The organism is Phycicoccus sp. DTK01 (genome assembly GCF_017312765.1).
Classification (GTDB): domain Bacteria; phylum Actinomycetota; class Actinomycetes; order Actinomycetales; family Dermatophilaceae; genus Phycicoccus; species Phycicoccus jejuensis.
The window spans coordinates 113,962-207,554 of record NZ_BOPU01000006.1; the positions used below are offsets into that span (position 1 = coordinate 113,962).

General features: G+C 73.9%; 100 protein-coding genes, 1 tRNA gene and 1 pseudogene (1 of these 102 running past the window's edge). 38 read left to right on the forward strand and 64 right to left on the reverse strand.

Annotation, left to right across the window (positions count from 1 at the left end; genetic code table 11):
* From J3473_RS13975 to J3473_RS13985, 3 genes are all read right to left on the reverse strand, one after another.
* Positions 1-1,063, reverse strand: partial view of a glycosyltransferase family 39 protein gene (locus tag J3473_RS13975; RefSeq protein WP_207024358.1) — the 5' portion only. 920 nt of this gene lie to the left of the window's left edge; the window shows 1,063 of its 1,983 coding nt (coding positions 1-1,063); it begins with the start codon at positions 1,061-1,063; the stop codon falls past the left edge of the window.
* Positions 1,063-2,625 (reverse strand): glycosyltransferase, encoded by a 1,563-nt coding sequence (locus tag J3473_RS13980; RefSeq protein ID WP_242525876.1) that lies wholly within the window; start codon positions 2,623-2,625, stop codon positions 1,063-1,065. The genes J3473_RS13975 and J3473_RS13980 overlap by 1 nt, the downstream gene beginning before the upstream one ends.
* Before the next feature lie 269 nt (positions 2,626-2,894).
* The gene (locus J3473_RS13985; RefSeq protein WP_207024361.1) at positions 2,895-4,154 is read right to left on the reverse strand and encodes an ROK family transcriptional regulator; all 1,260 of its coding nucleotides are present in this window, start codon (positions 4,152-4,154) and stop codon (positions 2,895-2,897) included.
* 140 nt (positions 4,155-4,294) lie between these two features.
* On the opposite strand from J3473_RS13985, the gene J3473_RS13990 reads away from it, so the two are divergent.
* The 14 genes from J3473_RS13990 (at position 4,295) to J3473_RS14055 (ending at position 18,932) form a co-directional block, all read left to right on the forward strand.
* Positions 4,295-5,551: an extracellular solute-binding protein gene (locus J3473_RS13990; protein WP_207024363.1), complete on the forward strand. Its 1,257-nt coding sequence runs from the start codon at positions 4,295-4,297 to the stop codon at positions 5,549-5,551.
* Positions 5,548-6,489, forward strand: coding sequence for a carbohydrate ABC transporter permease (locus J3473_RS13995; RefSeq protein WP_207024365.1), 942 nt, complete (start codon positions 5,548-5,550; stop codon positions 6,487-6,489). Before J3473_RS13990 ends, J3473_RS13995 begins: the two co-directional genes overlap by 4 nt.
* On the forward strand, positions 6,486-7,313 hold the full coding sequence (locus J3473_RS14000; RefSeq protein ID WP_207024367.1) for a carbohydrate ABC transporter permease: 828 nt from the start codon (positions 6,486-6,488) through the stop codon (positions 7,311-7,313). Before J3473_RS13995 ends, J3473_RS14000 begins: the two co-directional genes overlap by 4 nt.
* A gap of 37 nt (positions 7,314-7,350) precedes the next feature.
* A complete protein-coding gene (locus J3473_RS14005; protein ID WP_242525884.1) occupies positions 7,351-7,659 on the forward strand; it encodes an EthD family reductase in 309 nt (102 codons plus the stop codon).
* Positions 7,656-8,822, forward strand: a complete 1,167-nt coding sequence (locus tag J3473_RS14010) for a Gfo/Idh/MocA family protein (RefSeq protein ID WP_207024371.1) — start codon at positions 7,656-7,658, stop codon at positions 8,820-8,822. Before J3473_RS14005 ends, J3473_RS14010 begins: the two co-directional genes overlap by 4 nt.
* A gap of 25 nt (positions 8,823-8,847) precedes the next feature.
* The gene (locus J3473_RS14015; RefSeq protein ID WP_207024373.1) at positions 8,848-9,690 is read left to right on the forward strand and encodes a phosphoenolpyruvate hydrolase family protein; all 843 of its coding nucleotides are present in this window, start codon (positions 8,848-8,850) and stop codon (positions 9,688-9,690) included.
* Positions 9,687-10,916: a Tm-1-like ATP-binding domain-containing protein gene (locus J3473_RS14020; RefSeq protein ID WP_207024375.1), complete on the forward strand. Its 1,230-nt coding sequence runs from the start codon at positions 9,687-9,689 to the stop codon at positions 10,914-10,916. The genes J3473_RS14015 and J3473_RS14020 overlap by 4 nt, the downstream gene beginning before the upstream one ends.
* Complete coding sequence (locus J3473_RS14025) at positions 10,913-12,496, forward strand: NAD(P)/FAD-dependent oxidoreductase (protein ID WP_207024377.1); 1,584 nt, start codon at positions 10,913-10,915, stop codon at positions 12,494-12,496. Before J3473_RS14020 ends, J3473_RS14025 begins: the two co-directional genes overlap by 4 nt.
* Positions 12,493-14,460, forward strand: a complete 1,968-nt coding sequence (locus tag J3473_RS14030) for an acetoacetate--CoA ligase (protein WP_207024379.1) — start codon at positions 12,493-12,495, stop codon at positions 14,458-14,460. The genes J3473_RS14025 and J3473_RS14030 overlap by 4 nt, the downstream gene beginning before the upstream one ends.
* Positions 14,460-15,608, forward strand: a complete 1,149-nt coding sequence (locus J3473_RS14035) for a thiolase family protein (RefSeq protein WP_207024381.1) — start codon at positions 14,460-14,462, stop codon at positions 15,606-15,608. The genes J3473_RS14030 and J3473_RS14035 overlap by 1 nt, the downstream gene beginning before the upstream one ends.
* A gap of 10 nt (positions 15,609-15,618) precedes the next feature.
* Positions 15,619-16,041 (forward strand): Zn-ribbon domain-containing OB-fold protein, encoded by a 423-nt coding sequence (locus tag J3473_RS14040; protein ID WP_207024383.1) that lies wholly within the window; start codon positions 15,619-15,621, stop codon positions 16,039-16,041.
* Complete coding sequence (locus J3473_RS14045) at positions 16,038-17,204, forward strand: acetyl-CoA C-acyltransferase (protein WP_207024385.1); 1,167 nt, start codon at positions 16,038-16,040, stop codon at positions 17,202-17,204. The genes J3473_RS14040 and J3473_RS14045 overlap by 4 nt, the downstream gene beginning before the upstream one ends.
* 67 nt (positions 17,205-17,271) lie before the next feature.
* Positions 17,272-17,712: a MaoC family dehydratase gene (locus tag J3473_RS14050; protein WP_207024386.1), complete on the forward strand. Its 441-nt coding sequence runs from the start codon at positions 17,272-17,274 to the stop codon at positions 17,710-17,712.
* Positions 17,709-18,932 (forward strand): nitrate/nitrite transporter, encoded by a 1,224-nt coding sequence (locus J3473_RS14055; RefSeq protein ID WP_207024388.1) that lies wholly within the window; start codon positions 17,709-17,711, stop codon positions 18,930-18,932. Before J3473_RS14050 ends, J3473_RS14055 begins: the two co-directional genes overlap by 4 nt.
* A gap of 592 nt (positions 18,933-19,524) precedes the next feature.
* Here the strand turns inward: J3473_RS14055 and J3473_RS14060 are convergent.
* A complete protein-coding gene (locus tag J3473_RS14060) occupies positions 19,525-19,893 on the reverse strand; it encodes a nuclear transport factor 2 family protein (protein ID WP_207024389.1) in 369 nt (122 codons plus the stop codon).
* 78 nt (positions 19,894-19,971) lie between these two features.
* On the opposite strand from J3473_RS14060, the gene J3473_RS14065 reads away from it, so the two are divergent.
* Both J3473_RS14065 and J3473_RS14070 read left to right on the forward strand, forming a co-directional pair.
* Entirely contained in the window at positions 19,972-20,778 is an 807-nt protein-coding gene (locus J3473_RS14065; RefSeq protein ID WP_207024390.1) for a MerR family transcriptional regulator, read from the forward strand.
* Between the two features lie 116 nt (positions 20,779-20,894).
* Positions 20,895-21,830 carry an SDR family NAD(P)-dependent oxidoreductase gene (locus J3473_RS14070; RefSeq protein WP_207024393.1) on the forward strand — a complete coding sequence of 312 codons (936 nt, stop codon included), beginning with the start codon at positions 20,895-20,897 and terminating at the stop codon, positions 21,828-21,830.
* A gap of 94 nt (positions 21,831-21,924) precedes the next feature.
* On the opposite strand, the gene J3473_RS14075 is transcribed toward J3473_RS14070, so the two are convergent.
* The gene (locus J3473_RS14075) at positions 21,925-22,761 is read right to left on the reverse strand and encodes a helix-turn-helix transcriptional regulator (RefSeq protein WP_242525877.1); all 837 of its coding nucleotides are present in this window, start codon (positions 22,759-22,761) and stop codon (positions 21,925-21,927) included.
* Positions 22,762-22,789: 28 nt separating this feature from the next.
* Complete coding sequence (locus J3473_RS14080; protein WP_207024395.1) at positions 22,790-23,518, reverse strand: TetR/AcrR family transcriptional regulator; 729 nt, start codon at positions 23,516-23,518, stop codon at positions 22,790-22,792.
* 181 nt (positions 23,519-23,699) lie between these two features.
* On the opposite strand from J3473_RS14080, the gene J3473_RS14085 reads away from it, so the two are divergent.
* The 5 genes from J3473_RS14085 (at position 23,700) to J3473_RS14105 (ending at position 28,830) form a co-directional block, all read left to right on the forward strand.
* Positions 23,700-24,467: a hypothetical protein gene (locus tag J3473_RS14085; protein WP_051750528.1), complete on the forward strand. Its 768-nt coding sequence runs from the start codon at positions 23,700-23,702 to the stop codon at positions 24,465-24,467.
* 35 nt (positions 24,468-24,502) lie between these two features.
* Positions 24,503-25,117 carry a hypothetical protein gene (locus tag J3473_RS14090; RefSeq protein ID WP_306790188.1) on the forward strand — a complete coding sequence of 205 codons (615 nt, stop codon included), beginning with the start codon at positions 24,503-24,505 and terminating at the stop codon, positions 25,115-25,117.
* A gap of 136 nt (positions 25,118-25,253) precedes the next feature.
* Entirely contained in the window at positions 25,254-26,402 is a 1,149-nt protein-coding gene (locus tag J3473_RS14095; RefSeq protein WP_207024396.1) for a glycosyltransferase family 1 protein, read from the forward strand.
* On the forward strand, positions 26,399-27,439 hold the full coding sequence (locus J3473_RS14100) for a hypothetical protein (RefSeq protein WP_207024398.1): 1,041 nt from the start codon (positions 26,399-26,401) through the stop codon (positions 27,437-27,439). The genes J3473_RS14095 and J3473_RS14100 overlap by 4 nt, the downstream gene beginning before the upstream one ends.
* Positions 27,436-28,830, forward strand: a complete 1,395-nt coding sequence (locus tag J3473_RS14105; RefSeq protein WP_207024400.1) for a glycosyltransferase — start codon at positions 27,436-27,438, stop codon at positions 28,828-28,830. Before J3473_RS14100 ends, J3473_RS14105 begins: the two co-directional genes overlap by 4 nt.
* On the opposite strand, the gene J3473_RS14110 is transcribed toward J3473_RS14105, so the two are convergent.
* The 34 genes from J3473_RS14110 to J3473_RS14275 form a co-directional block, all read right to left on the reverse strand.
* The gene (locus tag J3473_RS14110; RefSeq protein ID WP_207024401.1) at positions 28,818-29,444 is read right to left on the reverse strand and encodes a hypothetical protein; all 627 of its coding nucleotides are present in this window, start codon (positions 29,442-29,444) and stop codon (positions 28,818-28,820) included. The two genes, J3473_RS14105 and J3473_RS14110, sit on opposite strands and share 13 nt — an antisense overlap.
* A gap of 530 nt (positions 29,445-29,974) precedes the next feature.
* Positions 29,975-30,050: transfer RNA gene (locus J3473_RS14115), tRNA-Thr, on the reverse strand.
* A 158-nt stretch (positions 30,051-30,208) separates the two neighbouring features.
* A complete protein-coding gene (locus tag J3473_RS14120; RefSeq protein WP_207024403.1) occupies positions 30,209-30,553 on the reverse strand; it encodes a hypothetical protein in 345 nt (114 codons plus the stop codon).
* A 1-nt stretch (position 30,554) separates the two neighbouring features.
* On the reverse strand, positions 30,555-32,627 hold the full coding sequence (gene flhA / locus J3473_RS14125; RefSeq protein WP_036830005.1) for a flagellar biosynthesis protein FlhA: 2,073 nt from the start codon (positions 32,625-32,627) through the stop codon (positions 30,555-30,557).
* A gap of 109 nt (positions 32,628-32,736) precedes the next feature.
* Positions 32,737-33,846, reverse strand: a complete 1,110-nt coding sequence (locus tag J3473_RS14130) for a flagellar biosynthesis protein FlhB (RefSeq protein ID WP_036830069.1) — start codon at positions 33,844-33,846, stop codon at positions 32,737-32,739.
* 4 nt (positions 33,847-33,850) lie between these two features.
* Positions 33,851-34,630 (reverse strand): flagellar biosynthetic protein FliR, encoded by a 780-nt coding sequence (locus J3473_RS14135; RefSeq protein ID WP_030528551.1) that lies wholly within the window; start codon positions 34,628-34,630, stop codon positions 33,851-33,853.
* Positions 34,630-34,899, reverse strand: a complete 270-nt coding sequence (gene fliQ, locus J3473_RS14140; protein WP_030528550.1) for a flagellar biosynthesis protein FliQ — start codon at positions 34,897-34,899, stop codon at positions 34,630-34,632. The genes J3473_RS14135 and fliQ overlap by 1 nt, the downstream gene beginning before the upstream one ends.
* A gap of 10 nt (positions 34,900-34,909) precedes the next feature.
* On the reverse strand, positions 34,910-35,704 hold the full coding sequence (gene fliP, locus J3473_RS14145) for a flagellar type III secretion system pore protein FliP (RefSeq protein WP_242525878.1): 795 nt from the start codon (positions 35,702-35,704) through the stop codon (positions 34,910-34,912).
* Positions 35,697-36,299: a flagellar biosynthetic protein FliO gene (locus J3473_RS14150; RefSeq protein ID WP_207024405.1), complete on the reverse strand. Its 603-nt coding sequence runs from the start codon at positions 36,297-36,299 to the stop codon at positions 35,697-35,699. Before J3473_RS14150 ends, fliP begins: the two co-directional genes overlap by 8 nt.
* On the reverse strand, positions 36,299-36,700 hold the full coding sequence (gene fliN, locus J3473_RS14155) for a flagellar motor switch protein FliN (protein WP_207024406.1): 402 nt from the start codon (positions 36,698-36,700) through the stop codon (positions 36,299-36,301). The genes J3473_RS14150 and fliN overlap by 1 nt, the downstream gene beginning before the upstream one ends.
* Before the next feature lie 25 nt (positions 36,701-36,725).
* Positions 36,726-37,589 (reverse strand): flagellar motor switch protein FliM, encoded by an 864-nt coding sequence (locus J3473_RS14160; RefSeq protein ID WP_207024409.1) that lies wholly within the window; start codon positions 37,587-37,589, stop codon positions 36,726-36,728.
* 185 nt (positions 37,590-37,774) lie between these two features.
* Positions 37,775-38,248, reverse strand: a complete 474-nt coding sequence (gene fliL / locus J3473_RS14165) for a flagellar basal body-associated protein FliL (RefSeq protein WP_207024411.1) — start codon at positions 38,246-38,248, stop codon at positions 37,775-37,777.
* On the reverse strand, positions 38,245-39,129 hold the full coding sequence (locus tag J3473_RS14170; protein ID WP_207024413.1) for a flagellar motor protein MotB: 885 nt from the start codon (positions 39,127-39,129) through the stop codon (positions 38,245-38,247). Before J3473_RS14170 ends, fliL begins: the two co-directional genes overlap by 4 nt.
* Complete coding sequence (locus J3473_RS14175; RefSeq protein WP_207024415.1) at positions 39,126-39,893, reverse strand: motility protein A; 768 nt, start codon at positions 39,891-39,893, stop codon at positions 39,126-39,128. Before J3473_RS14175 ends, J3473_RS14170 begins: the two co-directional genes overlap by 4 nt.
* Positions 39,894-39,896: 3 nt before the next feature.
* Complete coding sequence (locus J3473_RS19550) at positions 39,897-40,397, reverse strand: flagellar FlbD family protein (protein ID WP_242525879.1); 501 nt, start codon at positions 40,395-40,397, stop codon at positions 39,897-39,899.
* Positions 40,398-40,411: 14 nt separating this feature from the next.
* Positions 40,412-41,638, reverse strand: coding sequence for a flagellar hook protein FlgE (locus J3473_RS14185; RefSeq protein ID WP_030528541.1), 1,227 nt, complete (start codon positions 41,636-41,638; stop codon positions 40,412-40,414).
* A gap of 47 nt (positions 41,639-41,685) precedes the next feature.
* Entirely contained in the window at positions 41,686-42,117 is a 432-nt protein-coding gene (locus tag J3473_RS14190) for a flagellar hook assembly protein FlgD (RefSeq protein WP_207024417.1), read from the reverse strand.
* A 5-nt stretch (positions 42,118-42,122) separates the two neighbouring features.
* Positions 42,123-43,628 (reverse strand): flagellar hook-length control protein FliK, encoded by a 1,506-nt coding sequence (locus J3473_RS14195; RefSeq protein WP_207024418.1) that lies wholly within the window; start codon positions 43,626-43,628, stop codon positions 42,123-42,125.
* Entirely contained in the window at positions 43,628-44,635 is a 1,008-nt protein-coding gene (locus J3473_RS14200) for a transglycosylase SLT domain-containing protein (RefSeq protein ID WP_207024420.1), read from the reverse strand. Before J3473_RS14200 ends, J3473_RS14195 begins: the two co-directional genes overlap by 1 nt.
* Positions 44,632-45,069 carry a hypothetical protein gene (locus J3473_RS14205; protein WP_030528537.1) on the reverse strand — a complete coding sequence of 146 codons (438 nt, stop codon included), beginning with the start codon at positions 45,067-45,069 and terminating at the stop codon, positions 44,632-44,634. The genes J3473_RS14200 and J3473_RS14205 overlap by 4 nt, the downstream gene beginning before the upstream one ends.
* Positions 45,066-46,367, reverse strand: a complete 1,302-nt coding sequence (locus tag J3473_RS14210) for a FliI/YscN family ATPase (protein ID WP_207024422.1) — start codon at positions 46,365-46,367, stop codon at positions 45,066-45,068. The genes J3473_RS14205 and J3473_RS14210 overlap by 4 nt, the downstream gene beginning before the upstream one ends.
* Positions 46,364-47,020, reverse strand: a complete 657-nt coding sequence (locus J3473_RS14215) for a FliH/SctL family protein (RefSeq protein WP_051750519.1) — start codon at positions 47,018-47,020, stop codon at positions 46,364-46,366. Before J3473_RS14215 ends, J3473_RS14210 begins: the two co-directional genes overlap by 4 nt.
* Positions 47,004-48,020 carry a flagellar motor switch protein FliG gene (gene fliG, locus J3473_RS14220; RefSeq protein WP_242525880.1) on the reverse strand — a complete coding sequence of 339 codons (1,017 nt, stop codon included), beginning with the start codon at positions 48,018-48,020 and terminating at the stop codon, positions 47,004-47,006. Before fliG ends, J3473_RS14215 begins: the two co-directional genes overlap by 17 nt.
* Complete coding sequence (fliF, locus tag J3473_RS14225; RefSeq protein WP_030528533.1) at positions 48,017-49,597, reverse strand: flagellar basal-body MS-ring/collar protein FliF; 1,581 nt, start codon at positions 49,595-49,597, stop codon at positions 48,017-48,019. The genes fliG and fliF overlap by 4 nt, the downstream gene beginning before the upstream one ends.
* Positions 49,594-49,890: a flagellar hook-basal body complex protein FliE gene (fliE, locus tag J3473_RS14230; protein ID WP_030528532.1), complete on the reverse strand. Its 297-nt coding sequence runs from the start codon at positions 49,888-49,890 to the stop codon at positions 49,594-49,596. The genes fliF and fliE overlap by 4 nt, the downstream gene beginning before the upstream one ends.
* Positions 49,890-50,282, reverse strand: a complete 393-nt coding sequence (locus tag J3473_RS14235; protein WP_030528531.1) for a flagellar basal body rod protein FlgC — start codon at positions 50,280-50,282, stop codon at positions 49,890-49,892. The genes fliE and J3473_RS14235 overlap by 1 nt, the downstream gene beginning before the upstream one ends.
* Positions 50,282-50,638, reverse strand: a complete 357-nt coding sequence (locus J3473_RS14240; RefSeq protein ID WP_030528530.1) for a flagellar basal body protein — start codon at positions 50,636-50,638, stop codon at positions 50,282-50,284. Before J3473_RS14240 ends, J3473_RS14235 begins: the two co-directional genes overlap by 1 nt.
* A 318-nt stretch (positions 50,639-50,956) precedes the next feature.
* On the reverse strand, positions 50,957-51,856 hold the full coding sequence (flgL, locus tag J3473_RS14245; protein WP_030528529.1) for a flagellar hook-associated protein FlgL: 900 nt from the start codon (positions 51,854-51,856) through the stop codon (positions 50,957-50,959).
* 37 nt (positions 51,857-51,893) lie between these two features.
* On the reverse strand, positions 51,894-53,264 hold the full coding sequence (gene flgK / locus J3473_RS14250; RefSeq protein ID WP_207024424.1) for a flagellar hook-associated protein FlgK: 1,371 nt from the start codon (positions 53,262-53,264) through the stop codon (positions 51,894-51,896).
* 1 nt (position 53,265) lies between these two features.
* Positions 53,266-53,580 (reverse strand): hypothetical protein, encoded by a 315-nt coding sequence (locus J3473_RS14255; RefSeq protein ID WP_207024426.1) that lies wholly within the window; start codon positions 53,578-53,580, stop codon positions 53,266-53,268.
* A complete protein-coding gene (fliS, locus tag J3473_RS14260; RefSeq protein ID WP_030528526.1) occupies positions 53,577-53,960 on the reverse strand; it encodes a flagellar export chaperone FliS in 384 nt (127 codons plus the stop codon). The genes J3473_RS14255 and fliS overlap by 4 nt, the downstream gene beginning before the upstream one ends.
* Before the next feature lie 16 nt (positions 53,961-53,976).
* A complete protein-coding gene (fliD, locus tag J3473_RS14265) occupies positions 53,977-55,842 on the reverse strand; it encodes a flagellar filament capping protein FliD (protein ID WP_207024429.1) in 1,866 nt (621 codons plus the stop codon).
* Between the two features lie 92 nt (positions 55,843-55,934).
* Positions 55,935-56,762, reverse strand: a complete 828-nt coding sequence (locus J3473_RS14270) for a flagellin (protein ID WP_207024431.1) — start codon at positions 56,760-56,762, stop codon at positions 55,935-55,937.
* Positions 56,763-56,919: 157 nt separating this feature from the next.
* Positions 56,920-57,783: a sigma-70 family RNA polymerase sigma factor gene (locus tag J3473_RS14275; protein WP_207024434.1), complete on the reverse strand. Its 864-nt coding sequence runs from the start codon at positions 57,781-57,783 to the stop codon at positions 56,920-56,922.
* A 249-nt stretch (positions 57,784-58,032) separates the two neighbouring features.
* On the opposite strand from J3473_RS14275, the gene flgN reads away from it, so the two are divergent.
* Genes flgN through csrA form a run of 3 tightly spaced genes read left to right on the forward strand, consistent with a single transcriptional unit; the run spans position 58,033 to position 59,319 of the window.
* Positions 58,033-58,545, forward strand: a complete 513-nt coding sequence (gene flgN / locus J3473_RS14280) for a flagellar export chaperone FlgN (RefSeq protein WP_051750517.1) — start codon at positions 58,033-58,035, stop codon at positions 58,543-58,545.
* 8 nt (positions 58,546-58,553) lie between these two features.
* The gene (fliW, locus tag J3473_RS14285; protein WP_207024437.1) at positions 58,554-58,958 is read left to right on the forward strand and encodes a flagellar assembly protein FliW; all 405 of its coding nucleotides are present in this window, start codon (positions 58,554-58,556) and stop codon (positions 58,956-58,958) included.
* Between the two features lie 34 nt (positions 58,959-58,992).
* Positions 58,993-59,319, forward strand: coding sequence for a carbon storage regulator CsrA (gene csrA, locus J3473_RS14290; protein ID WP_207024439.1), 327 nt, complete (start codon positions 58,993-58,995; stop codon positions 59,317-59,319).
* Positions 59,320-59,364: 45 nt separating this feature from the next.
* Here csrA and J3473_RS14295 read toward each other — a convergent pair whose 3' ends face one another.
* The 3 genes from J3473_RS14295 to J3473_RS14305 form a co-directional block, all read right to left on the reverse strand.
* Positions 59,365-60,825, reverse strand: coding sequence for a threonine/serine exporter ThrE family protein (locus J3473_RS14295; protein ID WP_207024441.1), 1,461 nt, complete (start codon positions 60,823-60,825; stop codon positions 59,365-59,367).
* Positions 60,822-62,558 carry a serine/threonine-protein kinase gene (locus tag J3473_RS14300; protein ID WP_207024443.1) on the reverse strand — a complete coding sequence of 579 codons (1,737 nt, stop codon included), beginning with the start codon at positions 62,556-62,558 and terminating at the stop codon, positions 60,822-60,824. The genes J3473_RS14295 and J3473_RS14300 overlap by 4 nt, the downstream gene beginning before the upstream one ends.
* 185 nt (positions 62,559-62,743) lie before the next feature.
* Positions 62,744-63,172 carry a CBS domain-containing protein gene (locus J3473_RS14305; RefSeq protein WP_030528517.1) on the reverse strand — a complete coding sequence of 143 codons (429 nt, stop codon included), beginning with the start codon at positions 63,170-63,172 and terminating at the stop codon, positions 62,744-62,746.
* Between the two features lie 199 nt (positions 63,173-63,371).
* On the opposite strand from J3473_RS14305, the gene J3473_RS14310 reads away from it, so the two are divergent.
* The 5 genes from J3473_RS14310 (at position 63,372) to J3473_RS14330 (ending at position 67,674) form a co-directional block, all read left to right on the forward strand.
* Positions 63,372-64,472 (forward strand): ABC transporter ATP-binding protein, encoded by a 1,101-nt coding sequence (locus tag J3473_RS14310; protein WP_030528516.1) that lies wholly within the window; start codon positions 63,372-63,374, stop codon positions 64,470-64,472.
* Positions 64,473-64,587: 115 nt separating this feature from the next.
* A complete protein-coding gene (locus J3473_RS14315; RefSeq protein ID WP_030528515.1) occupies positions 64,588-65,829 on the forward strand; it encodes a DUF4032 domain-containing protein in 1,242 nt (413 codons plus the stop codon).
* A 97-nt stretch (positions 65,830-65,926) separates the two neighbouring features.
* Complete coding sequence (locus J3473_RS14320; protein WP_207024445.1) at positions 65,927-66,613, forward strand: RDD family protein; 687 nt, start codon at positions 65,927-65,929, stop codon at positions 66,611-66,613.
* A 175-nt stretch (positions 66,614-66,788) separates the two neighbouring features.
* Positions 66,789-67,250, forward strand: coding sequence for a DUF4190 domain-containing protein (locus tag J3473_RS14325; RefSeq protein ID WP_207024447.1), 462 nt, complete (start codon positions 66,789-66,791; stop codon positions 67,248-67,250).
* A 1-nt stretch (position 67,251) separates the two neighbouring features.
* Positions 67,252-67,674: a DUF2752 domain-containing protein gene (locus J3473_RS14330; RefSeq protein WP_207024448.1), complete on the forward strand. Its 423-nt coding sequence runs from the start codon at positions 67,252-67,254 to the stop codon at positions 67,672-67,674.
* A 16-nt stretch (positions 67,675-67,690) separates the two neighbouring features.
* On the opposite strand, the gene J3473_RS14335 is transcribed toward J3473_RS14330, so the two are convergent.
* From J3473_RS14335 to cysS, 5 genes are all read right to left on the reverse strand, one after another.
* Positions 67,691-68,146, reverse strand: a complete 456-nt coding sequence (locus tag J3473_RS14335) for a DUF2752 domain-containing protein (protein ID WP_207024450.1) — start codon at positions 68,144-68,146, stop codon at positions 67,691-67,693.
* Positions 68,147-68,150: 4 nt separating this feature from the next.
* Positions 68,151-68,477 (reverse strand): CD225/dispanin family protein, encoded by a 327-nt coding sequence (locus J3473_RS14340; RefSeq protein WP_030528510.1) that lies wholly within the window; start codon positions 68,475-68,477, stop codon positions 68,151-68,153.
* Positions 68,478-68,673: 196 nt separating this feature from the next.
* Entirely contained in the window at positions 68,674-69,303 is a 630-nt protein-coding gene (locus J3473_RS14345) for a hypothetical protein (protein WP_207024452.1), read from the reverse strand.
* Positions 69,304-69,433: 130 nt separating this feature from the next.
* Positions 69,434-70,387 (reverse strand): 23S rRNA (guanosine(2251)-2'-O)-methyltransferase RlmB, encoded by a 954-nt coding sequence (gene rlmB, locus J3473_RS14350; protein WP_207024454.1) that lies wholly within the window; start codon positions 70,385-70,387, stop codon positions 69,434-69,436.
* 1 nt (position 70,388) lies between these two features.
* Positions 70,389-71,822: a cysteine--tRNA ligase gene (gene cysS, locus J3473_RS14355; RefSeq protein ID WP_207024456.1), complete on the reverse strand. Its 1,434-nt coding sequence runs from the start codon at positions 71,820-71,822 to the stop codon at positions 70,389-70,391.
* 230 nt (positions 71,823-72,052) lie between these two features.
* Here cysS and J3473_RS19805 point away from each other — a divergent pair.
* Both J3473_RS19805 and J3473_RS14365 read left to right on the forward strand, forming a co-directional pair.
* Positions 72,053-72,190, forward strand: a pseudogene (locus J3473_RS19805) (type IV toxin-antitoxin system AbiEi family antitoxin domain-containing protein); the annotation flags it as partial.
* Positions 72,191-72,464: 274 nt separating this feature from the next.
* Positions 72,465-72,998, forward strand: a complete 534-nt coding sequence (locus J3473_RS14365) for a hypothetical protein (protein WP_207024458.1) — start codon at positions 72,465-72,467, stop codon at positions 72,996-72,998.
* 122 nt (positions 72,999-73,120) lie between these two features.
* Here J3473_RS14365 and J3473_RS14370 read toward each other — a convergent pair whose 3' ends face one another.
* On the reverse strand, positions 73,121-73,789 hold the full coding sequence (locus J3473_RS14370) for an MBL fold metallo-hydrolase (RefSeq protein ID WP_207024460.1): 669 nt from the start codon (positions 73,787-73,789) through the stop codon (positions 73,121-73,123).
* Entirely contained in the window at positions 73,786-74,880 is a 1,095-nt protein-coding gene (locus J3473_RS14375) for an S-(hydroxymethyl)mycothiol dehydrogenase (protein WP_207024462.1), read from the reverse strand. The genes J3473_RS14370 and J3473_RS14375 overlap by 4 nt, the downstream gene beginning before the upstream one ends.
* Positions 74,881-75,031: 151 nt before the next feature.
* On the opposite strand from J3473_RS14375, the gene J3473_RS14380 reads away from it, so the two are divergent.
* Positions 75,032-75,361, forward strand: coding sequence for a transcriptional regulator (locus J3473_RS14380; protein ID WP_207024464.1), 330 nt, complete (start codon positions 75,032-75,034; stop codon positions 75,359-75,361).
* 39 nt (positions 75,362-75,400) lie between these two features.
* Here the strand turns inward: J3473_RS14380 and ispF are convergent, their stop codons facing one another.
* The 3 genes from ispF to J3473_RS14390 are packed head-to-tail and all read right to left on the reverse strand — an operon-like array spanning position 75,401 to position 77,114.
* Positions 75,401-75,889 carry a 2-C-methyl-D-erythritol 2,4-cyclodiphosphate synthase gene (gene ispF / locus J3473_RS19555; protein WP_030528502.1) on the reverse strand — a complete coding sequence of 163 codons (489 nt, stop codon included), beginning with the start codon at positions 75,887-75,889 and terminating at the stop codon, positions 75,401-75,403.
* 9 nt (positions 75,890-75,898) lie between these two features.
* The gene (gene ispD, locus J3473_RS19560) at positions 75,899-76,600 is read right to left on the reverse strand and encodes a 2-C-methyl-D-erythritol 4-phosphate cytidylyltransferase (RefSeq protein ID WP_242525881.1); all 702 of its coding nucleotides are present in this window, start codon (positions 76,598-76,600) and stop codon (positions 75,899-75,901) included.
* Between the two features lie 31 nt (positions 76,601-76,631).
* On the reverse strand, positions 76,632-77,114 hold the full coding sequence (locus J3473_RS14390) for a CarD family transcriptional regulator (protein ID WP_030528500.1): 483 nt from the start codon (positions 77,112-77,114) through the stop codon (positions 76,632-76,634).
* 266 nt (positions 77,115-77,380) lie between these two features.
* Between J3473_RS14390 and J3473_RS14395 the strand changes: the two genes are divergently transcribed.
* Positions 77,381-77,881, forward strand: a complete 501-nt coding sequence (locus J3473_RS14395; RefSeq protein ID WP_207024466.1) for a hypothetical protein — start codon at positions 77,381-77,383, stop codon at positions 77,879-77,881.
* 54 nt (positions 77,882-77,935) lie between these two features.
* Here J3473_RS14395 and J3473_RS14400 read toward each other — a convergent pair whose 3' ends face one another.
* Together J3473_RS14400 and J3473_RS14405 are read right to left on the reverse strand one after the other, a co-directional pair.
* A complete protein-coding gene (locus J3473_RS14400; protein ID WP_030528498.1) occupies positions 77,936-78,616 on the reverse strand; it encodes a response regulator transcription factor in 681 nt (226 codons plus the stop codon).
* Positions 78,613-79,806, reverse strand: a complete 1,194-nt coding sequence (locus J3473_RS14405; protein ID WP_207024468.1) for a cell wall metabolism sensor histidine kinase WalK — start codon at positions 79,804-79,806, stop codon at positions 78,613-78,615. Before J3473_RS14405 ends, J3473_RS14400 begins: the two co-directional genes overlap by 4 nt.
* Before the next feature lie 190 nt (positions 79,807-79,996).
* On the opposite strand from J3473_RS14405, the gene phoU reads away from it, so the two are divergent.
* The 4 genes from phoU to J3473_RS14425 all read left to right on the forward strand — a co-directional run bounded on the left by phoU (position 79,997) and on the right by J3473_RS14425 (position 85,919).
* On the forward strand, positions 79,997-80,686 hold the full coding sequence (gene phoU / locus J3473_RS14410; RefSeq protein ID WP_030528496.1) for a phosphate signaling complex protein PhoU: 690 nt from the start codon (positions 79,997-79,999) through the stop codon (positions 80,684-80,686).
* A gap of 39 nt (positions 80,687-80,725) precedes the next feature.
* Entirely contained in the window at positions 80,726-81,661 is a 936-nt protein-coding gene (gene ppk2, locus J3473_RS14415; RefSeq protein WP_207024470.1) for a polyphosphate kinase 2, read from the forward strand.
* 87 nt (positions 81,662-81,748) lie between these two features.
* A complete protein-coding gene (locus J3473_RS14420) occupies positions 81,749-83,641 on the forward strand; it encodes a hypothetical protein (protein ID WP_207024472.1) in 1,893 nt (630 codons plus the stop codon).
* Positions 83,642-83,987: 346 nt separating this feature from the next.
* Positions 83,988-85,919 (forward strand): hypothetical protein, encoded by a 1,932-nt coding sequence (locus tag J3473_RS14425; RefSeq protein ID WP_207024474.1) that lies wholly within the window; start codon positions 83,988-83,990, stop codon positions 85,917-85,919.
* Between the two features lie 6 nt (positions 85,920-85,925).
* On the opposite strand, the gene J3473_RS14430 is transcribed toward J3473_RS14425, so the two are convergent.
* From J3473_RS14430 to J3473_RS14445, 4 genes are all read right to left on the reverse strand, one after another.
* Positions 85,926-86,663 (reverse strand): phosphoglyceromutase, encoded by a 738-nt coding sequence (locus tag J3473_RS14430; RefSeq protein ID WP_207024476.1) that lies wholly within the window; start codon positions 86,661-86,663, stop codon positions 85,926-85,928.
* 83 nt (positions 86,664-86,746) lie between these two features.
* Positions 86,747-87,268, reverse strand: a complete 522-nt coding sequence (locus tag J3473_RS14435; protein WP_051750509.1) for a YbjN domain-containing protein — start codon at positions 87,266-87,268, stop codon at positions 86,747-86,749.
* Positions 87,265-88,581: a D-inositol-3-phosphate glycosyltransferase gene (gene mshA, locus J3473_RS14440; RefSeq protein ID WP_207024478.1), complete on the reverse strand. Its 1,317-nt coding sequence runs from the start codon at positions 88,579-88,581 to the stop codon at positions 87,265-87,267. Before mshA ends, J3473_RS14435 begins: the two co-directional genes overlap by 4 nt.
* On the reverse strand, positions 88,578-89,378 hold the full coding sequence (locus tag J3473_RS14445) for a hypothetical protein (RefSeq protein WP_207024480.1): 801 nt from the start codon (positions 89,376-89,378) through the stop codon (positions 88,578-88,580). The genes mshA and J3473_RS14445 overlap by 4 nt, the downstream gene beginning before the upstream one ends.
* Before the next feature lie 96 nt (positions 89,379-89,474).
* Between J3473_RS14445 and J3473_RS14450 the strand changes: the two genes are divergently transcribed.
* Positions 89,475-90,278, forward strand: coding sequence for a class I SAM-dependent methyltransferase (locus J3473_RS14450; protein WP_030528488.1), 804 nt, complete (start codon positions 89,475-89,477; stop codon positions 90,276-90,278).
* Here J3473_RS14450 and J3473_RS14455 read toward each other — a convergent pair.
* From J3473_RS14455 to J3473_RS14475, 5 genes are all read right to left on the reverse strand, one after another.
* Positions 90,263-90,595, reverse strand: coding sequence for a DUF2516 family protein (locus J3473_RS14455; protein ID WP_030528487.1), 333 nt, complete (start codon positions 90,593-90,595; stop codon positions 90,263-90,265). The two genes, J3473_RS14450 and J3473_RS14455, sit on opposite strands and share 16 nt — an antisense overlap.
* Positions 90,596-90,611: 16 nt before the next feature.
* Entirely contained in the window at positions 90,612-91,037 is a 426-nt protein-coding gene (gene dtd, locus J3473_RS14460; protein ID WP_207024482.1) for a D-aminoacyl-tRNA deacylase, read from the reverse strand.
* Positions 91,034-92,014 carry an asparaginase gene (locus J3473_RS14465; RefSeq protein WP_207024521.1) on the reverse strand — a complete coding sequence of 327 codons (981 nt, stop codon included), beginning with the start codon at positions 92,012-92,014 and terminating at the stop codon, positions 91,034-91,036. Before J3473_RS14465 ends, dtd begins: the two co-directional genes overlap by 4 nt.
* 222 nt (positions 92,015-92,236) lie before the next feature.
* A complete protein-coding gene (locus tag J3473_RS14470; RefSeq protein WP_030528485.1) occupies positions 92,237-92,941 on the reverse strand; it encodes a hypothetical protein in 705 nt (234 codons plus the stop codon).
* Between the two features lie 83 nt (positions 92,942-93,024).
* A complete protein-coding gene (locus tag J3473_RS14475; protein ID WP_030528484.1) occupies positions 93,025-93,399 on the reverse strand; it encodes a helix-turn-helix domain-containing protein in 375 nt (124 codons plus the stop codon).
* Positions 93,400-93,593: the final 194 nt, after the last annotated feature.

Sequence of the window (93,593 nt, forward strand, 5' to 3'; positions counted from 1 at the left end):
GGAGCAGCGCGACGACGAACGGCACGGGGAGGTACCCCGGGCGCACGAGCATCGCGAGGAGGAGCAGCATCGCGACCGCGAAGGGGCGCAGCCGCCGGACGGCGAGCGCCAGCAGCGTGGCGACGACCGCGACGACCGGGAGGACGGTGTCGAGCTGCAGCCAGATGGCGACGGTCCGGTGGCCGAGCGACTCGGGGTCGAAGATGCTGCCGCTGCTCTCGCGGCCGGCCAGCTGGTAGAGCACGCCGCCGAGGAGGCTCGTGCGGTTCTGGCCGGGCACGACCTCGCCCTTGAGCGCGGCGAAGAGGACGTAGAAGGTCCCCATGAGGACGAAGAGGGTCGCGGAGACCGCGACGGCGTAGCGGCGGGTGCCACCCCGGCTGCGGCGCCACAGGAGGTAGGCCAGCACCGGGAAGAGGAGGAAGGTCGTCTCCTTCGAGAGCACCGCGACGGCGAAGCAGACCGCGGCCGCCGCGAAGGCACCGAGCCGGCGCCGCGGGCTGAGCGCGAGGACGAACGCCCCGAGCAGCCACGGGGTCGCGACGTTGTCGAGGTAGACCGTGCGATGGAACTGCACCGCCAGCGGCGAGAGCGTGAAGAGGGCGACGGCCAGCCCGGCCCCCCAGCGGGGCATCCGCAGCCGGCGGGCCAGCACCCACAGGAGCGCGGCGCTGACCAGCGCCAGCAGCACCATCAGCTCGCGGCCGGCGCCGACGGCGTTCGGCGCGCGGTCGAAGGCGCCCGTCAGCTCGGTGTAGAGGGCGATCTGCAGCCAGCCCAGCGGCGGGTGGTCGTACCAGTACGTGTAGTGGGTCAGCTCGCCGAGGTGGAAGACGGCCCACGCCTGGGCGACGTACGTGCCCTCGTCGTCGATGCGCTGCGGGGCGCTGTACAGCCCGATGCGCATGACGACGCCGGCGAGGACGAGGAGCGGCCCGAGGACGACCAGCTCGCCGCGCGGGTCGGTCGCGCGTCGCCAGGCGCGGCGCAGGCGGGAGGCCTCGGGCGTCGCCGCCTCGGGGGTCGACCCGGCGGTCGTGGTGGGGCGGTCGATGACGGTCATCAGGAGGCCTTCCGCTCGGCGAGCTCGACGACCGGGGCGAGGGCCGGCGCCGGGGTGCGGTGGAGGTTGCTGTGCTCGGTCTTCTCCCAGCCGCGTTGGCCCCGCTTCTCGCGCCACACGGCGCGCACGGCGGCGCCGGCGAGGAGCACCTGGTACGGGAAGGCCCCGAGCACGAGGACCACGTAGTCGCGCAGGCGGACCTTCACGTCGTAGGCCCGGCCGAACTCGTGGAGGCCCGCGGCCTCGACGGCGAGGGTGACGAGGGTCGGGACGAGCGGGAGGAAGGTGACGAGGCTGACCCAGGTCGGCACCTTGGCGAAGACGACGAGGGCGATCGAGACCGGGATCATCAGGCCGGTGAAGGCCTGGAGGAACGGCATCGAGAGCGTGTAGCGAGCCAGGAGCCGCTGGCGGGCGGTCGGCAGCTCGCGCCAGACGCCCTTGGCGAGCACCTGGAGGAAGCCCTGGTTCCAGCGGGTGCGCTGCTTGATGAGCGACGGCAGGGCGCCCGGGGTCTCCTCGCGGGTCACGAGCTCGGGGTCGTAGGCGACGGCGACCGTGGCGCCGCGGGTCGAGACGCGCACGCCGATCTCGCAGTCCTCGGCAAGGCACTCGGGGTCCCAGCCGTCGACCTCGCGCAGCAGGTCGGTGCGCATGAAGACGGTGTTGCCGCCGAGCGGGATGAACCGCTGGCCGGCGTGGAAGTGCAGCCGGCTGCGGAACCAGAAGTAGTACTCGAGGCAGTTGCGCATCGACCACCAGGTCGTGTGGACGTTCATCAGCTGCACACCGCCCTGGACGATGTCGGCCTTCGTCTCGTGGAAACGCGCGTCGATGTGCGCGAGGAGGTCCTCGTGCACCTCGTCCTCCGCGTCGAACACGCCGACGACGTCGCCGGTCACCTCGCGCAGCGCCGTGTTGAGCGCCTTCGGCTTGTTCTTCGGGACGCTGGAGTCGACGACGACCCGGACGCGGCCGGGGTGGCGCTTCGCGGCCGCGTGCGCGACGGCAGCCGTGCCCTCGTCGTCGTCACCGACGATCGCGATGATCTCCAGGTCGCCGTAGTCGAGCGCGCTCAGCGTGTCGAGGGTGTCGCCGAGGACCTGCTCCTCGTGCCGCGCCGGGACCAGCAGGCTGAAACGCAGCGGCTTCTCGCGGCTGGAGCGGCCGCCGAACCGGGTCGCGCGCAAGCCCTCCGGCGTGCGCCAGGCGTGGAGCATCCACGCGAGCGTCGTGAACGCGACCCCCGACAGCACGAGGGACACCAGCACGAGCAGGAGGACGCTGGCCCACCCGAGCACGCTGGACGGGTTCTCCGACACCGACGCCTGCTGCGGCGGCTCCGCGGGCGCCTGGGTCGTCGACGGGTCGCCGACCGCCGGGATGCCCCCGCCCAGCGGGTCCGCGAGCGAGCCGCCCTGCTCGGGCAGCACCGGGCTCGGGCTGGCGTCCGAGACGGTGCTCGACACCGCCGGGCGCGGCGGCTCGGCGGCCAGTGCCGTGGAGGTCGGGAGGAGGAGAGCGACGGAGGACAGGCAGACGAGAGCGATGCGATGACGCACGAAGGGCCCCTGCTGATCGGTTGCGGGTGACGTCCGGCGCCGGTGCCGGGCGGCGTCACGCCCCTGCTAAAGAACGCGACCGGTCATGGGTGCTTCGGGGCCCTCGCCCCGACGGATTGGTCGATCGCGAGAAAAGGTGCGGACGAACGATGCACGTCGGTCCGCTCGGCCGGACCCGACAGCCGCACCCGGTCGTCGCCGTGCCGGGGCGAGCGATCACGACGAGGTGCGCGGCCCGACCGGTCGGCGCACGGGCTCCGTGGTCCCGGTCAGGCGACGGGGGCCGCCACCGAGCTGCCGGAACGCCACGTCGCGAGGAGGTGGTCGACGTTCGTCGGGTCGAGGATCTCCTCGGTGGTGCTCACCGCCGCACCGCGGACGCCGGCGTCGACACCGAGCCGCGTGTAGCCGATCTGCACGTGGCGGGTGGCCGCCGGGACCCCCATCCGGTACAGGCTCTCCTGCAGCCCCGCGAACAGCTGGTCGCCGGCGTCGGCCAGGTACCCCCACACGACGATGACGTCCGGGTTGAGGAGGTTGACGGTGCCGGCGAGCACGGCGCCGATCCTCCGGCCCGCCTCACGCACGGCCAGGCCGGCCTCGACCACCCCCGCCTGGGCCAGCTCGGCCACGCCCCGGGCGGAGTCGACGTCGTGGCCCAGCCGCGCGAGGTCCCGGGCCAGGGCCCCACCACCCGCCACGGCGTTGAGGCACCCGCGGTTGCCGCACACGCAGATCGTGTCGATGTCCGGCACCGGGGTGTGGCCGATCTCGCCGGCCAGCCCGGAGCCGCCGCCGACGATGCGACCCTCGACCACGACCCCGCACTCGACGACCGTGCCGACCTTCAGGCCGAGCAGCACGCTCGCCTCGGGATGAAACGCCCGGTGCTCGGCGACGGCGAGGAGCGCCACGCCCCGCCCGACGGCCACGGGAACGCCGTAGGACGTCCGGAGCCGGTCGGCGACCGGGTAGTCGACCCAGGGGCGCGCTGCGGCGGAGCCGCCCTCGCGAGCGGTCTCGAGCTCGATCCGACCGGGCATGCCGATGCCGACACCGAGCACGTCGTCGCGCGTCCGTCCGGCCGCCTCGAGCTGGGCGTCGAGCCGGGCCTCCAGGACCGCGAGCACGCGCTCGGGCCCCTCCGTGACGGCGATGTCGGTCGACTCCTCCGCGGCCAGCGGCTCCCCGGCGAGGTCGTACGCACCGACCCGGATGCCACTCATGCCGATCTGCGCCGAGAGAACAACTCCCGCAGCCGGATTGAACGCCAGCACGGTCGCCGGCCGGCCCCGACCGGCGACCATCTCGCCCTGCGCGACCACGAGACCGCGCTCGACGAGGGCATCCACGCGGTCCGTGACCGTCGAGCGGGCGACGTTCATCGCCGCGGCCAGCTCGGAGATGGTCGTCGCCCGCCCGCTGCGGACGAGCTCGAGCACCTCACCCGCCCGGCTGAGCCGCGGGGGGACCGCTGCCCGGGCCGGAGCCAGGACCTCGCCGACGTCCGTCACCGGCACGCTCGCCATCGCAGTCCTCCACCCGGTCGGGGAATTTCGGTCGAGCAGCGATGTTACTCGGGACCCTTGACGTTCGCCATCGACGTAAATACGATGACCATCGATCTAATTCGGATCGAAGCCAGTACGCAAAGGAGCGTGGGCGCGTGATGCGACCTGGAGCACAGGCAGCCGGAGTCGCTGTCATCGGGATGCTCGTCCTCTCGGCCTGTGGAAGCGGGTCGGACTCGGGGTCGGGAGCCTCCGGTGGGCAGAAGACCCTCACGGTGTGGACCTACTACACGGCGGGCGGCCAGAACGACGCACTCGAGCAGCAGAACGCGCTGTGGGCCAAGTCCCACCCCGACGTCAAGATCGAGACCGTCCAGATCCCCTTCGACCAGCTGCCGAGCAAGCTGCTGGCGACCGCGACGACCCAGGACGGCCCCGACGTCGTCCTCGACAACGTCGTCGTCGACTTCCCCACCCTCGCCTCGGCGGGGGTGCTCGCGGACCTGAGCAGCTACTGGGACGGGTACGCCGACAAGGGCCTCTTCCCGGACTCCGCGGTGTGGAAGTTCGACGACAAGGTCTACAACGTCATGAGCTACACCAACCTGCTCGGGCTGTACTACAACAAGGACCTGCTGGACGCGGCCGGCGTCGAGCCGCCGCAGACGATGGAGGAGCTCACCGCCGCCCTCGAGAAGCTGGCCCCCGAGCACAAGAACAGCGTGCTCGCCGAGTCGGGCGCCCCGACCGTCGAGGGGGCGTGGATGTTCATGCCGATGCTCCTCGGTCAGGGCAAGGACTACTGCAGCATGACGGAGTCCGACCTCGCGACGAACCTCCAGACCGTCCAGGGCTGGTCGCAGGGCGGGATCATCCCGCGCGAGACCGCGACGTGGGACCAGGCCGACGCCTGGCAGGCGTTCATGAGCGGCAAGTACCCGTTCGGGATCAACGGCAACTGGAACCTCGCCGACGCCAAGTCGGCCGACTTCACCGTCGGCACGACCCGCTTCCCCGCCGGCCCCCAGGGCAGCCACGTCTTCCCCGGCGGTGAGGCCATCGGGATCGGTGCGTTCGCCAAGGACAAGGACCTCGCCTGGCAGTACGTGCAGGAGGCGTGGATGTCCAAGGACGCCAGCCTGATCAACTTCAAGGCGTCCGGCCAGATCCCCACCCGCTCCGACCTCGCCGACAACGAGGCGATCACCGGCGACGAGCTCGTCCAGCCGTTCGTGGCCGCCGCGGGCGAGACGGGCGCGTGGCCCCTCAACAAGGAGACGGCGGCGATGCAGACGGCCGTCGGCCAGGCGTTCAGCGCCGTCATCTCCGGCCAGTCGGACCCGGCCAAGGCCGCGAAGGACGCCATGGACGGCGTCTCGGCAGCGCGCGAGAAGGGCGGCGGGTCCTGCTCATGACGGTCCGTCAGGAGTCGAGCGTCCGTCCCGGCGTGGAGGGCTCGGCGCAGCCCCCCACGCCGGGACGGAGGCGGCGCTCCCGGGTCCACCTCGGCCCGTTCCTCCTGCCCGCGGCGGTCGTCTGCGCCCTGCTGTGCGTGTACCCGCTGGTCCAGATGGCGCGGATGGCGGTCAGCGACGTCGGGCCGGCCAACCTCATCGGCGACTGGGCGTTCACCGGGACCGAGAACGTGCGGGAGGTGCTCGACACCCCGGGCTTCTGGCAGGCCGCGAAGGCCACCGGCATCTTCACCGCGGTGCTGCTCGTCGTCGACCTCACGATCGGCTACGTCGCCGCCCAGGCCCTCGCCCGTCGCGGGCGGCTCAGCTCGGTCGTCCTGTCGCTCATGGTGTTCGTCTGGGCCCTCCCCCCGCTCGTCAGCGGCAGCGTCTGGAAGTTCCTCCTCGCGGGGGACGGGGCGATCAACGCGGTCCTCCAGACGCTCGGCCTCGGTCGGGTCGACTGGCTGAGCGACCCCTCCGTCGCCCTCTGGGCGGTCAGCGGCGTCGCCGCCTGGGCGAGCCTGCCCTTCGCGATCCTCATCATCCGTGGCGGCCTGCTCTCCATCCCCACCGAGGTGCTGGAGGCCGCCGCCATCGACGGCGCCGGCCCGGTCCGGCGCGCGGTGTCGGTGGTCATCCCCCTGCTGCGGCCGACGCTCATGGTGCTCGTCATCCTCGTGATCCTCTACGCCTTCCGCAGCTTCGACTTCGTCTACGTGATGACGAGCGGCGGGCCCGGCACCGTGACGACGACGCTGCCCTACCTCGCCTACCAGGAGGCGTTCAAGACCTACTCGTTCGGGACGGGCGGCGCCATCGCGAGCATCGCGATGCTCGCGGTCGTCGTGCTGGCGATCCCCTACGTGCTCGGGGTGCGCAAGGAGGAGGGCTCGTGATCGGCGCCCGCCACTCCGTGGGGACACGCCTCGTCGTCGCGGTCCTCGGCCTCGTCTACCTGGTCCCCCTGCTGTGGATCGTCCTCACCGCGTTCAAGTCCGACCAGGAGGTCCGCGCGCACCCGAACTCGGTGGTGTTCAGCCCCTCTCTCGCCACCTTCACCTCGATCGTCGACACCGCGAGCTCGTCGATCGTCACCTCGGCGAAGATCGCCGTGTCGGTGACCGTGCTCGTCGTCCTCATCGCCGTCCCGGCCGCCTACGCCCTCGGGCGACGGCTCACGACCCGGTGGAGCCGGGCCAGTGCGTGGTTCCTCGGCGTCTTCCTCGTGCTGCAGATGGTCCCGCAGCCGATGGCGGTCATCCCCCTCTACGGGATCCTCGCCGAGTGGCGCCTCGTGGGGAACATCTACGGGCTGGTGCTCGCCGACGTCGCCCTCATGACGCCGTTCGCCATCATGCTGATGCGTCCCTTCGTCCTCGCCATCCCGCGAGAGCTCTACGAGGCCGCCGACATCGACGGCGCCTCCGGGCTGCGCACCTTCCGCAACATCGTGGTCCCACTGCTGCCCAACGGGATCGCCACCGTCGGAGCCATCGTCTTCATCATCACCTGGGGCGAGTTCATCTACGCGACGACGCTGATGACCGACCCCGCCAACCTGCCGGTCAGCGGCCTGCTGGCCCAGCAGACGTCGCTGTACTCCGTCAGCTGGAACCGCCTCATGGGCCTGGCCCTGCTCACCTCGCTGCCCCTCCTCGCTGTCTTCGTCGTCGCCAAGCGCCGGCTCGTCGAGGGGCTGTCCGTGGGGAGCGTCAAGTGACCGCCACCGGATCCGGAAGGGGACCCGCGTGTACCGCATGACCATCCTGTACGGCCGACCCGACGACCCCGCGGAGTTCGACCGCTACTACCGCGACGTGCACATCCCCCTCGCGCAGGGGATGCGGGGGCTGTCCCGGTGGACCCTCACGTGGACCGACCGGCAGTCCGGCGAGCTCACGCCACCGGTCCACCTGGTGGTCGACCTGTACGCCGAGAGCAAGGAGGCGATGGACGCCGTCCTCGCCTCCGAGGCCGGCCGGGCGGCATCGGCCGACGTCCCGAACTTCGCGACCGGGGGCGTGACCTTCGTCGAGGGCGTCGAGGAGGAGGTGGCGACGTCATGAGCGGGACCTCCGGGGTCTCGGTCGCGGTCGTCGGCCTCGGGTTCGGGGAGGACTTCCTCCCGGTCTACCTCGCCCACCCGGACGTGCGCGAGGTCGCCGTCGTCGACACCGACGAGCGCCGGCTCGCCGCCGTCGGCGACCGGTACGGCATCGTCTCCCGCTTCACCGACTACGCCGAGATGCTCGCCGACGACCGCTGGGACGCCGTCCACGTGCTCGTGCCGGTCCCGTTGCACGCCGACTTCGCCGTCGCCGCCCTCGAGGCGGGCAAGCACTGCGCGTGCGCCGTCCCGATGGCCCTCGAGCTCGACGACCTGCAGCGCGTGGTCGACGCCGAGCGGGCCAGCGGCAAGCGCTACATGATGATGGAGACCACCGTCTACGGGCGCGAGTACCGCTACGTCCGAAGCCGGTTGGAGGCCGGCCTCCTCGGCACGCTCACGGCCTACCGCGGCTTCCACCACCAGAACCTCGACGGCTACCCCGAGTACTGGCGCGGGTACCCGCCGATGAAGTACGCGACCCACGCCCTGTGCCCGCTGCTCGGCCTGACCGGCACGACAATCGAGAGCGTCGTGGCGTTCGGCTCCGGGCGGCTGACGCAGGAGCGCCGCGGCCGGTTCGACAATCCGTTCCCGGCGGAGAAGGGGCTGTTCACCCTGCGGGGCAGCGACGTGGTGGCCGAGGTCGAGATGTCGTTCTTCCAGGTGGCCCGGCCCTACATCGAGGGCTACGACGTCCACGGCGACCTCGGCTCCGTCGAGTGGCCCGCGGACCACGTGGGCCCGTTGGTCGTCCACGACCTCCAGCCGCTCGAGGAGCACCTGCCGGCCACCGGCCTGCGAGGTCGCAAGTCCGTCACCCGTCTGGTGGAGGCTCCCGACGACGTGTCCGACCTGCCCCCCGAGCTCGCGCCCTACGTCACCGACTTCGAGGTCCATCCGGCCGACGGCGGTCCGGTGCTGCTGCGGCGGGCCGAGCACGGCGGCTCACACCCGCACCTGGTCCACGAGTTCGTGTCCGCCGTGGTGCAGGGCCGTCCCGCCGCGATCGACGCACCCACCGCCGCCGCCTGGACGGCTCCCGGCATCTGCGCCCACGAGTCGGCGCTGGCCGGCGGCGTGCGCGTCGAGGTCCCCCAGTTCTCCGCCGGTCGCTCCTGACGACCCCCAGCAGAAGAGGATTCGCATGTACTCGAGAGACGAGGTCCTGGCCCGGCTGCACGCCGAGGTCGAGGCCGGACGCCCCGTGGTCGGTGCCGGCGCGGGAACGGGGATCTCGGCGAAGTTCGCCGAGCGGGGCGGGGCCGACCTCATCCTCATCTACAACTCCGGGCGCTTCCGGATGGGCGGGCACGGCTCCAACGCAGGCCTGCTCGCGATCGGCGACGCGAACGCGATCGTCCTCGAGATGGGTGAGCGGGAGGTGCTGCCGGTCGTCCGGGACACCCCCGTCATCGCCGGCGTCAACGGCACCGACCCCACCCGGGTCATGCCGCGGTTCCTCACGACGCTGCAGCACGCCGGGTTCGCCGGGGTGATCAACTTCCCGAGCCACGGCATCATCGACGGTCGCTGGCGCCAGAGCCTCGAGGAGACCGGCTTCGGCTACGACCGCGAGGTCGAGATGATCCGGCAGGCCGCCGACCTGGGCCTGTTCACGATGGCCTACTCCTTCACGCCGGACGAGGCCTGCCGGATGGTCGAGGCCGGCGTCGACGTCGTCGTCGCGCACATGGGCCTGACGACCGGGGGCTCGATCGGGGCGACGGACGCCTTCGCCCGCTCGCTGGACGAGTGCGTGGACGTCGTCAACGCCATCTCCGACGCCGTCCGCAGCCTGCGCCCCGACGTCATGGTCGTCAGCCACGGTGGACCCATCGCGACACCCGACGACGCCGGCTACGTCCTCGAGCACACCCGCTCCGTCGGGTTCATCGGTGCCTCGAGCATCGAGCGCATCCCCATCGAGGAACCGATCCGCGCCGTGGTGTCGGCCTTCAAGGACCAGAAGCTCGGGACGGACCGGTGACCGACCCCTCGGCGCCGACCGTCGTGGTCGCCGGGGCCTTCGACACCAAACCCGAAGCCCTGCAGCTGCTCTGCGACCTCGTGCGCCGGCACGGCTGTCGGGTCCACCGCGTCGACTTCGGTCTCGGAGACCACGCCTCGGACGCCGAGACGACGCCGGAACGGCTGGCCGAGCGGTCGGGGCGCACGCTCGCGGCCATCCGGTCCACGGGGCGTGGCGCGGCGCTCGACACGATGGGCGCCGCGGTCGGAGAGGTGCTCACCGGCCTGCACGCGGTCGGGTCCGTCGACGCCTTCGTCGTCGTCGGCGGGTCCGGTGCCGGCACCGTGTTCGCCGCGGCGGCCCCTCGCCTGCCGTTCGGGGTGCCCAAGGTGCTGGCGTCGACGGTCGTCGCCGGGGACACCCGCGGCTACCTGCAGGGGACGGACGCGGTGCTCCTCTACCCGGTGGTCGACGTCGAGGGCATGAACGGCATCCTCCGCGACGTGGTGCGGCGGACCGCGACGACCTGTGCGGCGCTCGCCCGTGACCACCACGTCGGTGCCACGGACACCCCCTCCTCCGGACCCCGTGTCGCGATGACGATGTTCGGCATCACGACCCGGTGCGTCTCCGCCGCCCGGGCCCGGCTCGAGTCCACCGGCGCGGAGGTCTCGGTCTTCCACGCCAACGGCACCGGCGGAGCCACCCTCGAACGGCTCGTCGCGGAGGGGCGCGTCGACGCCGTGCTCGACGTCACGACGACGGAGCTGGCCGACCTGGTCGCCGGCGGCACGCTGTCGGCCGGGCCCGACCGGCTCACCGCCGCCGCCCGGCACGGAGTCCCGCAGGTGGTCGTGCCGGGGGCCATCGACTGCGTCAACTTCGGTGCGAGGCAGTCCGTCCCGGAACGGTTCTCGGGGCGCACCCTGCACCGGCACAACGAGCACGTCACCCTGATGCGGTCCGACCCGGACGAGAACGCGCGGCTGGGACGACTCTTCGCCGACCGGGTGGCGAGCGCCCCGGCGACGACCACGGTCGTGCTGCCGCTCGGGGGCTTCTCCGAGCTGGACGCCCCCGGCATGCCGTTCTGGTCGCCACCCGCCGACGCCGCGTTCCGCGACGCGTTCCGCGGCGCGGTCGACCCCTCGGTCCGCGTGGTGGAGTCCGAGGACAACATCAACGACCCGGCGTTCGCGGAGCTCCTCGTCGCCGAGCTCTGTGCGCTCCGGGAGGCACGATGACGAGCACGACGTCGGGACCGGATGCGCCCTCGGCCGCCGACGTGGACGTCGTCGTCATCGGTGCCGGCATGGCGGGCCTGAGCTCCGCACGGTGGTTGCGGGCGCAGGGCTTCCGGGTGCTCGTGCTCGAGTCCCACGCCGACCTCGGCGGGCAGTGGAACCGGGAGAACCCCAACAGCGGGGTGTGGCCGGCGATGCGCACCAACACCGCGCGCTTCCTCACCCACTTCTCGGACCTCGACTACGCCGACGGGATCGCGATGTTCCCCCGCAACGGCGAGGTCCTGGACCTGCTGCGCGCCTACGTGGCGATGTTCGACCTCGACGAGTCCCTGCGGTTCGGCTGCCTGGTCGACCGCGTCGGCCGCGCCGAGCACGGGGGCTGGACGGTCACCTGGACGCAGGACGGCGGGCCTCGCACGGTCACCGTCCCGCGGGTGGTCGTCGCCTCCGGGCGGTACAACCTGCCCGAGATCCCGCCGATCGACGGCCTCGGCTCCTTCTCGGGGCCCGGGGGCGTCAGTCACGCCTTCCGGTACAAGGACCCCGACCGCTACCGCGGACAGACGGTCGTGGTGTGCGGCGGGAGCATCTCGGCCCTGGAGATCGCGAGCGACCTCGCCATGATCGGCGCCGAGGTCCACCTCGCGCAGCGACGCCAGCGCTACGTCATGCCGAAGATGGTCGCCGGCACGCCCATCGAGTCCTACGTCTTCTCGCGGTCGTGGGCCCTGGCGCAGCAGGAGCTGCCCGTGGAGGAGATCCACCGCACCACCGCCGAGCGGGTGCTGCGCCTGGGCGGGGACCCGACGCGCTACGGTGCGCCGGCGCCGCACGCGGACATCGCGCGCGCGGGTGTGACGGGCAGCCCCCACTACCTCAACCTCGTCGCGGAGGACCGCGTCACGACCCACCCCTGGGTGGCGCGGGTGCACGACCGCTCGGTGGAGTTCACCGACGGCACGTCGGTCGAGGCCGAGGCGATCGTCGTCGCCACCGGCTTCCACCTCAACCTCCCCTTCCTCGACGACGAGATCCGCCGGACCATTCGTCTCACCCCGACGTCGATGGCCTTGGCCGACTTCACCTTCCACCCGGACACCCCGGGGCTGGCCTTCGCCGGCCTCTGGTCACAGCTCGGCCCGTACGCCGTGCCGCTGGAGCAGCAAGCCCGGTACGTGGCCTACACCTGGGGCGGCACGATCGCTGCGGCGTCCCGTGAGGAGCTGCAGGCCGCCGTCCTCGCCGGTGTCGCAGAGGGGCACCACGACGGCTACCGCGAGCAGCACGAGATGGCCATCCGCTTCGGCCGGCTCGCCGGTGTCGACCCGGCGGACGTCGACGACCCGGAGCTGGCCGTCGTGCTGCCGTTCGCCACGGTGACCGCCGACACCTTCCGCCTCGTGGGTCCCGACGCCGCGCCGGACGCGGGGTCACGAGTGCTGCGCGACTTCTGGCGGTACGGCACACCGGAGGACCGCGAGCACGTACGGCGACGGCTGCAGGAGATGCAGCAAGTCCCGCCGGCCCCGGGACCGCCCGTCGGCTCGGGCGACCTCGCCCCGAGCGGTGCACCGTGACGACCCCGCTGGCCCCGGTCCTGTGGGAGCTCGACGCCGAGCGCCGGGAGCAGACCCATCTCGCGCGGTTCGCCGCCCGCGTCGGCCTCGCCCACGAGCCCTACGCGACGCTGCACCGCTGGTCGGTGGCCGACCCGGGCGCCTTCTGGAGCCACGTGTGGGAGTACGCCGAGCTCGAGGGGGACCCCGGCGCCACGACCTTCGTGCGCGACGAGGAGCACCCGATGACGGGCTCGCGCTTCTTCCCCGACGGCGTCACCAACCTGGCCGCCAACCTCCTGCGTGGGCCGGCCCACGAGACGGTCGTCGTCGAGGCCGGCGAACGCGGCGTCGCCGGGTCGCTCACCCGCGCCGAGCTGCGCACCGGGGTCGCCCGGGCCCAGGCCGTGCTGGACGGGCTGGGGGTCGAGCCCGGCGACCGGGTCGCCGGGCTCCTCCCCAACACCGCCGACGCGCTCTGCTACACCCTCGCGACCCTGGCGTCCGGTGCGGTGTGGACCTCGTGCGCACCCGAGTTCGGGCCCGCCGGCGTGCTGGACCGGCTGGGCCAGGTCGAGCCCGTGGTCCTCGTCGCCGCCGAGTCCTACGTCTACGACGGCCGCCGCCACGACCTCGCGGAGAAGACGGCCCGCGTCGCCGCGGAGCTGGGCTCGCTGCGGCACGTCGTCCTCGTCGGCGAGCCCATCACCCCGGACCCGGGTGCCGGCTTCGCGGGGGTGCGGGCCGCGGTCCACCGGGCGGCGGACCTCCCCGTCGTGTCCCCGTCCGAACCGCGCTACGCCGACCTCCCCTTCGACCACCCCGCGTTCATCCTCTACACGTCCGGGACGACGGGTCTCCCGAAGTCGATCCTGCACCGCACCGGCGGAGTGCTGCTCAACCTCGTCAAGGAGCACCTCCTCCACGGCGACGTGCGCTCCGGCGACCGGATGCTCTACTTCACGAACACCGCCTGGATGATGTACCACTGGTCGATCTCCGCCCTGGCGTGCGGCGCCTCGGTGGTGCTGTACGACGGGGCCGCCGTCCCCGCGGCCGAACCGGCCCTGCTCTGGCGCCTCGCGGACGAGCTCGAGGTCACCCACTTCGGCACGAGCCCCAAGTACCTCTCGGTCATGGCCGCCCACGGTGTCACGCCCGGCACGACGTGGGAGCTGCACCACCTGCGGGCGATCTTCTCCGCGGGGGCGCCGCTGCTCGACTCCCACTTCTCGTGGGTCTACGCGGAGGTCAAGGCGGACCTGATGCTGGCGTCGATCTCCGGCGGCACCGAGATCCTCGGCTGCTTCGTCCTGGGCAACCCCCTGCTGCCGGTGCGCAGCGCGGAGCTGCAGGCTCCCGGTCTGGGCCTCGCGGTCGCGGCGCTCGACGCACGCGGCCTGCCCGTCGTCGGACGCACGGGCGACCTGGTCTGCACCGAGCCCTTCCCCTCGATGCCGCTGACGTTCTGGGGGCCGGGCGGGCACGAGCGCTACCTCGACAGCTACTTCTCGGAGCGGCCCGAGGTCTGGACCCACGGCGACCTCGTCGAGATGCGTCCCAGCGGCGGGGCCGTCATCACCGGCCGGACCGACACCACCCTCAAGCCCGGCGGCGTCCGGATCGGGACGAGCGAGATCTACCGCGTCGTCGAGGACGACCCGAGCGTCGCCGACTCGATGGCCATCGGCTACCCGCAGGACGACGACCAGGAGATCTGGCTCTTCGTGGTGCCGGCCGCGGGGCGCGAGGTCGACGCCACCGCCCTCCGACGGTCGTTGCGCGCCCAGGCCTCGCCACGGCACGTCCCGCGCCGGGTCTTCCGCGTCGACGCCCTCCCGTACAACCTGGCCGGCAAGAAGGTCGAGGGCGCCGTCCTGTCGACGGTGCTCGGCCGGGAGGTGCGCAACATCGCCTCCCTCGTGAACCCGGAGTCGCTCGCGGCCCTGGCGCCGGAGCTCCTCGACCGGTCGGAGGTGCGCTGATGGACGCCGCCGTCGTCGGCGTCGGCGAGCTCGCCCCGCAGCGGTACAGCGAGGGGCGCACCACCCTCGACCTGGTCGCCGAGGTGAGCCGGCTCGCGCTGGACGACTGCGGGCTCGAGCCCGATGCCGTCGACGGCCTGCTCGTCGGGCCGCAGGTCGGCGAGACCCCCCAGCACGTCCCGGCGACCGTGGCCGAGTACCTGGGCCTGCGCCCCGCGATGGCCGATGTCGTCGACCTCGGTGGCGCCTCCGGCGCCGGGATGGTGTGGCGGGCGGGAGCGGCCATCGCGGCCGGGATGTGCGAGACCGTCCTGTGCGTGCTCGGCAACGCCCGCGAGCGCGGCGTCACACCACGCTCCCCCAACCGCAACCCGATCCGCGAGTTCGACGTCCCCTACGGCGCGTCCGGGGCCAACACCTCCTACGCCCTGCTGGCCCGTCGGCACATGCACGAGTACGGCACGACGAGCGAGCAGCTCGCGAAGCTCGTCGTCGACCAGCGCCTGAACGCCCACCTGCACCCGGACGCGGTCTTCCGCGGCGTCGGGCTGACGGTCGACGACGTGCTCGGGTCACCGATGGTCGTCGACCCGCTGCACCTGCTGGAGATCGTCATGCCGTGCGCCGGCGGCGCGGCCGTCGTCGTGACGAGCGCCGCTCGCGCCCGCTCCTTCCCGCACCCGGTCGTCCGGGTGGCCGGCGCCGGCGAGAAGGTCACCCACCGGGCCATGTCGGCCGCCCAGTCGCTGACCTCGGGTCCGCTGCGACCCGCGATCCAGCGGGCCTACGCCCAGGCGGGCATCACGGCGCGCGACCTCGACCTGCTGTCCCTCTACGACTGCTACAGCATCGTGGCGGCCATCACCCTCGAGGACGCCGGCGTCTGCCCCGTCGGCACCAGCGGTCCGTGGATCGCCGAGCACGACCTGACCTGGCGAGGCGAGCTGCCGCTCAACACGCACGGCGGCCAGCTGTCCTTCGGTCAGGCGGACCTGGCCGGCGGGATGTCCCACCTCGTCGAGGCCGTCCGTCAGCTCCGGCACGAGGCCGGGGACCGCCAGGTGCGCGACGTCGGCACCGCCCTGGTGACCGGCAACGGCGCGACGCTCAGCGAGGCCACCGCCCTCGTCCTGCGTCGACCCGACTGAGGAGGACCCGATGACCGACCCGACGCCCCCGCGTCGACCCGATCCCACCCCGACCCCGCTGACCCAGCCCTACTGGGACGGCGCGCGCGAGCGCGAGCTGCTCTTCCAGCGCTGCACGGACTGCGCCGCCACCGTCTTCCCCCCGCGGGGGCACTGCACGACGTGCTGGCGCCGCTCCTTGCGGTGGGAGCGCAGCACCGGTCACGGCCGGCTCGCCAGCGAGACCCTCGTCCACCGCCCCGGTCATCCCGGCTTCGCGGACGCCGCCCCGTACTCGGTGGCACTCGTCGACCTGGACGAGGGGTTCCGGATGCTCAGCAACGTCGAGGTCCCTGCCGGCACCCGCACCGAGGTCGGGACCCCCCTCGTCGTCACCTGGCGGGAGCAGAACGACTACGTCCTGCCGGTGTTCGTCCCCGAGGAGCCCTCGTGAGCGCCCCCGACCCCGTCCTGCTCGACGGCCTGCGCACACCGTTCGGCCGCTATCGCCGGGCCCTGTCCACCGTTGCGTCCGTCGACCTCGCGGCGCACGTCGTGCGCGCCCTCCTCGAGCGCCACCCGTTCCTCGCCCGCCCGGACGCGACGCTCCACGCCCAGGTCCTGCAGGGCGGCCAGGGCCAGAACCCCGGCCGGCAGGCCGCCGACCGGGGTGGGGTCGACCGCTGCTCGCCGGCCGTGACCCTCAACAACGTGTGCCTCGGCGGGGTGAGCGCCGTCTGGGACGCCTGTCGCCGGGTCACGCTCGGCGAGGGTGACACCTACCTCGTCGGCGGAGCCGACAGCATGAGCCGCGCGGTCCACGCCGGCCTCGTGCGGCAGGGTCCCTCGATGGCCTCCGCCACCCTCGTCGACACCCTGAGCACGGACGGGCTCTGGTGCGCGCTCGACGACCTCTCGATGGGCGTCCTGTCCGACCGCGTCAACGCCGAGCTCGGTATCGGCCGGGACGTCCAGGACCACCTCGCCGCACTCTCGCACGAGCGGGCGCGCGCCGCCCGCGACGAGGGTCGGCTGGCCGAGGAGATCGTCGCACTGGAGGCCGCCGGTCGCGTGGTCGAGCACGACGAGGGCATCCGCGACGCGACGACGCCGGAGTCGCTCGCGGCCCTCGCCCCCGCGTTCGACCCGGCCGGCACCATCACGGCCGGCAATGCCTCGCAGATGACCGACGGCGCCTCGTACGGCGCCGTCGTCAGCGCGGACGTCGCCGAGCGCGAGGGCGTCCGCCCGCTCGCACGCATCCGTGGGTACGCGGAGGTCGCCGGTCCCGACGCCTCCCTGCACCTCAAGCCGGCCGTGGCCGTCGCCCGGGTCCTGGAGCGGGCCGGGCTCACGGTGGCCGACGTGGACCTGCTCGAGATCAACGAGGCCTTCGCCGGTGTCGTCGAGGCCAGCCGGCGGGAGCTGTCGGTGCCGATGGACGTCGTCAACGTCAACGGAGGCGCCATCGCCCTGGGACATCCGCTCGGGGGCACCGGCTTCCGGCTCGTGCTCACGGCTGCGCGTGAGCTGCGGCGTCGGGGCGGCCGGTACGCCGTGGCCTCCCTCTGCGGAGGCGGCGGGCAGGGCGCCGCCCTGCTGCTGGAGGCGGCATGACCCGCACCGACCCGGGCCCGGCGCACGTCTCGGCCCGCCACCAGACCACGACCCGAGGAGACGCACGATGAACGGTTGGACCGGGACGCGCAACGGCATGCCCGAGGTGGGCGCCACGGCGAGCATCACCAAGAGGCTCGGCGCTCACGAGGTCGCGCTGTTCGCCGAGATCAGCGGTGACCACAACCCCCTGCACTTCGACCGGGAGGTCGCGCAGGCGTCGCGCTTCGGTGGCCTGATCACGCACGGTGGTGTCACGTCCGGCCTGCTCAACGCCGTCGTCGCGGAGCACCTCCCCGGCCCGGGGACCGTGTTCCTGTCGACCTCGTGGAACTTCAGGCGGCCCACCTACTTCGACGAGGAGATGACCGCGACGGTGACCGTCTCGACGGTGCGGGAGGACAAGCCGATCTGCACCCTCGCTACGACGGTGACCAACGCCGACGGCGAGGTGTGCATCGACGGTGAGGCGGTCACCTACACCGCTCCGCTCGACCAGGACTCGTGACCTCCGCCACCACCACTCCGTCCACGGGGGTCGTCCCGCCCGGGGCCTACCGCAACCTCGGGTGGCTGGCCCTCGCCCTGCTGCTCAGCATGGCGACGTGGTTCTCCGCGTCCGCCGTCGTCCCGCAGCTGCGCGAGCGGTTCGCCCTGGGGGACACGGGGGCCGCCTGGCTCACCATCGGGGTGCAGGTGGGGTTCATCATCGGCGCGCTGGGCATCGCCCTCACCGGGGCGCCCGACCGGGTGGGAGCACGCCGGCTCATGGGGTGCGGCGCCCTGGCCTCGGCCCTGGCCAACCTGGGGCTCCTCGCCGCCTGGTCGGGCGCGTCCGCCGTCGGCGCCAGGGTCGTCAGCGGGATGTGTCTCGCGGCGGTCTACCCGTCCGCGATGAAGATCGTCGCGACGTGGTTCCGGGCCTCCCGGGCCACCGCCCTGGCCGTGATGATCGGTGCGCTGACCCTGGGGTCGGCCGCCCCCCACCTCGTCGCCGCGACGGGCGGGCTCGACTGGCGGCTGGTCGTCTGGGTGACGACCGGTCTCGGGGCCCTCGGTGGGGTCGTCGTGCTGACGCTGACCGCGGACGGGCCCCACCCCTTCCCGGCCGGGACCTTCCGGCTGCGCGGCGCCGTCCGTGCCTTCTGCGCGCGCCCGGTGCTGCTCACCTCCATCGGCTACTTCGGTCACATGTGGGAGCTGTACGCCATGTGGGCCTGGATCTCGGTCTTCCTCGTCGGTGTCGTCGGGCAGGGCGGCACCGGCAGCCGCACTGCCAGCCTGCTGGCCTTCCTCGTCATCGGCATCGGGTCCGTCGGGTGCTGGGCCGGCGGCCGCCTCGCCGAGCGCGTGGGGTCGGCCCGGGTCGCGATGCTGTGCCTCGTGGTGTCCGGCAGCTGCGCTCTCGCCACGGGGTGGCTCGGCGCGGCTCCGCTCTGGCTCGTCGTCGGGGTCGCCCTCGTCTGGGGGCTGTCCGTGATCCCCGACTCGGCGCAGTTCTCCTCGCTCGTGACGACGGTGGCCGACCAGACCTATGTCGGCAGCATGCTCACCCTGCAGATGGCGATCGGGTACGCCGTCACCGTCCCCATCGTCTGGGTGGTCCCTGCGTTGGAGTCGGCCGCGGGGTGGGGGTGGGCGTTCGCCGCGCTGGCCGCCGGTCCGGCCGTCGCCCTCGTCGCGATGTCGTCGCTGGTCCGGTCGGGGGTGCTCCGTCGCACGCGGTGAGAGGACCGACCTCTGAGCCCGCAGGGCACACCACGGCGCCCCGCCCGACCTGGTGGTCGGACGGGGCGCCGTGGTGTCGGTTCGGCGGCTGTGGCGTCAGCTCCCCCTGCGGAGCTGGCCAGGCCGCCTGGCCTCCAGTCCGGTCCACCGCGAGCCCCTGCGCCCTTGGTGGTTCGTCCGTCCTCACCGGTTCCGCCCTGCACGGAGTGGGTGAGTGCTGACCCGAACTGCTGGATTCACTTGTCGTCCCGAAGACTTCTCGGGTGGCTTCCCTGCCAAGCCCTGTGGGCTGTCGCAGACCGGATTTCGTCGGGCCCCTGCGACCCTCTGTCCTGCCCTTCTGCTGACGATGACTTTACCGGGCCTTTACTCTCGGCGCTCGGATTGGATGGGTTCCGCCCCGAAGATCGGCCGAACGGATGAGTCAGAAATATCCACCTGAGTGCACTCATTCCGAAGCATTGTGCCGAGACGGCCACGGATGCAGCGGAATCGCCAGCAGGGTCCCGGTCACGTCCGCCACCGCGCGGCTCTTGGATGCTGAGACGGGCCGGGACGTGCCTCGCCGAGACCTGCACGCGTCGGTTGCCGTTCACGCCCTCACGGGGACGATGTCCAGCCCGCCGACGAGGTCACCCTCGAGACGGAAGCGGTAGTCGAGGACGGCCACGCCTCCCGGGAAGTCCCCGTCGAGGCGGACCCGCACCGCCCAGCACTCCGGGTCGACGCGGTCGGCGTTCAGGAGGGTCGTCGTGTAGGTGAACTCGTTCCCGGCGCGCTCGAGGAAGGCCCGCACCTCCGAGGTGCCGGCGAAGCGCTCGCCCTGGTCGGTCACCACGGCGTCGGGCCGCAGCTGCTGGAGCGAGGCCTCGACGTCTCCGGCGGCGTGGGCGGCGAGGAAGGAGCGGAGGGTGCCGGGAAGGTCACGGCCCACGGGGTCGAGGTCGGTCGGTGTCGTCATGGGACGACGGTGCGGCCTCCGGCCGGTGGAGGGTCAAGTCGTGGACCCTCCCCCCGGGAGAGGGTGCAGACTCCGGGGATGCGCACCCGGCTGAGCATCGGCGCCTTCTCGAGGATGACCCACCTCAGCGTGCGCACCCTGCGCCGCTACCACGAGACCGGCCTGCTCGTGCCCGACACCGTCGACCCCACCACCGGGTACCGGTACTACAGCGCGGAGCAGATCCCGACGGCGCAGATCATCCACCGCCTGCGCGACCTCGACGTCCCGCTGGCCGAGGTGAAGCGCATCCTCGCGGCCTCCGACCCGGGCTCGAGGTCGGCCCTGGTCGCCGAGCACCTGCGACGGCTCGAAGTCGAGCTCGACCGGACGCGGGGCGCCGTCACCTCCTTGCGCCGCCTCCTCGCGCCGGAACCGGCGCCGGTCCGGGTGGTCGTGAGGACGGTGCCGGCCACGACGGTGGCAGCGGTCGAGGCCGTCGTCGACCACGACGAGGTCCTCGGCTGGTACGCCGGCGCCATGGCCGAGCTCGACGCCACCGTGACCGACCGGGCGGGGCCTCCGGGCGGCGTCTACGACAACGCCCTCTTCGAGGACGGACGCGGCAACGTCCTCGTCTACCGCCCCGCGCTGGACCCACCACGTCGTGGCCGGGTCCGCCCCGTCGAGCTCCCCGCCGTCGAGCTGGTCTCGGCGACCCACGTCGGCGACCACTCGGACATCGACGTGACGTACGGGGAGGTGGGCGCGTGGGTCGCCGACAACGCCCTGGCCGTCGCCGGCCCCGTCCGCGAGGTCTACCTCGTCGGGCCCCGCGACACCGACGACGCCGCCGCCTGGCGCACCGAGATCGGCTGGCCGGTCTTCTCCATCGCGTCGCTCTGACCCCGGCCCTCGTGGGTGGCCCTGACAGGGCCGGACCCGGCGCGGTCTGTCACCACCGTGCGGACCGGCGCACGATCGAGGGGACCAGGCACGCGACACCGAGAGGCACCCTCCCCATGACCGACCGCATCACCAGCCCGTTCGACGCCACCAGCACTGCCGACGAGGTCAGCGCCGGGATCGACCTGACCGGCCGGCGCGCCGTGGTCACGGGCGCCGCCTCCGGAATTGGCGTCGAGACCGCACGCACGCTCGCGCGGCGCGGGGCCGAGGTGACGATCGCGGCCCGCCGGGTCGACGCGGCGGAGGCAGTGGCCGAGGACATCCGCGCCGACACGGGCAACCCGGCGGTGCGCGTGCGCCACCTCGAGCTGACCGACCGGCGCTCGGTCGCCGAGTTCGTCGACGCGTGGTCGGGCCCGCTGGACCTGCTGATCGACAACGCCGGCGTCATGATGATCCAGGACCTGACGCGCACCCCCGAGGGCCGCGAGATGCAGTTCGCGACGAACCACCTCGGCCACGTCCAGCTCACGACGGGCCTGCACCAGGCCCTGGCGTCCGCCGACGACGGTGCGCGCGTCGTGATGGTGAGCTCCACCGGTCATCTCTTCGGGCCGGTCGTCTTCGACGACGTCGACTACCGCTTCCGCGCCTACGACCCACTGTCGGCCTACGCGCAGTCCAAGACCGCCGAGATCCTCTTCGCGGTCGGCGCGAGCCGGCGCTGGTCGGACGACGGCATCACCGTCAACGCGGTGAACCCGGGCGCCATCGCGACCGACCTCCAGCGTCACGTCGGCGGCCGGCTGGCGACGCCGGAGGACGAGCGCAAGACGGTGCAGCAGGGCGCGGCCACGAGCGTCTTCGCCGCCACCTCCCGGCTGCTCGACGGCGTCGGCGGTCGCTACCTCGACGACTGCCAGGAGGCGACCGTCGTCGACGAGCGCAGCCCGGACGCAGGCGGGCTCGCGGGCAGCGTCGCGCGGTACGCGCTCGACCCCGAGGGCGCCGACCGCCTGTGGTCGCTGTCCACCGCCCTCTTGGGCTGACCTGCGCTGACCGGCGCACGCGGCGACCCGCCAGCCGGCCGTCACCTCCGCACGGGCCTTGGGCGGCGGGCGGCGGGCCCCGTCCGCCCTCGGGTCAGCCGCGGGCCGGCGACGAGGGATGCTCGGGGTCGGCCGGGACAAGGCGCTGCAGGGCATCGTGCGACGGCGTCCCCGGCTCGGCGTGGTAGACCACGAGGAGGTGGCCGTCGGAGCCGTTGACGGCCAGCTTCTCGAACCCCAGCGTCATCGCACCCACGTCCGGGTGCACCCACTCGCTGGTCCCACCCACCTTGGCGCGCACGTCCTGCCGTTCCCACAAGGCGCGGAAGCGCGGGCTGGCCGCGCCGAGCTCGTCGACGAGCGAGGTCAGCGCGGGGTCGTCCAGCCGGGCTCCGGCCAGGGACCGGAGCCCCGAGACCGCCTCCTGCGAGGCGCGCTCCCAGTCCGCGTGGAGCGTGCGGGCGCCCGGGTCGAGGAACACCGCGCGGACGAGGTTGGTTCCCACCGTGAAGTGCGGCGACAGGGCGGCGGCGAGGGAGTTGGCGGCGACCACCGTCATCACCCGGTCCTGCACGAACGCCGGGAACGGCAGCTGACGCAGCCAGGACCGCAGGCCGTCGGGGACCTCGTCGTCGAGGCCCGGGGCGGCCGTGGGGGCCCCGGCGGCCGCTCGCCCGAGCTCGTGGAGGTGGGCCATCGCCTCGCCGTCGAGCCGCAGGACCCGGCCGATGGCGTCGAGCACCTGCGTGGACGGGTTGCGGTCGCGCCCCTGCTCGACGCGCGTGTAGTAGTCGGGACTCACCCCGGCGAGCACGGCCAGCTCCTCGCGGCGCAACCCCGCGACGCGGCGCCGACCGCGCGGCATCCCCACCGCATCGGGGCTCACCTGCGCCCGGCGGGCGCGCAGGTAGTCGCCCAGCGCGTTCGACACCAGCAGAGCCTATCGCCGGGCTCGGACGTCACTGCGAGAGGACGAGGTCCAGCCGGTCGAGCAGCGCCTCGAGCGACCGCTCGAACTCCTCGACCGTGTGGTCCTCGGAAAGGAGCGGGGCGGTCCGCAGGATCGTGGGGAAGTCCTCGACCGACACCTCCTCACCCGGCGGGCGGACGCCGGCGCCGCCCTCGTCGAGCGGCTCCTCGACCGGCGAGGTCGTGGCCCCGAGCGTCGCGACCTCGAGCAGCAGGTGGCCGAGGAGGAAGCTCGTGAAGACGCGGTAGGCCTCGACGGCCTGGGCGTCGGTGAAGCCGCGGCGGGTCAGCCCGTCGAGGAACCCCTCCACCACGCGCAGGCTGCGCAGCGGCGGCCGCAGCCACGGCGCCGCCGGGTGGCGGGTCGCGACCAGCGGGAAGACCGCCGGGTGCGCGATTGCCAGCGAGCGCACCGAGTGCGCCATCCACTGCAGGAACGCCTGCCAGCCGTCGGCCGGCTCGAAGAGGTCGCCCGGGTCGACCGCGATGGAGTCGACGAGCGAGTCGACGATCGCCTCGAGCAGGTCTTCGCGCCCGTTGACGTGGCGGTAGAGCGCCATCGCCTCGACCCCGAGCCGCGCCCCGAGGGAGCGCATGGTCAGCGCCTCGAGCCCTTCGGCGTCGATCATCCTGATGGCCTCCGCGACCACCACCTCCCGGTCGAGCGGGCGGCGCGGCTCGGCCCTCTCCTGCGGCGACAGCTCGTCCGTCGGTGGCATGCGACCTCCTCGCGGGTGTCACCCCACCCTGCCACGGGGGCGCGACACCGGGTCCGGAGCGGGACGCGGCCGGCCGCGGCGGTCCGATGTTTACGTCGTAAACATCGGGGGTAGGCCCCGAAGGTGCCGCTCTCGGCGCGCCCCGTGAGCCGCCTCCAGCGGCCCCTTCGAAAGGCTTTCCATGAACGACGCACTGCGCGACGCCCTGGCGGCGGTCGCCACCTTCGTCCCCAGGTTGCTCCTGTTCCTCGTCATCCTGCTGATCGGCTTCGTCGTCGCGAAGGCCCTGGCCAAGGCGGTCTCGGCCGTCCTCACGCGCGTCGGGTTCGACCGCGCCATCGAGCGTGGCGGCATCGGCCGGATGCTCGAGTCCTCGTCGTACGACGCCTCCGACATCCTCGCGAAGATCGTCTACTACGCGATCCTGCTCTTCACCCTGCAGCTGGCCTTCAGCGCCTTCGGGCCCAACCCCATCAGCGAGCTGCTGACCGGCGTCATCGCCTTCCTGCCGCGCGTCTTCGTCGCCATCGTCATCGTCGTCGTGGCCGCCGCCATCTCGGCCGCGGTCAAGGGCCTGATCCAGAACACGCTGGGCGGCCTGTCGTACGGCAAGGTCCTCGCGAACATCGCCGGCGTCTTCATCCTCGGCCTCGGCGTCATCGCCGCGCTCAACCAGGTCGGCATCGCGACGACCGTCACGACCCCCGTGCTCGTTGCGGTCCTCGCCACCATCGGCGGCATCCTCGTCGTCGGCGTCGGTGGCGGGCTCGTCAAGCCGATGCAGTCGCGCTGGGAGCGCTACCTCGGCACGGTCGAGGACGAGGCCCCGAAGATGCGCGCCCACGTGGCCGCGTCGCCGAGCGTCGAGGACCAGGCCCGTGACGCCGCGCGCCAGGCGCGCGCCGCGACCCAGCCCACCTCGGCGTACGACGCCAGCACCCCCCGCTGACCGCCATGGCCACCCCTCACGAGGACAGGACCACCGTGGACCACACCGAGACCCCCCGCGACACCGTGCCGCGCGACGCCGCACCCACGCGCCACGAGGTGCTCGACGCCGAGAAGGAGCGGTACGGCGGCATCAAGGTCGGCTCGGCCTTCTTCGGCTGGCTGACCGCCACCGGCTCCGCCGTGCTCCTCACCGCGCTCGTGGCCGCCGCCGGCACCGGCGTCGGCATCGCGACCGGCACCGACGTCCAGGACGCCGCGGACCGCGCCACCAGCGACCCCACCACCGTGGGGCTGGCCGGCGGGATCGCCCTGCTCGTCGTCCTCTTCGTCGCCTACTACTGCGGCGGCTACGTGGCCGGCCGGATGGCCCGCTTCAACGGCGCCAAGCAGGGCCTCGCCGTCTGGCTCTGGGCCCTGGTCATCGCGCTCGTCGTCGCCGTCCTCGGGCTCGTCGCCGGTGACCGGTACAACGTGCTCGGCCAGCTCAACAGCTTCCCCCGGCTCCCCGTCGGCGAGGGCGACGTCGGCACCGCCGGCATCCTCGCGCTCGTCGGTGTCGCCGTCGTCAGCCTGCTCGGGGCCGTCCTCGGCGGCCTCGCCGGGATGCGCTTCCACCGCAAGGTCGACCGCGCCGGTCTCGGCGACTGACCGGACGGGGCGCCCTCGCACCGAGGGCGCCCCGTCACCGGCCGGCGGAGGCAGGATGCGTGGCCCGCGCCGCCGGTGGGTAGAGCCGGTGGGATACCGACCCGCGGGGCAGCGGCCCCGTCCCACCATCCCGGGAGTGACGTCCGTGCCCCTCGCTGTCCCGCCTGCTGCCGCACCCCGCGTGCTCGTCGACCAGCCGGGACGGGTCCGCACGGTGGCGGTGGTGCCCGGTGCGCACGCGTACTCCCGGACGGTCATGCCCGTCGAGGCCGGCTTCGCCGCGCTGCCGGACCCCCATCCCGACCTGGACGGTGAGGTGGCCGGGGCTCGCTGGTGGCCGCCGCGGATGCTCACCCCCGAGTGGGTCGCGCGCTCCGACTTCGACCTCATGCACGTCCACTTCGGGGTGGAGCAGGTGCCGCTGTCCACCCTCGAGCAGACGGTCCGCGCCCTGCGGGAGACGGGGCGACCGCTCGTGCAGACCGTCCACGACCTGGAGAACCCCCACCTGCACGAGCAGGCCGGCCACGAGGAGCGGCTCTGCCTCCTGGTCGAGGCCGCCGACACAGTGCTGACCCTCACCCCCGGGGCCGCGGCCGAGATCGAGCGACGTTGGGCCCGACCGGCCGTCGTCGTGCCGCACCCGCACCTCGTCCCGCTGACCACGATGCGCGCAGTGCGTGTCTCGCGGGCGGCCGCACCTGTGACGCGCCCGGTCGTCGGGACGACGCTGAAGGACCTGCGGGCCGGCACGGACGCTCTCGGCCTGCTGCCTGCCCTGCGTCACCTGGCCCGGGCGATGCCCGAGGCCGACGTCTGCGTGTGGCTGCACGAACGGACCTGGAACGCGCCGCCGGACGACCGGGCCCGTCAGGTGTGCCGCGCCCTGGCCGAGGCCGCTGCGGACGGCGTCCGGCTCGTCGTCCACCCGCCCATGGACGACGACACCCTCTGGTCGCACCTGGCCTCGCTCGACGTCGCCGTCCTGCCCTACCGGCACGGGACGCACTCGGGATGGCTGGAGGCGTGCCACGACCTCGGGACGAGCGTCGTCGCGCCGGACGTCGGGCACCTCGTCGACCAGGGGCCGGAGGGCGTCTATCGGTGGCGCCCGGGCGGCGCCGACGAGGCGTCGCTGCTCGCCGCCGTCGAGGGTGCCCTGAGGACGCGCGCCGCAGGTCTCCCGGGTGCCGATGCCGACGCCCGCGCGCGGCAGGTCACCGAGGTGCGCGCCGTGCACGCGCAGGTGTACGCCGCGCTCCTCGCCCGGGGGTCCGCAGGATGAGCGAGGCGATGGCCCCGCAGGTCGACGACCTGCCGGTGCACTGGCTCCCGGGTCCCGACCGGCACGGGGTCACCCTGCTCGCCCGCCAGGTGGCCGACGCGGCCGGATCCCCGGTCGTCCGGGGCCACGAGGTGCCCGCCCGGCTCCACGGTCGCCCGGTCCATCTCCATTTCTCCACCGGTCTGTTCGGCTCCCCGGAGGCGGCCCGCCACGTCGTGGACGCGTGGGCGGCCCGGACTCGGCTGAGCCTCACCCTGCACGACGTCCCGCAGTCGGCCGAGGGGTCGCGATGGGGGCGACGCGCGGCGGTCTACTCCCACCTGGTGGCGCGGTCGTCCGCGTGGGCGGTCAACAGCCGCTGGGAGGCGACCCTCGCCGCGGCGGCCCTGCCGGAGGCGCCCCGCGGCCCTGAGGTCATCCCGCTCCCCATCGTGCTCGAGCCCTGGGCCACCGGTCCGACGCGAGCCGTGGGCGCAGGCTCGGCCGTCCTGCCGGCCGACGCACCGCGGGCCCGGGACGGGTGGATCGGCGTGCTCGGCTGGGTCTACCCCGACAAGGGCCACGAGGAGGCCATCGAGCTCGCGGCGGCCCTGCACTCGACCGGCCGCGCCCTCGGTGTCGCCGCCCTCGGGGGTGTGGTCGCCGGCCACGACGAGCTCGCGGACGACCTGGCGCGCCTCGCCGACCGCCTCGGGGTGGCGTGGCACGTCACCGGGTACCTCGACGACGACGCCCTGGTCCGGGCGATGCACGAGACCACGGTGCCGGTGGCCGCCCACCGGCATCCGTCGGCGTCCGGGTCGGTCAACAGCTGGGTCGCCGCGGGCCGGCGACCCCTCCTGCGGGAGCACCCCTCCACCGTCGAGCTCGACGAGCTCCGTCCGGGCGCACACCTCGTCCGTGGCCTCGACGCCTGGCCCGCCGAGGCCGTCCTGGCCCTGGACGACCCGGCGCGGACCTGGCTGCCCCCCGGCTACCGGCCGCCCCACACGCTGGAGGACGTGGTGCGCGCCTACCGGTCCTGGTGGGCGCGATGAGTCCGCAACCCCCCTGGGGCGCAGCCGTACCGGGCAACCGCTGGGACCTCGTCGAGGGGCAGGACGCGCCGGTCCGCAGCGTCGGTGTCGTGGTGCTCCACTACCACCAGCAGCGCGAGCTCGATCGCACCCTCCACGCGCTCGCTCGCCAGGACTACCCGGCGGACGCGGTCGAGGTGGTCGTCACCGACGACGGCAGCGACCCGCCCCCGAGCGTCCCCGACGGCGTGCGCCTGGTGACCCAGGAGGACCGCGGCTTCCGGGCGGCCGCCGCCCGCAACGCCGGCGCTCGGTCGACCCGGGCCGACGTGCTCGTCTTCCTCGACGCCGACTCCACACCCGAGCCGTCATTCCTCCGTGCCGTCACCCGGCTCCCGCGGCTGCTGCCGGAGGCCGTCGTCGTCGGTCGGCGACGGCACGCCGACCTCGCGACCGTCCCGGTGGAGGCGCCCGTCGAGACCAGCGGGCCCGCGCACGAGCTGGCCGAGCCGGCGTGGCTGCGGGAGGCGTACTCCGGCTCGGCCGACCTGCTCCACGCGGACGCGCTGTCGTTCCGTCACGTGATCTCGGCGGCCGTGGCGTGCAGCCGTTGGTGGTTCGACCACGTCGGTGGCTTCGACGAGGGGTTCACCTCCTACGGCGGCGAGGACTGGGAGTGGGCCGCGCGGGCCTGGGAGGCCGGGGGCCTGCTCGCCCACGCCCACGACGCGACCGTCTGGCACGACGGCCCCGACGCGGGCGAGGAGCCCCGGGACTGGGGACGCGAGGACGCCGCTCGCACGAAGGACCTGGAGTCGCTCGCCGTCGCCGGCCGCGTCGGCGTCCCCGGGGTCACCACGCGCGCCCTCGACCTGGGGGCGGACGACGTGGTCGTGACGGTGTCACCCAGGTTCGACCTCGCCGCCCTCGTCGTCACGCTCGACCCCCTCCTCCAAGCTGCTCCGACCGCGCGACTGCTCCTCGACGATGCCCACGCCGCGCTGCTGCAGCACGAGGGTCGGGTGCGTCCTCGACCCGACGGGGACGCGGACGGCGTCCCCGACGTGGCGCTGCTGGACGCGGCCGGCCGCTACCGGCGCCACGTCCACGTTCACTCCCCTGCCCACGCCTCCCCCGCCACCTGGCACCGGCTGCTGTCCGACGTGGACCGCGCCGCTGCCCCCGGACGGGTCACCGTCGAGCACGACGGCCGACCCCTCCTCGAGGTCCGGTCGCTGCGCGCGCTGCGCCGGGCCGCGCTGTGGGATCGGCCGGACCTCGTTGCACCGCAGCTGCTTTCCGCCGCAGCCGTGGACGTCACGCCGACAGGTTCCGGTGTGGCGGGTCGTCTGCTGAAGGCCGGGCTCGCGGGACCAAAGGGAGCGGGCCGGTCGCGCGGTCAGAACGCGTAGGAGAACCGCTCGAGGTCCGCGGCGTGGGCGGTCTGCACGAGGTCACGGCTGGCGGCGTCGTACGCACGCCAGTAGGCCCGCTCGCGGTCGGTGACGTTGGTGGGCGCAACCGTGAGCTCGAGGCCGAGGAGGCTGCGGAGGTCCTCCTCGAGGTGCTCCATCCGCAGCACGACGTCGGCCTCCTCGACGTGGCCGCGGTTGACGCGCCGCTCGCCGGGGCCGTCGACGGCCAGCGCCAGCCACTGGTCGAACTCGAGCGTCACGGCATCGACGATCCGCCCGACCGCGCCGGGGGTGGCGTACACCCAGGAGTCCGGCCGCCTCAGCTCGTGCACCCAGCGCCGGCGGGTGCGTTCGTACTCCGCGACGTAGAAGTCGAACGGGTTGCGGGTCGTGGTGACCACGCGCAGCCCGTGGTCCGGCGCCAGGAACCCGGCACCGACCAGCTGGGCCGCGGTCGCGTGCTTGACGTCGATGCCCTCGACCCGCACGGCGTCGGCGGCAGGTACCTCGACGACGCCGCCCCGCGCGAACAGGGCCTCGCGCAGGGCCGTGCTGGCCGTGCCGGGCGCGGCCGTGAACAACAGCCCCGACTCCGCGTCGAGCAAGGCCATCAGCGAACCCTGTTCACGACGAGGGGCGTGGCGCGGGAGGCAGGTGTCATGGGTCGAGTCTCGGTGACGGCTTGGTCACGTCGAGCGATCGGTGCAGGGGGATCGGGACCACGGAGGACGCCGAGGACCGACGTCATGGGCCGGGTCTCCACGTGGTGGTGGACCCGGTCGGATCGATGCTGCCCGGCGTGCCGCTCAGGGGAGCACGAGCGCCCGCACGCCGGTCGGCTCTCGCTAGGGTGCGACGGCAGGGCCCGAGGGAAGGTGCGACACGTGGAGTTGTCGCCGCGCGCCGCATGAAGCAGGCCGGCATCTCGCCATCGAACGCAACTACGGCGACGAGCGCCGGCAAGGGCCGATGTCGACCGACGAGGCCATGGAGTGGCTCTTCGGGATCCGGGCTCGCGACAGCTCGAACGCGGGTGGCGCACTGGGGCGAACCGTGCCGTGGCTCGTGGCGTCGCAGCTGGGTCATCACCCCGGCTGCGACGCCATCAACGACACCACCGGGCGCAGCGAGGCAGCGGGGGTGGAGCTGGCGGGGGGACTCGAACCCCCAACCCCCTGTTTACAAGACAGGTGCGCTACCGATTGCGCCACGCCAGCGGGCCGACCCGGAGGCCGACGGCCCCACACTCTATCGGCCGCTCCACAGCCCGATGCGCGGCTTCAGGGCAGCGCGTAACGGACCCCCGCGCACCTCATCCGGTGGAGGTGAGAACCGACCCTGACGTGGTCGGGTTTCACCTCGAACCGGCGGGCGGTCAGCCGGCCTGCGGGTCCGCGGGGTCGGTCGTGGGGAAAGCCATCGTCTCGTCGACCGGAGGCTGCTCAGCCGGCGCGGCGACCGGCACGGGAGCCGCAGCAGGCGTACGGACGACCGGGTTCTGGAGCGTCGACGCGACGATGCCGACGCCGACGACCGCGACGAGCCACGCGAGGCCGAAGCGGTACACGGCCTGGTCGATCGAGAGGTTGCCGGCGTAGACGAGCATCCCCGCGGGGACGAACAGGGCCACCCCGAAGAGCGCACCGAACGCGAAGCGCTCCGGCGAGTGCGCCTTCGCGGGCTTGGCCTTCGCCTCTCCCCCAGCCTTCTTCCTGCCCACGTCAGACCCCCGCCGTGCCGAGCGCGTCGGCGGCGGCGACGTCGACGACGCCGGCCGTGGTCAGGCGCAGGTGGCCACCGAGCTCCTGGTACGCGAGCACCGGCAGCTGCGGGGCCGCGCCCTCGACGAGCCGGCGCACCGCCCGCCGCAACGGCTGTGCACACACGAGCACCGGCTGCACGCCGCCCTCCTCGACCGTGCGCGAGACGCGGGCGGCCTCGGTGGCCAGCCGGTCGGCGAAGTACGGGTCGAGCAGCAGCTGCGGGCCGCCGTCGCCGGAGCGCAGCGACTCGAGCAGCTTCTGCTCCAGCCGCGGCTCGAAGGTGAGCACGTGCAGGTCGCCGTTGGAGGCGTGCGACGCCGCGATGGCCGGGCCGAGCGCCAGGCGCGCTGCCTCGACGAGCTGGTCGGGGTCGGTGGTGACCCGGGCCCGCAGCGAGATCGCCTCGAAGATCCGGACGAGGTCGCGGATGCCGACGCCCTCGACGAGCAGCCCCTTGAGGACGCGCTGGATCTCGCCGAGCGCGAGCGGGTTGGGGGTGAGCTCCTCGATGACCTGCGGGTGGGTGGAGCGCACGGCGTCGACGAGCAGCTTGACGTCCTCGCGCCCGAGCAGGTCGGCGGCGTGTCTACGCACGGTCTCGGCGAGGTGGGTGGTGATGACCGACGAACGGTCGACGACCGTGCCGTCGAGGGCCTCGGCGCGGCCGCGCAGGTGCGCGGCGACCCACTTGGCCTCGAGGCCGAACACCGGCTCGCGGGTCGGGATGCCCTCGAGGTGCGCGATGGCGTCGCCGATGACGAGCACGTGCCCGGCGGGCGCCTCGCCGCGGGCGACCTCGACACCGTGGACGCGGATCGCGTAGGTGTGCGAGGGCAGGTCGAGGTTGTCGCGGGTGCGCACGAGCGGGATGACGACGCCGAGCTCCATCGCGAGCTTGCGGCGCAGCGCCTTGACCCGACCGAGCAGGTCGCCGCCGTTGTCGGCGTCGACGAGGCCGATGAGGTCGAAGGCCAGCTCGAGCTCGAGCGGCTCGACGCGGATGTCGTGGGCGAGGACCTGCGGGCTGTCGGGAGACGGCAGGGCCTCGCGCTCGGCGGCGGCCTCCTCGGCGCGGCGGGCCTCCTCGCGCTCCTCGAGCTTCGGCATCGCGCGGGCCAGGAGCACGGCGCCGCCGCCGATGAGGATGAACGGCAGCTTCGGCAGGGCCGGCACGAGCGCCAGCGCCATGATGACGACGCCGGCGATCTGGATGGCGCCGCGCTGCTGGCCGAACTGGTGGATGATGTCGCCGCCCATGTCGCGCTCGGTCGAGGCGCGGGTGACGATGATGCCGGTCGACATGGACAGCAGCAGGGCGGGGATCTGCGAGACGAGGCCGTCGCCGACCGACAGGAGGCTGTAGGTCTGGATCGCGTCCCCGACGGCCTGGCCGTTCTGGACGACGCCGATGACGAGGCCGCCGATGAGGTTGACGAGCGTGATGACGATGGCGGCGATCGCGTCGCCCTTGACGAACTTCGAGGCACCGTCCATCGCGCCGTAGAAGTCCGCCTCGCCCGAGACCTCCTTGCGGCGGCGCCGCGCCTCGTCCTCGTCGATGAGGCCCGAGTTGAGGTCGGCGTCGATGGCCATCTGCTTGCCGGGCATCGCGTCGAGGGTGAAGCGGGCGGCCACCTCGGCCACGCGCCCCGCACCGTTGGTGATGACGACGAACTGGATGACGACGAGGATGAGGAAGATGACGAGGCCGACGACGAGCGAGCTGCCGACGACGAAGTGACCGAACGCCTCGATGACCTTGCCGGCGAACCCGTCGACGAGCACGAGGCGGGTCGCGCTGATGTTGAGCGCCAGCCGGAAGAGCGTCGCGACGAGCAGCAGCGACGGGAAGACCGCGAAGTCCAGCGGCCGCGTCACGCGCAGGGCCACGAGCAGGACGAGCACCGAGATCGTGAGGTTGAGGGCCAGCAGCAGGTCGAGCAGCATGCTCGGCACCGGCACGACCATCATGACGACGACGCCGACGACGGCCGCCGGGATGCCGATCTGGCTCAGCCGTGCGTTCTTCATCGGACCTCGCGGTGGCGACGGGAGCGGGTGGTGGCAGTCATCTCGGGACTCCCATCGGCAGACGGGGACGTGACCTGAGGGGTGTAGACGGTCGGGGTGGTCGCGGAGCTCACGCGGCGACCCCCGCCCGGTCGGTGCCCGCGTACGGGCTGCGGTGGAAGCCGCTCGTCACGCCGCGGCGCTTGAGCCCGAGGACGAAGACGAACACGCCCGCGACGGCGTCGAAGAGCTCCGGCGGGATCTCGTCGCCGACGTCGCACATCCGGTAGACGGTGCGCGCGAGCGGCACGTCCTCGACCATCGGCAGCCGCAGCTCGGCCGCCTCCTCGCGGATGCGGGCCGCCGCCGCGCCGGCGCCGCGCGCGACGACCCGCGGCGCGCCGAGGCCCATCTCGTACTTGAGCGCGACCGCGACGTGCGTCGGGTTGACGAGCACGACGTCGGCCGAGGCGAGGTTGGAGAGCATCCGGTTGCGGCTCATCTCGCGCTGCTTGCCGCGGATCATGCCCTTGAGCAGCGGGTCGCCCTCGGACTGCTTGTGCTCGCGCCTGATCTCGTCCTGGCTCATCTTCAGCTGTGACCCGATGCGCCGCTTCTCCATGACGAAGTCCGCTGCGGCGAGCACGAGCCCGACGCCGGCGACGAGCCGGAGCACGTGCGTCACGGCCCCGACCGCCGCGGACGCCGCAGCCCCGAGCGACCACGAGCCGTGCGTCGTCATGAGGATCGCGACGTCGCGCAGCTCGGTGTACCCGACCCACCCGAAGATGACGAACTTCAGCAGGGTCTTGCCGAGGGTCCACGCGGCGTGCGCGGAGACGAGCTGCTTGAGCCCCTTGGCCGGGTTGAGCACACCGAAGTTGGGCTTGAACTTGCCGGGGTAGACGCGGATGCCGCCCTGCGCCGCGCTGCTGGCCAGCGCGGCCACGACCATGACGCCGAGGAACGGCGCGAGCACCTTGACGGCGTCGATCCCCGTCTGCCGCATCACGGTCACGCCTCGCTCGGGCTGCGGGTCGAGGATGACCTCGCGCAGCCCCTGGAGGGTGCCGACGAACAGCTCGGACAGCCCGGAGACGAGGTGCGGCAGGACGACGGATGCGAGCATGACGGCCGCCCACGCGCTGAGCTCGGCGGTGCGGGCGACCTGCCCGTCGCGGCGCGCCTTCTTGAGCCGCTGCGGGGTGGGCTTCTCGGTCTTCTGCGACTTGTCGCTCACCGGCTCACCCACCCGCCCCGAGCATCCGCGCCACCGACGTCATGTCGCGTCCGGTCTGGTCGAGCAGCTCGCTGACGACCCCGGGCAGCAGCGCGAAGGCCATCCCCGCGAAGGAGATGACGAGGATGATCTTCACGGGGAAGCTGATCGCGAAGATGTTGAGCGTCGGGACGGCCCGCGACACGAGGCCGAGCGCGATCTCCGAGAGGAAGAGCACGACGAGCACCGGCGCCGCCACCTGGAGCGCCCCGCCGAGGAAGGTGCCGATGCCGTCCGTGACGAGGCGGGCGAGGTCGCCGAGGGCCATCGGGTGCAGCGGCAGGACCGTGAAGGTCGAGATGAGGCCGCGGACGAGGAAGAGGTGCCCGCCGGTCGCGAAGAGCAGGGTGATCGCGAGCAGCTGGTGGATGCGCCCGAAGATGCTGCTCGTCGCGTTCGACATCGGGTCGTAGAGCGAGGCGAGCGTGAAGCCGCTCGCGAGGTCGAGCAGCTCGCCGGCGGCCTGCACGACCGCGAAGGCCAGCAGGACGACGAAGCCCATCGCCGCGCCGACGACCGCCTGGTAGAGGGCCGCGCCGAGCAGCGGGAAGAGCTCGAGCGCCGGCGTCGCCTGCCCACGGATGGCCGGCAGCACCGCGAGCGAGAGCGCCACGGCCAGACCGGCCTTGACGCGCGCCGGAACGGCCTTGCTGCTGAACGGCGGGGCGAGGAGGAAGAACACCGAGAGCCGCGTCGTCGCGAGCAGCAGCGTGACGAGCGAGTCGGCGGCGAACGCGATCGTCATCAGGTGAGCAGCTGCGGCAGGAGGTCGAACATGGCGCGGGTGAAGGACACCGCCTCCTGGAGCATCCAGTGGCCGGCGACGACGAGCACGAGCGCGACGCCGAGGAGCTTCGGCACGAAGCTGAGCGTCACCTCCTGCACCTGCGTGACCGCCTGGAAGAGCGAGATGACGAAGCCGATGGCCAGGGCGGTGAGCAGCACGGGCATCGCCAGCTTCGCGCTGACGATCATGGCCTGCACCCCGATGTGGACGATGTCGGCGTCGGTCACGTCCTCCCCCTCACCGGTAGCTCTGGACGAGGGCGGTGACGATGAGGCCCCAGCCGTCGACCATGACGAAGAGCAGGAGCTTGAAGGGCAGCGAGATGAGCGCGGGCGGCAGCATCATCATGCCCATCGACATGAGCACGGAGCTGACGACGACGTCGATGACGAGGAACGGCACGAAGATGACGAAGCCGATGATGAACGCGGACTTCAGCTCCGAGAGGACGAAGGCCGGCACGAGCGTCGTCAGTGGGACGTCGTCGACCGTCGCGGGCTTCTCCTCGCCGCTCAGCTTGACCATCGTCGCGAGCTCGACCGGGCGGGTCTGCTCCCCCATGAACGTCCGCAGCGGCTTGACGGTGCGCTCGATCGCCTGCGACTGGGTGATGTCGCCCTTCATGTAGGGCTGGATGCCCTGGTCGTTCATCTGCGACAGGACCGGCGCCATGATGAAGAGGCTGAGGAAGAGCGCGAGGCCGACGAGGACCTGGTTCGGCGGGATGGTCTGGGTGCCGAGCGCGTTGCGGGTCAGCGACAGCACGACGATCACCTTGGTGAAGGCGGTCGTGAGGATGAGCAGCGCCGGCGCCAGCGACAGCACGGTGAGCAGGACGATGATCGTCACCGTCTGGCTCGGCTGGGTCGCGCCGCCGTCGAGCGTCACCGACACCCCACCGGGGGTGGGCGACGGGCTCGGGCTCGGCGCGGCCGACGCGAGGGCGGCGCCGGGGCCGAACGCCGTGAACAGCACGAGTCCGGTCACGAGCAGCGGGCGCACCCGCCGCAGGAGGGCGAGGGGACTAGGCACGACTCCCCTTGATCGCGCCGACGACGAGGCTCGCGGCGTTCCACGGCCAGCCGGTCGGTACCGGGGCGCCACCGGCCGCGGGGGCGGCGGGGCGGGGCAGGACGGGGCGGCGGGCCGCGGCGTGGCGACCGGCGCGGGTGGCCGGAGCAGCGGGAGCGACGGAGGCGACGGCGACCGGCACGGTGGCCGCGGGGCCGAGGTCGAGGCCGGTCCCGTCGGCCTGCGCCCGCAGCGCGGCGGCGAAGTCCGGCGCGGCGGCGGGCGCGATGGCGACGGTCGGGGCGGTGACCACGGGGGCCTCCTGCTCCGGCTCGACGACCTCGAGGACCTGCGGGTCGAGCTCGCGCAGGAGCGAGACGTGCTGGTCGGTGACGCCGAGGACGAGCACCTGCTCGCCGACGCGCACGACGTGGAGGGCGGACCCGCGGCCCAGCGCGCGCCGCGACAGCACCTCGACCTGCACCCCGGCACGCGAGCCGACCGCACCCCCGAGGCCGCGCTTGCGCGCCCAGCGGGCGAGCAGCACGAGGAGGGTGAGGACGACGCCGAGGGAGACGAGCAGCCGCAGCACGACGAGCACGACGGATCCGTCCATCAGGCGCCGAGCCCCAGGGCCGGGTCGGCGCTGACGATCTCGGTGACGCGGACGGCGTACTCGTCGTCGACGACGACGACCTCGCCGCGCGCCATGAGGGTGCCGTTGACGAGGACGTCGACCGGGCTGCCGGCCGGGCGGTCGAGCTCGACGACGGCGCCGGGAGCCAGGCCGAGCACCTCGCGCACCGTCATCCGGCTGCGGCCGAGCTCGACGCTGATGCCGAGCTCCACCTCGCGCAGCAGGTGCAGGCGGCGGGGGTCGACCGCGGCGGGCGCGGCCGGCGCGGCGGCGGGCACGGCACCACCGAGCGGCGGCAGCGCGGGCGCGGCCTCGGTCATCGGGGCGGGCGCCTCCTCACCGGTGACGGCGAACGGGTCCTGGGTGTCGGCGATGCTCATGGCGGGTCTCCGGTCGGGTCGGGGGTCAGGGGACGATCTGGACGGCGAGGCGGCGGCCGTGGCTGCCGGGCGTCGCGCGGGCGACGCGGGTGCCACCGGCGGACACGAGGAGCGGCTCCGCGGTGCGGTGGCGCAGGGGGACGACGTCGCCGACGGAGAGGGCGAAGACCTCGGCGGAGGTCAGCGTGACCTCGCGGAAGGAGACGGCGAGGTCGACCTCGACCTGGCCGAGGCGGTCGGTCACGACGCGGCGGACCTGGGCCGCCCGCTCCCCCGCGCCGTCGTCGTCGGCCATCTTGTCGAGGGACGTGAGCAGCGGGGTGAGCGTGGCGAGGGTGACCGCGACGGTCAGCGGGACCGGCCGCTCGAAGACGAGCAGCTCGAGCTCGACCGTGACGACGGGGTCGGTGGTGCGGGCGACCTGGTGGAAGCGCACCGTCGACTCCAGGCCGGTCATCGCGACGGGCAGGTCGCCGATGACGGTGAACGAGAAGGGCAGCTCGCCGACCATCTGGGCCAGGAGCAGCTCGGCCACACCGGACTCGATCTCCGTGAGGGGCCGCTCGGGCTGCGCGCCGGTGCCGGAGCCGCCGAGCATGCGGTCGACGAAGCCCATGGCGTCACCGAGCGAGAGCTGGAGGTGGCCGCCGCCGGGGAGGTTCTCGACCGCGAGCGCGCCGAGCACGCTGGGGCGGGCCATCGACTCGAGGTACTCGCCGTAGGTGCACTGGCCGAGCGCGACCATCTTCGCGGGCACGATCGTGTGCAGGGCGGTCGACAGCACGGTGGAGACGCGCCGCGCCCAGGTCTCGACGACGACCTGGAGCGCCTGCTCACGCTGTCGCGAGAGACGGTCCGGGCTCCGGAAGTCGTACGTCTGTGGCTCCACACTCACGGCCTGCCCATCGGCACCCACCGGGGGGACCTGAGCGGTTCGTGTCGCACGGGGGCAGCAAGGGCCGTTCGGCCGACCCGGTGGGGGACGAGCGCCCGAGTGGGCGGCGTCCCCCGACCGGGTGGCTGCGGGCCGGCTCCCTGTCCGTGCCGGCCCGAAGGCCGAGGGTCAGTGCAGGGTCACTGCATGACCAGCTCCGTCACGTAGACGTCCATCACGTCGCCGTCGTAACGCTTCTTGATCTCCTTCTCGAGCGTCTTGATGGCCGCCTCCTTGGTCTTCGGCTGCAGCATCTGCTCGTAGGTGCGCTGGCCGAGGATGGTGATGGCGGCGTCGCGCGCCTTGGCACCGTTGACGCCCTCCTTGCCGGCGGCGGCCTGGGCCTCCTCGGTGACCTCGAGCGAGAGGCCCATCTTGAGGTAGCGGCCGTCGGCGAGGTTGAGGGTCAGGGGGTCGAGGTCGACGACGACACCGGGGGTCGGCTCGGGCTTGGGCGCGTCGGCCCCCTCGGCCGACGAGGGCTTGAGGAAGAACCAGTACCCGGCGCCGGCCATGACGAGGGCCACGACGACGGCGATGAGCATCATCGGCTTCTTCTTCTTCTCCGGCGCGGCGGCGGCGGCCGCGGCGGCGGGGACGGTGGCGGTGCTCATCGGGAGCCTCCTGAGGTGGCGGTGGCGCTGGTCGAGGTGGAGGAGGTCGCGCCGGTCGTCGCGGCGTGGACCACGACGGCGACCCGGCGGTTGCGGGCCCGGCCGGCGTCGGTCGTGTTGCTCGCGAGCGGGCGCTGGTCGGCGTAGCCGGCGGCGGAGAGCTGCTTTCCGCGGACGCCGGAGGCGATGAGGTACTCGAGCACCGTCGTCGCGCGGGAGGTGGACAGCTCCCAGTTGGACCGGTAGAAGCTCGCGACCGGCACGTCGTCGGTGTGGCCCTCGATGGTCATCGTGTTCGACAGCTGGCGCAGCGTCGGGGCCATCGCGGTGAGGACCTTGCGTCCGCCGTCGCGCAGCGTCGCCTGGCCCGGGTCGAAGAGCACCCGGTCGGAGACGATGTCGACGACGAGCCCGTCGTCACGCACCTCGAAGTGCGCGGCGTTGGCCATCCCCTGGGCGGCGAGCGCCTTGGTGATCTTCTGCCGGACCGCGGTCAGCTGGTCGCGGGAGGCCTGCTTGGCCTTCTCGTCGACCGGCACGCAGGTCTGCGACTTGCCGGGGGCCGACGCGATGTCGCTCGTCACCTGCGGCGCGATCGGCGCGATCGCCTGGATGGCGGAGTCGACCGAGGTGCCGTCGAGGACGCCGTTGGTGTGGTTCGTGATCTGCGGGGCGCCGAAGGACTCCTGCAGGCCCGAGGAGAGCTGGAGGAGCTTCTGCTGGTCGACCTGGCTGATCGCGAAGAGGACGATGAACAGCGCCATGAGCAGCGTGATCATGTCGGCGTAGCTGAGGAGCCAGCGCTCGGCGTTCTCGTGACCGCCCTCGTGCTCCTCCTCGTGGCCCTTGCGACGCTTGCCGCCGGGCCCGGGGCCGCTCACGCCGCGTCCTGGAGCGGGGCGTCACCGGCGATGACGGCGCGCAGCCGCTTCTCGACGACGCGCGGGCTGGTGCCGGCCTGGATCGACATGATGCCCTCGAGCACCATCTCGAGGTGCAGGGCCTCGGCCTCGCTGATCCGCTTGAGCTTGCTCGAGAGCGGCAGCCACATGACGTTGGCCGTCATGACGCCCCAGAGCGTCGCGACGAAGGCGCCGGCGATGAGGTGGCCGAGCTCCTCGGGGGCGTCGAGGTTGCTCAGGACGTGGATGAGGCCGATGACGGTGCCGATGATGCCGATGGTCGGCGCGTACCCGCCCATGTCGGCGAAGAACTTGATGCCGAGCTGGTCGGCCTTCTTGCGCGTCTTGATGCGGGCGGCGAGGACGTCGTAGATCTCGTCGGCGTCGGTGCCGTCGACCGTCATCTCCAGGCCCTCGCGCAGGAACGGGTCCTTGGCGCTGCGGGCCTTCTCCTCGAGGGCGAGCAGGCCCTCGCGGCGGGCGATGTCGGCGAGGCCGATGAGCTCGGTCACGGCGTCGGCGCTCTTCGGGGCGGAGGTCGTGAAGGCCTTGACCGTCTGCTTGAGGATCGAGGAGACGTCGGAGAGGAAGCCACCGGCGACGGCGGCGCCGATGCTGCCGAGGAAGACGAGGATGATCGGCGGGATGAGGATGATCGAGGTGGGCGAGGCGCCCTCCATGATCAGCGAGACGATGACCGCCACGAAGACGAGGACGATCCCACCGATGGTCGCGAGCTCCATGGCTCAGTCCTCCAGGCCGCGGACGGCACGCAGGGCCACGCGGCCGGCGCCGGGGCGGGACCCGGGCTGGCCGGTGCCGGACTCCTCGGCGGCGTGCAGGACCGAGGCGCGCGACTCGCGCATGATCGAGACGACCTCGTCGAGGGTCTCCTGCACGACGTAGCGCGAGCCGGTGACGAGCAGGACGATGGTGTCCGGGGTCTCGTCGACGCGCTCGACGAGGTCGGGGTTGATCCCGAAGCGCGTGCCGTTGCGGCGGGTGAGGATGATCATGGGGCCGGGTCCGTCCTGGGTGTGCTGGATGCGCCGTCCGTGGCGCGTCGGGGTTCCCATCGGCAGCCGGGCCCAGGACTTGAGGTCCTGGCGGGTACCGACGAGGGGGATCGCGGGGGCGAGCGGGCCGTCCGCGGGGTCGTGCGAGGGGTCGTGCGTGCCGTCGCCCGACGGGCACGCCAGCGGGCCCGCCCCCGAGGGGGGCGGGCCCGCCGAGGGACCGTCGGTCATCTACCGGCTCCGGCTCAGCGCTTGAGGTTGACGAGGTCCTGGAGGATCTCGTCGGAGGCGCTGACGACGCGGGAGTTGGCCTGGAAGCCGCGCTGGATCATCACGAGGTTGGTGAACTCCTGCGCGAGGTCGACGTTGCTCATCTCGAGGCGGCCGGCCGCGATGGACCCGCGCCCGCCGGAGCCCGGCACGCCGATGGCCGGCTGGCCGGAGGCGGCGGACACGCGGTACGAGGTGTCGCCGGCCTTCTCGAGGCCCTCCGGGTTGCCGAAGTAGGCGAGGGCCACCATGCCGAGGGACTGGGTGCGGCCGTTGGAGAACGAGCCGGTGATGACGCCGTCGGCGCCGACGCCCCAGCTCTGAAGCTGGCCGGCCGAGGATCCGTCCTGGCCGCGCAGAGTGGCGGTGCTGGCACCGGCGTACTGCGTGAGCGGCGTGCCGTCGCCGGCGAGGTTGACCGCGACGTCGCCGGGGAAGACGAAGCCCGCGGAGGCGAGCGCGCCGTTGGTCATCGTCACCGTCTCGGGCGTGAAGGCCATCGTCGTGGAGTTCCACGCGAGGTTGGCCGACCCGACGGTCGCGGTGCTGCCGGCCGAGTTGGTCACCGTGGCGACGGCGGACCAGGTGTCCGTGCCGGTCTTGGTGTAGGTCAGCGTGACCGGGATGCTGCGGCCGGTCTGGTCGAAGACGTCGATGCCGTTGACGACCGTCGCGCCGACCGCGGCGTCGGCGGAGAGGTTGCCGCCCGCGTCGACCGCCTGCGTCGGGGTCGGCGCCATGATGAGGCCGGTCGGCACGCGCAGGCCGGTCATCGAGGTGCCGGTGTTGATCTGGCCGTCGACGGCCAGCCAGCCCTGCACGACACCGCCGTTGGGCGAGGTGAGGTTGCCCTGGTCGTCGAGCGAGAAGCCGCCGGAGCGGGTGTACACCTGCGAGCCGGCCTGCTGGACGATGAAGAACCCGTCGCCGGAGATCATCAGGTCGCTCGGGCGGTTGGTCGTCTGGGCGCTGCCCTGGCTGAAGTTCGTCGCGACACCCGCGACCTGGACGCCGAGGCCGACCTGGGCCGGGTTGACGCCGCCACCGCCGGCGCGCAGCGCCTGGCTGAGGGTGTCCTGGAACTGCGTCTGGCTGGACTTGAAGCCCGCGGTGTTGACGTTGGCGATGTTGTTGCCGATGACGTCCATCGCGGTCTGGTGGCTGCGCATGCCGGTGACGGCGGAGAAGAGCGAACGGAGCATGGTGGGGGTCCTTCGGGGTCGGTGGTGCGAGGTCGGGGCGGCGCGGCTCAGGCCGTGCCGTGCTGGCTGACGCGGGAGACGACGGAGAGGGGGACCTCGGCGCTGCCGACGACGAGGAGCGGTCCGGTGGAGTCGAGCTTGACGGCCTGCACCACACCGGACTTGGTGACGCCGTCGACGGTCCAGCTGACGTCCTTGCCGACGAGGGCGAGGGCGCTCAGGCTGTTCTGGCCGCCGATCATGGCGGCGTTCTGGGACACGAGCTGGTTCATGCTCTCGACCATCTGCATCTGCGCGGTCTGGGCCATGAAGGCGGAGCTGTCGACCGGCTTGCTCGGGTCCTGGTACTTCAGCTGCGCGACGAGCAGCTTGAGGAAGGCGCCGGAGTCGATCGAGCTCTTGTTTGAGCTCGTCGCGGCCGTCGAGCCGGTGGCGGCCGCCTGCCCCGCGGCGGCGGCGCCGGTGGGGATCGTGGTCATCGGGTTCACATCCTCAGGTCGAGTCGGGAGTCGGTGTGCTGCAGGGGTGTCGGCGTCGGAGCCACGAGCGGCGGCGCCGGGCCGTGGCGGACGGTCGCGTGCCCGCTCGGGCGCGGCTGCCGCAGGTCCTGCGCGTCGGCGCCGTTCCGGCCGGGGGTGCTGCCGGTGCCCACGTCGAGGCTCGTGGCCCGCAGGCCGGACTCCTCGAGGCGGGCCTTCAGCTCGGTGAGGCCGTCGCGCAGCGCGTCCCGCGTGCCGGTCTCGGCGGCGGTCAGGTGCATCCGCACCTCGTCGCCGCTCACCGAGAGGCGCACGTGCACGGCGCCGAGGCCGTCGGGGTCGAGGCGGATGGTCAGCTCGTGGCTGCCGTCGGCGCCCGTGAGGAGCGGACCGACGGCGGTGAGGACCTGGGTGTGCGCCGGCTGCGGGACGGGCGCGGCGGCCGGGGTGGCCGCCGCGGCCGTCGCGCCGGTGACGGGCGCCGGCGCCGCGAGGACGGGAGCCACCACGGTCGGCGCCGGGGTGGTGTCGGCCGTGCTCGCGGCGGCCGTCGTCAGGGCCTCGTGCACCGCGGCGTGGGCGGGCGCGGGGACGTCGGTCGCGGCCGGGGCGGGCGCGTCGGCCGACTTCGCACCGGTCGTCGGGGCACCGGTCGTCGGCGCCGAGGCGGCGTCGCCGGTGGCACCCTCCGGTGCGGGCGCGCCGGCCGGGGCCGGGGTCGCGGGCGTGGTGGCGGGAGCGCTCGTCGGGGCCGCCGCGTCGGTGGCGGTGGTGGCGGGCGCGGTGGTGGCGGTCGCGGTGGTGGCGGTCGCGGAACCCGGGGCCGCGGTGGCCGCGGCGTCCGTGGCCGGGACGGTCGCGCCGGAGGTCGTCGTGCCCCCGGTCGTGGTTCCGTGGGTCGCCGTGCCGTCGCTCGTGGGGTCCTGCACCGTCGTGGCAGCGGTCGTCGTGGACGCGCCGGCCGGGGCGGCGCCGGTGGCCACCGGCGCGGTGGCAGCGGCAGCGGATGGAACCGTGGCGCCGTCCACCGCACCGACGGCGGTCGCCGCCGGGGTGTCGGCCGTGGCCTGGTCCGGGGTGGCCGCAACCGGGGCGCCGACGACGACCGGGAGGACGACACCCGCGGTCGGGGCGGGCACGGCCGTCGTCGCCGTGACCTCGGAGGCGGTGGGGTCGACCGCAGGGGTCGCGGCGACGTCGACGGTGTCGGTGGTGTCGGCGGCGGCGGCGACCGGACGGTCCGCTCCCCCGTCGTCCGGGGTGGTGCGGGCGGACGGGCGGTCGGCGGCGCGCTCGCCGCGGGCGCGGGCCGGCTTCACCTCGACGGGTCGCCGCTCGCGCGGGTCGGCGGGGTCGACGCGGTCGCCGGTGCGCGCGGGCGTCGCCTCGTCGGAGGCGGAGCCGGAGCGGGCCGCGAGCACGGCCGCGAAGCCGTCGTCGGACGCGGCGGACCGCCCGGGGCGCGACGTGCCCGGCTGGGGCGCGACGGTCGGCGTGACGACGAGGGACATCAGCTCACCCCCAGGGTGCCGAGAACTCGGCGGACGTACTGCTGGGTCTCCGCGTACGGCGGGATGCCGCCGTAGCGCTGCACGGCACCGGCCCCGGCGTTGTAGGCCGCGACTGCGAAATCGAGCCGGCCGAAGCGCGAGAGGTCGCGCTTGAGCATCCGGGCCGCGCCGTCGACGGCCTGGGCCGGGTCGAACGGGTCGACGCCGAGGCCGCGCGCGGTCGCCGGCATCAGCTGCATGAGGCCCTGGGCGCCGGCGCCGCTGACCGCCCGCGGGTCGTACCCGCTCTCGGCCTTGGCGACCGCGTCGAGCAGGCCGGCCGGGAGGCCGTAGCGCGCCGTCGCGGCCGAGAACAGCTGGTGGAGGCCGGCGGGCGCACCGCTGCCGGAGAGGGCCGCGACACCACCGGTGGCGGCGGTGGGGCCGGTGGCGGAGACGCCCTCCGCGACGGTCGGGCCGATCCGGCGGATGGCCGTCGGCGTCTTGTAGACGTCCTGGATCTTCACGACGTCCCCGCGCTTGGGAGCGGCGATCATCTTGCCGTCGCCGACGTAGATCGCGATGTGCGTGACCGGGGAGTTGAAGGCGAGCAGGTCGCCGGGCTGCGCGTGGGCCAGGTCGGGGACCGCCGTGCCCTGGCGCGCCTGGTCGGCCGCGACCCGGGGGAGCTCGACGCCGACCTCGCGGTAGGCCAGCTGGACCAGGCCGGAGCAGTCGAGGCCCTTCGGCGTGGTGCCGCCCCAGACGTAGGGGACGCCGAGGTACTTCTTGGCCGCGGCCACCGCGCGCGAGCCGACGTCGGAGCCACCCGCGGACAGGCTGGTCCCGAGGTCGGTGCCGCCCTCGACACCCTCGAGCGCGGCGCCGTAGACGGAGTCGAAGGACGACGCGCCGGTGGTGGCGGCCGCCGTCTGGGTGCGGGCGCCACCGGAGACGGAGGCGATCGCGCCCTGGATGGCGGCCATCCGGGCGAAGGCGGCGGCGGGGCCGGAGGTCTCGACGCTCATCCCTCGTCCTCCGTCCGGCGGCCGCGCACCGACTCCTCGGCGGTCTGCTCGTCGGCCGCGAGGACCTCGAGGCGCTGCTCCTCGGCCGCGCGCTCGACGAGCCGCTCGAGGCCCGAGGTGCGCGTGCGGGCCTCGGTGAGCAGGGCGCGGGCGCGGTCGGTCTCGCCCTCGGCGAGGGCCTGCTCGCGGACGGCGTGGGCCACGCCGTCGGCCCGGCGGGTCTCGGCGGCGCGCGTCCCGAGGAAGGTCGCGAGGTCGACCGGCACGCCGACGCCGCAGACGTCGCGCGCGCCGTAGCGGGCCGCGGCCTCGGCGGCGGCCTCGGCGGCGCGCCCCTGCGCGGCGGCGGCGCGGGCGAGGTCGCCGCGGCGCTGCTCCTCCTGGATGGTGCGGACGCGCAGCACGGTCTTCAGGCGCTCGGTGCGGGTGCTCACAGCGCACCCGCCAGGCTCGAGAGGGCGGCCCAGCTGTCGCAGGCGTCGGTCACGTCGTCGAGGTCCTGGCGCAGGAAGGCGTCGATGGCGCCGCTCTGCGCGAGGGCGCGGTCGACGAGCGGGTTGGTGCCGGCGACGTAGGCGCCGATCTCGACGAGGTCCTTGGCGTCGCGGCGCGCGGCGAGGAGGCTGCGCAGGGTGTCGGCGGCGGCGCGCTGCTGCGGGTCTGTGAGGGCGCGGTTGGCGCGCGAGACCGACTCGAGGACGTCGATGCACGGGTAGTGGCCGGCGGTCGCGAGGCGGCGGTCGAGCACGACGTGGCCGTCGAGGATGGAGCGCACGGCGTCGGCGACGGGGTCGTTCATGTCGTCGCCCTCGACGAGCACCGTGTAGAGGCCGGTGATGCTGCCGCGCTCGGCGGTGCCGGCGCGCTCGAGCAGCCGCGGCAGGATGCCGAAGACCGACGGCGGGTAGCCGCGGGTCGTCGGGGGCTCCCCGGCGGCGAGGCCGACCTCGCGCTGGGCCATCGCGACGCGCGTGACGCTGTCCATCGCGAGGAGGACGTCGCGACCCTGGTCGCGGAACCACTCGGCGATCCGGGTCGCGGTGAACGCGGCGTGCAGGCGCACGAGTGCCGGCTCGTCGGAGGTCGCCACGACGACGACGGCGCGGGCCAGGCCCTCGGGGCCGAGGTCGTGCTCGACGAACTCGCGCACCTCGCGGCCGCGCTCGCCGACGAGCGCGAGGACCGTGACCGGGGCGTCGGTGCCGCGGACGATCATCGACAGCAGGCTCGACTTGCCGACGCCCGAGCCGGCGAAGATGCCCATGCGCTGGCCGCGGCCGCACGGGATGAGCGTGTCGAAGGCGCGGATGCCGAGGCCGAGCTGGGTGTTGATGCGCTCGCGCGTCATCGCCGGCGGCGGGGTGCCGTCGGTGCCGACCCACTGGACGTCGGTCAGCGCCGGGCCGCCGTCGATCGGCTGGCCGAGCGCGTTGACGACGCGGCCGACGAGGCCGTCGCCGACCGGCACGCGCAGCGGGCCGCCGGTGGCCTCGACGCGGTCGCCGACGCGGACGCCGCGCAGCTCGCCGACCGGCATGCAGCGGGCGGTGCCGTCGTCGAGGGCGACGACCTCGGCGAGGATCGAGCCGCGCTCCCCCACGACGCGCACGGCCTCGCCGACGGCGACGTCGAGGCCGCTGACCTCGAGGCCGACGCCGATGGCGCGGGTGACCCGGCCGGTGACCCGGGGGCGGGCCGCGGCGACGAGCTCGTCGCGGAGGGTGGTCGTCATCGCGCGAGCACCTCGCGGACGCGGGTGAGGGCCGAGGAGAGCTGCGCGTCGACGGTGCGGTCGCCGACGTCGGCGAGGCAGCCGCCGCGCTCGACGGCGGGGTCGGCGACGAGCTCGAGGACGGAGGTGGGGGCGAGAGCGCCGAGGTCCTCGGCGGAGGCGGCGAGCAGCTCGGCGTCGTCCGGGTTGAGGCGGACGAGGACGGTGCCGCCGCGCGGCACCTCGGTGAGCGCCCGGGCGACGGCGTCGCGGGCAGCGCAGCCGTCGACCTCGAGGTGGTGGCCGACGAGCGCCTCGGCGATGTCGACGGCGAGGGCCGCGGCGGTGGTGAGGACGTCACGGACGGTGAGCCCGGCGACGGCGTCCTCGGCGGCGCGGCCGATGCCGGCGAGCGCCGCGGTGACGCGGCGGGCCTGCTCGGCGCGCTCGGCGGCGGTGGCGGCCTCGGCGCGCTCCAGCCAGGCGAGCTGCTCGGCGGCGGCCTCGCGCCGGCCGGCGGCGATCCCGGCCTCGCGGCCCTCGAGCCACTCGGCGGGGATGCCGACGCCGGCGGGGTCGCCGGCGGGCGCGAGCTGACGGCCGAAGCTCGCCGGGCGCAGCTCGTCCGCGCCGCGCAGGAGGGTCGTCGGGCGGAGGTCAGTGGACGAGGTCATCGCTGCCTCCCGCCCGGGACATGACGATCTCGCCGGCCTCCTCGAGGGCACGGATGCCCTTGACGACGGCGGAGCGGGCCTCCTCGACCTGGGCCGTGCGGACCGGGCCGAGCACCTCGACCTCTTCCTGGAGGGCGGCCGCGGAGCGCTCGGACATGTTGCGGAACACCTTGTCCCGCACCGCCGGCGTCGCACCCTTGAGGGCGAGCGCGAGCTCCTTGGCGTCGACCTGGCGCAGGACGAGCTGGATCGTCCGGTCGTCGAGGTCGACGATGTCGGTGAACGCGAACATCTTCGAGCGCAGGTCCTCGGCGAGGGTGGGGTCGCGCTCCTCGATGCCGAGGAGGATGGCGCGCTCGGTCTCGCGCTGCGAGCGGTTCATGATGCCGACGAGCGGGTCGAGGCCGCCGACGGTCACGTGGTCGCGGGCGTCGCCGAGGGTCGCGAGGCTGCGGACGAGGTGCGACTCGACGACCCGGACGACCTCGGGGCTCGTCTTGTCCATCGTCGCGAGGCGGTGGGCGACGTCGGCGCGGACCGCGTCGGCCAGGCCGGAGAGGACGAGGGCCGCCTGCTCGCTCGAGAGGTGCCCGAGCACGAGGGCGATGGTCTGCGGGTGCTCGTCCTCGAGGAAAGGACGCAGCAGGGCGCCGTCGACCGTGCGCAGCGACGCGAACGGGGCGTGCGTGATGGCCGTGGAGAGCCGCCCGAGGATCTCGCGCGACTGCTCGTGCTCGGCCTTGACGAGCATCTCCTCGGCGATGTCGAAGCCACCGCGGGTGCGCTGCTTGCTGACCCGCACCATCTCGTGGAACTCGGCGAGGACGGCCTCGCGCGAGTCCTCGTCGGCGACGTCCATCGCGGCGACCTCGGCCATGAGGGCCTCGATCTCCTCCGGGCGCAGCGAGCGCAGCACCGGCGCCGACTGGTCCGGGCCGAGCTGGATGAGGAGCAGGGCCGCCTTGCGGATGCCGCTCATCGGCTGGGCGGTGACGGTCACTTTGCGCCCTCCGAGATCCAGCCGCGCAGCAGGCGGGCCACGTCGTCGGGGTTGTCGCGGGCCATCGACTCGACGGCGCCGGAGCCGGCGGTGACGAGCTGGGTCTCCGCGGGCATCGGCAGGGCGGCGCGGGCCTCGGCCATCTCGAGGACGGCGTCGGCGGGGGCCGGGCCCTCGGGCACGCGGTAGTACTCGATCTCCTCGGGCTCGGCGTCGCCCTTGCGGCGGCGGCTGCGGAGGAACCCGAAGACGAGGGCCAGGAGGACGAGGAGCGCGAGCCCGCCGGTCTTGGCGAGGTCGATCATGTTCTGCTGCTTGGCGTCCGCGGCGGCGGCCTCGAGCTCCTTCTGCGCGGCGGCGGCCGCGGAGGTGTCGAAGGGCAGCGAGGTGACCTCGACGAGGTCGCCGCGCTTGGGGTCGAGGCCGGCGGCCGCGGTGACGAGGCGGGTGATGTCGTTGGAGCTGACCGAGGCCGAGGCGGCGGAGTCCAGGAGGACCGCGACGGACATCCGCTCGACCTTGCCCGGGGTGCTCTTGACCGACTCCTTGAGGGTGCCGAGCGCGTTGGTCTGGCTGGTCTCGGTCTTCGAGTACGACCCCGTGCCACCGGCTCCCGTGGTCGTCGTGCCGCCGAGCACACCGCCGGCGGGGGCGCCGGTGCCGGTGTAGGTCTCCTTGGAGGTCTGCAGCTGTGTGGTGGTCTGCGGCTTGGTCGGGATGTAGGTCTCGCGGTCGGTCTGCTGGGCGTCGAAGTTGAGGGTGGCGTCGACGCGGACGACGGCCTTGCCCGGGCCGACGACCTTGTCGAGCATCGACTGGAGGTTGGCGGCGGCGGCGTCCGAGACGGCGCGCTGCTGGGTCTGGCGGGCGTCGCTGCCCCCGGCGCCGGTGCCGTTGCCGCCGGCGCTGAGGACCTGGCCGGTCGCGTCCGAGACGGTGACGTCGGCCGCGGCGAGCTTCGGCACGGAGCCGGAGACGAGGTTGACGATCGAGTCGACGGCGCCCGTCGAGAGGGTCTTGCCGGGGGCGGTCTTGACGAGGACCGAGGCGGTGGGCTTCGTCGCGTCGGAGGTGAAGACGTCCTCCTGCGGGACCGCGAGGTGGACGACGGCCGACTGCACGCCGTCGAGCGCCTGGACGGTCTTGGCCAGCTCGCCCTCGAGCGCGCGCTGGTAGGTGACCTTCTGCTGGAAGTCGCTGCTCGTCATGCTCTGCTGGTCCAGGAGCGAGTAGCCGGTCGCGCCCTCGCCGCCGCCCGCCGGCAGGCCCTGGCCCGCGAGCGAGATGCGCTGCTGGTAGACCTGCGCCTGCGGCACGAGGACGGTCTGGCCGCCGTCGGCGAGCTGGTAGGGCGTCCCCGCGTCGGTGAGCGCGGAGGTGACGGCGCCGGCGTCCGAGGCGCTGAGGCCGGTGAACAGGGGCGCGTAGGCCGGCGTGGAGACCCAGCGGACGAAGAAGAACCCACCGATCGCCACCCCGAGGACCGCGACGAGCGCGACCATCTTCTGGCCGGAGGTGAGGTCGGAGAACATCTTCCCGCCGCGCGCGAGGAGGGCCTTGGGGTCCGGGCCGGTCATACGGGCATCCTCATGATCTCGGTGAAGGCCTCGACGGCCTTGTTGCGGACAGCGACCGTCAGCTGGGTGGCGACGGCGGCCTGGTTGGCGGCGATCGTGTAGTCGTGGACGTCGCTCAGCTGGCCGGTGACGGCCTCGACGGCCTTGGTGTCACTGACCTTCTGGAGCTGGTCGAGCTTCTCGAGGCCCTGGGTGACGGCGTCGCCGAACCCGGCGGCCTGGGGGCCGGCGGCACGCTGGGTCGCCCCGACGGGGGGCAGCGCGCCGAGCGAGGAGATCGGGCTGATGCTCATCAGCGGCCCAGCCCGATCGCCTGCTGGTAGGCGGCCTGGGCGCGCTCGACCGTCGCGAGGTTCGCCTGGTAGCCGCGCTGCGACATGATCAGCTGGGTCATCTGCTCGCCGAGGTCGACGTCGGGGGCGCGGACGAAGCCCTGCGCGTCGGCCATCGGGTTGCTCGGGTCGTGGATGAGCCGGCCCTGCGCGGAGGAGAGCTGGATGCCGGCGACGTCGACGCCCGTGCCGTTGCCCCGGGACTGGGCGACGACGTAGCGCGCCTGGAAGGCGTTCTCGCTCGTCGGACGGACGGTGTTGACGTTGGCGATGTTGTCGGAGATCGCGTCGAGCCAGGTGCGGTGCAGCAGGAGACCGCTGCCCGCGGTGTTCATCGCACCGAAGAGGGCCATCACGCACCGCCGATCGCGTTGCGCAGGCGCTGGAAGCGGTCGGTCATCGCCTGGACGCCGAGCTGGTAGGACAGGCCGGTCTCGGTGGCGGCGAGGGTCTCCTCGTCGAGGTTGACGTTGTTGCCGTTGAGGCCGGCGGGGTCGGAGGACGCCATCGTGCGGATGGAGGACGAGCCGGTGTCGCCGCCGGAGGCCCACGCGGAGGCGAGGCTGCTCTCGAAGTCGACGCGCTGCGCGGTGTACCCGGGGGTCTGGAGGTTCGCGATGTTGTCCGCGATCGTGCGCTGGCGCACCGACAGACCGGTGAGCGCCCGGCCCAGAGCACGGAACGTGCTGTCGCCGACGGGGTCGATCATGGTTCTCCTGGAGGCGTCACGCACCATCCGCGAACGGTGGTGCGTCGGGTACGCCGCGCGTCCCTGGCGGCTGACGGCCATCCATGACCGACTGCCCCATCGGCGTCCCCCCGGGCGACTTGAGGCGCCAACCGCGGTGTGGCCGAACGGCCGAGTCACGTTCCGACGCTCGGCCGGACCTCCCCGGTCGGCTTGCGCGCAGCCCCTCCCGGTGCCTCACCTTTTCGGGGTCACCCCGAAATGTCCACGAGACCCCGGAACCGTTCCCTTGTCTCGCGCACTTTTCGGGGTCACCCCGAAATGTGCACCGGGCCGGGGTCAGCGCAGGAAGTCGAGGATCGACGGCTGGACGACCTTGGCCGTCGCCTGGAGCGCCGCCTGGTAGGCGGTCTGCTGCACGCTGAGGTCGGTCAGCGCCTTCGCGAGGTCGATGCCCTCGACGGTCGACAGCTGCACCGACGCGCGGGTCGCCGCGGTCTCGCTGACGCTGCGGACCGACTCCAGCCGCGTCGTGCGCGACCCGATGATGCTCTGGCTCGTGCGCAGCGTCGAGCTCGCGGCGTCGAGGTCGCTCAGGCCCTGCTCCATCGCCGTCTTGTCGCCGCTGCGCAGCGCGTCGGAGAGCCGCTGCAGGATGCCGGCCCCGGCCGGGTCGCTCGGGTCGGCGAAGAGGGTCGAGAAGGCCTGCGGTCCCACGATGCTGACCTCCAGCCGGTCCGGACCCGTCGTGATGCGGCGCTCGACCGCGGTCGTGTTGCCGAGGTAGGCCCCGTTGCTCGCGTAGGCGTTCTCGGTGTCCTGCGTGCCGGCGAAGACCGCGCGGCCGAGGTAGCGGGTGTTGGCGACGTCGAGCAGGCTCGAGCGCAGCTGGTCGAGCTCGGCGGCCATCGCCGCGCGCTCGTCGGTGCTGTTGGTGTCGTTGGTCCCCGCGAGCACGAGCTGGCGCGCGCGCTGCAGCAGGGGGCCGCTCTGCATGAGGGCGGAGTCCGCGCTGGCCAGCCAGCCGGCGCCGTCGTCCATCGCGCGCTGCAGCTGCTCGTTGCGCAGGCTCTCGGAGCGCAGCGACATCGCGGTCGCGGTGTCGGTCGGCGAGTCCGACGGCTTGCCGAGGCGCTTGCCCGAGCTGATCTGGTCCTGGGTCGCCTGCAGGCGCGCGAGGCTGGCCTGCAGCGACGAGACGACCTGCTGGCGGGTGGCGCTGGGCGTGACGCGGTTCATCGCGGTGCTCCGGGGACGGGCGAGGCGTCGGACATGGTCATCGTGCCATCTGCATGAGCGTGTTGAGCGTCTCGTCGACGGCGCTGATGAAGCGCGCGGCCGCCTCGTAGGCGTGCTGGAAGCCCATGAGCGAGACCATCTCCTCGTCGACGCTCACGCTGGAGACCCCGAGCCGGGCCGACTCGGCCTGGCCGGCGAGCGCCGTCTGGACGTCGGCCCGCCGCGAGGCACCCTGCACCTGGACGCCGATGGAGACGACGAGGTCGCGGTAGGTGGCGTCGGGGCCGGACTGCAGCTCCGAGAGGGCCGACATCCCGTCGGCGTTCTTGCCGTCGCTGGCGGGCGGCGGCGCGGAGGAGGCCGCCACCCCCGCCGCGGTGAGCGGCGCGAGGCGCAGCGACGCCGCGGAGGTGCCGGCGAAGAACGGGGCCCCGGCCGCGCCGGTCGCGTCGTAGCCCGCGGCCTGCTGGGCGTTGACCGTGCTCGCGAGCGACGCGGCGACGGCGTCGAGGCGCGACATGACGGTCGGGATCGTGCTGTCCAGCGTCGTGAGCATCCCACCGATCTCGCCGGCGCCGACCGTGGCCGGGGTGCCGCTGGCCGCCCACACGACCGAGACCGGGCTCGCGCCACCGGGGCCGGTGGACGGGCCGGACACGGCGAGGCTGCTGACGTGCGCGCCGGAGACCAGCACCGAGCCGCCGACCGTCAGCGTCATCGTGCCGTCCTCCATCGGCTGCGCGATGGCACCGACGACGTCGCCGAGCTGGCCGATGAGCTGGCCGCGGCGGTCCTCGAGCTCGGAGGTGTTGACGCCGGCGACCTTCGAGGCGCGGATGGCGTCGTTGAGGTCACCCACGTCCTGGGCGAGCCGGTTGACGCGGTCGACCGAGGAGTTGAGCGCCTCGCGGGTGCCGCCCCACTGGGTCGAGAGCCGGCCGGCGAGCTCGCGGAACTGGGAGGCGAGGCGGCCGCCCTCCTCGAGCACGCTCGTGCGGGCCGCGCTGCTCGTCGGGTCGGTCGCGAGGTCGCCCCACGTGCTCCAGAACTCGGCCATGCCGGCCTGCAGCCCGGTGTCGCCCGGCTCGCCGAAGGCGGACTCGACCATGGAGTAGCCGTTGGCGACCTGGGTGGCCGCCGTCGCGGCGCCGCGGGTCTGCTGCGCACGGACCTCGAGGAGCTGGTCCTGGATGCGGGTCGTGCCGAGCACGACGACGCCCTCGCCGATCGCCGGGATGCGCCCGAACATCGACGGCACGTCGGTGCTCGACGCGGCGGCCTGGTCGATGCGCTGGCGCGTGTAGCCGGGCGTGTTGACGTTGCTGATGTTCTGGCCGGCGATCTCGAGTCCGCGCTGGGCGGCCTGGAGGGCGCTCAGGCCCATGCCGAGGGAGGAGGCGCTGGACATCTCAGGCCCTCGCGTCGACGTAGGCCGGCGTCTGCCGGACGGGGGTGGTGTGCGGGCGGCGCTCGTCGGCACCGAGGGCACGGACCGTGGCGGCCATCCGCTCGCCGATCTCGGCCTCGAGCGCGCGCGTGCGCTCGAGCGCGGCGGTGGCGCGGGGGGCGAGGCGCTCCGGCAGCGGGCCGGTGGCGCGCGGCGAGCGGCCGAGCACCTCCGCGAGGTCGACGAGGTCCCCCGAGCGCACGGCGTGCTCGGCGCGCGCGAGGTCGCCCTCGACCGCGTCGAGCGCGTCGTCCCAGGAGAGGTCGGCGACGGTCACGACGCCTCCGCGGTGGCCGAGACGGTCGTGAAGGCCTCGCGCAGCGGCTCGACGAGCTCGAGCACCTCGGCGACGAGCTCGTGGGACTTCGTCGCGTTGGCCCGGACGAGGCGCTCGACGACGTAGTCGTAGAGGGCGGCCAGGCCGCGACCCTCGGGCCACATCTCGAGGTCGAGCGAGGTCGAGAGCTCGGTGACGACGTCCTGCGCGTGCCGCAGGGCGTGGTGCGAACCCTGGATGTCGCGCTTCTCGATGGCGATCATCGCGAGGTGAAGGTCCTTGACGAGCCGGTCGAAGAGCAGGACGACGAGGCGGCTCGGGGAGGCCGTCGTCACGGAGTCGCTCTGGTAGAGGCGGCGCAGGGTGGCGGTGGTGGTCACGTCGTCGTCTCCTGGCTCAGTTCGAGCTCGAGTTGGTCGGGAGGGTCTTCAGCTGGCCGGTCAGCCAGTCGCCCTGGGACTTGACGGTCCCGAGGAGGGACTCCAGGGCGGCGTACTGCCGCTTGAGGGTGTCCTCGCGCAGCGACATCCGCGTCTCGAAGGACGCGATCTGGTTCGTGTAGTCGCGGATCCGGCCCTGCTCGGACTTCACCGCGTTGGTGATCGAGCCCTTGAGCGGGTCGGCGGCCTGCTGGGCGACGTCGGCGATGCTCGACGCCATCTTCGTGAGGTTGGCCGTCACCTTGGCCGGGTCCTTGGCGTAGGCGGCGAGGAAGGCCGTCTTGTCGAGGGCGATCTTGCCGTCGCGCCCGACGGTGATGCCGGCGGCGGAGGGCTGCGAGGCGGAGCCGCCGACCGCGGCGTCGGTGACCCGGCGCACGATGTTCTGGGTCAGCGAGTTGCCCAGCAGCACACCGGCGGTCTTCGTGTCGCCGTTGAAGCCGGAGCGCGCGCCGATGAACGAGATGGCGGCGTTCGCCGCGTCGACGAGGGCCTGCATCTTGTCGGCGATGCCGGAGGAGTCACCGGCGACGGTCACGGTGACCGGCGTCGTCGGGTCGGCCTTCGTCGCGGTGATGGTCGTCCCCGGCAGCAGCCCGGTGACGTCCTTGCTCGCCGAGCGGACGTCGAAGGCGCCCGGGCCGGTGCCGACGCGCAGCACCGTGTCGGTCGGGGCCTGGAGCTCGACGAGGTCGCCGAGGCCGCTCGCCCCGAACGCGCCGGCCGAGACCATGACGTCGGACGCGGCGCCGGTGGTCGACGAGGTGAGCTGGAGCTTGTAGGCGGCGTCGCCGACCTTGATGGTCGTGCCGGAGAGGCCGAGCGAGGAGGAGGTCGCGGCCGAGGCGACCTGCGCGATGTTCGACCCCGCCGCCAGGCCGAGGTCCGCGAGGGTCGCGGTGCCGGCCCGCAGGCCGCCCGCGAGCGAGAGCTGCACGGAGTCCGTGCCCGCCCCGGCGAGCGTGACGGTGGAGCCGGGGCCGAGGTCGCTGAGCGTCGTCGCGACGCCGTCGAGCTCGACGACGCCGTCGGTGCCGTGGGCGGTCGTGGTCGTGTCGGTGAGGCCGAGCGCGGGGTCGGCGGAGACGACCTGGAGCGAGGCGGCGCTGCCCTCGCGGGTGGTGGCCAGGCGCAGCGCACCGTCGTCGCCGGCGGTCGCGGTGAGGCCGCCGCCGGCCGCGCGGGTCACCTCGGCCGCGAGCTGCGACGGGGTGTAGGTGCCGGCGGCGATGCTGATGCTCTGGGGGCCGGACCCGAGGTCGACGACGAGCTGGGCGCCGGAGCCGATGGTCACGGTCGAGCCGAGGGGGACGCCGGAGAGGGTGGCGCCACCGGAGGCCTGGGTCACCTTGACGGTGTGGGACCCGGCCGCGAGCGTCGTGCCGGCGAGGAGGGCGGAGGCACCGAGCGCTCCGAGGCCCTTCGCGGCGACGACCGGGCCGGCGGTGACGGCGGTGGAGGTCGAGGCGACCGACCCCTTCGAGACCGCGGACCCGGCGGAGGCGACGCTCGACACCGTGAAGGTCGTGGTCCCCGGCAGGGCCGTGCCGTCGGTGACGACGGAGACGGCGCTCGGCGCGGAGGAGGTGGAGGTTGTGGTCGTCCAGCCCGAGGTCTTGAGGAGCGGGTCCGGGACGAAGAACTTCGCGGCGTCGCGCAGGGACAGCATCTGCGTGTTGAGCGACTGGAGGACGCTGACCATCGTCTGGCTGGCGGTCTTGCCCTTCGTCAGGCCCGCGCCCGACTGCCGCTCGACGGTCATCAGCTGGCTGATGATCTGCGTCGTGTTGAGGCCGGAGATCAGCCCGTCGACTCCCGCCATGGTCCTGTTCCTTCCTCGCTGGTGGTGCTGACCGTTCGCCCGGGTCCGTGCGAGAGCCGGACCCGGGCGACGGTGTCAGTCAGTGCTCAGGCTCAGCCGAGGAGCTTGAGGACGGACTGCGGGGCGCTGTTCGCCTGGGCGAGCATCGAGACGCCGGCCTGGGAGAGGATCTGGCTCCGGCTGAAGGAGCTCATCTCCTTCGCCATGTCGGTGTCACGGATGCGCGACTCGGCGGCGGCCGCGTTCTCCGACGCGACGCTCAGGCTGTTGATGGTGTGCTGCAGACGGTTCTGCACCGCACCGAGGTCGGCCCGGTTGCCCGAGACGGTCTTGATGGCGGCGTCGATCGCGGTGAGCGCGGTCGCCGCGCCGGCCGAGGTCGACACGTCCAGGGTGTCGGTGCCGAGGGTCGTCGTGTCGGCCTGCGCGAACGCGACGTCGACGGTCTGGCCGCTGTTGGCGCCGATCTGGAACGTGAAGGTGCCGGCGGTGCCACCGGTGCCGTCGAGGAGGTTCTGCCCGTTGAACTGGGTGGTGTTGGCGATGCGGTCGAGCTCGTCGTTGAGGGCGGTCACCTCGCTCTGGATGGCGGTGCGGTCGTCCGCGGTGTTCGTGTCGTTGCCCGACTGGACCGCCAGCTGGCGCATGCGCTGGAGGATCGAGTGCGTCTCGTTGAGCGCACCCTCAGCCGTCTGGACGAGGGAGATCGCGTCCTGGGCGTTGGACGTGGCCTGGGAGAGACCGTTGGTCTGGGCGCGCAGCTTCTCGCTGATCGCCAGGCCGGCGGCGTCGTCCGCGGCGCGGTTGATGCGCAGACCCGAGGACAGGCGCTCGAGGCTGGTGTTCATCGAGCTCTGGGTGGAGTTGAGGTGCCGGTAGGCGTTCAGAGCGGCGACGTTGGTGTTGACCTGCAGACCCATGATGTTTCCTCCTTGGATGGGGTCTCGGACCGCCGTCCGTGGCGATCCGTGCCGCTCCCAGTCGGGGCGGCACACCCCTCATCGGCGGCGCCGTGAGGGACTTGAGGGCCCCGGCGAACTTTTTCCGCCGGGGCCGTTCAGGGGTGGTGCGCGGGCGTCAGCCCGCGAACCGGACGCCGGCCGGGCGGCCGGCGAGGGAGCCCCGCTGCGCCATGGAGGCGCGCTGGGCGATGTCGGCGTAGTAGCCCGCGCGGCGGCGGGCGGCGGCGGTCGTCGCGGCGGCCGCGGCGGCGGGGCGCTCCTCGCCGTGCGTGGCGCGCATCCCGTCGCGGAGCATCCCCAGGGCCTCCGTGCGCAGCTGCGAGACACGGGACTCGGTGACCCCGAGCTCCTCGGCGACGTCCTTGAGGAGCCGGTCCTCGAAGAACGTGGCCTGGACGACGATGCGCAGCCGCTCGGGCAGCGCCGCGACCGCGGCCGAGAGGTAGCTCTCGCGCTCGCGCTGGACCACGACGTCCTCGGGAGTGCGCTCGTCGCGCGGCAGGGCGGCGTCCGCGACCCCGGCGTCGACGAGCGAGTCGAGGCGGACGACGACCGAGCGGTGCACGGCCTCGGAGACCTGGCGCACGGCCTCGACCCCGACGCCGAGGCGGTCGGCGAGCTCGCGCTCCGCCGGCTCACGGCCCAGCTCGGAGGTCATCGCGCCCCGGACGGCGTCGAGCTCGCGGGCCCGGGTGCGGACCGAGCGCGTCGCCCAGTCCATCGAGCGCAGCTCGTCGAGGAGGGCTCCCTTGATGCGGGTCGCCGCGTAGCGGCCGAACGGCACGCCCCGGCTCGCGTCGAACGACTCGGCGGCCGACGCGAGGGCGAACAGGCCGGCCGACGTCAGGTCGTCGGTCGCCACGTGGGAGGGGAGGCGGGCGCTGAGGGCGCGCACCTCGTAGGTGACGATCGGGAGGTGCTCGCGGCAGAGCGCGTCCACGTCGTGACGGGGGGCCGCAGGGGAGGCCGTGGTGGTCATGGGTCCACTGTCGAGGGACGTCCGGGCATGTCGCCAGCCGTAGAAGGCTCCGGGGCCGACTTCGATCCCTTCGGCCACCGGGGGCGTCTCCGACCGGTCACCGGGGGTCGTCCGAACGGCCGGTTGTCGTGCCGATCCGCGCCTGCGCCACGCGTGCGCGCGCGCGTGGCAGACTGGCTGGAGCACCCAGAGCCGGATCCGTGCCGCGGAGCCGCTCAAGTCCGCCCCGCCCGACCCGATGAGGACACCGTGCCCGACAGCCAGACCGACATCGCCGCCGCCTGCGCGGACCTGTCCGAGTCGCTGTGGCGCACCCGCGAGCTGCTCGACGTGCTCGCCTACCGCATCGAGGTCCAGCGGGCCCTCGTCGAGACCGCGCGCTCCGGCTGGCTCGCCCGCTCGACCCGCGAGGTCGACGACACGATCGCGACGATCCGCTCCTCGGAGCTTGCGCGCTCGGTCGACCTCCTCCCCCTGACCGAGGCCCTCGGCCTGTCCCCGCAGGCCAGCCTGCGCGAGCTGGCCGAGGCCGTGCCGGCGCCCTGGGACCAGGTGCTCGCCGAGCACCGGCACGCCCTGGGCGAGGCCACCGCCGCGCTCCTCCAGGCGGCCCTCGCCAACCGCGAGCTGCTCGCCTCGAGCGCGCAGGCCATCGAGGAGGCGCTCTCGCGCTTCCACGGAGCCGGCGCCGGCTCCACCTACACCGCCAGCGGACGGCGTGACCGGGACACCGCCGGGCGCCTCTTCGACGAGACCACGTGAGGGACCGGATGACCCAGCAGACCCAGGAGGCGGACCTCGACGTCCGTCGGATCCACCTGCCCGAGGGCCTCGTGGGCTTCCCCGCCACCGAGTACGAGGTGCGGGCGGTCGCCACCGGGCTGTTCGACCTCGCCCCCGTCGGGGACGCCGGCCCGAGCTTCGTCACCGCCGACGCGGCCGCGTTCTTCCCCGACTACCACCCCGAGATCGACGACGCGACGGCCGACCGGCTGCACCTGAGCACCGCCGAGGACGCCCTCGTCCTCGTCGTCGTGACGATCGCCGAGGACATCACCCGCTCGACGGCCAACCTCCTCGCCCCCCTTGTCGTCAACACCCGCACCTCCGACGCCGAGCAGGTCGTCCTCACCGGGCAGGACCTCCCCCTGCGGGCGCCCCTGGTGGCCGCATGACCGGCGCCGGGATGCTCGGCCGGGGGGTGCTCGCGTGCTCGTCCTGAGCCGACGCCCCCACGAGGCCATCCGGATCCGCCACGACATCGTCGTGACGGTCCTCGAGATCAGCGGTGACAAGGTGCGCCTGGGCATCGAGGCGCCCGGTGACGTCCAGATCCACCGCGAGGAGATCTACCTCGCGGTGCGCGCGGCCAACGAGGAGGCCACGGCCCGTCCCGGCGCCGCCGGCGACCTCGCGCGTGCCCTCGGTGGCGGCGCCCCCGCTCCGCGCGGCCCGGCCGGCCCCGCCCCCTCGCCGCCGGCGGCGTCCCCGGCTCCGGCCACCCCGCGGCCGCCGGCCGACCCGCGTCGGGGCTGACCCCGCTCCCGGGGTCCGTCACGACGGACCCGTCGTCGGGCTGCGTCAGCGCGGGACCGCGTCGGTGCGCGGCCGGCGCGAGCCCCGGACGTGGCGGTCCCACGGCGCGGCGAGGTACTCACCGAGGACGGTCCCCGTGGCGATCGCCAGCAGCACGCCGCCGGCGGACAGCAGCGTCGACAGGCCGGACTGGAAGGTGAGCAGCCCCGAGTCCTGACCCTGGGCGACGAGCTCGTAGAGGCCCCTGAAGATCGTCAGACCGGGCAGCAGGCCGAAGCTCGCGGGCACGACGAGGACGAGGGAGGGGGCATCCATCCGCTGGGCCAGCAGCCGGCCGAGCACACCGACGACGACGGCCGCGATGCCGGTGGCCGTGACGGCCCCGACCCCCGGGCCGCGGGTGAGCACCGCCGACACCGCGACCCCGACGATGGTGAGCAGCCCCATCGGGAGGATGAGCCCGCGGCGGCTCTGCACGGTGACCCCGGCGGCGAGACCGACGACGAGGGACGCGAGCAGGGCGGGGACGATCGGGGCCTGGCTGACCCGCAGGTCCAGCACGTCCGGCGAGACGAAGCTGCTGCTGGTCCAGCGGGTGAGCATGAGCATCGCGGAGAGCCCGGACGCGATGCCGATGATCAGTCCGGTCAGCGACAGCAGGACGGCGAGCAGGCGCCCGGCGCCGGTCAGCGGGTAGCCGAAGATGACGTCCTCGATCGCGGAGGCCATCGTGCGTCCGGGCAGCATCGCGACGATGCCGCCGGCGACGACGAAGGCGAAGTCGGCCTCCGTGAAGGGGATCGCCCCCGTCGCGCCGATCGCGTAGAGGCCGCCGGCGAGGAGGGTCGCCGCGAAGGCGTTGATGGCGTTGCCGTAGAACTCGGGCAGGTCGACCCGGGCGTGCAGCCGGGCGATCCCGGCGACCGCGAGGACCACCCCGATGGTCGCGAGGGCCGCGAGCGCGCTGGCGCCGATGACGACCGCGACGGCGGAGGCCAGCACGGCATTGGCGAGCGAGATGGCCCACTTCGGGTAGGTGCGGGGGGTCCGCTTGATCTGCCGGAGCCGGTCGGAGGCCTCGTCGGGGGTCACCTCGCCGGCGACGAGCGACTCGACGAGCCGGTGCACCGCGACGAGGCGCGCATAGTCGAAGCGGGTGTGCCGCACGACCTTGAGCATCGTGTGCTGGCGCCCCTCCGCGCTGCGCGCCTGGACGAGGATCGACTGGAGGGTGATGTCGAGCTCGACCTGGTCGACACCGGCGGCCGCGGCCGTCGCGGCGATCGCGCCCTCGACCTGGGGGGCGCCGGCGCCGCAGCGCAGCATCAGCGCACCGACGCGCAGCGCGAGGTCGAGCCCGCGCTCGATCGTCGGGTCCGGGGCGGAGGCGCCGGGGATGCGGGCGTGCCGGTAGGGCGTGCGGCGCAGCAGGTCCGCCATCGGCATCGGCTCGGTGGGCAGGTCGCCGCGCAGGATGCGGGCCCGCCGGGTGCGGGGGTCGGTCACAGCTGCGGCACCACCTGGTCGACCCACGACGGGGCCTCGGGCAGCGGCCACCACTCCGGCCCTCCCCTCGAGGCGGTGAGCGCGGTGAGCAGCGCCCCGGCGAGGAGGAGCGCGACGACGAGCACCTGCCGCACGGTCGGGTGCCCGGTCGCGCCGCGCACGAGGCTGCGGCTGCCCCGGCGCAGGCCGGCGCCGCCGGGGCCCCACCAGGCGGTCAGCGCGGTGAAGACACCGGCCGCGAGCAGCGGCACGACGCCGTCGGCCCGGGTGGCCCCGCCGGTCACGCTGCCGACGACGAGGGCCCCGGCGAACATCGCCGACACCCCGACGAGCAGCGGGAGCGCGAGGGTGACGAGGGTGCCGACGGCCCCGACGACGACGTGCCACGGGCTGCTGACGACGGCGACGGCGACGTCGCTGCCGCGGGCCCCCCGGTCGTGGCGGCGCATGACGAGGGAGGTGACGGACCGGTCGGCGGTGCGCGCGAGGACCATCCACACCGCGAGCGCGGCGAGGGCGACGAGCGGCGCGGTGGCCGTCAGCCCCGCGAGGAGGGCGAGCAGCGCGAGGAGCACACCCGAGCGCGTGGGCAGGCCGATGCGGGGGTCGACGCGCGCCTCGAGGACGTCGTCGTCGTCCGGTCGCGGTGCGGGCGGCAGGGCGTAGGGCGGCGGCCCCGGCCGGCCGGCGCCGGTCGGGGGCGGCGGGAGCGGGTCGCGGGACGGCGCGGGCTGCGGTCGGACGCGCGGGGCGACGGGCGGCAGCGGCGCCGGCGCCGTGGCCGGCGCGGGCAGCACCGCGGTGCCGGACGCCGGGAGGGCCTGGGTCTCGGGGCGCGCCTGGGTCTCGGGGCGGGCGCGGCGCACCTCGATGGCCGAGGTCGCGAGCTCCCCACGGGCGTAGCGCTCGAGGGCGCGGACGACCTCGTGCTGGTGCGGTCGCTCGTCCGGGTACGGCGAGAGCGCGGCGTACAGCAGGGGCTCGATGCGGGGGTCGACGGCGACGAGGTCCGGCTCGCCGGCCGCCACCCGCGCGAGGACGGCGCTCATCCCGCCGCTGCCGAACGGCGGCGTGCCGCTCGCCGCGAAGGCGGTCGTGGCCGCCCATCCCCACCAGTCGGTGGCGTCGGTGACGTCGTCGCCGTGGACGACCTCGGGGGCGAGGTAGCCGGGGGTGCCCATGACGAGGCCGACGCTGGTCAGCCGGACGTCGTCGACGACGTGGGCGATGCCGAAGTCGATGAGGACCGGATCGCCGTCGACGAGGAGGACGTTGCCCGGCTTGACGTCGCGGTGCACGACGTCGGCGGCGTGGATGGCCTCGAGCGCCTGGGCCAGGCCGTCGGCGAGGCGGTGCAGCTCGGGCGGGGGCAGGGGCCCCCGGGCCGCGACGTGGGTGTCGAGCGCCGGGCCGTCGATGAAGCGGGTCACGACGTAGGGGGTGTCGCCGTCGACGTCGGCGTCGACGACCGGCGCGACGAAGGGGCTGCGGATGCGCTCGAGCGTGTCGACCTCGCGGGCCAGGCGCCGGCGGGCGTCCGGGTCGTGCGCGACGTGGGAGCGCAGGACCTTGACGGCGACCGCCCGGCCGTGGCGGTCGAGCCCGAGGTGGACCACGCCCATCCCGCCCTCGCCGAGCCGCTGGACCAGCCGGTAGGGCCCGAGCCGGGCGTGCGTCCCCGGGTCGTCGGGATCCGGGGACGGATGTCCGTCCACGGGGGCGTCGGCGGTCATGGCTCCACGGTATTCGCTGGGGCTGGGTACGCGCTGGACGGGTGCACCCCCGGACCGCTCCCCACGACCCCCGTGCGTAGGGAACTCGACGAATGTGTCACGTCCGGCCCGCCCGGCACGCGCGGCACCGGGATGCTCCCGCGCCACGCAGGACCTTCGCGGCGTGGCGGGAGGTCCCGGGAGGGCTACTGCTGGATGTAGTCGCGGAGCTGGTCGCGCTCGGCCTGCAGCGTGTCGATCCGGAACTTGACGATGTCGCCGATGCTGACGATCGCCCCCAGTGCGCCGTCGACGACGACCGGCACGTGCCGGATGCGCCGCTCGGTCATCCGCGTGGCGAGGTCCTCGAGCGAGTCGTCGGGCGTGCAGGTGTGCACGTCGGCGGTCATGATCTGCTCGACGGGGGCCTCCAGCGCGCCGGCGCCGTCGGAGTGCAGGTGCCGCACGACGTCGCGCTCGCTGACGATGCCGTGCACCGACGAGCCGTCGCCGCTCACGACGACCGCGCCGATCCGGTGCTCGGCCAGGAGGGCCAGCAGCTCGGTGACGGTGGCGTCGGGCCGCACCGTGACGACCGCATCACCCTTGCGCTTGACGACGTCCGCGATCCTCATGGCCCAACCGTAGGGACTCCCGGCGGGACGCGCCAGAGGAAGCCGGGCCGCCGCGCCATCCCCTGGGACGGTCCTCGCGGCGCGGGCGGGTCGTCCGGCATACTGGCGAAACCGTTTGCACCGACGCAGGCGGGAGCTCCACCCCTTTACGACGGATCGTCCGGCACGTTCCTGCCGGTGAAGGAAAGGCAACGACGCCATGGCAACTGTGAAGTTCGACGAGGCCACCCGCATCTACCCGGGCAACGACACCCCCTCGGTCGACAAGCTGAACATCGACATCCAGGACGGGGAGTTCCTCGTCCTCGTCGGTCCCTCCGGCTGCGGCAAGTCCACCTCGCTGCGCATGCTCGCCGGCCTCGAGGAGGTCAACGGCGGCAAGATCTGGATCGGTGACCGCGACGTCACCGACCTCTCGCCGAAGGACCGCGACGTCGCGATGGTCTTCCAGAACTACGCGCTCTACCCGCACATGACGGTCGCCGACAACATGGGCTTCGCCCTGAAGATCGCCGGCGTCGACAAGGGCGAGATCCGCAAGCGCGTCGAGGAGGCCGCGAAGATCCTCGACCTCACCCAGTACCTCGAGCGCAAGCCGAAGGCCCTCTCCGGTGGCCAGCGCCAGCGCGTCGCGATGGGCCGCGCGATCGTCCGCAGCCCGCAGGTCTTCCTCATGGACGAGCCGCTGTCGAACCTCGACGCCAAGCTGCGCGTCCAGACCCGCACCCAGATCGCCAGCCTCCAGCGCCGCCTCGGCGTCACGACCGTCTACGTCACGCACGACCAGGTCGAGGCCATGACGATGGGCGACCGCATCGCCCTGCTCAAGGACGGCGTCCTCCAGCAGTGCGCGACCCCGCGCGAGATGTACGACAACCCGGCGAACCTGTTCGTCGCCGGGTTCATCGGCTCCCCCGCGATGAACCTCGTCACCGTCCCGGCCTCGTCCGACGGCGCGAAGTTCGGCAACCACACGGTCACCATCCCCCGCGAGGGCGTCGAGCACGGCGGCTCGCACGTCGTCGTCGGCGTCCGCCCGGAGGACGTCGAGATCACGACGAACAACGACGGCCTCGAGCTGACGATCGACGTCGTCGAGGAGCTCGGCGCCGACGCGTACGTCTACGGCACGCCGACCGACGGCGACATCAGCCTCGTCGGGGGCGACGACAACCTCGCCAAGCCGTTCATCGCGCGCGTCGACGGCCGCTCGGTCCCCCCGAAGGGCTCGAAGGTCTACGTCTACCCGAAGGCGCAGCACATGCACGTCTTCGACCCCGAGAGCGGCAAGCGCCTCTGAGGCGTTCCGCCGACTCGCCCGCACGCGACGACGCCCCGGACGAGACACTCGTCCGGGGCGTCGCCCGTCCCCGGCCCGCCCGCCGTCCCGAGTCCCCCGACCCCGGAAGCCCGTCATGGCCCTCGAGCTCACCGCCGCCCGCCCCGACCCCGCCCTGCTCGACCTCCCCTGGCGCATCCCGCTCGAGGAGTGGCCGGAGGACATCCTCGCCGCGCTCCCCCGCGGCATCTCGCGGCACGTCGTGCGCTTCGTCCGCCTCTCCGGCCGCGTCCTGGCCATCAAGGAGATCAAGGACGACATCGCGCGCCGCGAGTACGAGATGCTGCGCAACCTGCGCCGGCTGCACCTGCCGTCGGTCGAGCCGTTCGCGGTCGTCAGCGGGCGCGTCGGCCTCGACGGCGAGCCGCTCGACGCCTGCCTCGTGACCCGTCACCTCCAGTACTCCCTCCCCTACCGCGCCCTGTACAGCCAGTCGCTGCGCAAGGGCACGGCCACCCGCCTCATCGACGCCCTCGCCGTGCTCCTCGTGCGCCTGCACCTCACGGGCTTCTGGTGGGGTGACGTCTCGCTGTCCAACACCCTCTTCCGTCGGGACGCCGGCGCGTTCGCGGCCTACCTCGTCGATGCCGAGACGGGCGAGCTGCGCAACCGGCTGAGCGACGGCCAGCGCGAGCACGACCTCGAGATCGCGCGGGTCAACATCGCCGGCGAGCTGATGGACCTCGACGCCGGCGGCCTGCTCCAGGAGGAGCGCGACCCGGTCGACGTCAGCGAGCGCATCGTCACCCGCTACCGCGAGCTGTGGGCCGAGCTGACCAACGCCGAGACCATCGACGACACCGAGCGCTGGCGGGTCGACGACCGCATCCGCCGCCTCAACAAGCTGGGCTTCGACGTCGACGAGCTCGAGATCACGACCGATATCGACGGCACGTCGATCCGGTTGCAGCCCAAGGTCGTCGACTCGGGCCACCACTCGCGGCGCCTGCTGCGGCTCACCGGTCTCGACGTCCGCGAGAACCAGGCGCGCCGGCTGCTCAACGACCTCGAGGTGTACTCGGCCGCGACGGGTCGTCAGGGCGAGGACGAGGAGATCATCGCGCACGACTGGCTCGCGCAGGTCTACGAACCCGTGACCCGGGGTGTGCCCCGCGACCTCGTGGCCAAGCTCGAGCCCGCCGAGGTGTTCCACGAGGTGCTCGAGCACCGGTGGTACATGGCCGAGCGCGCGCAGCACGACGTCCCGATCCGCGAGGTCGTCGACGACTACGTCGCCAACGTGCTCCCCGGCAAGCCCGACGAGCGCGCGGTCCTCGGCGTCGACACCGAGGAGCTGCCGGTCATCGCCGACCGGTGACGTCCCCGACCGGCCGCCGGCCGCGCCCTAGGATCGACGGCGTGCGCACGCGACACCGCGGGGCGGCCGCCCCGCCGCACGCCGACGGAGGACCTCGATGAGCGACCAGCAGCCCCCGACCCCGGAGCAGCCCGCTCCGCCCCCGGGACCCACCACGCCGCCGCCCGCGCCGTACCAGCCCGCCGCACCGAACCAACCTGCGCCGCAGCAGAACCCGTACGGCGGATGGACCACCGCGCCGGCGTACGCCAGCGGACCCGCCGTGCCGGAGTCGGTGCCGTACGTCGAGGCCCACTTCGGCCCCGTCTCGTCGTTCGGCGACCGGGTGCTCGCGCTGCTCGTCGACGTCGGCCTCTCGTTCCTGCCGTTCCTCCTCATGCTCGCCGGCATCCCCTTCATCGTCGCGGGGGTCCCGGACCGCAACGGGGTCGACGAGTACGGGATGACGACGTACGGGGACGCCAACGGTGCGCTCATCGCCGTCGGCATCGCCGTCATGGTGCTGTTCTGGCTCGTCGGCGTCGGCTTCCAGCTGTGGAACCGGGTCTTCCGGATGGGCCGGCGCGGCCAGAGCATCGGCAAGTCGGTCGTGGGCCTCAAGCTCGTCGACGCCCGCACCGGCGCCCCGATCGGCGCGGGGAACTGCTTCCTGCGCGAGCTGGTCAGCGGGGTCGTCAACGGCGTCGTCTACCTCTCCTACCTCTGGATGCTCTGGGACGACAACCGGCAGACGGTCGCCGACAAGGCCGTCCACTCGACGGTCATCAAGGTCCCGAAGTCCTGACCTCCTCGGGTCGAGGTGATGTCCGACCCCCAGGTGGTCGGACATCACCTCGACCCCCGAGGATCCGGGCGCACCGGGGCCCCCACGACGGCCGTGGAATGCCGCGGCGCACGGCCGCGCGGCCGCTAGGGTGAACGCGAGCCGGCGCTCGCCGGCCCCTGACGACGGAGGACCCATGAGCAGCAGCACGCCCCCGCCCCCGCCGCCCCCGCCCGGTGGGAGCTACCCGCCCCCGCCGGAGCCCGAGGAGCCGGGCGACTCGTCGGCCACCGGCGGCTACCCGCCGCCCCCGCCGCCGCCCGGTGCCGGTGGTGGCTACACCGCGCCGCCGAGCATGCCCGTCCCCGGCGGCTCCCCCGCCGGCGGCCTCGGCGGCAACAACACGAAGGCGGTCATCGCCCTCGTCCTCGGCGTCCTCGGCCTCGTCTTCGCCATCTGCTGCTCGATCGTCGGGCTGCTGCTCGGCATCGGCGGCGCCGTGGTCGGTCACCTCGCGAAGCAGGAGATCGCCCGCACCGGTCAGGCCGGCCGTGGTCTCGCGCAGGGTGGTTTCGTCACCGGCATCATCGCCGTCGTGCTCGCCATCATCCTGATGGCCCTCGGTGCGGCCAACGTCGCCGCGAACCTCTCCAACTGAGATGACGACCCACGTCGGCGGCCTCGGTCACCTCTCACCACGCGTGTGGTGGGGGGCGGCCGGGGTCGCCGTCGCCGGTGGAGCCGCGTGGCTCGCCACCCACTCCCCCTACGAGGCCGGTCACTACCCCGGCTGCGTGCTGTACGCGGCGACCGGCCTGTACTGCCCCGCGTGCGGGGGGACGCGCGCCACCTACGAGCTGCTGCACGGCCACGTCGGGGCTGCCTTCGAGCGTCACCCCCTCGTGCCGCCGCTCTACCTCGCGGTCGCCCTCTACCTCGGCTACCGCCTCCTGCGCGCGCGCCAGGGGCGCCCGGTCCGCACGGTCGTCCCGAACTGGCTGCCCGTCGCCTTCGGCGTCGCGGTGCTCGTGTTCGGCGTGGTGCGCAACCTGCCCGGGGCCGAGTTCCTCTCCCCCGCCTGACCTCGCGGCCGGCTGCTCAGGCCGGCGAGAGCCAGCTCCACCCCGGCACGTTGCGCAGCGCCCAGTAGGCCAGCACGACGCCGAGCAGTGCGTGGATCGCGGAGGCCGGAGCCATCGTCGTGCGTCGTCGGCCGAGCCACTGCCGGCGCGACCAGCGCACGAACCACGCCGTCAGCCAGACCGCCGCCACGACCGCGAGCGGGTTGCGGGCCAGCGCGGTGCCGACGTCGCCGTGGGCGAGGGCGTGGACGGCACGCAGCGACCCGCAGCCCGGGCACCACGTGCCCGTGAGGAACAGCCACGGGCAGGGCGGGTAGTGGCCCGGCGCGTTCGGGTCGAGCGAGCCGACGACGGTGACCAGGGTCGCGGCCGCACCGGCCACCGCCGCCGGGCGCACGAGCCGGTGCCACCGGACGGGGCTCGTCTCGAGCGAGCGGACCCGCTCGAGCCGCGAGGCGGCGGCGGTGGTCATCCGGTCAGGGGCTCGTCGTCGTCGACGTGGCCGCCACGAAGCTCGCGACGAGGCCGAACCACAGGAGCACGCCGAGCACGATGCCGACGACGCCCGCGATGACCGACCACTTGATCCACTTCCCCGCGGCGGCGGCCGACTCGTGCGCGCCGGCGACGTCGCCCGCGCCCCAGCGGGTGTTGACCTCGGCGGACTTGACGATGGCCACGATGCCCAACGGCAGGCAGCAGAAGAGGGTCGCGAGGATGGACCACACGAGCTTGTTGTCGGGCGGCCCCCCGGCGGGGTGGCCCGGGACGGGCGGCGGAGGGGTGGCACCGTAGGCGGACATGTCGCCTCGCTTCCTGGAGGTCGGCGGGGGCGGACCCGACCTCATCGGTCGCCGGCCCCGCACCCCGTGCCGGCTCGTCCGGCGGCGTCGATCGTGGCACAGACCCGGTTCGCGGGCAGGCGGTTTCGTGAGGTCCGTGGACGAAGGTGCCCCGCACCGGTGGCCGGTGCGGGGCATCCTCGTGGGTAACGCGGGGTCAGTAGCGCGGGGCGTTGCTCGCGGCGTAGAACTCCGAGGACTCCTTGCGCCAGAGCAGGTACACGATGTACCCGCCGAGGGCGATGCTCACGATGCTCAGCACCCGCGAGAGGAGCGGGGTCGGCTGCGCCAGCCCGATGAGGAACGTGACGAACGAGAGCGCGAAGAGGATCGAGGCCGTGATGCGCGCCCACGACTTGCCCTTGCCGTTGGCCCAGGCCATGAGGAGCCAGAGGCCGGCACCGAGCAGGCCGAAGACGACCGCGATGGCGATGCCGATGGTCACGGCACCGTCGACGAGCGTCGGGTCGACGGTCTGGCCGGAGTCCTCCAGCGCTTGGGTGGCCTGCTCCCGGATGTCGCCCGCGAAGACGAAGCTGAGCACGAGCGAGACGAGGGAGAGCACAGCACCCACACGCATGAGCATGACGGCGGTGTCCATCGACTTCGGGCGCGTGACCGGACCGGCCTGCGGGGCGTAGCCGTACGCCGGCGCGGGCGGCGGTGCGCCGTAGGGGTTCTCGGCCGGCGGGGTGCCGTACTGCGGGGCGCTGCCTCCGGGCGGCGGGGGCGTCCCCGGGCCGGTGGGCTCACCGGGGGGCGGGGGCGGCGGGTACTGGTCGGACATCGTCGGTCATCCCTCCTCGCGAGCGGCGACGGCGGTCGTCGGTGGACCGCTCGCCCCTCGATCGTGGCACACCCACGGCGGGCTTCCGTGGCGCGACGGGCCGGACCGGCCCGTCCCGCAGTCCCCGGCGTCAGCGGCGACGGCGGCGCGCGACCTCGTAGAGGGTGACGCCCGTGGCGATGCCGGCGTTGAGCGACTCGACCGCCGAGCTCATCGGCACCGACACGATCTGGTCGCAGGTCTCGCGCACGAGCCGCGAGAGGCCCTTGCCCTCGGAGCCGACGACGACGACGAGCGGCTCGGACGCCAGCTCGAGGTCGGGCAGCTCGACGTCGCCGTCCATGTCGAGGCCGATGACGAAGAAGCCGGCCTTGCGGAAGTCCTCGAGCGCCCGCGTGAGGTTGGTGGCCTGCGCGACCGGGATGCGGGCCGCCGCGCCGGCGGAGGTCTTCCACGCGCTGGCGGTCATCCCCGCCGAACGACGGCTCGGGACGACGACCCCGTGGCCGCCGAACGCGGCGACCGAGCGGACGATGGCGCCGAGGTTGCGCGGGTCGGTGATGCCGTCGAGGGCGACGACGAGCGGGATGCCCGGCTGCTCGGGGTCGACGAGGTCGCGCGGGTCGGCGTACGCGTACGGCGGCACCTGGAGCGCGAGGCCCTGGTGGACCGCGCCGTCGGTCAGCCGGTCGAGCTCACCGCGCGGCGTCTCGAGGATGGGTATGGAGCGCTCGGTGGCGGTCTTGATCGCCTCGCGGACGCGGTCGTCGGAGTCGATGCGGCCGGCGACGTACATCGTCGTCACCGGCACGTGCGCGCGCAGCGCCTCGACGACGGAGTTGCGCCCGGCCACGACCTCGCTCGAGGCGGCCGACTTCTTCGGCGAGCGCTGCGGCGGGCGTCCGCCGCCCCGCTTCTCGGCGGCCTTCGCCATCTTGTGGGCCTTGTGGTTCGGGCGGTCGCCGGCCTTCGGGGTCGGGCCCTTGCCCTCGAGGCCGCGGCGGCGCTGACCACCGGAGCCGACGGTGGAGCCCTTCTTGTTGCTCTTGCGTACGGCGCCGCGGCGCTGGGAGTTGCCGGCCACGTCAGTCGCCCTTTCCTCGGATGATGGTCCACCGCGCTCCGGCGGCGGTGTCCTCGACGGCGATCCCCGCCGCGGTGAGCGCGTCGCGGATGGCGTCGGCGGTCTCGTAGTCGCGGGCGGCGCGGGCCTGGGCCCGGGCGGCGACGCGGTCGGCGACGAGCGCGTCGAGCGCCGCCGTCATCTCGTCGGACTCCGACCCACCGGCGGCCCAGTGCGGGTCGAGCGGGTTGACGCCGAGGACGTCGGCCATCGCGACGACCTGGCGCGCGATGGTCGCGGCGTCGTCGTGGTCGCCGTCGTCCAGGGCGGTGTTGCCGGCGCGGACGGCCTGGTGCAGCGCCGCGAGCGCGTCCGAGACCCCGAGGTCGTCGTCCATCGCCTCGCGGAAGTCGGCGGGCAGCTCGGCCGAGCCGTCGGGGACGAGGGTGTCGACGCCCGGCAGCGCGCGGCGCAGGAAGCCCTCGATGCGCTCGACGGTGGCGGTGGCCTCCTCGATGGAGCCCTCGTGGTACTCGATCGTCGAGCGGTAGTGCGCGGCCGTCAGGTAGTAGCGGACGGCGAGGGGCCGGTGCTCGCGGACGACCTCCGAGACGCGCAGCGAGTTGCCCAGCGACTTGCTCATCTTCTCGCCGCCCATGGTCACCCACGCGTTGTGCAGCCAGTAGTTGGCGAACCCGAGCCCCGCGGCGCGCGACTGGGCGACCTCGTTCTCGTGGTGCGGGAAGCGCAGGTCGACGCCGCCGCCGTGGATGTCGAAGGTGTCGCCGAGGTACTTGCGGGCCATCGCGGAGCACTCGAGGTGCCAGCCCGGGCGGCCGGCGCCGTAGGGGGTCGGCCACGACGCCGTCGCGGGCTCGTCGGCCTTGCGGCCCTTCCAGAGGGCGAAGTCGCGCGGGTCGCGCTTGCCGCGCGGGTCGGCGTCCTCGGCGTCGGACATGTCCTCGACGCTCTGGCGGGTCAGCTCGCCGTAGCTCGGCCAGCTGCGCACGTCGAAGTAGACGTCGCCGGAGTCGTCCGCGGCGGCGTAGGCGTGTCCGGAGCCGACGAGGGTCTCCATCAGCTCGACCATCTCGGGCACGTGGCCCGTCGCGCGGGGCTCGTAGGTGGGCGGGAGCACCCCGAGCGCGGCGAGCGCGTCGGCGGTCTCCATCTCGTTGCGGTAGCTGAGGGCGAACCACGGCTCGCCGGCCTCGGCCGACTTCGCGAGGATCTTGTCGTCGATGTCGGTGACGTTGCGGATGAGCGTGACGTCGTAGCCGTGCCCGACCGCCAGCCAGCGGCGCAGGACGTCGAACGCGACGGCGAAGCGGACGTGCCCGATGTGCGGCGGCGCCTGCGTCGTGAGCCCACAGATGTAGATCCCCGCCTTGCCGGGCACGACGGGGACGAAGTCACGCAGCTCGCGCGTGAGGGAGTCGAACAGCCTGAGGGTCACCCGCGACAGGCTACCGGCCGGGCCGCGAGCGCCCCGCATCGCAGCAACCGCCCGGAACTTCCGCGACGTCACCGTGACGGCGCGGTTCTTCAGCCGGGACGCGGATGTATCCCCGTCCGGGTGGAGCTTTCGCGCCGTCACCGTGATGACGCGGATCCTCGGCGGCCTCGACGGACGGGGCCTGTGGATGACGCGCCGGGCGTCGTCGACGAACCGGGCACGATCGGTCGATGTCCGACCGACTCCTGGCCCTCGCCGCCGCGCAGCACGGCGTCGTCTCCAGCCCGGATGCCACCCGCCTCGACGTCGACCCCAACGCCCTCATGGCGCTCGTCGACGCCGGGACGCTCGTCCGGGTCCGGCGCGGCGCCTACGTCCTCGGCACCATCTGGGCACCGGCCACGCCGGAGCGACGTCTCGACCTGCGCGCCCGAGCCGTGCTCCACGCACGGGGCCGGCCGCACGAGGCCGCGACCCACCAGAGCGCCCTCGCCGTCCACGGGCTGCCCCTGCACGACGTGGCCCTCGACGTGGTCGACGTGAGCGGCAACGTCACACGGGTCCGCCGGGCGAGCGGCCTGCGCATCCACCCGCCGGCCGGTTTGCCGGTGCAGACGGTCGACGGGCTGCCCGACGATCCCGGTGGAGGCCGCCCTGGCCCAGGTCGCGCTGCGCGCGGGACGCGACGCGGTGGTGGTCGCCACCGACCGAGCGCTGCGCGACGGCTTTACCGAGCTGACGCGGGTGGCGAACCTCGTCGAGCAGCTGGCCGAGTCCCCTCGCCGGGCCACCCGCGCACTCCGGTGGCTCCACCTCGCCGACCCGCTCAGCGAGTCCGTGGGCGAGACCCGGACCCGCTTGATGCTCGTCGACCTCGGCCACGGCGTGCGGTCGCAGGTCCGCATCGCCGACGGGCACGGGATCGTCCTCGCCCGTGTCGACCTGCTGGTCGAGGGGTGCGTCGTCGTCGAGTTCGACGGACTCGTCAAGTACGAGGGGGCCGACGGGCGAGCAGCGCTCGCCGCCGAGAAGGTGCGCGAGGACCGACTGCGGGCCCTCGGCTACGAGATCGTGCGTCTCACCTGGGCCGACCTCGCGAGCCCGCAGCGGGTGGCGGCCCTCGTCCGGGCCGCGCTCTCCCGCGCGGCGGCTCGTGGGCTGCTGCCCAGGCCGTGAGCATCCGCGTCATCACGGTGACGACGCGGTTGCTCCATCCGGACGCGGATGCATCCCCGTCAGGGCTGAGGTTCCGCGCCGTCACGGTGACGACGCGGAACCTCGAGGGTGGGCGGGCCGGGTCAGTGGCCGCGGTCGAGCCACTCCTGGAGGTGCGGCGCCTCGTCCCCGACGGTCGTCGCGTCGCCGTGGCCGGTGAGGACGACGGTCTCGGGCGGCAGGGAGAGCAGCCGGGTGCTGATCGACTCGACGATGGTCGGGAAGTCGCTGTGCGAGCGACCCGTCGCTCCCGGCCCACCCTGGAACAGGGTGTCCCCGCTGAACAGCACCCCGAGCGACGGCGCGTGGAGGCAGCAGGCCCCCGGCGCGTGGCCCGGCGTGTGAAGCGTGACCACCCCGACGTCACCGACCGTGAAGGTCGTGCCGTCGGCGAGGTCCTCGTCCGGCGCCTCGTCCTGGCTCATGTCCCACAGCACGCGGTCGTCCGGGTGCAGCCAGACGCTCGCCCCCGTCTCGGCGACGAGGTCGGGCACCGCGTTGACGTGGTCGTTGTGGCCGTGGGTGCAGACGATGCCGACGACCCGCCGGCCGCCGATCGCCTCGAGGATGGCGCGCGCGTCGTGCGCGGCGTCGACGACGAGCACCTCGTCGTCGTCGCCGAGCAGCCACACGTTGTTGTCGACGTCCCACGAGCCGCCGTCCAGCTCGAAGACGCCCGACGTCACGAGCCGCTCGACCCGCACGCCGCCCGGCGAGGTGGGGACGCCGTCGAGGGTCGTGGCCCCGCTCACGCCGACCCGCCCATGACGACGACCGAGCGCAGCACGTCGCCGTCGTGCATCTTCGTGAAGGCCTCCTCGACCCCCTCGATGCCGATCCGCTCCGACACGAACGCGTCGAGCGGGAAGCGGCCCTGACGGAAGAGCTCGACGAGCATCGGGAAGTCCCGCGAGGGCAGGCAGTCGCCGTACCAGCTCGACTTCAGCGCCCCGCCGCGTCCGAAGATCTCGATCATCGGCAGCGTCACCTGCTGCTCCGGCGTCGGTACCCCGACGAGCACGACCGTGCCGGCGAGGTCGCGCATGTAGAACGCCTGCTCGTAGGTCTCGGGACGCCCGACCGCCTCGACGACGACGTCCGCGCCGTGACCGCCGGTCAGCGCCCGGACGGCCTCGACGGCGTCCTCGGTCGACGCGTCGACGGTGTGCGTCGCACCGAGGTCCTTCGCCCAGGCGAGCTTCTTGGCGTCCACGTCGACCGCGATGATGGTCGTCGCGCCGGCGACCTTGGCGCCGGCGATGGCCGCGTCACCGACGCCGCCGCAGCCGATGACCGCGATCGAGTCGCCGCGACCGACCCCGCCGGTGTTGACCGCCGCGCCGAAGCCGGCCATCACGCCGCAGCCGAGCAGGCCGACCGCGGCCGCGTCCGCCTCGTCGACCTTCGTGCACTGGCCGGCGGCGACGAGCGTCTTCTCGATGAACGCCCCGATGCCGAGCGCCGGCGAGAGCTCGGTGCCGTCGGTGAGCGTCATCTTCTGCGTCGCGTTGTGCGTCGCGAAGCAGTACCAGGGCTTGCCCTTGCGGCAGGCGCGGCACTGCCCGCACACGGCCCGCCAGTTGAGGATGACGAAGTCACCGGGGGCCACCTCGGTCACGCCCTCGCCGACCGCCTCGACCCGGCCCGCGGCCTCGTGGCCGAGGAGGAACGGGAACTCGTCGTTGATGCCGCCCTCGCGGTAGTGCAGGTCGGTGTGGCAGACCCCGCAGGCCTCGACGACGACGACGGCCTCCCCCGGCCCGGGGTCGGGGACGACGACGTCGACGAGCTCGACGGGGGCGCCCTTGGCGCGGGCGACGACGCCCTTGACGGTCTGCGGCACGGTTCCTCCTGGGTGGGCGGTGCTGGGTCTCGCCACGCTAGCGAAGGCGGGGCGCCGACGGCAGTGCCCGGTGGGTCGGGCCACGGGCACGGGCCGCCCGCGGGCGACCGAAGCCCCTTTCCCGACGGGCAAGCCGACGTATCCTGCGGACATGCCGTACCCGGTGTTCGACGACGTCATCCACGAGCCGCACCGCCTGCGGATCTGCGCCTTCCTCGTGCCCAGCGCCGGACGCGAGTTCGGCGAGGTCCGCGACGAGATCGGCCTGTCGGACTCCGCCCTGTCCAAGCACCTCAAAGCCCTGTCGGGCAAGGGCTACACCCGGCTCGAGCGCGGGTCCCGCGAGGGGCGGCAGGTGACGACCGTCGTCCTCACCGGCGCCGGCCGGGACGCCCTCTGCGGGCACGTCGCGGAGCTGCAGCGGATGGCCCGCATCGTCGGCGCCGACCGGCGTGTGCAGGGCGGCCCCCGCTCCCGCTGACCCGTACCGCGGTCGCGCAGCCCCTCGCGGGACGTGCCCTCAGTCGCGGGCGACGACGAGTGCGGTCGCGATGGCGGCGACGCCCTCGCCGCGGCCGGTCAGCCCGAGGCCGTCGGTCGTCGTGCCGCTCACCGACACAGGCGCGCCGGCGGCCGCCGAGAGGGCGGCCTCGGCCTCGGCCCGGCGGGTGCCGACCTTGGGCCGGTTGCCGACGACCTGCACGGCGACATTGCCCACCTCGAAGCCGGCCGACCGGACCAGCCGGGCCGCCTCGGCGAGCAGCGTGACCCCCGACGCCCCGGCGAGCTCCGGCCGGGCCGTGCCGAAGTGCGCCCCGAGGTCCCCGATGCCCGCGGCGGAGAAGAGGGCGTCGCAGGCGGCGTGAGCGGCCACGTCGGCGTCCGAGTGCCCGTCGAGCCCCCGCTCGCCCGGCCAGTGCAGGCCGGCGACCCACAGCTCGCGGGCGGACCCCTCCGGCGCGAGGGCGTGGACGTCGACTCCGACACCGACCCGGGGCAGCACGCTCATGCCCCGATGCTAGGCGCCGGCGAGCAGGCGCTCGGCGTGGGCGAGGTCGTCGACCGTCGTCACCTTGAAGGAGCGGGGGTCGCCGTCGACGACGCGCACGTCGTGGCCGAGCTGCTCCACGAGGGCGGCGTCGTCGGTGGCCCCGGCGCCTTCGGCGTGGGCGGCCTCGAGCACCTCGCGGCGGAAGCCTTGGGGGGTCTGGACGGCCCGCAGCGTCGCGCGGTCCGGGGTGCCGGTGACGACCCCGCGCGCGTCGACGGTCTTCACGGTGTCCACGACCGCGACGCCCGGTACGACCCCGGCGGCGCCAGCCCGGACGGCGTCGACGACGCGGACGAAGACGGCCACCGGGGCGAGGCAGCGGGCGGCGTCGTGGACGAGGACGACGTCGCAGGCGGGGTCGAGCGCGGCGAGCCCGGCCGCGACGGAGTCGGTGCGCTCCGCCCCTCCGGGCACGACCATGGCGCCCTCCGGGAGGGTGACACCGGCCCAGGCCGGCGCGCCGGTGTCGGCGAGCCCGGACGGGGCGACGACGACGACCGAGCGCAGGCCCGGCACCCGGGCCACGGTGTCGAGCGCCCAGCCGAGCAGGGGGCGCCCCGCCAGCGGCACGAAGGCCTTGGGCATCCCGGCACCCAGGCGCGTCCCGGACCCGGCCGCGACGACGACGACGCCCACTCCGCGCGGGGCGGTGCGGGCGTCGTCGGTCACGTCGGAGCGGTCGCCGGGGCGACCGGGTGCGTCAGGACGCGAGGACCTCGTCGAGGATGGACTCGGCCTTGTCCTCGTCGGTCTTCTCGGCGAGCGCGAGCTCGGAGACGAGGATCTGGCGCGCCTTGGCCAGCATCCGCTTCTCACCGGCGGACAGGCCGCGGTCCTTGTCGCGACGCCACAGGTCGCGGACGACCTCGGCGACCTTGATGACGTCGCCGGAGGCGAGCTTCTCGAGGTTGGCCTTGAAGCGGCGCGACCAGTTGGTCGGCTCCTCGGCGTACGGAGTGCGGAGGACCTCGAAGACCTTGTCGAGCCCCGCCTTGTCGACGACGTCACGGACGCCGACGAGGTCGCAGTTCTCGGCGGGTACCTCGATGACGAGGTCGCCCTGCGCGACCTTCAGCTTGAGGTAGAGCTTCTCCTCTCCGCGGATCGTGCGGGTCTTGATCTCTTCGATGCGCGCGGCCCCGTGGTGCGGGTACACGACCGTCTCGCCGACCTTGAAAACCATGTGGTGTTGTCCCCTTTCGAGGCCCCAAGAATACCACGACACGCCGATCCGGCCCAACGGGAACGCGGGACGTTTCCGCAGGTCAGGGGCCTGAAACGAGCATCCCCGGGAGAAAATCGGGGGTTGACAGACGTGCCCGCGACGTGCTTCGCGCGCGACGCGGGCGCGCCGCCCAGACGGCCTCGTCGCGCCGCGCGAGCGCGTCCGACGACGCGGGCCGGGACACCGGGCGAGGCCGCACCCGACCCCCCGCTATCCTTGGGCGCGTGACGACCCGCGCCGCCTCCGCCCTCCGGCTCGCCGGACTCGCCGCCGCCACCCTCACGGTCTCCGCCTGCGGCGTCTTCTCGCCGGTCCAGACGGACTACCCGTACATCCCGGCGGACGGCGTCGACCTCACGGTCCCCGGGCTCGACCTGCGCAACATCGCGGTCGTCTCCGCGCAGGAGGGTGCGGCCGGTACGCTCATCGGCCAGGTCGTCAACAACGCCGCCGAGCCGGTCGAGATCAGCTTCACCGTCGAGGGCGGGACCCCCGCGACGACCTCGGTGCCGGCCTACTCCGGCGAGGGCCTCGCCGACGCCAAGGTGCGTCTGGAGTCCGTCCCCGCCGCGCCGGGGTCGATGGTCCAGCTGACCGTCTCCACCCGCGAGGCCGGGCAGAACGTCGTCCTCATCCCGGTGCTCAGCCCCGAGAACTACTACGAGGGCCTCGCGCCGAGCCCGTCGGCGACGCCGAGCGCCACCCCGTCGCCCAGCACCAGCTGACGACGGGCGCCGGCCGGTGCGCCCGCCGGCCGCCGCACCGGGCGCCGGCGGCCCTCAGGCCTCGAACTTGTAGCCGAGCCCGCGCACGGTGACGATGTGCTGCGGCGCCCCGGGGTCGGTCTCGATCTTGGCGCGCAGGCGCTTGACGTGGACGTCGAGCGTCTTGGTGTCGCCGACGTAGTCACTGCCCCACACCCGGTCGATGAGCTGCCCGCGGGTCAGCACCCGCCCGGTGTTGCGCAGCAGCATCTCGAGGAGCTCGAACTCCTTGAGCGGCATCGAGCGCTGCTCGCCGCGGACGGTGACGACGTGGCGCTCGACGTCCATCCGGACCGGCCCGGCCTCGAGGGTCGTCGGCAGGAGCTCCTCGGGCTCGGCCCCGCGGCGCAGGACGGCCTTGATGCGCGCCAGCAGCTCGCGCGAGGAGTACGGCTTGGTCACGTAGTCGTCGGCGCCGAGCTCGAGACCGACGACCTTGTCGATCTCGCTGTCCTTCGCGGTGAGCATGATGACCGGCACGTTCGAGCGCTGGCGCAGCGCGCGGCAGACGTCGACGCCGGACAGGCCGGGCAGCATGAGGTCGAGCAGCACGAGGTCGGCGCCCCCTGTGTCGAACTCGCTCAGGGCATCGTGCCCGTTGTCGGCGACCGAGACCTCGTAGCCCTCCTTGCTCAGGAGGTAGCTCAGCGGGTCCGAGAACGACTCCTCGTCCTCGACGATCAGGATGCGCGTCATGCGGTGCTCTCTTCTCGGGCGACCCCGGCGCCGGGGTCCGGCGCGGTCGCGTCGTCATCGTCGACCGGGGTGGCCGCGACGGGGAGTCTCATGGTGAACGTCGAGCCGCGCCCCTCCTGGCTCCACACGGTGACCTCGCCGCCGTGGTTGGCGCAGACGTGCTTGACGATGGCCAGGCCCAGGCCGGTGCCGCCGGTGGCCCGCGAGCGCGCGGCGTCGACGCGGTAGAAGCGCTCGAAGATGCGCTCCTGCTCGGCGGCGGGGATGCCCTGCCCCTGGTCGGTGACGGCGACCTCGACGGTCTCGTCGACGCGGCGGGCGCCGAGGCCGACCTTCGTCCCGGGGTCGCTGTAGTTGACCGCGTTGGTCAGCAGGTTGGTGACGGCGGTGACGAGCAGCTCGCGGTCGCCGAAGACGCGCAGCCCCCGCTCGGTCGCGAGGCCGAGCTCGATCTCCTTGGCCTCGGCGGCGACCTTGACGCGGTCGACGGCCTCGACGACGACCGTGCCGAGGTCGACGAGCTCGGGCTCGTGGAGGGTGTCGGCGACCTGGAGGCGCGAGAGGTCGACGATCTCCTGGACGAGCCGCCCGAGCCGGGTCGCCTCGACGCGGATGCGCTGCGCGAAGCGCGTCACCGCCACGGGGTCGTCCTTGGCGTCGAGGACGGCCTCGGCGAGCAGCGAGATGCCGCCGACGGGGGTCTTCAGCTCGTGGCTGACGTTGGCGACGAAGTCGCGGCGGACCTCCTCGACGCGGCGCGCGTGGGTGTGGTCCTCGGCCAGCAGCAGCACGTGGGCGACGCCGAGCGGGGCGACGCGCACGCGCATGACGACGCTGCCGTCGGGGTTCGGCCCGCGTGCGAGGTCGAGCTCGGCCTCACGGATGACGCCGTCGCGGCGCACCTGGCGCGCGAGGTGGCGCAGCTCGTGGTGCACCAGCTCCTGGTGACGCACGAGGCCGTAGGTGACGGCCGGGGCCGACGCCTTGACCACCGCGTCGGACGCGTCGACGACGACGGCGATGGAGCGCAGCACCGAGAGCACGTCCCCGACGCCGCGGGCCAGCGGCGGCTCCTCGACGACGGGTGCGTCGTCGAGGCTGCGCTCGGACCACCGGGCCGCGAGCACGGCGACGGCGCCGACGACGAGGCCGGCCGCCCCGCCGAGGCTCGCCGCGATGGTCGCATCCACGACGTCAGGGTACGGGGGTCCACCGACCGCTCCCCGCCATCCGGGGCCCTGCCGCGCCTCCGGACGCCCGAAGTTCACCTCGGCCACGTCTGCGGTTCATCCCCGGGTGGGATGGTTCCCGGGCGACGGCGCGACCGACCGCTGCCGTCGCGCGCCGACGCACCCCCAGCCACGAAGGACCCCAGCCGTGATGCGCAAGGCCTACCACGAGGAGCTCGACCGGATCGCCGAGAGCCTCGTCGAGATGACCCACCTCGCGGCGTCCGCGATGAGCCGCGCGACGACCGCCCTCCTCGACGCCGACGTCAGCCTCGCCGACTCCGTCATCGCCGCCGACGCCGAGATCGACCGGATGCGCGAGCAGGTCGACCTCCTCTCGTTCGACCTCATCGCCCTCCAGCAGCCGGTGGCGACGGACCTGCGGGTCGTCGTCACGAGCATGCGGATGAGCAGCGACATCGAGCGGATGGGCGACCTCGCCCGCCACGTCGCCAAGGTCGCCCGCCTGCGCTACCCCGCGTCCGCGGTCCCGCCGGAGCTGCGCGGCACCTTCCGCGAGATGGGCACCGTCGCCGAGCTCGTCGTCGAGAAGGCCGGCTCCGTCATCGCGGCCCGCGACGTCGACGCCGCCCGCGACGTCGCCCGCGAGGACGACGCGATGGACCGCCTGCACCGCGACCTCTTCACGCACGTGACCGGCGGGGACTGGGCCCACGACACCGAGACCGCCGTCGACGTCGTGCTCCTCGGCCGCTACTACGAGCGCTTCGCCGACCACGCCGTGTCGGTCGCCGAGCGGGTCATCTGGATCGTCACCGGCGAGTGGGGCGACGAGGCGGCCGGCGGCCACGACGAGGTCGGTGAGCACACCGTCGCCTGACCCCCTGACGGGCCGCGAGGACGCGGCTACGCTCGAGGTGTGGACGACCAGCGCCGGTCCGTGACGGAGGACTACGCCGAGGAGCTCGAGGAGCTGCACGACCTCGAGGAGGTCGAGGAGTTCGAGGGCGCCGCCGGCGAGGCCGCGGCGCCGACGACCGGCAAGGCGTGGCAGCACGGCTACCCCTACGACAGGAAGCTCCCGCGCGAGGAGTACGAGCGGACCAAGCGCCGCCTGCAGATCGAGCTCATCAAGCTGCAGCTGCACGTCAAGGAGACCGGGAGCAAGGTCCTCGTCATCTGCGAGGGGCGTGACGCCGCCGGCAAGGGCGGGGCCATCAAGCGGTTCATGGAGCACCTCAACCCGCGCGGTGCGCGCGTCGTGGCGCTCGAGAAGCCGACCGAGGTCGAGACCACGCAGTGGTACTTCCAGCGCTACGTGCAGCACCTGCCGAGCGGCGGCGAGATCGTCTTCATGGACCGGTCCTGGTACAACCGGGCCGGCGTCGAGCGCGTCATGGGCTACTGCTCCCCCAGCCAGTACCTCGAGTTCATGCGCGAGGCACCGGAGCTGGAGCGGATGCTCGTCAACTCGGGCATCCACCTCGTCAAGCTGTGGTTCTCCGTCAGCCGGGAGGAGCAGGCCGCGCGCTTCGCCTCGCGCCAGAACGACCCGGTGCGGCAGTGGAAGCTCTCGCCGACCGACCTCGCGAGCCTCGACAAGTGGGACGCCTACACCGAGGCCAAGGAGGCGATGTTCTTCTACACCGACACCGGTGACGCCCCGTGGACCGTCGTCAAGAGCAACGACAAGAAGCGGGCCCGGCTCGAGGCGATGCGGGTCCTGCTCAGCGGGGTCGACTACGCCTCGAAGGACGTCGACCTCGTCGGGGTCCCCGACCCGCTCATCGTCGGCCCCGCGTCGCGGATCTTCGAGCCCGGTGAGCACACCGAGCGGGTGCTCCCGCGGCTCTGACGTCGGCCGGGCCCCGTCGGCGGGTCCGGACCGACCGCTCGCCGCGAAGGGCTGCACACGATCGCGCTCGTGGGCGATCATGGCGGCGTGACGCACGACGAGGGGGACGGGTTCGAGGGGTTCGCGGCCGCGCGCTGGCCCGCCCTCGAGGCCGTCGCGCTCGTCGCGACGCTCGACCCGGGCCTCGCCCGCACGGTGACGACGGCCACCGTCACGGCGCTGCACGGCCGGTGGTCGGCCGTCGTCGAGGACGGGGCGCCGACCGCGGCCGCGCGCTTCGAGCTCCTCGCGCGGGTGCGGGCGCTCGGCGAGGCTGGCGGCACCGCGGCCCCGGAGCGCCTGACCGACGCGGCCCGCGACCCCTCCGCGCCCGGCGACCCCGTCCCCGGGGCTCTCCTCGCGGCGCTCGCGCGCGAGCCGGCACCGGTGCGGGCGCTGCTCGCCGCCGGGCCGCTCTGGGAGCTGGGCGGCGACGAGGTGGACCGGCTCGCGGCCGGCCGGACGGGCCTCGGTCGCCCGCGCGGGGTCGAGGGAGACGCGCTGCGGGCCGCCCGCGATCGCCTGCTCGACGCGCACCGCGGCGCGCTCGCCGAGGCCGGCGCGGCGCCCGCGGACCACCGCGTGGACATCGACCTCGCCGACCTCCTCGACCGGCTCGCCGCCACGCTGCCCGACCCCCCGGACCCGGCCGACCTCGTGCGCGCCCGCGAGCGCGGCGTGCGCCGGCGCTCGCTCGTCGTGGTCGGCGCCCTCGCCGTGGCCGGAGTCGGGGTGGGCGGCTGGGCGGTGGCGTCGCGGCCGACGACCCCTGCCCCGGTCGCCCGCGGCCCGCGCCCGGCTCCGTCGACCGCCGGCCCGGACGACCCCGCGTGGGGGTCGGTCTACCGCTGGCCGGCCCGGGGCGAGCTGGCGCGCGACCCGGGGGTCCTGGCGATGCTCGCGTCGGACGCGGCCGGGTCGCGGCTCCTCTTCGCCGGGGACGTCGAGGGCCGGCGCGTCGTCCTGTCGACCGACCCCGCCATCGTCGCGGACGACGGGTTCGCGATCCGCGCGTGGGGCGGCCTCGCCCGGACGGCGGCGTCGCGCCTCACCTCGCTCCAGCTCGGCTCCGGCTGGGGCGGGCTCGCGACGGACGCCGTCGGCCTGGTCGTCCGCTCCGGCCGGCGGTCGGTGCTCGTCGCGCTGACCCGGCCCGGCGTGAGCGAGGGCGAGTGCTCGTTGGTGGTGCACCCGACACCCGAGGGTCGGGTCGACCGCTCGTGGAGCCGCTTCGCGCTGCGCGACGGGGTCGCCACGACGGTGCTCACCGGGTCCCCGGGTCCGGCCGCCCGGTTCCGGCTGGGCGACTTCGACGGCCCGCTCCCCTACGAGCTGACGGACGACGACAGGGTCGTCGGCCCGGGCGGTTTCACCGAGAGCACCGTCGCCGAGCTCGCGGCCACGTTCGGGGTGCCCCGTCGGTCGCTCGAGGTCGAGCGCACCTCGCACGTCCTCCCCGACGACAGCCTGCGTGACGTGCTCGGGGTGCGGGGGCCGGCCTCCGCGGAGGTCGTCCTCGTCCGGACCCGGGAGGGGGCCGTCGTGCGGTTCGCCTCGTTCCGAGGCGGAGGTGCCGACGGCAGCGCCGAGTACGGAGACGCGCCGTTCGTCATCCCCGCCGCGTCGGTGCGCAGCCCGTACGTCACCCCGCTCATCGGGGACGGGGAGCGCCCGACCTACTTCGTCACGGCCCCGGCGAGGTCGACGACGGTCGAGCTGCGGACCCTCAGCGGGGCGCCGCTGTGCCGTCCGACGCCGGTGCGGGGCGGCGCCGCTCTGCCCGGGCTGACGAGCGCGTTCACCGGGGAGGACGTGCGCGTCGTGGCGCGGGGGGCGGGCGGTCGGCTCCTCTACGACGACGTCCCGCCCAAGGGTCGCGACGTCCTCGACCTGTACGACCTCTACGACGTGGGCTCCGGCTCCGGCACCTACTACGGCTGAGCTGAGCCGGGAGCACAGGTGTGCTCTCCCAGCCTCCTGCCTCCGCGGAAGGTTTCCCTTCCACCCGGCAACGGATTCCTTCCACCCCACAAGGTTTGCCTTTCAGTCGGCAAGGGATTCCTTCCGCCCCGCAAGGTTTCCCTTTCAGTCAGCAAGGGAGTCCTTCCACCCGGAAAGGTGTCCTTCCGCTTCGCAAGGAATTCCTTCCACCTGGCAAGGGATTCCTTCCGCGGCGCATGGAGGCTGGGAGCACCTACCCCACCCGGCCGCTCTCAGGAAGGCGAGCGCCGTCCTCCGAACCGCGCGGTCGGCCCCACGGGCCCTCCTGTCGGGTGATCATGGGCGCATGACGACGAGCCGCCCGGCCGACGCGGACACCGCCGCCGACGCCGACCGCTTCGTCGCCGCCCGCTGGCCCGACCTCGAGGCCGTCGCCCTCGTCACCCTGCTCGACCCGGTCGCCGCCCGCCGCACCACCACCGACGCCCTCGTCGCCGTACGCCGCCGCTGGGCCGAGGCCGTCGAGGAGGGCGCGCCCACCGCCGTCGCCCGCCACGGGCTCGTCACCCGCCTCCCGCACATCCCGCCCCGCCCCGGCACCGCATCAACGGGGCAGGCGCAGGAGGCCCCCACCCACCTCCCCCAGCTCACGGCCCTCGTGGCCGATCCCGACGACCCGGTGCCCGCCGCCCTCCTCGACGCCCTCGCCGCCACCCCGCCGGAGCAGCGCCTGGCCCTCGCCGCCGAGGTCCTCTGGGACGACGGTCCCGGCCCGGCCCCGCCCGTCGCGGCGGAGACCCACCACCGGATGCTCGCCGCGCACCGGCAGGCCCGCGCCGTCGTCGGCCTCGCCCCCGACGACGCCCGGCTGCGCAGCGACCTCGACGACCTCGTCCTCCGTCTCGCCCGTTCGCAGCCCGACCCCCCCGACCCCGCCGAGCTCGTCGCCGGCCTCCACCGCTCACGTTCCCGCCGCACCGTGGTGCTCGGCGGCCTCGCCGCGGCCGGCGCCGCAGCGCTCGCCTGGGCGGTGGTCGACCGCCGGACGAGCAGCACCACCGCCACCCCACCCCGCCCGTCGCCGGCCCCGACGACCGCCGGCCCGGACGACCCGGCCTGGGCCTCTGCGTCCCGGTGGCCGGCTCGCGGCCCCCTGCGCGACGACCTCGGGATCCTCGCCCTCGTCGCGCGCGCCGGCCCGGGGACCCGCCTGCTCTGGGCGGGCGACCTCGACGACACCAGGGTCGTCGTCGCGACGACCCTCCTCGGCGAGCGCCCCTCCAGCACCTCGGTCCGCGTGTGGACCGGCGACGCCCGCTCGCCCGCCGAGCGCCTCGACGAGGTGCGCCTCGGGTTCGACGCCATCCTCGGCGCCGAGGACGTCGTCGCGGTCGGCGTCCCCCGGGCCGAGGACGCCGCGCTCCTCGTCCTCACCCGACCCACCGTCACGTCGGCGCGCTTCTCCCCGTTCGTCCTCCCGACGACGACCGGTGCGGTGGAACGTGACTCGCTCCCGGTCCGGCTCCGCGACGGCGTCGGCACCCTCGCCGCGAGACCCTGGGGCATCGCCGGCCGGGTGGCCGTCTCGGCCTACGACGGCCCGCCGGTCACCCCCGAGGACTGGAACGCCGCCGCGTTCACGTCGGCCACCGGGGCACCGCTCGACGGCCTCCTCGACCAGGTCGCCTCGGCGACCGGCCTCGCCCGCCGAGACCTGCGCGGCGAGGTCCTCTGCGACTCACCGGTCGTCGGCAGCGTCCTCGACACCTCCGCGGACTCCCCCACCGGTGGTGACGGGCGCGTCCTGCTCAGCAGCGTGCGGCTCCCGGGCGGCGGGGTCGTCCGCCGGCTCGACGTCCGCGACGACGGCCGCTCCGGCCGCAGCGGGTTCCTCGTCCTCCCGGCCGTCGTGGTCCCGGCCGAGCAGGCCAGCGCACCCGCCGTCTACCGCCTCGACGACGACCCGCCCGGCACCGGCCGCTTCCTCGTCGTCGTCCCCGACGGTGGCGCCACCTGCCAGCTGCTCGCGACGAGCCCGAACGCGTACCCCGTCTCGAAGGTGACGCCGATGAAGCGCCGCACCGCGGTCGTCTCCGTCGTCAACGCCGACGACGCCGCGGCGTTCCGGCTCGTCGTGCGCGACGCCGCGGGTCGCCTGGTCTACACGGGCGTGCCCCCGGTCGGGCAGGCCCTGCTCGGCGACCAGGACACGGGGTGGCTCGGCCTGCCGGCCAGGGGCACCAGCGGCGAGGTGCCGGTGCTGCCCAACCCGGCCTGACCGGGCTCAGCGCCCCTGGTTGGCCACCGCCGCCGCGGCGGCCGCCGCGGCCTCGGGGTCGAGGTACTCGCCGGCACCGGTCGGCATGAAGTCCTCGCCGAGCCGGTAGACCAGGGGCATCCCCGTCGGGATGTTGAGGCCGGCGATGTCGTCGTCGCTGATGCCGTCGAGGTGCTTGACGAGCGCCCGCAGGCTGTTGCCGTGCGCGGTCACGAGGACGGTCCGCCCGGCGCCGAGGTCGGCCCGGAGCTCGTTCTCCCAGTACGGCATCATCCGCGGGATGACGTCGGCCAGGCACTCGGTGGCGGGCACGTCGACGCCGGCGTAGCGCGGGTCGCCGGTCTGGTCGAACTCGCTGCCGGTCTCGATGGGCGGCGGTGGGGTGTCGAACGAGCGACGCCACAGCATGAACTGCTCGTCGCCGTACTTGTCACGGGTCGCGGCCTTGTCGAGGCCCTGGAGCGCGCCGTAGTGGCGCTCGTTGAGGCGCCAGCTGCGGTGGACCGGCACCCAGTGGCGGTCGCACGCGTCCAGCGCGAGGTTGGCCGTCGTGATGGCGCGGCGCAGCACCGAGGTGTGCACGACGTCCGGCAGGAGGCCTGCGTCGCGCATCAGCTGCCCGCCGCGGACTGCCTCGGCGCGGCCCTTGTCGGTGAGGTCGACGTCGACCCATCCGGTGAAGAGGTTCTTCTGGTTCCAGTCGGACTCGCCGTGGCGCAGGAGGATCAGCGTGTGCTCCGTCATGCCGCCAGCCTAGCGAGCCGCGGACGCCACCGAACCGACCATCCGCCCCCGTGGACGCCCCCGCACGGAGGCCGCCGGCCGGGTCAGGCGGAGCCCTCGCGCGGCGGGTCGCCCGGCCGCTCGAGGATGTGCCGGAAGGCCTCGAGGTTGCGCAGGCTCTCGCCGCGCGACACGCGCCACTCCCACTCCTTGCGCATCGAGGAGAGGAAGCCCATGACGAGCAGCTCGTTGAACGGCTCGTCGGCCGCGGCCAGCACGACCCCGAGCAGCTGGTCGAGCTGGTCGGCGTCCACCCCCGCGGCCGGCACGCGGCCGGTCACGAAGACGTCCCCCGACCGGTCGACGGCGTACGCGAGCCCCGGCAGGCGCAGGTTGCGGCTCAGGAGGAAGCGGTACACCTCGCCGTGGTTCTCGTCGGGGTTGCGGATGACGAACGCCGACACCGACAACGCCTGCTCGCCGCAGACGAGCGACACGACGGTCTTCAGCTTCTTCTCGCCGGGCAGCGCGACGACGACCTCGTCGTCCCGAGCGCCGGCCTCCCACTCGAGGCCGGACTCGTCGAGGAACGCCCGCACGGTGGCGAGCAGGTCGGGGGTGCTCACGGGATGACCGCCTGCGGCACACCGGCGATGCGCTGCGCGCCGTGGATGGAGACGTCCTTCGGCCGGGCCAGCGCCTCGCCGTAGACCTCGAGCAGGCGCTCGGCCGTCCGCTCCCACCCGAAACCGCGCGCGTGCTCGACCGCCCTCGGGGACAACGCGTCCCGCAGCCCGGGCTCGAGCACGACGCGCCCGAGGGCCGTCGCCCAGTCGGCGGTGTCGTGGCCGTCGACGAGCAGCCCGCCATCCCCGACGGCCGTCGGCAGCCCGCCGACATTCGCGGCGACGACCGGTGTGCCGCAGGCCTGCGCCTCGACGGCGACGAGCCCGAACGACTCGTTGTGCGACGGCACGGCGACGACGTCGGCGGCGCGGTACCAGCGGGCCAGCGTCGCGCGGTCGACCGGCGGGACGAGCCGCAGCCGGTCTCCGATCCCGAGCGAGGCCGCCAGCGCGTCCAGCCCCATCGGCGTGCGCTCGCCGGCGCCGCTGGCCCCGCCGAGCACCGCGACGACGAGCCGCTCTCGCAGCGCGGGGTGCCGCCGCACGAGCTCGGCCGCGGCCCGCACGAGCACGTCCGGTGCCTTGAGCGGCTGCACGCGCCCGACGAAGAGCAGGAGCACCGCGTCGGCGGGCAGCCCGAGCTCGGCGCGCGCCTGCGCGACCGGGCCGGGCGTGAAGGTCCCGAGGTCGACCCCGGGGGCCGCGACCGCCACCCGCGCCGGGTCGGCGTCGTAGAGGTCGACGAGCTCGCGCGCCTCGCGCTCGGTGTTCGCGACGAGCCGGTCGGCCGCCTCGACGACCTGCGACTCCCCGATCTCCCGACCCCGGGGCTCGGGCTCGTCGCCGTCGGCCAGGTGGAGGTTCTTGACCCGGGCCATCGTGTGCATCGTGTGCACGAGCGGCACGCCCCAGCGGTCGGCGGCGAGCCATCCGACCTGGCCCGAGAGCCAGTAGTGCGAGTGCACGAGGTCGTAGTAGCCGAGCGGCGCGTGGGCCGCGACCCGCATCATCCCGGCGGCGAAGGCGCACAGCTGACCGGGCAGGTCCTCCTTCGAGAGCCCCTCGTACGGGCCGGCGGCGACGTGCCGGACGACGACCCCGGGCTCGACCTCGACGACCTCGGCCTGCGCCGCGCTCGTCGTCCGCGTGAAGAGGTCGACCTGCGTCCCGAGCCGGGCCAGCCGGCGCGCGACCTCGAGGACGTAGACGTTCATCCCGCCGGCGTCGCCGGTGCCCGGCTGCGCGAGCGGGGAGGTGTGCACCGTGACCATCGCGACCCGGTGCGGGCGCGACGCACCGGTGGGGTCGGTCATGGGGCCGAGTCTTCCACGCTCGGCCGGGGCGTGTCCGTGACGGTCACCACGGCCCGCGGGGACCACACGTGGATCCCGATGCGGCCGTCCTGGCGCAGGTCGACGGCGCGCGGGACCTGGACCGGCGCGATGGAGACGTCGGTCCCGAGGACCCACGTGAAGGCCGGCTGCTCGGTCTCGACCGGGTCGACCCAGTACGCCCGCTCCCGCAGGTTCCGCTCGGGCAGCGCCGGGGCGATGCCGACCGTCGCGGGGCGCCAGTCGAGGTTGACCGCGACCGCGGAGGCACCGCGGACCGCGACGTCCATCCGGATGCGCCCGTCGGTCGGCTCGAACCGGATGCGCAGCGGCAGGCTGCCCGTCGCGTCGTGGACGACGCCGCTGTAGGTGACGGTCGCGTCGTCGCGGCTCACGGCGTCGATGCTCACGGCCGAGTAGACGCGCGACACCGTCTCGCGCGGGTGGTCGCCGGTCTCGTCGACGGTGCCGGTCATCGCGACGACCGGCGCCCCCTTGGTCACCGTGTCGGCCAGGACGGTGCTGCCCCGCGAGAGCCGGAAGCCGCGGTCGTAGAGGGTGACGGTGAGGCCGGCCCCCAGCGACTGCACCCCGAACGCCCCCTGGGCCACCTGGAGCAGCCCGGGCTCGGCGTCGACGATGCCGATGTCGCGGGCCAGCACCCGCGGCACCCACGAGGTCAGCCCGAGGACGAGGGCGGCCGTCAGCGAGAGCACGAGCGAGACCATCGACAGGCTCACCCGCTGTTCCCGCCCCTCGGAGCGCCACCACGTCAGCACCGGTCAAGGGTATGTCGGCCGGCCGGGGACCCGGTGCGCGGTGGACGTCCCTCGACGGCGGGCCGATGCCGGCGCCCGTCGCCCTAGGCTGGTCCGGTGGCCGGCCAGCGACCCGTGGGTGTCATCACGCGCGGGACCACCAACCCCAACCGGCTGCGGCGGTGCGACCGCTGGCTCGCCGGGCCGCAGGGGTGGCGGCTGCGCCGGGCCGGGGCGGCGCCCGTCGTCGTCGACCTCGGCTACGGCGCCTCGCCGGTCACGGCCCTCGAGCTGCACGACCGGCTGCGGCGGGTGCGCCCGGACGTCGAGGTCGTCGGCATCGAGATCGACCCGGCCCGCGTGGCGGCCGCCCGGCCCCTCGAGCGGCCGGGGCTGCGGTTCGCGCGCGGCGGCTTCGAGGTGCCCCTGCCGGCCGGCGCACGACCGGTGCTCGTGCGTGCCTTCAACGTCCTGCGCCAGTACGACGAGGACGAGGTGGAGCAGGCGTGGGCGACCACGGTCGAGCGCCTCGCACCCGGCGGGCTGCTCGTCGACGGCACGTGCGACGAGCTCGGCCGGCTCGCCGCGTGGGTGGCGGTCGGTGCCGACGGTCCCGAGACGCTGACCCTGTCGTGGCGGCTGCGCGGGCTCGAGCGGCCGGGGGTGGTCGCCGAGCGGCTGCCCAAGGCGCTCATCCACCGCAACGTCCCCGGCGAACCGGTGCACGCGCTGCTCGGCGCGCTCGACGACGCGTGGCTGCGCCAGGCACCGCTCGCGTCCTACGGGGTGCGGCAGCGCTTCATCGCGACGGCGACGGCGCTGCGGGAGGCCGGCTGGCCGCTCGTCGACGGCCCGTCACGCTGGCGGCTCGGTGAGCTGACGCTCGCCTGGTCCGCCGTCGCACCTCACCAGGGGCCGTAGGGGCCCTGCCGGCCGGTGCTGCCGCGACCCGTCACCTGGTCCAGGGCGGGCTTGACGTCGGCGAGGTAGACGCCGGCGCCGATGAGGGCGGCGATGCCGAGCAGCCCCAGCGCAGCCGGGCTCGCGGCGGTGGCGAACCCGACGAGGGCCGCGACGCCCGTCACGAGCATCCAGAAGTTCTTCGTCCGCTTGCCGGCGGCCACGAACGCGTCGGGACGACGGCGCACGCAGTCGACGAGGGCCCAGAGCTCGACGCCGAGCGCGGCGATCGAGAGCACCAGGTAGACGGCGTACTGCGCGTTGGCCAGCCAGCTCATGCCCCCAGCCTAGGTGTCAGACGTCGAGGAGGATGGTCACCGGGCCGTCACCGACCAGCTCGACCTCCATGTGCGCCCCGAAGCGACCGGTCGCCACCTCGACCCCGCGCTCGCGCAGGGCCGCGACGACGGCCTCGACGAGCGGCTCGGCGACCGGCCCCGGCGCCGCGGCGTTCCACGACGGCCGGCGCCCCTTGCGGGTGTCGGCGTAGAGCGTGAACTGGCTGACGACGAGCACCGGGGCGCCCTCGTCGAGCACCGAGCGCTCGTCGTGGAGGATGCGCAGCTCGGCGATCTTGCGGGCGAGCGTCGCGACCTGCTCGGGCCCGTCGTCGTGGGTCGCGCCGACGAGGGCGACGAGCCCCGGCCGGTCGATGGCCCCGAGGACCTCACCCTCGACCCGGACGGCCGCCCGCGAGACCCGTTGGAGGACCGCCCTCACGCAGCGCCCTCGTCGAGCCCGACGGCGACGACCGCCCCGACGGGGGCTCCGTGCCCGAGGACCGGCGCGTCCTCGAGTCGCGCGTAGGCGTCGGACGCGACGCCCAGCCGGCGCAGCACCGCGGCGAGGATGACCGGACGGGCGCGCTGCCCGCCGTCGGCGACCTTGAGCGCGACGCCCCGGCCGTCGGGGAGGCCGACGGCGTAGACCGACTCGGCCCCGTCCTTGGCGACGACGCCCTCGGTCCCGCGGATCAGCGCGGTGACGTCGCGCCGGGTGCCGCCGAGCATCTCGGGGTGGGACCGGATGGCGTCGGCGACCCGGCCCTCGTCGGTGCCGGGGTCGGCGGCGGCGATGCGCCCGAACGCCCGCGCGAGGCCGGCGAGCGAGACGGCCATGACCGGGGCGCCGCAGCCGTCGACGGCCGTCGCCGCGACGGGCTCGCCGGCGAGGTCCTCGAGGGTGGCGTCCATGAGGCGCTGGAGCGGGTGCTGCGGGTCGAGGTAGGTGGCGGGGTCCCACCCGGCGGCGCGGCAGGCGGCGAGCATCCCGGCGTGCTTGCCCGAGCAGTTCTGGGCGACGGACGAGGCGGCCCGGCCGCCGGCGAGCCAGGCGTCGCGCTCCTGCGGGTCGTAGGGCAGGTCCGGGGTGTTCCGGAGGTCGGCCTCCGTGAAGCCGGCGGCCTCGAGCATCGCCCGGACGCCGTCGAGGTGGAACGGCTCGCCGCTGTGGCTGGCGCTCGCCAGGGCGAGGTGCGGCGGGGGCAGCTGCAGGCCGGCACGGAGCATCGCGAGGGCCTGGACCGGCTTGTTCGAGCTGCGCGGGAAGACGGGGTCGTCGGCGGCGCCCCACGCGTGCTCGATGCTCCCGTCGGGCGCGGTGACGGCGACGCTCGCGCGGTGCGCGGACTCGACGACCCCGCCGCGCACGACGTGGGCGAGGACGGGGGCGTCCGCGAGCGCGGGCGGGGTGGGCATCGGGGCCGTGGGCATCGAGGAGGACGCGAGGGAGGAGGCGGACGGCGGGACGGGTGCGGCGGGGTCGGACACGCCAGCGACCCTAGCGCCGGTCCCTCCCGCCGGGTGCGCCCCCACCGCCGCCCCACCCGTCGAGTGAACAGGACACGCCGCGCGGGCTGGTGCCCACACGGCGTGTCCTGTTCACTCGACGGGGTCAGGCCCCGGGAGGTGGTGCGAGGGTCAGTCGCCGACCTTGGCGGCACCGGCCTCGACGGCCTTCTCGACGGCCTTGACCGTCTTGCGCGCGCTCGTCGTCGCGGCCTTGGTGGAGGAGGTCGTCTTCTTCGCGGCCTTCTTGGTCGTCGTGCTCGTGCGCTTGGCCGCGGTGCGGGTGCGCTTGGCAGCGGTCTTGACCTCGGTCTCGGCGACCTTCGCGTCCTGCTCGACGGTCTCGGCGACGACGTCGGAGGCCTTGGCGGCCTCCTTGCGGCCGACGGTGACGGTGGCCTTGGCGGAGCGCTCGACCTCGGCGACGGCCTTGCGGGCGGTCGTGACGGCGCCCTTGGCCTGGGCGACGGTGGTCTCGGCCTGCGCGACGAGGTCCTGGGTGGCCTGCTGGCGGCGGATGCGGGCGACGATGTCCTTGCCGCGGGTCACGAGGTCGTCGTAGCCCTCGGAGACCTTGCCGCCGACGACGAGGCCTTGGTTGACGGCGAGCGCCGGGAGCTCCTTGACCTGGCCGGCGACCGTGGTGACGCGGGCCTGGATGGCGGCCGGCGCGAGGTCGGCGCGGGCGGCCTCGGCGCGCTTGGTCATCTCGGCGCGACGCGCGTCGGCGCGCTTCTGGGCCTCGCGGACCTTCTCGACGGCGAGGTCGGTGGCGCCGGCGAGGGCGTAGAGGGGGGTGGTGTCGACGGTCTTGCGGAGGTCGTCCTTGACGGCCATGGTGGGCTCCTTCGTGGTGGGACTGCGGTGCTGACGGTGTCTGGGTGGCCCGGCGGGCGGCGCTGCCGTGGGGCGGTGCGGCCTCAGGGCCGGGCGTCGTCCTCGACGTAGGACTCGTAGATGTCGAGGAGGGTCTTGCGCTGGCGCGCGGTGAGGCGCGGGTCCTCGGCGATGGCCCGGCGCACGTCCGGCGCGCCGTCCGTCGAGGGCGCGTGCTCGGCGTCGAGGATGCCGGCGCGCACGTAGAGCGACTCGGCCGAGACCTCGAGACCCTTGGCCAGCTGCTGGAGGATCTCGGCGCTCGGGCGCTTGAGCCCGCGCTCGATCTGGGACAGGTAGGGGTTGGACACCCCGGCGAGCTCGCTGAGCTGACGCAGGGACAGCCGGGCGGACCGGCGCTGGTCGCGCAGGTACTCGCCGAGGCTCTCGCCCAGGTCGTTCAGCGGGTTCTTGCTCATGCCCCCATTGTGCTTGCTCCAGTTAGCAGAATGCAAACTCGGGCAAGCGCGAGGCGCCCCACACCCCCAGGCATCCCCCCCCCCCCCCCCCGAACGTGTGTGAAGAACGTCGGCAGGCCGACTGTGGTGTGCCAGGACATGCCTGACAGGTGATGTGACAGGACATCGCTGACACTCGAGCGCTGGTGGCTGGA

Excerpts from the sequence above, each read along its gene's own strand:
- J3473_RS14400 (WP_030528498.1), bottom strand. The coding sequence starts at position 78,616 with ATGACGCGCATCCTGATCGTCGAGGACGAGGAGTCGTTCTCGGACCCG.
- J3473_RS14470 (WP_030528485.1), bottom strand. The coding sequence starts at position 92,941 with ATGGCCGTCAAGGACGACCTCCGCAAGACCGTCGACACCACCCCCCTC.
- J3473_RS14060 (WP_207024389.1), bottom strand. The coding sequence starts at position 19,893 with ATGACGACACCGACCGACCTCGACCCCGTGGGCCGTGACCTTCCCGGC.
- J3473_RS14105 (WP_207024400.1), top strand. The coding sequence starts at position 27,436 with ATGAGTCCGCAACCCCCCTGGGGCGCAGCCGTACCGGGCAACCGCTGG.
- J3473_RS14340 (WP_030528510.1), bottom strand. The coding sequence starts at position 68,477 with ATGTCCGCCTACGGTGCCACCCCTCCGCCGCCCGTCCCGGGCCACCCC.
- J3473_RS14430 (WP_207024476.1), bottom strand. The coding sequence starts at position 86,663 with ATGACGGAGCACACGCTGATCCTCCTGCGCCACGGCGAGTCCGACTGG.
- J3473_RS14065 (WP_207024390.1), top strand. The coding sequence starts at position 19,972 with ATGCGCACCCGGCTGAGCATCGGCGCCTTCTCGAGGATGACCCACCTC.
- J3473_RS14190 (WP_207024417.1), bottom strand. The coding sequence starts at position 42,117 with ATGACCACGATCCCCACCGGCGCCGCCGCCGCGGGGCAGGCGGCCGCC.
- J3473_RS14215 (WP_051750519.1), bottom strand. The coding sequence starts at position 47,020 with ATGACCTCGTCCACTGACCTCCGCCCGACGACCCTCCTGCGCGGCGCG.
- J3473_RS14035 (WP_207024381.1), top strand. The coding sequence starts at position 14,460 with ATGGACGCCGCCGTCGTCGGCGTCGGCGAGCTCGCCCCGCAGCGGTAC.
- ispF (WP_030528502.1), bottom strand. The coding sequence starts at position 75,889 with ATGAGCGTGCTGCCCCGGGTCGGTGTCGGAGTCGACGTCCACGCCCTC.
- J3473_RS14200 (WP_207024420.1), bottom strand. The coding sequence starts at position 44,635 with ATGAGCGTCGAGACCTCCGGCCCCGCCGCCGCCTTCGCCCGGATGGCC.
- J3473_RS14005 (WP_242525884.1), top strand. The coding sequence starts at position 7,351 with ATGACCATCCTGTACGGCCGACCCGACGACCCCGCGGAGTTCGACCGC.
- fliD (WP_207024429.1), bottom strand. The coding sequence starts at position 55,842 with ATGGCGGGAGTCGACGGGCTGATCTCCGGCCTCAACACGACGCAGATC.
- J3473_RS13995 (WP_207024365.1), top strand. The coding sequence starts at position 5,548 with ATGACGGTCCGTCAGGAGTCGAGCGTCCGTCCCGGCGTGGAGGGCTCG.
- J3473_RS14050 (WP_207024386.1), top strand. The coding sequence starts at position 17,272 with ATGAACGGTTGGACCGGGACGCGCAACGGCATGCCCGAGGTGGGCGCC.
- J3473_RS14185 (WP_030528541.1), bottom strand. The coding sequence starts at position 41,638 with ATGCTCCGTTCGCTCTTCTCCGCCGTCACCGGCATGCGCAGCCACCAG.
- J3473_RS13985 (WP_207024361.1), bottom strand. The coding sequence starts at position 4,154 with ATGGCGAGCGTGCCGGTGACGGACGTCGGCGAGGTCCTGGCTCCGGCC.
- J3473_RS14315 (WP_030528515.1), top strand. The coding sequence starts at position 64,588 with ATGGCCCTCGAGCTCACCGCCGCCCGCCCCGACCCCGCCCTGCTCGAC.
- J3473_RS14080 (WP_207024395.1), bottom strand. The coding sequence starts at position 23,518 with ATGCCACCGACGGACGAGCTGTCGCCGCAGGAGAGGGCCGAGCCGCGC.
- J3473_RS13990 (WP_207024363.1), top strand. The coding sequence starts at position 4,295 with ATGCGACCTGGAGCACAGGCAGCCGGAGTCGCTGTCATCGGGATGCTC.
- J3473_RS14100 (WP_207024398.1), top strand. The coding sequence starts at position 26,399 with ATGAGCGAGGCGATGGCCCCGCAGGTCGACGACCTGCCGGTGCACTGG.
- J3473_RS14335 (WP_207024450.1), bottom strand. The coding sequence starts at position 68,146 with ATGACCACCGCCGCCGCCTCGCGGCTCGAGCGGGTCCGCTCGCTCGAG.
- J3473_RS14210 (WP_207024422.1), bottom strand. The coding sequence starts at position 46,367 with ATGACGACCACCCTCCGCGACGAGCTCGTCGCCGCGGCCCGCCCCCGG.
- fliN (WP_207024406.1), bottom strand. The coding sequence starts at position 36,700 with ATGAGCATCGCCGACACCCAGGACCCGTTCGCCGTCACCGGTGAGGAG.
- J3473_RS14325 (WP_207024447.1), top strand. The coding sequence starts at position 66,789 with ATGAGCAGCAGCACGCCCCCGCCCCCGCCGCCCCCGCCCGGTGGGAGC.
- J3473_RS14010 (WP_207024371.1), top strand. The coding sequence starts at position 7,656 with ATGAGCGGGACCTCCGGGGTCTCGGTCGCGGTCGTCGGCCTCGGGTTC.
- J3473_RS14150 (WP_207024405.1), bottom strand. The coding sequence starts at position 36,299 with ATGGACGGATCCGTCGTGCTCGTCGTGCTGCGGCTGCTCGTCTCCCTC.
- J3473_RS14135 (WP_030528551.1), bottom strand. The coding sequence starts at position 34,630 with ATGACGATCGCGTTCGCCGCCGACTCGCTCGTCACGCTGCTGCTCGCG.
- J3473_RS14235 (WP_030528531.1), bottom strand. The coding sequence starts at position 50,282 with ATGGCCCTCTTCGGTGCGATGAACACCGCGGGCAGCGGTCTCCTGCTG.
- J3473_RS14300 (WP_207024443.1), bottom strand. The coding sequence starts at position 62,558 with ATGACCGCCGACGCCCCCGTGGACGGACATCCGTCCCCGGATCCCGAC.
- J3473_RS14025 (WP_207024377.1), top strand. The coding sequence starts at position 10,913 with ATGACGAGCACGACGTCGGGACCGGATGCGCCCTCGGCCGCCGACGTG.
- J3473_RS14390 (WP_030528500.1), bottom strand. The coding sequence starts at position 77,114 with ATGGTTTTCAAGGTCGGCGAGACGGTCGTGTACCCGCACCACGGGGCC.
- J3473_RS14310 (WP_030528516.1), top strand. The coding sequence starts at position 63,372 with ATGGCAACTGTGAAGTTCGACGAGGCCACCCGCATCTACCCGGGCAAC.
- J3473_RS14475 (WP_030528484.1), bottom strand. The coding sequence starts at position 93,399 with ATGAGCAAGAACCCGCTGAACGACCTGGGCGAGAGCCTCGGCGAGTAC.
- mshA (WP_207024478.1), bottom strand. The coding sequence starts at position 88,581 with ATGACCGACCCCACCGGTGCGTCGCGCCCGCACCGGGTCGCGATGGTC.
- J3473_RS14305 (WP_030528517.1), bottom strand. The coding sequence starts at position 63,172 with ATGAGGATCGCGGACGTCGTCAAGCGCAAGGGTGATGCGGTCGTCACG.
- flgL (WP_030528529.1), bottom strand. The coding sequence starts at position 51,856 with ATGAACCGCGTCACGCCCAGCGCCACCCGCCAGCAGGTCGTCTCGTCG.
- J3473_RS14320 (WP_207024445.1), top strand. The coding sequence starts at position 65,927 with ATGAGCGACCAGCAGCCCCCGACCCCGGAGCAGCCCGCTCCGCCCCCG.
- fliL (WP_207024411.1), bottom strand. The coding sequence starts at position 38,248 with ATGAGCACCGCCACCGTCCCCGCCGCCGCGGCCGCCGCCGCCGCGCCG.
- J3473_RS14455 (WP_030528487.1), bottom strand. The coding sequence starts at position 90,595 with ATGAGCTGGCTGGCCAACGCGCAGTACGCCGTCTACCTGGTGCTCTCG.
- J3473_RS14275 (WP_207024434.1), bottom strand. The coding sequence starts at position 57,783 with ATGACCACCACGGCCTCCCCTGCGGCCCCCCGTCACGACGTGGACGCG.
- flgK (WP_207024424.1), bottom strand. The coding sequence starts at position 53,264 with ATGTCCAGCGCCTCCTCCCTCGGCATGGGCCTGAGCGCCCTCCAGGCC.
- J3473_RS14240 (WP_030528530.1), bottom strand. The coding sequence starts at position 50,638 with ATGATCGACCCCGTCGGCGACAGCACGTTCCGTGCTCTGGGCCGGGCG.
- J3473_RS14015 (WP_207024373.1), top strand. The coding sequence starts at position 8,848 with ATGTACTCGAGAGACGAGGTCCTGGCCCGGCTGCACGCCGAGGTCGAG.
- J3473_RS14195 (WP_207024418.1), bottom strand. The coding sequence starts at position 43,628 with ATGTCCCTCGTCGTCACGCCGACCGTCGCGCCCCAGCCGGGCACGTCG.
- fliE (WP_030528532.1), bottom strand. The coding sequence starts at position 49,890 with ATGAGCATCAGCCCGATCTCCTCGCTCGGCGCGCTGCCCCCCGTCGGG.
- J3473_RS14110 (WP_207024401.1), bottom strand. The coding sequence starts at position 29,444 with ATGGCCTTGCTCGACGCGGAGTCGGGGCTGTTGTTCACGGCCGCGCCC.
- fliF (WP_030528533.1), bottom strand. The coding sequence starts at position 49,597 with ATGACCGGCCCGGACCCCAAGGCCCTCCTCGCGCGCGGCGGGAAGATG.
- J3473_RS14175 (WP_207024415.1), bottom strand. The coding sequence starts at position 39,893 with ATGGAGCTCGCGACCATCGGTGGGATCGTCCTCGTCTTCGTGGCGGTC.
- J3473_RS14270 (WP_207024431.1), bottom strand. The coding sequence starts at position 56,762 with ATGGGTCTGCAGGTCAACACCAACGTCGCCGCTCTGAACGCCTACCGG.
- J3473_RS14070 (WP_207024393.1), top strand. The coding sequence starts at position 20,895 with ATGACCGACCGCATCACCAGCCCGTTCGACGCCACCAGCACTGCCGAC.
- J3473_RS19550 (WP_242525879.1), bottom strand. The coding sequence starts at position 40,397 with ATGACCGACGGTCCCTCGGCGGGCCCGCCCCCCTCGGGGGCGGGCCCG.
- fliW (WP_207024437.1), top strand. The coding sequence starts at position 58,554 with ATGACCCAGCAGACCCAGGAGGCGGACCTCGACGTCCGTCGGATCCAC.
- flhA (WP_036830005.1), bottom strand. The coding sequence starts at position 32,627 with ATGAAGAACGCACGGCTGAGCCAGATCGGCATCCCGGCGGCCGTCGTC.
- phoU (WP_030528496.1), top strand. The coding sequence starts at position 79,997 with ATGCGCAAGGCCTACCACGAGGAGCTCGACCGGATCGCCGAGAGCCTC.
- J3473_RS14085 (WP_051750528.1), top strand. The coding sequence starts at position 23,700 with ATGAACGACGCACTGCGCGACGCCCTGGCGGCGGTCGCCACCTTCGTC.
- J3473_RS14040 (WP_207024383.1), top strand. The coding sequence starts at position 15,619 with ATGACCGACCCGACGCCCCCGCGTCGACCCGATCCCACCCCGACCCCG.
- J3473_RS14330 (WP_207024448.1), top strand. The coding sequence starts at position 67,252 with ATGACGACCCACGTCGGCGGCCTCGGTCACCTCTCACCACGCGTGTGG.
- J3473_RS14425 (WP_207024474.1), top strand. The coding sequence starts at position 83,988 with ATGACGACGAGCCGCCCGGCCGACGCGGACACCGCCGCCGACGCCGAC.
- J3473_RS14380 (WP_207024464.1), top strand. The coding sequence starts at position 75,032 with ATGCCGTACCCGGTGTTCGACGACGTCATCCACGAGCCGCACCGCCTG.
- J3473_RS14345 (WP_207024452.1), bottom strand. The coding sequence starts at position 69,303 with ATGTCCGACCAGTACCCGCCGCCCCCGCCCCCCGGTGAGCCCACCGGC.
- J3473_RS14465 (WP_207024521.1), bottom strand. The coding sequence starts at position 92,014 with ATGCCCACCCCGCCCGCGCTCGCGGACGCCCCCGTCCTCGCCCACGTC.